General features: G+C 46.3%; 88 protein-coding genes, 1 tRNA gene and 1 riboswitch (1 of these 90 only partly in view). Of the genes, 38 read left to right on the top strand and 51 right to left on the bottom strand.

The genetic code is table 11. The annotated features are described in order from the left end of the window. Together JT26_RS07340 and JT26_RS07335 are read left to right on the top strand one after the other, a co-directional pair. Positions 1 to 390 (top strand): hypothetical protein, encoded by a 390-nt coding sequence (locus JT26_RS07340; protein ID WP_036848278.1) that lies wholly within the window; start codon positions 1 to 3, stop codon positions 388 to 390. Between the two features lie 26 nt (positions 391 to 416). Next, a complete protein-coding gene (locus JT26_RS07335; protein ID WP_036791056.1) occupies positions 417 to 827 on the top strand; it encodes an HIT family protein in 411 nt (136 codons plus the stop codon). A 126-nt stretch (positions 828 to 953) separates the two neighbouring features. Here the strand turns inward: JT26_RS07335 and JT26_RS07330 are convergent, their stop codons facing one another. Continuing rightward, positions 954 to 1,613 (bottom strand): viroplasmin family protein, encoded by a 660-nt coding sequence (locus tag JT26_RS07330; RefSeq protein WP_036848275.1) that lies wholly within the window; start codon positions 1,611 to 1,613, stop codon positions 954 to 956. A gap of 6 nt (positions 1,614 to 1,619) precedes the next feature. Next, positions 1,620 to 2,279 carry a thiamine diphosphokinase gene (locus JT26_RS07325; RefSeq protein WP_052110424.1) on the bottom strand — a complete coding sequence of 220 codons (660 nt, stop codon included), beginning with the start codon at positions 2,277 to 2,279 and terminating at the stop codon, positions 1,620 to 1,622. Between the two features lie 157 nt (positions 2,280 to 2,436). On the opposite strand from JT26_RS07325, the gene JT26_RS07320 reads away from it, so the two are divergent. The 15 genes from JT26_RS07320 (at position 2,437) to JT26_RS10455 (ending at position 20,165) form a co-directional block, all read left to right on the top strand. Next, positions 2,437 to 3,891 carry an aminoacyl-histidine dipeptidase gene (locus tag JT26_RS07320; RefSeq protein WP_036791063.1) on the top strand — a complete coding sequence of 485 codons (1,455 nt, stop codon included), beginning with the start codon at positions 2,437 to 2,439 and terminating at the stop codon, positions 3,889 to 3,891. A gap of 112 nt (positions 3,892 to 4,003) precedes the next feature. After that, positions 4,004 to 4,726, top strand: a complete 723-nt coding sequence (locus JT26_RS07315) for a DNA repair protein RecO (RefSeq protein ID WP_036848271.1) — start codon at positions 4,004 to 4,006, stop codon at positions 4,724 to 4,726. A gap of 138 nt (positions 4,727 to 4,864) precedes the next feature. After that, on the top strand, positions 4,865 to 5,845 hold the full coding sequence (gene thiL / locus JT26_RS07310; RefSeq protein WP_036848268.1) for a thiamine-phosphate kinase: 981 nt from the start codon (positions 4,865 to 4,867) through the stop codon (positions 5,843 to 5,845). 20 nt (positions 5,846 to 5,865) lie between these two features. Then, positions 5,866 to 6,300, top strand: a complete 435-nt coding sequence (gene dut, locus JT26_RS07305) for a dUTP diphosphatase (RefSeq protein ID WP_036848509.1) — start codon at positions 5,866 to 5,868, stop codon at positions 6,298 to 6,300. Positions 6,301 to 6,317: 17 nt separating this feature from the next. Continuing rightward, on the top strand, positions 6,318 to 7,988 hold the full coding sequence (locus JT26_RS07300; protein WP_036848265.1) for a SulP family inorganic anion transporter: 1,671 nt from the start codon (positions 6,318 to 6,320) through the stop codon (positions 7,986 to 7,988). A gap of 19 nt (positions 7,989 to 8,007) precedes the next feature. After that, a complete protein-coding gene (gene dusB, locus JT26_RS07295; RefSeq protein ID WP_036848262.1) occupies positions 8,008 to 9,018 on the top strand; it encodes a tRNA dihydrouridine synthase DusB in 1,011 nt (336 codons plus the stop codon). Between the two features lie 457 nt (positions 9,019 to 9,475). Then, positions 9,476 to 11,917, top strand: coding sequence for an FAD-dependent oxidoreductase (locus JT26_RS07290; protein WP_036848258.1), 2,442 nt, complete (start codon positions 9,476 to 9,478; stop codon positions 11,915 to 11,917). Between the two features lie 43 nt (positions 11,918 to 11,960). Then, a complete protein-coding gene (locus JT26_RS07285) occupies positions 11,961 to 12,329 on the top strand; it encodes a MarR family winged helix-turn-helix transcriptional regulator (protein ID WP_036848255.1) in 369 nt (122 codons plus the stop codon). A 744-nt stretch (positions 12,330 to 13,073) separates the two neighbouring features. Continuing rightward, on the top strand, positions 13,074 to 14,420 hold the full coding sequence (locus JT26_RS07280) for a Na(+)-translocating NADH-quinone reductase subunit A (RefSeq protein WP_036848252.1): 1,347 nt from the start codon (positions 13,074 to 13,076) through the stop codon (positions 14,418 to 14,420). A gap of 27 nt (positions 14,421 to 14,447) precedes the next feature. Then, positions 14,448 to 15,668: an NADH:ubiquinone reductase (Na(+)-transporting) subunit B gene (locus tag JT26_RS07275; protein ID WP_036791084.1), complete on the top strand. Its 1,221-nt coding sequence runs from the start codon at positions 14,448 to 14,450 to the stop codon at positions 15,666 to 15,668. A 30-nt stretch (positions 15,669 to 15,698) separates the two neighbouring features. Then, the gene (gene nqrC, locus JT26_RS07270) at positions 15,699 to 16,406 is read left to right on the top strand and encodes an NADH:ubiquinone reductase (Na(+)-transporting) subunit C (RefSeq protein WP_036848248.1); all 708 of its coding nucleotides are present in this window, start codon (positions 15,699 to 15,701) and stop codon (positions 16,404 to 16,406) included. A 9-nt stretch (positions 16,407 to 16,415) separates the two neighbouring features. Further along, positions 16,416 to 17,045, top strand: a complete 630-nt coding sequence (locus tag JT26_RS07265) for an NADH:ubiquinone reductase (Na(+)-transporting) subunit D (RefSeq protein ID WP_036791087.1) — start codon at positions 16,416 to 16,418, stop codon at positions 17,043 to 17,045. Positions 17,046 to 17,088: 43 nt separating this feature from the next. Then, the gene (gene nqrE, locus JT26_RS07260) at positions 17,089 to 17,706 is read left to right on the top strand and encodes an NADH:ubiquinone reductase (Na(+)-transporting) subunit E (protein WP_036791089.1); all 618 of its coding nucleotides are present in this window, start codon (positions 17,089 to 17,091) and stop codon (positions 17,704 to 17,706) included. 46 nt (positions 17,707 to 17,752) lie between these two features. Next, complete coding sequence (gene nqrF, locus JT26_RS07255; protein ID WP_036791091.1) at positions 17,753 to 19,009, top strand: NADH:ubiquinone reductase (Na(+)-transporting) subunit F; 1,257 nt, start codon at positions 17,753 to 17,755, stop codon at positions 19,007 to 19,009. A gap of 295 nt (positions 19,010 to 19,304) precedes the next feature. Further along, complete coding sequence (locus tag JT26_RS10455) at positions 19,305 to 20,165, top strand: outer membrane beta-barrel protein (RefSeq protein ID WP_081966408.1); 861 nt, start codon at positions 19,305 to 19,307, stop codon at positions 20,163 to 20,165. Between the two features lie 85 nt (positions 20,166 to 20,250). On the opposite strand, the gene hcp is transcribed toward JT26_RS10455, so the two are convergent. Further along, positions 20,251 to 21,891, bottom strand: a complete 1,641-nt coding sequence (gene hcp / locus JT26_RS07240; protein WP_200879746.1) for a hydroxylamine reductase — start codon at positions 21,889 to 21,891, stop codon at positions 20,251 to 20,253. Between the two features lie 136 nt (positions 21,892 to 22,027). Here hcp and JT26_RS07235 point away from each other — a divergent pair, with 136 nt between their 5' ends. Beyond that, positions 22,028 to 22,690, top strand: coding sequence for a Crp/Fnr family transcriptional regulator (locus JT26_RS07235; protein WP_036791100.1), 663 nt, complete (start codon positions 22,028 to 22,030; stop codon positions 22,688 to 22,690). 105 nt (positions 22,691 to 22,795) lie between these two features. Beyond that, positions 22,796 to 23,329: a hypothetical protein gene (locus tag JT26_RS07230; RefSeq protein WP_036848220.1), complete on the top strand. Its 534-nt coding sequence runs from the start codon at positions 22,796 to 22,798 to the stop codon at positions 23,327 to 23,329. A 373-nt stretch (positions 23,330 to 23,702) separates the two neighbouring features. On the opposite strand, the gene JT26_RS07225 is transcribed toward JT26_RS07230, so the two are convergent. Genes JT26_RS07225 through era form a run of 4 tightly spaced genes read right to left on the bottom strand, consistent with a single transcriptional unit; the run spans position 23,703 to position 28,975 of the window. Then, the gene (locus JT26_RS07225; RefSeq protein ID WP_081966407.1) at positions 23,703 to 26,174 is read right to left on the bottom strand and encodes an outer membrane beta-barrel family protein; all 2,472 of its coding nucleotides are present in this window, start codon (positions 26,172 to 26,174) and stop codon (positions 23,703 to 23,705) included. A 51-nt stretch (positions 26,175 to 26,225) separates the two neighbouring features. Then, a complete protein-coding gene (locus JT26_RS07220; RefSeq protein WP_036848216.1) occupies positions 26,226 to 26,681 on the bottom strand; it encodes a hypothetical protein in 456 nt (151 codons plus the stop codon). A gap of 25 nt (positions 26,682 to 26,706) precedes the next feature. Next, complete coding sequence (gene der, locus JT26_RS07215) at positions 26,707 to 28,023, bottom strand: ribosome biogenesis GTPase Der (RefSeq protein WP_036848213.1); 1,317 nt, start codon at positions 28,021 to 28,023, stop codon at positions 26,707 to 26,709. A gap of 31 nt (positions 28,024 to 28,054) precedes the next feature. Next, entirely contained in the window at positions 28,055 to 28,975 is a 921-nt protein-coding gene (gene era / locus JT26_RS07210) for a GTPase Era (protein ID WP_235300043.1), read from the bottom strand. A 314-nt stretch (positions 28,976 to 29,289) separates the two neighbouring features. Here era and proS point away from each other — a divergent pair, with 314 nt between their 5' ends. Further along, on the top strand, positions 29,290 to 30,771 hold the full coding sequence (gene proS, locus JT26_RS07200; protein WP_036791114.1) for a proline--tRNA ligase: 1,482 nt from the start codon (positions 29,290 to 29,292) through the stop codon (positions 30,769 to 30,771). Positions 30,772 to 31,491: 720 nt separating this feature from the next. Here proS and JT26_RS07190 read toward each other — a convergent pair. The 14 genes from JT26_RS07190 to JT26_RS07125 all read right to left on the bottom strand — a co-directional run bounded on the left by JT26_RS07190 (position 31,492) and on the right by JT26_RS07125 (position 47,307). Continuing rightward, the gene (locus JT26_RS07190) at positions 31,492 to 34,284 is read right to left on the bottom strand and encodes a M60 family metallopeptidase (RefSeq protein ID WP_036848205.1); all 2,793 of its coding nucleotides are present in this window, start codon (positions 34,282 to 34,284) and stop codon (positions 31,492 to 31,494) included. A 263-nt stretch (positions 34,285 to 34,547) separates the two neighbouring features. Further along, positions 34,548 to 35,390 (bottom strand): 3-hydroxybutyryl-CoA dehydrogenase, encoded by an 843-nt coding sequence (locus JT26_RS07185; RefSeq protein ID WP_036848203.1) that lies wholly within the window; start codon positions 35,388 to 35,390, stop codon positions 34,548 to 34,550. Positions 35,391 to 35,417: 27 nt separating this feature from the next. After that, positions 35,418 to 36,191 (bottom strand): enoyl-CoA hydratase-related protein, encoded by a 774-nt coding sequence (locus tag JT26_RS07180; RefSeq protein ID WP_036848201.1) that lies wholly within the window; start codon positions 36,189 to 36,191, stop codon positions 35,418 to 35,420. A gap of 7 nt (positions 36,192 to 36,198) precedes the next feature. Continuing rightward, positions 36,199 to 37,407, bottom strand: coding sequence for an acetyl-CoA C-acetyltransferase (locus JT26_RS07175; RefSeq protein ID WP_036848198.1), 1,209 nt, complete (start codon positions 37,405 to 37,407; stop codon positions 36,199 to 36,201). A 43-nt stretch (positions 37,408 to 37,450) separates the two neighbouring features. Next, complete coding sequence (locus tag JT26_RS07170) at positions 37,451 to 38,110, bottom strand: 3-oxoacid CoA-transferase subunit B (protein ID WP_036848184.1); 660 nt, start codon at positions 38,108 to 38,110, stop codon at positions 37,451 to 37,453. A 12-nt stretch (positions 38,111 to 38,122) separates the two neighbouring features. Next, complete coding sequence (locus JT26_RS07165) at positions 38,123 to 38,914, bottom strand: OAM dimerization domain-containing protein (RefSeq protein WP_036791130.1); 792 nt, start codon at positions 38,912 to 38,914, stop codon at positions 38,123 to 38,125. A gap of 25 nt (positions 38,915 to 38,939) precedes the next feature. Continuing rightward, complete coding sequence (locus tag JT26_RS07160) at positions 38,940 to 40,496, bottom strand: lysine 5,6-aminomutase subunit alpha (protein WP_036848507.1); 1,557 nt, start codon at positions 40,494 to 40,496, stop codon at positions 38,940 to 38,942. Positions 40,497 to 40,521: 25 nt separating this feature from the next. Then, entirely contained in the window at positions 40,522 to 41,922 is a 1,401-nt protein-coding gene (locus JT26_RS07155; RefSeq protein WP_036848181.1) for a hypothetical protein, read from the bottom strand. Further along, entirely contained in the window at positions 41,919 to 42,920 is a 1,002-nt protein-coding gene (locus tag JT26_RS07150) for a hypothetical protein (RefSeq protein WP_200879745.1), read from the bottom strand. Before JT26_RS07150 ends, JT26_RS07155 begins: the two co-directional genes overlap by 4 nt. A 27-nt stretch (positions 42,921 to 42,947) precedes the next feature. Beyond that, positions 42,948 to 44,192, bottom strand: a complete 1,245-nt coding sequence (ablA, locus tag JT26_RS07145) for a lysine 2,3-aminomutase (RefSeq protein ID WP_036848178.1) — start codon at positions 44,190 to 44,192, stop codon at positions 42,948 to 42,950. 5 nt (positions 44,193 to 44,197) lie between these two features. Then, positions 44,198 to 45,238 carry an L-erythro-3,5-diaminohexanoate dehydrogenase gene (locus tag JT26_RS07140; RefSeq protein WP_036791139.1) on the bottom strand — a complete coding sequence of 347 codons (1,041 nt, stop codon included), beginning with the start codon at positions 45,236 to 45,238 and terminating at the stop codon, positions 44,198 to 44,200. 46 nt (positions 45,239 to 45,284) lie between these two features. Further along, a complete protein-coding gene (locus JT26_RS07135) occupies positions 45,285 to 46,103 on the bottom strand; it encodes a 3-keto-5-aminohexanoate cleavage protein (protein ID WP_036848177.1) in 819 nt (272 codons plus the stop codon). 148 nt (positions 46,104 to 46,251) lie between these two features. Then, positions 46,252 to 46,635, bottom strand: coding sequence for a hotdog domain-containing protein (locus JT26_RS07130; protein WP_036791144.1), 384 nt, complete (start codon positions 46,633 to 46,635; stop codon positions 46,252 to 46,254). Positions 46,636 to 46,656: 21 nt separating this feature from the next. Beyond that, positions 46,657 to 47,307 carry a CoA transferase subunit A gene (locus JT26_RS07125; RefSeq protein WP_036848175.1) on the bottom strand — a complete coding sequence of 217 codons (651 nt, stop codon included), beginning with the start codon at positions 47,305 to 47,307 and terminating at the stop codon, positions 46,657 to 46,659. Positions 47,308 to 47,761: 454 nt separating this feature from the next. Between JT26_RS07125 and JT26_RS07120 the strand changes: the two genes are divergently transcribed. The 7 genes from JT26_RS07120 to JT26_RS07090 all read left to right on the top strand — a co-directional run bounded on the left by JT26_RS07120 (position 47,762) and on the right by JT26_RS07090 (position 58,084). Further along, the gene (locus JT26_RS07120) at positions 47,762 to 50,605 is read left to right on the top strand and encodes a pitrilysin family protein (protein WP_036848172.1); all 2,844 of its coding nucleotides are present in this window, start codon (positions 47,762 to 47,764) and stop codon (positions 50,603 to 50,605) included. 512 nt (positions 50,606 to 51,117) lie between these two features. Further along, positions 51,118 to 51,239, top strand: a riboswitch (TPP riboswitch). A 138-nt stretch (positions 51,240 to 51,377) separates the two neighbouring features. Then, positions 51,378 to 51,578: a sulfur carrier protein ThiS gene (gene thiS / locus JT26_RS07115; protein ID WP_036848169.1), complete on the top strand. Its 201-nt coding sequence runs from the start codon at positions 51,378 to 51,380 to the stop codon at positions 51,576 to 51,578. Positions 51,579 to 51,634: 56 nt separating this feature from the next. After that, a complete protein-coding gene (thiC, locus tag JT26_RS07110) occupies positions 51,635 to 53,407 on the top strand; it encodes a phosphomethylpyrimidine synthase ThiC (RefSeq protein WP_036848166.1) in 1,773 nt (590 codons plus the stop codon). Positions 53,408 to 53,449: 42 nt separating this feature from the next. Next, a complete protein-coding gene (gene thiE / locus JT26_RS07105) occupies positions 53,450 to 55,447 on the top strand; it encodes a thiamine phosphate synthase (protein ID WP_052110422.1) in 1,998 nt (665 codons plus the stop codon). 12 nt (positions 55,448 to 55,459) lie between these two features. Then, positions 55,460 to 56,230 carry a thiazole synthase gene (locus JT26_RS07100; protein WP_036848163.1) on the top strand — a complete coding sequence of 257 codons (771 nt, stop codon included), beginning with the start codon at positions 55,460 to 55,462 and terminating at the stop codon, positions 56,228 to 56,230. Positions 56,231 to 56,258: 28 nt separating this feature from the next. Then, positions 56,259 to 57,368 carry a 2-iminoacetate synthase ThiH gene (gene thiH, locus JT26_RS07095; RefSeq protein WP_036848160.1) on the top strand — a complete coding sequence of 370 codons (1,110 nt, stop codon included), beginning with the start codon at positions 56,259 to 56,261 and terminating at the stop codon, positions 57,366 to 57,368. Further along, positions 57,341 to 58,084, top strand: coding sequence for a HesA/MoeB/ThiF family protein (locus JT26_RS07090; protein ID WP_152567007.1), 744 nt, complete (start codon positions 57,341 to 57,343; stop codon positions 58,082 to 58,084). The genes thiH and JT26_RS07090 overlap by 28 nt, the downstream gene beginning before the upstream one ends. Before the next feature lie 287 nt (positions 58,085 to 58,371). Here JT26_RS07090 and JT26_RS07085 read toward each other — a convergent pair whose 3' ends face one another. From JT26_RS07085 to miaA, 4 genes are read right to left on the bottom strand one after another with little or no spacing between them, the layout of a single operon-like run. Continuing rightward, positions 58,372 to 59,277: a nucleotidyltransferase gene (locus JT26_RS07085; protein WP_036848154.1), complete on the bottom strand. Its 906-nt coding sequence runs from the start codon at positions 59,275 to 59,277 to the stop codon at positions 58,372 to 58,374. 16 nt (positions 59,278 to 59,293) lie between these two features. Further along, positions 59,294 to 60,775, bottom strand: coding sequence for an arylsulfatase (locus JT26_RS07080; RefSeq protein ID WP_052110421.1), 1,482 nt, complete (start codon positions 60,773 to 60,775; stop codon positions 59,294 to 59,296). Between the two features lie 36 nt (positions 60,776 to 60,811). Continuing rightward, positions 60,812 to 61,621, bottom strand: a complete 810-nt coding sequence (gene kdsA, locus JT26_RS07075) for a 3-deoxy-8-phosphooctulonate synthase (protein WP_036848151.1) — start codon at positions 61,619 to 61,621, stop codon at positions 60,812 to 60,814. After that, entirely contained in the window at positions 61,618 to 62,550 is a 933-nt protein-coding gene (gene miaA, locus JT26_RS07070) for a tRNA (adenosine(37)-N6)-dimethylallyltransferase MiaA (protein WP_036848148.1), read from the bottom strand. The genes kdsA and miaA overlap by 4 nt, the downstream gene beginning before the upstream one ends. Positions 62,551 to 63,277: 727 nt before the next feature. Here miaA and JT26_RS07065 point away from each other — a divergent pair. Genes JT26_RS07065 through galK form a run of 3 tightly spaced genes read left to right on the top strand, consistent with a single transcriptional unit; the run spans position 63,278 to position 66,871 of the window. After that, on the top strand, positions 63,278 to 64,345 hold the full coding sequence (locus tag JT26_RS07065; RefSeq protein ID WP_036848145.1) for an aldose epimerase family protein: 1,068 nt from the start codon (positions 63,278 to 63,280) through the stop codon (positions 64,343 to 64,345). Between the two features lie 27 nt (positions 64,346 to 64,372). Continuing rightward, positions 64,373 to 65,683, top strand: coding sequence for an MFS transporter (locus tag JT26_RS07060; protein WP_036848142.1), 1,311 nt, complete (start codon positions 64,373 to 64,375; stop codon positions 65,681 to 65,683). 33 nt (positions 65,684 to 65,716) lie between these two features. After that, positions 65,717 to 66,871 (top strand): galactokinase, encoded by a 1,155-nt coding sequence (galK, locus tag JT26_RS07055; protein WP_036848139.1) that lies wholly within the window; start codon positions 65,717 to 65,719, stop codon positions 66,869 to 66,871. 93 nt (positions 66,872 to 66,964) lie between these two features. Here the strand turns inward: galK and JT26_RS07050 are convergent, their stop codons facing one another. The 3 genes from JT26_RS07050 to JT26_RS07035 all read right to left on the bottom strand — a co-directional run bounded on the left by JT26_RS07050 (position 66,965) and on the right by JT26_RS07035 (position 70,494). Further along, positions 66,965 to 68,281, bottom strand: a complete 1,317-nt coding sequence (locus JT26_RS07050) for a mechanosensitive ion channel family protein (protein WP_052110420.1) — start codon at positions 68,279 to 68,281, stop codon at positions 66,965 to 66,967. 830 nt (positions 68,282 to 69,111) lie between these two features. Then, on the bottom strand, positions 69,112 to 69,627 hold the full coding sequence (locus tag JT26_RS07040; RefSeq protein ID WP_036848134.1) for an isoprenylcysteine carboxyl methyltransferase family protein: 516 nt from the start codon (positions 69,625 to 69,627) through the stop codon (positions 69,112 to 69,114). Between the two features lie 54 nt (positions 69,628 to 69,681). Beyond that, positions 69,682 to 70,494 carry a class I SAM-dependent methyltransferase gene (locus JT26_RS07035; RefSeq protein ID WP_036848131.1) on the bottom strand — a complete coding sequence of 271 codons (813 nt, stop codon included), beginning with the start codon at positions 70,492 to 70,494 and terminating at the stop codon, positions 69,682 to 69,684. Between the two features lie 196 nt (positions 70,495 to 70,690). On the opposite strand from JT26_RS07035, the gene JT26_RS11000 reads away from it, so the two are divergent. Further along, on the top strand, positions 70,691 to 70,975 hold the full coding sequence (locus JT26_RS11000) for a hypothetical protein (protein ID WP_036848128.1): 285 nt from the start codon (positions 70,691 to 70,693) through the stop codon (positions 70,973 to 70,975). A gap of 7 nt (positions 70,976 to 70,982) precedes the next feature. Here the strand turns inward: JT26_RS11000 and murF are convergent, their stop codons facing one another. After that, a complete protein-coding gene (murF, locus tag JT26_RS07025; protein ID WP_052110419.1) occupies positions 70,983 to 72,317 on the bottom strand; it encodes a UDP-N-acetylmuramoyl-tripeptide--D-alanyl-D-alanine ligase in 1,335 nt (444 codons plus the stop codon). A gap of 108 nt (positions 72,318 to 72,425) precedes the next feature. Here murF and JT26_RS07020 point away from each other — a divergent pair, with 108 nt between their 5' ends. Further along, positions 72,426 to 75,359: a hypothetical protein gene (locus tag JT26_RS07020; protein WP_081966406.1), complete on the top strand. Its 2,934-nt coding sequence runs from the start codon at positions 72,426 to 72,428 to the stop codon at positions 75,357 to 75,359. Positions 75,360 to 75,368: 9 nt separating this feature from the next. Here the strand turns inward: JT26_RS07020 and JT26_RS07015 are convergent, their stop codons facing one another. From JT26_RS07015 to JT26_RS06995, 5 genes are all read right to left on the bottom strand, one after another. After that, complete coding sequence (locus JT26_RS07015) at positions 75,369 to 76,445, bottom strand: mannose-1-phosphate guanylyltransferase (protein ID WP_036792654.1); 1,077 nt, start codon at positions 76,443 to 76,445, stop codon at positions 75,369 to 75,371. After that, positions 76,435 to 77,547 carry a tetraacyldisaccharide 4'-kinase gene (gene lpxK, locus JT26_RS07010; RefSeq protein WP_036848125.1) on the bottom strand — a complete coding sequence of 371 codons (1,113 nt, stop codon included), beginning with the start codon at positions 77,545 to 77,547 and terminating at the stop codon, positions 76,435 to 76,437. The genes JT26_RS07015 and lpxK overlap by 11 nt, the downstream gene beginning before the upstream one ends. A gap of 90 nt (positions 77,548 to 77,637) precedes the next feature. Beyond that, positions 77,638 to 79,440, bottom strand: a complete 1,803-nt coding sequence (sppA, locus tag JT26_RS07005; RefSeq protein ID WP_036848122.1) for a signal peptide peptidase SppA — start codon at positions 79,438 to 79,440, stop codon at positions 77,638 to 77,640. Between the two features lie 195 nt (positions 79,441 to 79,635). Next, entirely contained in the window at positions 79,636 to 80,817 is a 1,182-nt protein-coding gene (locus JT26_RS07000) for a DUF4369 domain-containing protein (protein WP_036848119.1), read from the bottom strand. Between the two features lie 41 nt (positions 80,818 to 80,858). After that, positions 80,859 to 83,147 (bottom strand): T9SS type A sorting domain-containing protein, encoded by a 2,289-nt coding sequence (locus JT26_RS06995; protein WP_081966405.1) that lies wholly within the window; start codon positions 83,145 to 83,147, stop codon positions 80,859 to 80,861. 245 nt (positions 83,148 to 83,392) lie between these two features. Here JT26_RS06995 and JT26_RS06990 point away from each other — a divergent pair, with 245 nt between their 5' ends. From JT26_RS06990 to JT26_RS06975, 4 genes are all read left to right on the top strand, one after another. Beyond that, positions 83,393 to 84,988 (top strand): hypothetical protein, encoded by a 1,596-nt coding sequence (locus tag JT26_RS06990; RefSeq protein WP_152567006.1) that lies wholly within the window; start codon positions 83,393 to 83,395, stop codon positions 84,986 to 84,988. Between the two features lie 18 nt (positions 84,989 to 85,006). Next, entirely contained in the window at positions 85,007 to 86,380 is a 1,374-nt protein-coding gene (locus JT26_RS06985) for a DUF5723 family protein (protein WP_036848110.1), read from the top strand. Positions 86,381 to 86,772: 392 nt separating this feature from the next. Further along, positions 86,773 to 89,565, top strand: a complete 2,793-nt coding sequence (locus JT26_RS06980) for an outer membrane beta-barrel protein (protein WP_036848107.1) — start codon at positions 86,773 to 86,775, stop codon at positions 89,563 to 89,565. A 219-nt stretch (positions 89,566 to 89,784) separates the two neighbouring features. Further along, on the top strand, positions 89,785 to 91,905 hold the full coding sequence (locus JT26_RS06975; RefSeq protein ID WP_036848104.1) for a M3 family metallopeptidase: 2,121 nt from the start codon (positions 89,785 to 89,787) through the stop codon (positions 91,903 to 91,905). 1,019 nt (positions 91,906 to 92,924) lie between these two features. Here the strand turns inward: JT26_RS06975 and JT26_RS06965 are convergent. The 7 genes from JT26_RS06965 to JT26_RS06935 all read right to left on the bottom strand — a co-directional run bounded on the left by JT26_RS06965 (position 92,925) and on the right by JT26_RS06935 (position 103,442). Next, positions 92,925 to 93,347 (bottom strand): hypothetical protein, encoded by a 423-nt coding sequence (locus tag JT26_RS06965; protein WP_036791224.1) that lies wholly within the window; start codon positions 93,345 to 93,347, stop codon positions 92,925 to 92,927. A 1-nt stretch (position 93,348) separates the two neighbouring features. Continuing rightward, the gene (locus JT26_RS10230) at positions 93,349 to 96,849 is read right to left on the bottom strand and encodes a leucine-rich repeat domain-containing protein (RefSeq protein ID WP_052110416.1); all 3,501 of its coding nucleotides are present in this window, start codon (positions 96,847 to 96,849) and stop codon (positions 93,349 to 93,351) included. A gap of 186 nt (positions 96,850 to 97,035) precedes the next feature. Beyond that, positions 97,036 to 98,535 (bottom strand): histidine ammonia-lyase, encoded by a 1,500-nt coding sequence (hutH, locus tag JT26_RS06955; protein WP_036848099.1) that lies wholly within the window; start codon positions 98,533 to 98,535, stop codon positions 97,036 to 97,038. A 26-nt stretch (positions 98,536 to 98,561) separates the two neighbouring features. After that, positions 98,562 to 99,188, bottom strand: coding sequence for a cyclodeaminase/cyclohydrolase family protein (locus JT26_RS06950; RefSeq protein WP_036848096.1), 627 nt, complete (start codon positions 99,186 to 99,188; stop codon positions 98,562 to 98,564). A gap of 40 nt (positions 99,189 to 99,228) precedes the next feature. Beyond that, positions 99,229 to 100,488: an imidazolonepropionase gene (gene hutI / locus JT26_RS06945; RefSeq protein WP_036848093.1), complete on the bottom strand. Its 1,260-nt coding sequence runs from the start codon at positions 100,486 to 100,488 to the stop codon at positions 99,229 to 99,231. A gap of 3 nt (positions 100,489 to 100,491) precedes the next feature. Further along, positions 100,492 to 101,397 carry a glutamate formimidoyltransferase gene (gene ftcD / locus JT26_RS06940; RefSeq protein ID WP_036848090.1) on the bottom strand — a complete coding sequence of 302 codons (906 nt, stop codon included), beginning with the start codon at positions 101,395 to 101,397 and terminating at the stop codon, positions 100,492 to 100,494. A gap of 50 nt (positions 101,398 to 101,447) precedes the next feature. Then, positions 101,448 to 103,442 carry a urocanate hydratase gene (locus JT26_RS06935; RefSeq protein ID WP_036848087.1) on the bottom strand — a complete coding sequence of 665 codons (1,995 nt, stop codon included), beginning with the start codon at positions 103,440 to 103,442 and terminating at the stop codon, positions 101,448 to 101,450. 312 nt (positions 103,443 to 103,754) lie between these two features. Here JT26_RS06935 and JT26_RS06925 point away from each other — a divergent pair, with 312 nt between their 5' ends. Further along, the gene (locus JT26_RS06925; RefSeq protein WP_036848082.1) at positions 103,755 to 104,486 is read left to right on the top strand and encodes a hypothetical protein; all 732 of its coding nucleotides are present in this window, start codon (positions 103,755 to 103,757) and stop codon (positions 104,484 to 104,486) included. A gap of 110 nt (positions 104,487 to 104,596) precedes the next feature. Here JT26_RS06925 and JT26_RS06920 read toward each other — a convergent pair whose 3' ends face one another. The 10 genes from JT26_RS06920 to JT26_RS06875 all read right to left on the bottom strand — a co-directional run bounded on the left by JT26_RS06920 (position 104,597) and on the right by JT26_RS06875 (position 114,441). Further along, positions 104,597 to 105,559, bottom strand: a complete 963-nt coding sequence (locus JT26_RS06920) for an alpha/beta hydrolase (RefSeq protein WP_036848079.1) — start codon at positions 105,557 to 105,559, stop codon at positions 104,597 to 104,599. After that, positions 105,556 to 106,692 carry a hypothetical protein gene (locus JT26_RS06915; protein ID WP_036848077.1) on the bottom strand — a complete coding sequence of 379 codons (1,137 nt, stop codon included), beginning with the start codon at positions 106,690 to 106,692 and terminating at the stop codon, positions 105,556 to 105,558. The genes JT26_RS06920 and JT26_RS06915 overlap by 4 nt, the downstream gene beginning before the upstream one ends. A gap of 27 nt (positions 106,693 to 106,719) precedes the next feature. Then, positions 106,720 to 107,703 carry a dihydroorotate dehydrogenase-like protein gene (locus JT26_RS06910; protein WP_036848075.1) on the bottom strand — a complete coding sequence of 328 codons (984 nt, stop codon included), beginning with the start codon at positions 107,701 to 107,703 and terminating at the stop codon, positions 106,720 to 106,722. 209 nt (positions 107,704 to 107,912) lie between these two features. After that, positions 107,913 to 107,994: transfer RNA gene (locus JT26_RS06905), tRNA-Leu, on the bottom strand. A 105-nt stretch (positions 107,995 to 108,099) separates the two neighbouring features. Then, complete coding sequence (lpxB, locus tag JT26_RS06900; RefSeq protein ID WP_036848072.1) at positions 108,100 to 109,251, bottom strand: lipid-A-disaccharide synthase; 1,152 nt, start codon at positions 109,249 to 109,251, stop codon at positions 108,100 to 108,102. Positions 109,252 to 109,271: 20 nt separating this feature from the next. Next, the gene (surE, locus tag JT26_RS06895; protein ID WP_036791257.1) at positions 109,272 to 110,036 is read right to left on the bottom strand and encodes a 5'/3'-nucleotidase SurE; all 765 of its coding nucleotides are present in this window, start codon (positions 110,034 to 110,036) and stop codon (positions 109,272 to 109,274) included. A 6-nt stretch (positions 110,037 to 110,042) separates the two neighbouring features. Beyond that, positions 110,043 to 110,615, bottom strand: coding sequence for an FKBP-type peptidyl-prolyl cis-trans isomerase (locus JT26_RS10225; protein WP_052110415.1), 573 nt, complete (start codon positions 110,613 to 110,615; stop codon positions 110,043 to 110,045). Positions 110,616 to 110,629: 14 nt separating this feature from the next. Then, the gene (locus JT26_RS06885) at positions 110,630 to 112,174 is read right to left on the bottom strand and encodes a glycine--tRNA ligase (RefSeq protein ID WP_036848069.1); all 1,545 of its coding nucleotides are present in this window, start codon (positions 112,172 to 112,174) and stop codon (positions 110,630 to 110,632) included. Positions 112,175 to 113,029: 855 nt separating this feature from the next. After that, positions 113,030 to 113,881, bottom strand: coding sequence for a bifunctional methionine sulfoxide reductase B/A protein (locus JT26_RS06880; protein WP_036848066.1), 852 nt, complete (start codon positions 113,879 to 113,881; stop codon positions 113,030 to 113,032). A gap of 269 nt (positions 113,882 to 114,150) precedes the next feature. Beyond that, entirely contained in the window at positions 114,151 to 114,441 is a 291-nt protein-coding gene (locus JT26_RS06875; protein WP_052079486.1) for a hypothetical protein, read from the bottom strand. A gap of 175 nt (positions 114,442 to 114,616) precedes the next feature. Between JT26_RS06875 and JT26_RS06870 the strand changes: the two genes are divergently transcribed. Then, positions 114,617 to 115,343, top strand: the 5' portion of a protein-coding gene (locus tag JT26_RS06870) for a hypothetical protein (protein WP_036848063.1). 260 nt of this gene lie beyond the right edge of the window; 727 of the gene's 987 nt are visible here — the first part of the coding sequence; it begins with the start codon at positions 114,617 to 114,619; its stop codon lies beyond the right edge, outside the window.

Genomic DNA, 115,343 nt, shown 5'->3' with positions numbered 1-115,343 from the left:
ATGAAAAAGATATTTTCCATTATCGCAACTTTTGTTGCCATTGTTGCTTTTACAACCGGTTGTGCCAACTTTGGAAATACTCAAGATCCTCCTCTCACACCCGGAGAACTTATCGCAGATCAAATCTTTGAAATTTCCAGAAGACATCAGATAGACTTCTTTCACTTCTCGGACAAAGGACCTATGGGAATGGAAGCAAGGCGATTCGGACTCAGAGGCAACATGATCTCTTACAAACCCGATATAGAATCCGATGTTATCGAATACAGAAGCCTTGAAGATGTTATTCAGATTCGGATAGAAAGAGCTCGCTCTCCTTATGTGGATACTCCAAAAAGTGTCAAAAGTATAGGGCTTGTGTTTCGAGACAGAGTAAAATCACAAGAATAAATTCAGTTAAACATGTACATATATATATGTCATCTATTTTTACCAAAATAATCAACGGAGAAATTCCTTGCCACAAAGTAGCCGAGACAGAGCATTATTTTGCATTCTTGGACATAGCTCCTTTTGTAGAAGCCCATACGTTGGTGATTCCAAAAAGAGAAGTGGATTATATTTTTGACCTGACGGATGAAGAGCTGTCCGGACTTATATGCTTTGCTAAAAGAGTAGCAAAAGCAATAGAAGAAGTAACAGGATGTCCTCGGATGGCATTGGCTGTTATGGGACTCGAAGTGCCACATGCGCATATTCATCTTGGTCCTATACGTTCAGAAGGAGATTTTCGCCCTGAGAATAGGGCTAAGACTCCTCCAACATCGGACGAATTAGCTGAGACAGCTCGAAAGATTCGATCCGTGTACGAGCGAGACAATAGATGATGTATTGTTCTACTTTTTACGAAGAAGGCCTTCATTATTGAAGATCCGCAAAGGATTATAAAAGGCATTGGGATTAGGGGATAATCTCAATGCCTTCTTTTTTCTCTGAAAGGGATAGTTGCAGCACTATTTCCTGCCATAATCTGCCGGGATCTCACCCCAGCGATCCGTCTCCCATTTCAATATTTTATACTTGGACAGGTCGTGGATTCGTAACCACTCTTCGGCTCTTCGGATATGGCTCCAGAGTAGCTCTGTTTTACTGTTTTTTGCAAGCTTGGACCCGCACTCTTTTTTGCGAATCCACACCATTGCAGTTCTGCTGTCAGAGTATATTGTGAAGTTATGTCCCTGCTGCTCCATCCATGCCAAAGCATGCACAATGGCAAGAAACTCTCCTATATTGTTTGTCCCACAAGGATAGATTTTACTTGAAAAAAGAGCTTTTCCGGAAGATGTCCACACTCCTCTGTACTCCATTTTTCCGGGACTTCCGGAGCATGCGGCATCTACGGCAATACTCTGCCAGTCCACCTCTTTCTCTTTTACTCCTTCCTGTAAGATATTGCTTGTTTTTCTTTCTGTTGAGGATCGTTTCGTAGAAAGGTATGCACTCGCCCCTGCTTCCAATATAGCCTCTGCTTCCTGCTCGCTTATATCCTCAAAAGATTTATACTTCGCACCATCTACCCCGATTACCTCTTTTTTGCAGTCGTTCCACGAAAGATAAATCCCCGGAGTCCTTCCACTCCAGACTATGTAAGTCTTCTTGCTTTTTTGTTTCATCCCGAATCAATCTTTTACCTCATTGGCAACATAGACTATGACAGGATGAGAAGAGCGGATAACAAACTCTTCACCAACGGATTCATTGAGAGATGCTTGCCAGAGAGCAGAAAATCCTTGTTCTTCTATCTCATATAGAAGACCTTTTGTTGAGAAAGGTTCCTCGGTGATGGGAAATAGTGAAATCTGCTGCTTAGGTCTTACTCTGAAAGTGATATTTCCTACAATGGGAAAGAAAGAGCCATAATCACTTACCATACAGATAGTCATTCCCATACGTCTGTACTCCTCTAAAAGAAAGATATTGGCGATAGTGTGATCCTCTCTCAATCCGGTCGCTCCAACTATCATCACCTCACTCCATCCTCTTTCTTTACAGCAGATTACTGCTTTGGTAAGGTCATTGGTCTCTTGATCGGCTATTTGGACAAATAGTTCTCCATACTTCCTCATTATTTCGGTAGGAATCGAGTCTCCATCCCCAACGATGAGTTTAGGATCAAGAGCCGTGTCTGTAAGTAGGTGTTTTGAAGCTCCATCGCAGATGATCAGGTTGGGAGAGTCATAGAGAAACTGTCTCACTGCCGGAGATTCAGGATACTCTCCTTGTGCCAGAATTATTGCAGAAGGAGATAAAGCAGATAAAGAGGTATCTATAAGGGTCATGCTTCAAAATATTAGGTCTCAAAGGTAGCCATTTCCTATAAAAATTTAGGAATGTCAAAATATATTTTCTATCTTTGAAACGTTCGGATAACAGGGTTTTTACACTCTTTTTTATCCACAATTAACGCTCATACTTAAAACCATTAACCTCATATTTATGGCACAAGAGATTAAAAATCTGAAACCACAGTCTGTTTGGTCTTATTTCTACGACCTTACACAAATTCCTCGTCCTACCGGTCAGGTAAAGGAAGTCTGCGACTATCTTCTTCGGATAGGTAAGGAGATTGGGGTGGAAGTACAACAAGATGCAGTAGGCAATGTCATCATGCGTAAGCCGGCATCTCCCGGATATGAATCGAGAAAAGTGGTAACGCTGCAATCTCACGTAGATATGGTTCCACAGAAAAATAGTGGTACTCCTCACGATTTCAGCAAAGATCCTATTGATGCTTATGTCGATGGCGAATGGGTAAAGGCAAAAGGAACTACTCTTGGTGCGGATAACGGTATCGGGGTCGCTTATGCTTTAGCCGTTATGGCAGATAAGAGTCTCGTGCATGGCCCGTTGGAAGCTCTCTTTACAATTGATGAAGAGGTCGGAATGGTTGGTGCTTTCGGGCTACAACCCGGATTCAGCAAAGGAGATATTCTTTTGAATCTCGACTCTGAGGAAGAAGGCAATCTTTACATTGGATGTGCCGGAGGCATAGATGTCGGAGCTACTCTCAGCTACGAAGACAATCAGCCTGTTCCGGAAGGCGATATTGCTGTGGAGATTATTCTGAATGGTCTTAAAGGCGGACACTCCGGAGTAGATATCCATTTGGGTAGAGCAAACGCCAACAAGCTGATGTTCCGCTTCCTCAAGAAGATAGTGGAAGATCTTGGTGTATGTGTCTCTTTTGTAGAAGGAGGCTCCCTCAGAAATGCCATTCCTCGTGAGTGTCGTGCTATCGTAACTCTTCCGGAGGAAGATGCAGATATGCTATGGGAAGCTGTGTCGGACTATCGAGACCTTTATAATAGGGAGTATCACGGAATAGAGAACGAAGTAAGGTTGGAAGCACACAAGTGCGAACTTCCCAAACAGATAGTACCAAGAGAGATACAGGACAATGTTATCCATGCCGTAGAGGCAGTGCAGAATGGAGTTGTAACCATGTTACACGACTTCCCCGATACAGTGGAAAGTTCATCCAATCTTGCCTATCTCAGACTTGGTAATGGAGAGTTGGATGTGAAGTTTCTTACCAGAAGCTCTTCGGATAGCCGCAAGATGATGGTGGCATCCTCTATCGAAAGTGCTTTCGCTCTTATCGGGGCAAAAGTGGAGATGAGCGCAAGCTATTCCGGATGGCAGCCCAATGCGGAGTCTTACGTGATGGATGTCATGAGAGATACCTATACCAAGATGTTTGGAGAAGCTCCGGGAGTAAAGGTGATGCACGCAGGTTTGGAATGCGGTATCCTTCAGGGAGTCATGCCGGATATGGACATGATCTCTTTCGGTCCAGAAATCCGCCATCCTCACTCACCGGATGAGAAAGTAAATATCCCAAGTGTGGAAAGAGTCTATAACTATCTTGTAGAAGCTCTCAAAGCACTTTGACTCTGAACAGGTCAGACCAAAAATAGATAGAGGCGAACCGAAAAAGACATTCTCATTTCGGTTCGCCTCCATTGTTCGGACTCCCTTTTCAGACTCTCTTCTCGGAATCAACATGAAGATACACACTCGTGCCATATCGCTTACCACGGTAAGGTACTCGGATACAAAGTCCATTGCACACCTCTTCACGGAAAATCTCGGATCGGTATCATTTCAGATTCCTCGTGTGGCAGGCAAGAAAGGCAGTGCTTTTCGTTCGCTGTATGTCCCGCTTTCAGTGGTAGAGTTGGTATATGACCACAAACCATTAAGACAGATTCACCTTGTGGGAGAGTTGCAACCCCTTCTCATTCCTTCGGCACCATCACGCTCGTTGGTGGCTAACGGAGTTGCTATTTTTCTGACAGAGTTTCTTCACCGTCTTTTAGCACCCATGCAGGGAGAAGAGCAGGGAGCACTATTCCGTACAATACTGTCTGCGATAGACGCACTGGATAAAGAACCCGATGTCGTACTTGCTTCGCTTCATCTTCATCTTATGGTCCGGCTGTTGGATGATTTCGGTATCGCTCCCGACCATACAGGCTACCGCCCCGGTTATCTCCTGCACAGAGAAGAGGGCTGCTATGTGTCATCTTTCTCTGCATCCGAACCGGAACGCAACACTTCTCGGTTACTGCATGAGCTACAACAGCATCCTCTCCCTTCTGTTTTTGCGATGAATCGGGAAGATAGAGGCAGACTGCTCGATCTTTTACTCTCTTACTACGATTTTCATCTCCATGGCATAGGAGATCTCAAATCCCTGCCTGTCCTCAAAGAGACCTTCTCTTAATCTTTTCTCAAGCAACTTCTCTCCTAATCTCTTCCGACAAGAAAATTGCTCAATACTATCTAATTGGCTAATTTTGCAGAGAAAAGTCGGAGCTTTCTTTCGGCTTCCGCCAAAGAATAAAAATTCAATCTCTACACCATGCAAATATCAGAAATAGGAGCTAATGCTCTTATAGACAGACTTACAGCATCATTTGAAGGCTTTGACAACCGGGACGATGCTGCACTCTTCGACCTTAAAGGTATGGGCGTTACCGCCACGCATCTTATGTTGGAGGGGGTTCATTTCGATCTTCGCTATATGCCCGTCCATCACTTGGGCTATAAAGCGGTGGCGACCACCCTTTCCAATCTTGCTGCGATGAATGCCACTCCGGCTTATATATCCGTTGCCATCGGTGTTACGGCACAGTGGGAGGTGGAAGATTTGGAGACACTCTATAAAGGTATCCGGATTGCAACAGAGCGTTTTGGTGTAAAGCTCCTCGGTGGAGACACTGCGCCATCCGTGGCAGGCTTTACCATTGCCGTTACAGCCATTGGAAGTGCAGACCCCGACACTGTTGTTTGCAGAAAAGGAGCAGCCCCCAACGATCTCATTTGCGTATCCGGCAATCTCGGTGCAGCCTATATGGGGCTCAAAGCATTGGAACGAGAGCAGGAGGCTTACGATGGCAGTAGCGACTACAAACACGATCTTGGAGATCGCACCTACCTGTTGGAGCGTCAGCTTACACCTCAACCTCGCTTCGATATTATGGATATGCTCTCTCTTGCGGGCGTGAAAACCACCTCCATGATAGATGTTACAAAGGGCATCGCAAGAGATCTGCTCGCTCTTTCCCAAGCGTCCGGCGTGGGAATGAAGCTCTACGAGGAGCGTCTCCCGATAGATTATGAGACTGCTTCCATGGCGGAAGAGATCGGCATCAATGTCTTTTCTGCTGCTCTTTATGGCGGTGAAGATTATGAGCTGCTCTTTACTGTTCCGTTGGGTTTTAAGGATGTGATAGAGCAGATGGAAGGCATTGCCATTGTAGGTTACGTTACGGAGCCGGGCACTCCGGCACTTCTGATAACTCAGGATGGAAGGGAAGTGGAGCTGAAAGAACAGGAATAACAGACAACAACATGGATAAAGTGCGTGTGCGCATTGTGCGCAAGACCTTGAACGAACTCCCCGAATATGGGACATTGGACTCGGCAGGGATGGACGTGAGAGCAAACATAGAAGAGCCTCTTACGCTTCAACCTTTGGAAAGAAGGCTTATCCCCACCGGGCTGTTTATAGAACTTCCGCGCGGATACGAGGCTCAGATGAGACCCCGAAGCGGTTTGGCTCTCAAGCATGGCATTTCACTTGTCAATACACCGGGCACGATAGATGCGGATTATCGTGGAGAGATCGGCATCATTCTCATCAACCTCTCTCAAGGAGCATACACGCTTCAACCGGGAGAGCGGATTTGCCAGATGGTTGTAGCCCCTTACACGAGAGTGGAGTGGGACGAAGTGGAAAGCCTGACCGACTCGGAGAGAGGAGCAGGAGGGTTCGGACACACAGGTAAAGTATAACGAATAAAAGGAGAATCATGTCTAAAGAGAAGATTGCACGGATAGGACTTCCGGAACTTTACTACTCTCTTCAAGGATACACGAAAGAGAAATTTTTCAAAGACCTTATAGCAGGTATCATTGTTGCCATCGTGGCTCTGCCGTTGGCCATTGCTTTCGGGATAGCAAGCGGTGTAAGTCCGACCGAAGGTATTATCACAGCCATTCTCGGAGGTTTTATCGTTTCCGCTCTTGGCGGTTCCACCGTACAGATAGGCGGTCCTACGGGAGCTTTTATCGTCATTGTGTTTGGCATCATTCAGGAGTTTGGTATTGCCGGACTTGCTGTGGCTACGGTGATGGCGGGGGCAATGCTGATGTTGCTGGGCTTTCTGCGTTTGGGGACGGTGATCCGCTTCATCCCCTATCCCATTATTCTCGGCTTTACGGCAGGTATTGCGGTAACCATCTTCACCACTCAGGTGAAAGATATACTGGGATTGCAGATAGAGAGTGTACCGGGAGATTTTATCGGGAAGTGGCAGACCTACTTCGCTCATCTTGATAGCTGGAATCCGTGGTCGCTTCTGTTCACTGTCTTAGCGGTGCTGACCATTGTCTATGCTCCCAAGATACACAGACAGATACCGGGATCGCTTTTGGCTCTCATCGTGCTTACTCTCGGAGGATATGCACTTACCTCTTTCGGAGTGCCCAATGCCCCGGCTACCATAGGCGATCACTTTACATTCACATCGGGTCTTCCGGAGTTTCAGACTCTGGATCTCAGTGTGGCTACACTGAAAAAACTTCTCCCTTCAGCCTTTACCATCGCCATGCTCGGTGCCATCGAGAGTCTGCTCTCAGCCTCTGTGGCGGATGGGGTTACCGGTGCTCGGCACAACTCCAATGTAGAGTTGATAGCGCAAGGAGCCGCTAATGTCGTGGTGCCTTTCTTCGGTGGCATCCCCGTAACAGGCGCAATAGCACGCACGATGACCAATATCAACAACGGCGGACGAACACCTGTTGCCGGCATTGTACACGCTGTCATGCTGCTTGCCATCCTCCTTTTTCTCGGACCTCTTACTGCCTATATCCCATTGGCTGCTCTTGCCGGAGTGCTCGTGATAGTATCGTATAACATGAGCGGATGGCGTTCATGTCTGGCTATTTTTAAGGGCCCGAAGAGTGATATAGTCGTTCTTCTCGTAACCTTTTTCCTCACAGTTCTGATAGACTTGACGGTAGCCATCGAGATAGGGATGCTGCTTGCCGTGCTTCTTTTCATGCGAAGACTGCAGAAAGCAACCGGTATCATTCGCCACGACAAGCAGTTCGATGCCCTTTCCCATTCCGATACAGACCACAAAGAGGTATTGGATATTCCGGACGGGGTGGATGTTTACGAGATAGCAGGACCATTCTTCTTTGGGATGGCAAACAGTTTCGACGAAACCATGCGTCAGGTGCATCACAAACCTACGGCTCGTATTGTGCGGATGCGGAGAGTGCCTTTTGTGGATAGTACAGCGCTTCACAACCTTAGCATGATGGCGGACTTTCATAAGAAACAGGGCATTCATCTTGTCCTCTCCGGCGTACAGCCCGAAGTGTACAAGGAGTTGGAGCAGTCCGGACTGCTGGACGAGCTGGGACGTGAGAACGTCTGCGACAATATACACAAAGCATTAGAGAGAGTGCGATAGGCTCTCCTCAAGAAAACGAATGAAGATAGGAAATATAGATTTAGGGGCATATCCTCTGCTTTTGGCACCGATGGAAGATGTTACGGACTCTTCTTTCCGTCACATGTGCAAGGCTTTCGGTGCGGCTATAGTCTATACCGAGTTTGTCTCGGCAGATGCACTGATACGGGACATCAAGAGTACCGTGAACAAGATGCAGGTACAGGATAGCGAACGCCCCGTGGCAATACAGATTTACGGACGAGATACGGAGACCATGGTGGAGGCTGCCAAGATATGCGAAGAAGCAAGACCGGATATTATAGATATCAATTTCGGCTGTCCCGTGAAAAAGATTGCCGGAAAAGGTTGTGGCTCCGGAATGCTCAAGAATCCGCCTCTCCTGCTGGAGATTACCGCGGCTGTCGTCAAGGCTGTATCCCTTCCGGTTACCGTGAAGACAAGGCTCGGCTGGGATATGGAAAATATCATCATAGAGGATTTGGCAGAACAAATTCAGGATGCCGGTGCCGCTGCCCTTACCATACACGGGCGTACAAGGAGTCAGATGTACACCGGTGAGGCGGACTGGGAACCCATTGTGCGAGTGAAGTCAAACCCTCGTATCTCTATCCCGATCATCGGTAATGGAGATGTTGTCTCCGGTAAAGATGCTCTCAGACGCTTTCGGGAGACCGGAGTAGATGCTGTGATGGTGGGCAGAGCGAGTATAGGCAGACCGTGGTGCTTTGAAGAGATGCGTGCTTTGCTCGATGGCAAAGAAGCTCCGGCGCACCACTTCTCATGGTATATAGACATCCTCAAGCGCCAGATAGAGGAGAGCATCCTGAAGACAGACGAACGCAGAGGCATTCTGCACGTTCGGAGGCATCTTGCAGCCACACCTCTTTTTAAGGGAATACCGGATTTTAAGCAGACCCGTATAGATATGTTGAGAGCCGCGACCAAGGATGAGCTGTTCGAGATACTGGATAATATTCCGCTAAGATTCGATCTCTCCACTGTTGTAGTAAATCCGGACTTGAAGTAAAAACTCGATAGTTTTTCCAAAAGAAGCTCCCATCGGTGCATTTGCCAGTGGGAGCTTTTGTTTTGAAGGGGATAAAAACTCTCTTTGTCCACGTTCATAAAATCCGTTTAACCTGTTCCGACACCGAAATCGTGGCTTGACTTCTGCAAATCAAGATCTGACCTCTACAAGTCAAGGCTTGTTTGCCACAAACCAAATCTTGAAGTTTACCACTCACGCTTCTACTTCTAAAACTATAAAGCATCAGAGAAAGTATTGATAATATTCAACCGGTTTTATGGACGGGTTAAACATTTTATCCAAAGCCGAACATTGCAAAGGAAGATGCCTATAATTCTATTTTTAAGTCTTTTACGCTTTGGGATAAATATTATTCATGCGAAATATATTTCCTGTGGAAATATTTCTATCTTTGCAAAAAAATAATACGTAAAAGGAATACAATACCATATAAATCATGAAATACGTAATAGTAGGCGGGGTTGCAGGAGGCGCTACTGCTGCTGCCCGACTTAGAAGATTGGATGAACACGCCGAGATCGTGCTCTTTGAGAAAGGGAAGTATATCTCTTATGCCAACTGTGGTTTGCCTTATCACATCGGCGGAGTAATAGAAGAGAGAGATATGTTGTTCCTGCAAACACCGCAGTCTTTCTCCGATATGTTCCACATGGATATCCGTGTAGAGAGTGAGGTGCTCCGTATAGATCGTGCCGGAAAGCAGGTAGAAGTGCGCCGTGCAGACGGTACTACCTACATGGAGAGCTACGATAAACTTTTGCTTTCACCCGGTGCCGTTCCGGTGGTTCCACCGCTTCCCGGCATAGATAGTCCGGGTGTGTTCACGCTTCGTAACGTGGAAGATATGGACGCCATAAAGCACTACTTGGACAGCCATAAGGTGAAGAAAGCCGTGGTTGTAGGCGGTGGGTTTATCGGATTGGAGATGGCAGAAAATCTTCATGCCCGTCATATCGAAGTGAGTGTCGTAGAAATGGCACCGCAAGTAATGGCTCCGATAGACTTCTCTTTGGCTTCTGTCGTTCATGCTCACATGCATCAGAAAGGTGTGGGACTCTATCTCGGAAAAGCGGTTACAGCCATTCGCCAAGCAGCCGAGGGCAGTGCACTGAGCCTTTCTCTCGACTCGGGAGAGACACTCGATGCCGATCTTATCCTTCTTTCAATAGGGGTACGCCCAAACAGTAAACTTGCTGAGGATGCCGGCTTAGAGATAGGCGAAGCGAGAGGTATAAAGGTAGATGACTATCTCCAAACCTCAGATCCCGATATTTTTGCCGTGGGAGACGCCATAGAGTTCAGGCATCCGATCACCGGAAAGAGCTGGACCAACTATCTTGCCGGACCAGCCAACAGACAGGCGCGTATAGTGGCAGGCAACATGAGCGGACTGCAAAAGCAGACTTATGAAGGAGCTATCGGCACGGCAATAGCCAAGGTCTTCGACCTCACCGTGGCTTCTACCGGGCTTGCCGCAAAGGCTGCAAAGAGAGAGGGATTGCCTTATCTTACAGCCACTGTTCAGCCCAACAGCCATGCGGGCTACTATCCGAACGCTTTTCCATTGACGTTGAAGATCGTATTTCATCCCGAAACCGGCCGTCTCTACGGCGCTCAGTGCGTAGGTGTTTCGGGGGTGGATAAGCGGATAGACTCCATTGCGCAGATCATCAAGCACGAAGGCACCATCTACGATCTGATGAAGACCGAGCAGGCATACGCTCCTCCTTTCTCTTCAGCAAAGGATCCCGTGGCTCTCGCAGGCTATGTGGCGGAGAATATCATTTCGGGTAAGATGAAGCCGCTATACTGGAGAGAGATGCAGGCAGCAGATCCGAAGAAGGTAACCATAGTGGATGTGCGTCCGAGAGAAGCATACGATGTGGAGCACATATCCGGTTCGATGCATATCCCATTGGAAGAAATGCGCTTCCGACACAGAGAGATCCCGAAAGATAAACCGGTATATATTTACTGTACGGTAGGTTTCAGAGGCTACCTCAGCTCCAATATTCTGTTGCAGAACGGCTTTACCGATGTGTACAATCTGATTGGCGGATACAGACTGTACTCTGCAATAGTGGCAGACTACAGCTCCAAGCCGGAGAATACTTTCTCCCAACCGAAAGCCTCTGCGGATACATCTGCCACGGTGATGCAGGTGAATGCGTGCGGACTTGCCTGTCCGGGTCCGATACTGAAGTTGAAGCAGTCGATAGACAAGATAAATGTCGGGGAACGTTTGGCGATAGAGTCCACCGATCCGGGCTTTTCGAGAGATGCCCAAGCATGGTGCGACACCACGGGACACACCCTCATCGCAAAAGAGACAAAGGGAGGTAAGTTTGTGGTAACGGTAGAAAAGACCGCTTGCAAGGCGGAGGGGACATGCGTGAGTACCTCTCCGGCAAAGGGCAAGACCTTTATCCTGTTCAGCGACAGCCTGGATAAAGCTCTGGCGACATTCGTTCTTGCCAACGGAGCAGCAGCCACAGGGCAGAAGGTTACAATCTTCTTTACGTTCTGGGGACTCAATGCCATAAAGCGCCGTTCACGCTCTAAGGTTACGAAAGACTTTTGGGGACGAATGTTCGGATACATGATGCCCAAAGACAGTAAAGGGCTTGGTCTTTCCAAGATGAATATGGGAGGATTGGGAGCAAAGATGATGCGCTTTGTGATGAAAAAGAGACACGTGGACTCTTTAGAGAGTATGCGCGCTCAGGCTCTTGAGAACGGCGTGGAGTTTATAGCTTGTCAGATGTCCATGGATGTAATGGGAGTGGATCGCAAAGAGCTTATCGAAGAGGTTTCGATAGGCGGTGTAGCCACTTACATGAACCGTGCGGACGATGCCAATATCAATCTTTTCATCTAACTTTGGGGCTTCCGAATCTTTTCTTCTACAAGAATAAAGCGTTATGGAGAATGTAAGATGTATATGCCTGATGAGGGAACTGATGATCTCTATTCGGAATTTGGAGCAGCAGCTTATGGAGTCTGCCCAATGCGATCTGAACCAAGCGATGGCACTCTGTGTCATATCGGGGGAGCCGGTTTCCGCTTCCGAAGTCTCGGCTCGCATAGGTCTCCTGCCGGCTCATACGTCCAAACTCCTCTCGGCAGTAGAAGACAGAGGGTGGATCGGACGGCGATTGGGACGAGAAGATAAGCGGAAAGTCTTCTTTTCTCTCACTCGTAAAGGCGAGCAGAAGCTGGCAGAAATCAGAAGTTTGAACCTTTCCGTTCCGGAGCTGTTGCAGCCTCTGTTTGAGGGAGCTGAGGTATAAACTTCTACAATAATCATACAGACAGCGTACCATTCGGGTGCAGAGATACAAAAACATCTCTCTTGACACCGGGTGGTACGCTGTCGCTTTTATATAAAAACGGCGTCCGGAAGATGCGCTGAAAACTTCCCGGTTTTTGTCTCTCTCTTGAAACCGGAAAGAGGAGATCTTTTCAATGGATTGATTTTGAGAGGGATATGAAAAATCTCGAATTCGAAAAAATTTTTTCTTCAGTCCGTTTGATGGGCTGTTTTTGCGTTAATCGGTGTAACGTGTTTAATGAAATCGGTAAACGTGTTCATTGAAAAATTAAACACGTTAAGCCGAAAGAATATGCTCGTTTAGCGTTTTGAGTGAACCTGTATCGAAAATGGTGTTAATAAAACGGGGCGGATTTAACAGTTCGGTCGTGTTCTGAAAACGCCCCCTCCGATCAAAATAGAGAGCAGAAACAAGAGGGGATTTTACCGGTATGGAATATATAAAAACCGAGGAGAGAAGAGGCGCTTTTCGGCATCGTTTTGGGGTGCATTCACTTTGGGTCGGAAGAGGATGTCGTTTTGTGTGTAAATATATGAGAACAAAGGGAACAGCTCATTTGGTCATAACTAATTTTTTTCTTTATTTTGCAAGTCTATTGAGTTGGGTCGTACATTTTTGTATATCGGGGGCAAAAGAGCCTCTTAACCCACTGTGTATATAGCGACTTGCGGAAATAGTTTTCAAATATAGTATACTTATTTAATGGCTAAAGTGATTAAAATTAAAAAGGGCTTGGACATCAACATTGTTGGCAAGCCTCAAGAGGTTGAGGTGCACGCGCAGCCCTCTACCACCTACGGCGTTGTGCCGGACCATTATCCCGGTCTGCTGCCCAAGCTGGAGGTGAAAGTAGGAGACAGTGTCCTCGCCGGAACACCCGTTCTATTCCACAAAAGTTTTCCGGAGATAAAGATCGTATCGCCTGTTAGTGGTAAAGTGATAGCCATCAACAGAGGAGATAAACGTAAGATCTTGAGCGTTGAGATCGCTCCGGAAGCCTCTATCGAGTACGCTCCGTTCTCTGTGGAGACAAAGGGTAAGAGCAGAGAAGAGCTACTTGGACTGCTCCTTTCGAGCGGTATGTTTGCTCTTTTGCGTCAACGCCCATACGACTACCTCCCAAATCCTACTATTATCCCTCGTGATATTTTTGTTACTGCCAATGTAACCGCTCCCCTTACTCCCAAGGCACAAGCTCTTTTCGGGGACAGAGTGGAGGATATGCAGGCAGCGATAGACCTGCTGGCAAAGCTGACAACCGGGAAGGTTTATGTCGGTATTCCCACCGGATCGGGCTTTAAGCTCTCCAACTGTGAAGTGGTAGAAGTAGCAGGTCCACACCCTGCCGGCAATGTGGGAGTGCTTATCAACCATACGGCTCCGGTGAATAAGGGAGACACGGTATGGACTGTATCTGCTTCCGAACTGGTTATTATCGGAAAGTTCTTACGCACAGGGAAGACAGACTTCTCCAAGAAGGTGGGTATCGCCGGAGAGTGCGTGGCAACGAGAGGCATCGCAAACGTTGTATGCGGTGCAAACGTGGCAGAACTGGTGAAAGATAAACTGGTGAACGACTCTGCCAAGAAGCGTATCATAGATGGAGATGTGCTTACGGGTACTATGCTGACGGACGAATATACCTTTATGAGTCCGTTCTCTAAGGTGATCTCCGTGATCCCCGAAGGTGATGACACTCATGAAATGTTCGGCTGGGCTGCTCCCGGATTCAACAAATACAGCGTGTCGAGATCCTATCCGGCATTCCTTATGGGTAAGAAAGAGTTCAGCTTCGACACACGCATACGCGGAGGCAGAAGAGCCCTTATCGTGTCGGGCGAGTATGACAAAGTGTTCCCGATGGATATATATCCGGAGTACCTTGTGCGTGCAATAGTCTCTTTCGATATAGATAAGATGGAAGAGAGAGGTATCTATGAAGTGGCTCCGGAAGACTTTGCTTTGTGTGAGTTTGTAGATACATCGAAGCTGGAGTTGCAGTATCTGGTGCGCCGTGCATTGGATATGCTCTATAAAGAAATGAATTGATAACACTTCCCTAATACAGACAATACATTGAACGCGTTAAGAAAATATATCGACAAGATAAAGCCAAACTTTGAGAAGGGTGGCAAATTATCTATGTTTCATTCCGTCTTCGATGGTTTAGAAACGTTCTTCTTCGTGCCTTCTACTACGTCCAGAAGAGGAGTACATATCCATGACGCCATGGACTCGAAGCGTACCATGACGGTGGTACTTGTGGCTCTGATGCCGGCTCTTTTCTTCGGGATGTACAATCTGGGCTATCAGCACTACATGGCTATCGGGCAACAGGCAGGCTTTTGGGCTATGTTCCTGTATGGTCTTCTGGCTATCCTGCCCAAGATCATCGTAGCCTACGTTGCCGGACTTGGTACCGAGTTTATTTTTGCACAGATACGTGGACACGAAGTAGCAGAAGGATTTTTGGTAACAGGCTTCCTTATTCCTCTTATCGTACCGGTAGAGACTCCGCTTTGGATGATTGCCGTTGCCACTATCATTGCGGTAGTGTTTGCCAAAGAGGCTTTCGGAGGTACTGGTTATAATATCTTCAACATCGCTCTTGTAACTCGTGCGATCCTCTTCTTCGCTTATCCGGCGGCAATGTCCGGTAATGAAGTGTTCGTCAGAACCGGTTCTACTTTCGGTCTTGGCGGTGGAACTCCCGTGGATACATTCTCCGGAGCGACTCCTTTAGGACAGATCGCCGGTATGACAAAAGAGCAAGGACTGCAACCCGTAACCGATGTGGTGGGCAATGCTCTCTCTTCTTGGGACTACTTCCTGGGGCTCATTCCGGGTTCTATCGGTGAAACATCCGTTCTGGCTATCCTTATCGGTGCAGTGATACTCATTGCCACAGGTATTGCAAGCTGGAAGATCATCTGCTCTATTTTCTTGGGCGGATTTGCAACGGCTCTTCTCTTCAACCTTAGCGGTGCCACTGCCGGAATGCAGGTGTCTGCTTTGGATCATATGTTGCTTGGTGGCTTTGCCTTTGGCGCTGTGTTTATGGCAACAGACCCGGTAACTGCAACAAGAACAGAGCTGGGTAAGTGGATCTATGGCTTCCTTATCGGATTCTTTGCCATCGTGATCCGTCTTCTTCAACCCGGTTATCCGGAGGGTATGATGATGGCAATCTTGCTGATGAACGCCTTTGCTCCGCTGATAGACTACTATGTGGTGGATGCAAACGTGAAGAAGAGAATGCGCAGAGCCACGGTTGCCAACTCTAAGAAAGTAGCATAAGTAATCACCTCACTTAACAGATAAAAGGTTATGAATAGAAATAGCAATTCTTATACTATTATATATGCAGCCGTGATGGTGATTTTGGTCGCTGTGGGACTCGCGTTTACATCGCAAAGTCTCAAGGGACGCCAAACAGCCAATGCCAATATAGACAAGATGCAACAGATATTGAAGTCTATAAAGGTCTCTGCTACGGCTCAGAATGCACAAGCAGAGTACGGCAAATATATCAAGGAGGCTTTCCTTGTGAGAACAAACGGTGAAAGAGTGGAAGGCTCTGAGGGTACAGACGTGAAAGATCCGGCATTTGCCGCAGACTTTGCCAAGGTTGTTCGTGAAGGAGACAAGGGCGAGTATCCTGTCTTTATAGCAGAAGTGGATGGCGTGAAGAAATATATCTTGGCCATGAGCGGTGCCGGTCTTTGGGGACCTGTCTGGGGCTTTATCTCTATTAACGATGATACTGCAACGATATACGGCGTGGACTTCAGCCACCAAGGGGAGACTCCCGGACTTGGTGCTCAGATCGTGGAACCGTTCTTTACCTCTGCATTTGAAGGCAAAACGATATTTACGGATGGTGCTTTTGCTCCCGTTCAGGTCGTTAAAGGCGGAAGCAAGCTGGCAAACGGCGTGGATGCGATAAGCGGTAGTACGCTTACCTCTAACGGTGTCAACGACATGATTCGCGACAGTATCAAAATGTACCAAGAGTTTCTTAAAAGCAATAAATAAACCAGTGTCATGGCATTACTAAGTAAAAAGAATAAAGAAATCCTGATAGGTCCGCTCAGCAAGAACAATCCGGTTGTTGTTCAGATGCTGGGTATCTGCTCCGCTTTGGCAGTAACGTCGAAGCTTGAGCCATCTCTTGTTATGGCAATCTCGGTAACCGTGGTTATTGCTTTTGCCAATGTGATTATTTCGTTGCTTCGTAATACGATACCCAATCGTATCCGTATTATCGTGCAGCTTGTTGTCGTGGCTGCTCTTGTAACTATCGTAAGTGAAGTGTTGAAGGCTTTTGCTTATGATGTAAACAAGCAGCTCTCTGTCTTTGTGGGTCTGATCATTACGAACTGTATCTTGATGGGACGTCTTGAGGCGTTTGCTTTGGGCAATAAGCCGGGCGCATCTTTCCTTGACGGTATCGGAAATGGTTTAGGATATGGTATTATTCTTGTGATCGTAGGATTTTTCCGCGAGTTGTTCGGCTCCGGAACGCTGCTTGGCTACCAAGTGGTACCGGATTCGTTCTATGAAATGGGATATGTAAACAATGGTTTGATGATCTTGCCGCCTATGGCTCTTATCATCGTTGCTCTTGTGATATGGGTACACAGATCCTACACTCCGGAGCTGCAAGAAAAATAACCCGACGTAATAGTGTAATAATTAAGACATAAACAGAGACACAATGGAATATATCAGTTTATTTGTACAGTCCATCTTTGTTGACAACATGGTGTTTGCATACTTTCTTGGTATGTGTTCGTATCTTGCTGTCTCCAAGAATGTAAAGACCTCTTTGGGGTTAGGGTTAGCTGTTACGTTTATCCTCACCTGTACGCTTCCTCTCAACTATCTGTTGGAAAACTATGTGTTGAAAGAAGGAGCATTGGCATGGTTGGGGCCTGAATTTGCAGACGTCAATCTCAGCTTCCTGAGCCTTATCCTCTTCATTGCGATCATCGCATCTTTCACACAGCTTGTGGAGATGATCGTGGAGCGATTCAGCCCATCTTTGTACGCGTCATTGGGTATCTTCTTGCCTCTTATCGCTGTAAACTGCGCCATCCTCGGCGGATCGCTCTTCATGCAGCAGAGAGAGTTTGCCAATATCGGGCTTGCCACCACTTACGGTTTCGGTTCCGGTATAGGCTGGTTGCTGGCTATCATCGGTATGGCTGCCATTCGTGAGAAGATTGCGTACTCGGACATTCCGAAGCCTTTGCGCGGATTGGGTATCACGTTCATCATCACGGCTCTCATGGGTATCGCTTTCATGAGTTTTTCCGGTATCAAGCTATCATAAGAGGTCATTACAGAAAGTCTAACAACAATAAAAGCAAAACATCATAATGTTATTATTAGCAATAAACGGAGCTGCAATAGGAGCCAGCGTAGTGGTCTTTCTTGTAGTTACCCTTCTGCTTGTAGCACTTCTTTTGGTAGCCAAAGCAAAGCTTCTGCCATCCGGAGACGTCAAGCTCACGGTGAATGAAGAAAAAGAGTTTGACGTTCCCATCGGCGGAACGCTTCTCAACACGCTTCAAGGCGAAGGCATCTATCTCTCATCTGCCTGCGGGGGCGGTGGTTCTTGCGGACAGTGCCGTTGTCGCGTGGTCGAGGGTGGCGGAGAGATCCTGCCCACGGAAGTAGGATTCTTTTCTCGCAAGGAGATCAAAGACCATTGGAGACTCTCCTGCCAGACTAAGGTAAAAGAGAACATGCAGGTCGTGGTTCCGGAAGAAGTCTTCGGTGTAAAAGAGTGGGAGTGCACGGTAGTCTCCAACAACAACGTAGCATCTTTCATCAAAGAGTTTGTCGTGAAGCTGCCGGAGGGCGAGGTGCTCAACTTCAAGAGCGGATCGTATGCTCAGATCAAGATACCGAAGTACAACGTGAAGTTTTCCGACATGATCATCGGAGACCGTTTCAAGGGGGAGTGGGACAAGTTCAAGCTCTGGCCTCTTGAAGCATCTAATGATGAAGAGACCATCCGTGCGTATTCTATGGCGAACTACCCGGCGGAGGGCAACATCATCACACTCAACGTTCGTATCGCGACACCTCCGTTCGACCGCAATACCGGAACGTGGGCGGCAGGCATCAAGCCGGGTATAGCATCGTCCTATATTTTCAGCCTCAAGCCGGGAGACAAGGTGATGATGTCGGGTCCTTATGGAGATTTCCACATCCAGGACACCGACGCCGAGATGCTTTACATCGGAGGTGGAGCCGGTATGGCACCGCTCAGGGCACAGGTATTGGATCTGTTCAAGACGCTCAAGACCGGCAGAAAAGTCTCCTACTGGTATGGTGCGCGCTCCAAGAACGAGATTTTTTATGAGGAAGACTTCCGCGAAATAGAGCGAGAGTTTCCGAACTTCTCTTTCCACATCGCCCTTTCCGATCCGCTTCCGGAGGACAACTGGACGGGATACACCGGATTTATCCACCAGGTGATCCTCGACAACTACCTCATCAACCACGAAGCGCCGGAGGACATCGAGTACTATATGTGCGGTCCCGGACCGATGGCAAATGCCGTCAAGGGCATGCTCGACAGCCTGGGCGTTCCTCGCGAACAGCTTTACTTCGACGACTTTGGTTGATCCCCCGCGGGAAAGAATCGAAACATACCGAGTGCGGTCTTCGGAAGATACAATTCCGGAGACCGCACTTGGTTTTTTTCGTGCCCGTTTCGGGGCAAAATTCCGAAGCTCCGAAACGCACTTTTTCTCCCTTTTCCGCCTTATCCGGGAGCAACCCGGAGAGAGGGCTGTTACTGCTTGAAAATGAGCACATAAGCACACATTTTTCGCTCCTCTCGCAAAGAGCCGAAATTTTGTACGTACAAAAATTTTTTTTCGTACGTACAAAAAAATATTTTCGTACGTACAAAAATAAATTTTCTTAGGTACGAAAATAAAGTCGCGTACGAACGAAAGATTTTTTTCATACCTGCGAAAGAAAATTTGCGTACGAACGAAAGAAATTTTTCGTACCTGCGAAAAAAAATTTCTGCATATACGAAAAAATATTTCTGCATATACGAAAAAATATTTTTGCATATACAGAAATTTATTTCCTTGCGGACGGAAATTTCACCCCCTGCGGAAGGAGGTAAAAAGATGGGGGAGATTTTCGGCTTTTTGCCCCGTCTCAGGCGGCATCCGGAGCCTTCTTTGGATTTCTCCCTCAGCCTTCACAGACCACTCAAGTAAGTGCCTCTTACAATTCTATACGAACGGAAACAGATTCCGAAACCTCTCTTCCTCCATAATGCTCAACTACAGACCGACCGAAAAACTATCCGCAAATATCTTTCTCAACGGAGGGTATCTTGCTTTTTACGGAGATAAAGGAGCGCTCTTGCAGAAAGATCTTGTGTACAATATCTCTTTGAATGCAGACCGGAACCCTCGCAAAAATGTCTCATTGGGAGGAAACTATACGTACACGCAGGCTCCGCCGCAGCTCGGAGTGCGGACGAAACACAACTACTCCTGCTCCTTTTACGTTACGACAAAGCTGCTGAAAGATAAGCTCTCCGTAACGTTGGATGTCCGAAATCCTTTCAAGAAATACAGCCGACTGCAGACGTCCGAATGGGGGGACGGATTTTATCAAGAGCGTTTCAATGACATTACCGCGCGCTCTTTGGGCTTGAAGGTTGCGTACAGCTTTGGTTCGGGTAAGAAGTCTACCGTTCAGCGAAACAAGAGTTTGGAGAGTACGGACTTGGATCGCAGCACCGGAGTGAAATAATACCATTATATAAACAGAAGCAGGGTTGAAATTTTTTTCAACCCTGCTTGCTTAAAAGGAGAGTGTAGAACCTGAAACTCTCTTCTTACTCGCCAAGAAACATCTTCATGTCTTCGTCCGGAGTGGTGATGCTGCCTATTCCGAAAGTCTGCACCAGCACGTTTGCCACGTTGGGAGACAGGAATGCAGGGAGAGTCGGTCCCAGATGAATGTTTTTCACCCCAAGTGAAAGAAGAGCCAGCAGTACTATGACGGCTTTCTGCTCGTACCATGCGATGTTGTAGGCAATGGGGAGATCGTTCACGTCATTCAGCTCAAATACCTCTTTCAGCTTCAAAGCAATCAGAGCCAGAGAGTAGCTGTCGTTGCACTGTCCGGCATCCAATACTCTCGGAATGCCGTTGATGTCTCCGAGCGGAAGCTTGTTGTATCTGTACTTGGCGCATCCGGCTGTGAGGATGACCGTGTCTTTAGGAAGTTTTTCTGCAAACTCCGTGTAGTAGCTTCTGCCTTTCATGCGTCCGTCGCATCCTGCCATGACGAAGAACTTACGTATAGCTCCGCTCTTTACCGCCTCTACCACCTTGTCTGCCAAAGCGAATACCTGTGCGTGGGCAAAGCCTCCGATGATCTCTCCCTGCTCTATCTCCACCGGAGGAGCGCAGCGTTTGGCGTGTTCGATAAGGGCGGAGAAGTCTTTTGCTTTACCCTCCTGTCTGTCTGCGATGTGCTTGAAGCCGGCAAATCCGGAAGCTCCGGTGGTGTAAACCCTGTCCGCATAAGTGGAAGTGCTGCGGGGCGGCACTATACAGTTGGTCGTGAACAGAATCACTCCGTTGAACGTTTCAAAATCTTCGTTCTGCTTCCACCACGCGCTGCCATAGTTACCGGCAAAGTGTTCGTACTTCTTAAAGGCAGGGTAATAGTGCGCCGGAAGCATTTCGCTATGGGTATAGACATCCACTCCCGTACCTTGAGTCTGCTCCAGCAGATCCTGCATATCTCTGAGGTCGTGCCCGGAGATGAGGATGCCCGGATTCTTTCTCACGCCGATATTAACCTTGGTTATCTCCGGGCTTCCGTAGGTTGTCGTGTTGGCTTTATCCAGTAGAGCCATCGTCTTTACGCCGTACTCACCACAGCGCAATACCCATCCCGTCAGCTCTTCCACCGATAGATCCTGTGTGGTGGCAACCAGAGCATCCTGCATGAAGATAAAGATCTCTTCCTGTTCAAAACCGAGATTGAAAGCGTGCTCGGCATAGGCAGCCATCCCTTTGAGTCCGTATATCAGAAGCTCTCTTAGCGATCTGACATCTACGTCTTCCGTTTGCAAAATGCCCACTGTTGCTGCTTTGGCTTCCATCTCTTCCACGCTTTCTGCTCGCCATGAAAGGCTGTCCGATCCTCTCTCTTCCGGGACAGAGCCCAATGCTTCAAGCAGCTCGTCCCGTAGAGAAAGGGCTTCGTGAACACGTTTGACAAATCTCTCTTTGTCAAAGTTGGCATTCGTGATGGTCATGAATAGCGACTCCATCACAAACCGATTTGCTTTTGCCGGAACCTTTTCCCCCTTCTCACGAAGAGCAGATGCAAGGACGGATATTCCTTTCAGTAAGAAGACCAAAAGGTCTTGAAGGTTGGCAACATCGGGAGTCTTACCGCATACTCCACGCACTGTACAGCCTCTGTTTTGGGCTGTTTCCTGACACTGAAAACAAAACATACTCATTTCTTTCTGACTGTTTAGGTTGTAATTCTAACTATGTATGGCAAAAGTATAGTGTCGGCATGAGTCTTCTCGTGATAATTATCACACAGAAGAGTAGAATATTATGTACCTTCGCAAAAAGGGATAAGTTATGGAAACACCGGATATACGTTTTTTCTGCACGCAATGCAGTAGTGGCGCAGAGGGAGAAACCTATGAGCTGAGCTGTGAGATACCGCATGTGGTAAAGCACTACAAGAAAGGAGAGTACATTGCATATCAGGGAGACAGAGTGGATCATCTCTATATGCTTACGAAAGGAAGGGTCAAGACCGAGCTTGTTTCCGATCCGGGTCTTACTCTGCATATCGACGAGATCAAAGCTCCCTACCCTTTGGCGGCAGTCTTTCTCTTTGCCAGAGAAAACTACTTCCCCGTGGATGTGATCGCCTTGGAGGAGTCGGAGATTGTGCTTTACTCGAAAGAGACCATAGAGAAACAGATGGCGAAGTGTCCCTATTTCTTTCGAGGCTTTATGGCATTCACCGCCGACCGGATGCAGTTTCTATCCGAAAGACTGAAGATATTCTCCATCAAAAGCATCAAGGCCAAGTTTGCCTTTTATATCTCCAAGCGGTCGAAAAATGGCGTCTTCGAGCTTGGGCGGAGCGTTACATCCCTTGCGGAATATTTTGGTGTGGAGCGTCCCTCTCTTTCCAGGGCTATCTCCGAAATGACGAAAGAGGGTATCATCGAGTTCGACCGGGGAAAAGGGCGCATTTTGAAGTATGATCAGATAAGAATGATGCTTTAATGCGCCAAGAACGCTTGTTTCAGCCGATTTTTACCTACTTTTGTTGGTAGAGCTGCCTCGCAGACGAAGTCATCATTGGATGTTGAAACCAAATAACTATCATCTATGAAAAAAACGTTACTCTTTTTATGTGCATTTCTTTTCCCTACACTGCTATTGGCACAGAGCAGAGAAACAAAAAGTCGATGGGGAATAGAGCTTGGTATGCAGAACAATGTCTACTACGAACATTCTCTTTCGGATGCTTTTGCTATCAAGACCGGAGTGGGATACGATGTTGCTTTTCTCTTTATGAAAGATAAGGTGGGCTTCAACGGTCTTAACCCTGCCATCCGAATCTCACCACGCTGGTACTACGGTGGAGACCGCTCCGGCTATTTTGCTTTGGACCTTTACGGTATCACTCATCTGGGGGGCTTTGCTCTTCCGGAGGTGGATAAGAAGCTTTTCCTACACGCCTATGGCGCAATGCCTGCGTGGGGGTATAATCTCCGCATCACCGATAATTTTTATTTCAAAAGCAAGATCGGAGTGTTTATCGGAGCTGCTCATACGGCATATTCCGAAATGCTCAAGAGAGACTATCTTGAACTTAGCTACGGTGCCATGGTAGACGTAGGTATCGGTTACAGGTTCTGACGGATTTTCATCGCATATAGAGAAAGCCCATCCGGATAAGGAGTTTTTCCTGTCCGGGTGGGCTTTCTGCATGAAGAGGGATAAGATGGTTTCGGGTGTGCGTCGCTCTCTTTCTCTTTCTCCTTTAACCTTCTGTTTTTAACGGCAATAAAAATCTCTTTAATCGGGTTCAAAAAATGGTCTGAACCGCTTTGGGGATTAAGATCAAGGCTCTATCTGTACGCATCAAGCTTTGGTTTCTACACTTCAAGCTTCGATAGCTACAAATAGAGCCTTGATTTGGAATATTTTTAAGCCTCGGACAAACTTTTTAATCTGTTTATCCTTTGTTCCGAACGGGTTCGGAGCAGTTTGTCATCAGCCTTATCGGATATTACATACCTGTATTGGGGAGATCCGTACTGCTGCTTGCCTTAGACAAGTCGTCGTTCACGATGGTCTTCGATGTCTTCTTCACTTGTCCCTTCATGCTTCCGAACTTAAATGTAAGTCCGAGAGAGATACGGCGGATAGGCACTTGGATGTGATTGACATTCTTGAATGCTCCTACTCTTGACTCTATCTTCAAGTCCAAAGTCTCCATAAACGGAGACACGGCAGAGAGTGTAAGGGTGAGTCTGTCCTTCATAAACTGCTTGGTAAGAGACAGCGAGTGGATGAAGTGATCCCCCATGGTGGTCTGCAACATCTTTTGCTTACTCAAATAGAAGAGGTTCACGTTGAAGCCGAAACTCTTCGGAAGCGTAATCATACCATTGATATTACCGGAGAAGCTCACGCTTGAAAACTCCGGCAGATTCAGTTCGCGAGAAATACCATTGACGTCCACGCTCTTGGTTGCTCCGCGTGAGGTGTGCGAGAGATTGGCAAAGCCGGAGAGCCTTAACCAGTTGGTCGGAGTGAGCGTAGAGTAAACGTTGGCACTGACACGATGTGTAGGCGATTTGAGGTTGCCGAACGTGGAGATCAGCACATTGGATCCGTCCTCTTTGTAGATAACGCTCTCGATGTTGTTGTACTGCAAAGAGTAGTCTGCTCCGGCATTGATCATGTATCTCGTACCCATGTGTGTGACGGAGAGATTAAAGTTCCGGATGCGTGACGGATCAAGGTTCGGGTTACCCTTGCTAAGGCTTGTCTCGGAAGAGTTGATCTCGAACGGACTCAACTGTCTCAACGATGGTCTTACCACCATCTCCTTATAACCGAAGCGTGTTTGCAGGGCAGGCGAGGGGACATAGCCGATAGAGAGTTGAGGAATGACGTCCGTGAAGCCGCGATTGATGCGAGACGATTCGAGGTTCTTATACTGCGCCTTGATCCAGTTTCTCTCTGCACGCAGACCGGCATTTATAGAAAGAGGTCCATCCGAATAGCTGTAAGAGGCATATCCTGCCAAGACCACGTTTTTGTGTAGCAAGCCATTGCGAGCATATTCAGTGGCATAGTAGCTTCCCGGAACCCATTTGTTCTGGTTATCCAATATCTCGTAGACAGGAGATGTTTCGTTGTCGCGGTGAATATATTTCGTACCCACTTCTGCTTTGTGCTTGCCTATCGGGAGCGTGTAGTCCAATTGCCCGGTATGCTCTTTCATGGCATCATTGCTCTTCATACGCTCCGAACGTTTCAGAGAAGGAAGTTCGATCAAGTTGTAGAAATAGTTCGGAGTGATGGTGTACCTGTATGAGAAGGTGAAGAGCTCGCCCTGTCTCGAAGTGGAGCGCTGATAGTCCAACGATGTGTTCAGCTCATCGAAGCGAACTTTGTCTTGGCTGTTTTTTTTGCTTCTCTGCTCTACCGGAAGAGGTCTGAATATATCTGTTTGAGAGTCTGCACCGGTATGGATATTGGAGATGGCTGTTGTCCATGTGAGCAGATTCTTGTCGTCTATCTCGTAAGAGAGCAGGATATTTCCTCTCAGACCATTCATGCTACGTTTTTGGCGTGCATCTTCCGCGAGCAGAAGAGTGTTGCCTTGCATCTGCTCCATAAGTATGCTCATATCCGTCTCATTATTAAACGATGAGAGATTTGCCGTTGCTCCAAACTTCTTAATCTTGGAAGAGAGATAGAGCGAACCGCCATAAGTGGTCGGATAACCGCCGTTGAGACTGATGGTTGCCATGGTTCCGTCCGCAGACATCTGCGCTGTAATGATGTTCAGTACCGCACCAACGCCTTCGGCGTCATACTTTACGCCCGGATCGGTAATGAGTTCTATCTTCTGAATGCTCGATGCCGGCATGGACTTCAGAACCTCTTTCGGGTTGGAGTCTATAAGCGGATTGGGCTTGCCGTTAATAAGGATCTTGAAGTTGGAAGAGCCTTTTACCTGAATATTTTCCTGTCCATCCACCGTAACAAGGGGCACTTTGCGCAACATGCTTAGAAGGTCTTGCGCAGAGGCTTCAGGGTCTTTGTCTACGGAATAGTCTATTTTATCCCCTTTTACAGAGATAAGCTGGCGGATGTGAACAACCTTTACCTCCTCTAATTCGATAGGAGTCTCTTCCAATGCCAATCTGCCAAGAGCAATCAGCTTCTGCCCGTTGGAGACTTTTGGCAGTTCATTCAGAAGAGACTTGAAGCCCGAAGATTGGATGAAGACATAGTTCTCTTTCTTTGGGACGAAAGCTATTCGGAACTCTCCCTTGCCGTCTGTAACCTGTCTGTATAGCAGGGTGTCCTTATCCTCTATACATCTTATTGTTACTTTTGCAAAAGGCACAGGCTGCCCTTTTGCGGCTTCGGTTACTTGCCCTGATGCGATGACCTGTTGGGCAAAAAGAGCGTTGCTGCCGATAAAAAATACCAGCAACGCTAACATGGTTAAGCGTTTCATACGGTTATAAAAGTGATAAATACAAAAAATCAAAGTGAGTAACCAACAGTGTCAAAAGACATCGTTGATCACTATCGGCTTTTTGCCGGAACGGCGTATTATAAGCAGATTACCCGTTCTATATGTTATGTAGAGGCGAAAGTGCCCCAGAGCTTTGGAGTAGAAGTAGCCCCAGTAACCAAAGATACCGCCTGAGGCACATGTGCGAATGGCTCCCTCAAGAATATCCATCGGTACCTGATCTATGGTTGCACTGCTCAGGTCTATCACCTTCTTGTGCAAAAGTTTTCCGATGACTATGCTGTTGGGAGTCCGCTGAATATAGATGGGAGCCAAAAAGATAAGTACTCCGAAAAATAGAAGTATGGCTACAAGCGATGCTTTTGCTATAAATGTCCCGGAAGGGAAAAGAAAAACGAACAGCAGGATGATAAATACATACGTCAGCATGGTTATTATCCGAGCAAGCTTGTCCATCTTCAGATAGTGTTTTTGGTAAGTTCCCATCTTGGCCTGTTTATTATGGGTTAGACTACTTTTCTCGCATAAAGATATTTATTGGCGTGCCGGAAAACTCCCAGTTTTCCCTTATCTTATTTTCCAAAAAGCGTTTGTACGGCTCTTTTACCCACTGCGGAAGGTTGCAGAAAAACACAAAAGAAGGCACAGAGACCTGTGGGAGCATCGTGATGTACTTGATCTTTATGTACTTTCCTTTGGTTGCGGGAGGTGGTGTTTTCTCTATAATCGGAAGGAGGATCTCGTTGAGCTTGGCTGTTGAGATACGTTTCTTCCGTCTGTTAAAGACCTCTTGCACTGTGTCCAATACCTTCATGATGCGCTGCTTATTGGTAGCGGAGATGAAGAGAATGGGAAAATCGGTAAACGGAGCCATCCTTTCACGGATCACTCTTTGGTAATAGTCTATCGCCTTCTGGCTTTTGTCCTCCACGAGATCCCATTTGTTCACGCAGACTACAAGCCCTTTCTTGTTTTTCTGCACCACCGAGAAGATGTTCATATCCTGACTCTCTATCCCTTTCGAGCCGTCTATCATCAGCACACACACGTCGCTGTTCTCTATGGCTCGTATGGAGCGGATCACGGAGTAGTACTCCAAGTCTTCGTTCACCTTACCTTTCTTGCGCATTCCTGCGGTATCTACCAGATAGAAGTTGTGCCCGAACTTGTTGTAGTGCGTGTATATCGAATCTCTTGTCGTACCTGCGACATCTGTAACGATATGTCTGTCTTCATTGAGAAACGCATTGATGAGAGAGGACTTCCCTGCATTGGGACGTCCGACGATAGCTATTCGAGGGATGTTCTCTTCGACTTCTTCGTCCGGTTTGGATTCGGGTAGCAGCTTCACCATAGCATCCAGGAGGTCTCCCGTTCCGGATCCGTTGATTGCGGAGATGCAGTATGGATCTCCCAGACCAAAGCGATAAAACTCCGCGGCATACACCTGCATCGAAAAGTTGTCTGCCTTATTGGCTACCAGCATTACCGGCTTCTTTGTTCGTCTCAGTATGTTTGCCACCGCATCATCCATATCCGTAATGCCCTCATTGACATCAAGAACGAAAAGGATAAGGTCGGCTTCGTCTATCGCTACCTGTACTTGTTTGTTGATCTCATCCTCGAAAATATCTTCGCTATGCACTACCCATCCGCCGGTATCCACTACCGAGAAAGAGGTGCCACACCATTCTGCCTTTCCATACTGGCGGTCTCGTGTTGTGCCGGCAACGTCTGTCACTATTGCGTCTCTTGTTTTGGTCAGTCTGTTGAACAGTGTGCTCTTGCCTACATTCGGGCGTCCTACTATTGCTATAAGGTTACTCATATCTTTCTTCTTATGTTTATCGTTTGGTATGTCAGTCTATCTTGTATCCGTAGGCACGCAGGAAGTTGTCTCTGTTGCGCCAATCTTTCTCCACTTTGACATACGTTTCCAGGAAGATCTTCTTCTCGAAGAACTTCTCCAAATCTTTTCTTGCCATTGCTCCTACCTTTTTCAGGGCTTGTCCTCCATGCCCTATCACGATTCCTTTTTGGCTGTCGCGTTCTACAACGATTACGGCTCGTATGCGGATCAGAGCATCTTCCTCTTTGAACTCTTCTACAACCACTTCTGTAGAATAAGGTATCTCCTTCTGATAGTAGAGCAGTATCTTTTCTCGAATGATCTCCGTTACAAAAAACCTTGCAGGCTTATCGGTTAAAGCATCTTTATCAAAATATGGAGGGGATAATGGTATCAAATCCTCTATCCTTTTCTTAAGCTGCTCCATGTTGAACTTGTGCAGAGCGGAAGCCGGGAATATTTCGGCTTTGGGCAAAAGCTCTTTCCACTCCGATATGAGAGCTTCCAAGCCCTCTTGTGTAGTGAGATCTATCTTGTTGATGACCAATAAGACGGGACACTCCAACGATGCAACTCTTCGCAGGAATGTGTCGTGCTTGGTGGGTTTCTCCACTGTGTCTGTAACGTAAACTAACACATCGGCATCACCCAAAGCACTTTCCGAAAACTCCAACATGCTCTCCTGCATCTTGTAGTTGGGCTTCAGCACACCCGGCGTATCGGAGTAGACGATCTGCAAAAGGGGAGTATTGACAATCCCCATAATGCGGTGGCGAGTGGTTTGAGCCTTGGACGTGATGATCGAAATCTTTTCTCCGACAAGGATATTCATCAGCGTGGATTTCCCCACATTCGGATTTCCCACAATGTTTACGAAGCCGGAGCGATGTTCGCTGCTTACTCCCCCAAGCATTTCTGTTATTTTATCCATCTTATAAAGCCTGTATTTCTTTTCAAAAGTACAAAAATAGTCTGAGACTGAGAGGCTATCTCGGTGTTGTTCCAAAGAATAACGCATTTATCGAACTTCTTTCCCGGGAAATTTCTATCCCTTTTCGCCAAGCAGTTTTTATCTTCTCTTCGGAGCGGGAAAGTGTAAATCCGTTTCACTGCATCCCATTCAAAAAGAGACATTTCAGCGGTCTGCTATTGCGTAAATATTTGTAACTTTGGAACCTGTTCGGAGAGAGGTCATTGCCTCTCCGCTCTCAAGAATAAGAATATAAGAGAAAGGTAAAGATAATTATGGCAAAAGAACTAAAAGAACTCACTTCACGTGCCACAAACTATTCGCAGTGGTATCAGGATCTTGTGATTAAAGCAGACTTGGCAGAAAGCTCTGCCGTGCGCGGCTGTATGGTGATAAAGCCCTACGGATACGCCATTTGGGAGAAGATGCAACGCGTTTTGGACGATATGTTCAAGGCTGAAGGTGTACAGAATGCTTACTTCCCGCTCTTTATCCCGAAGTCTTTCCTCTCCAAAGAGGCGGATCACGTAGAGGGTTTTGCCAAGGAGTGTGCCGTAGTTACTCACTATCGTCTGAAAAATAATCCCGACGGCACCGGTGTGATAGTGGATCCGGAGGCTCGTCTGGAAGAGGAGCTTATCGTCCGTCCGACGTCTGAGACCATCATCTGGAGCACTTATAAAAACTGGATTCAGAGCTATCGCGACCTTCCTTTGCTCTGTAACCAGTGGGCAAATGTGGTGCGTTGGGAGATGCGTACACGCTTGTTCTTGCGTACCGCAGAGTTTTTGTGGCAAGAAGGACACACGGCACACGCCACCGAAGAAGAGGCTCTGAAGATGACCCGAACTATGATAGATGTTTACGGAACATTTGCGGAGAAATACATGGCAATGCCCGTGATAAAGGGATGCAAGAGTGCCAACGAACGTTTTGCCGGAGCACTCGACACTTATACCATAGAAGCGTTGATGCAGGATGGTAAAGCCCTTCAGAGCGGGACTTCTCACTTCCTCGGACAAAACTTTGCCAAGGCTTTCGATGTTCAGTTTACGAGCAAAGAGGGTAAGGCGGAGTATGTTTGGGCAACCTCTTGGGGCGTTTCGACACGCCTTATGGGTGCTCTCATCATGACCCACTCCGATGACAACGGGCTGGTATTGCCTCCGCGATTGGCTCCGATCCAGGTGGTGATAGTGCCTATCTACAAGAACATGGAGATGCTTCAAGCCATAGACGAAAAAGTGGCTCCGGTGGTGGAAGAACTCAAAAAGCGCGGAATATCGGTAAGATACGACAACTCGGACAACAAGAAGCCGGGCTGGAAGTTTGCTGAATATGAGCTGAAAGGAATACCCGTGCGCCTTGCCTTGGGCGGAAGAGATCTCGAAAACGGCACCGTGGAGGTGATGCGCAGAGACACGTTGGAGAAAGAGACAAGATCTTTCGACGGTATTGCAGACTATGTGGAGACTCTGCTCGGAGACATACAGCAAAACATTTTCCAAAAGGCTCTCGACTATCGTGCCACACACACCATAACGGTGGACAGCTACGAGGAGTTCAAGGAGAAGATAGAAGATGGCGGATTCATCCTTGCTCACTGGGACGGAACACCCGAAACGGAAGAGCTCATCAAGCAGGAAACCAAAGCCACCATCAGATGTATTCCTTTTGAAGGAGACACCACTCCGGGGCAGTGTATGGTTACGGGCAAACCATCCGCAAGGAGAGTGCTGTTTGCAAGATCTTACTAATAGCCGGAAGGCAGAGGTTAGCCGACACAACCTCAGAAATAGAAATGGGAGCCGACAGATCTGTCCGGCTCCCATTTTTTTGGATTACAAATAAAACTTTTGTGGAAGTTCTTTTTTTGAACAATAAGAGAACGTAGTTTTTTGCCTCTTTTCTGTCTACAAAGTTCGGGTATTTCCGCAAGTCTGCCAATACCCCGAAAGAGTGATTTTCCTCTTTATAAACAGCCCGAAAGGGCAATCCTCTAACAGATATTTCCTTTTTTGCCCGATTTCGAGGACGCCCTCGGACGTTCCACTCCATACACTCTTCCGCCGCCGAGAACAGATTTACCTCCTTCTCCCGAAGCCTTTGGGAGGGGAAAAATTTCCATGCGCACAGAAAAAAAATTACGTGCGCACGAAAAAAAATTTACGTGCGCACAAAAAAATATTTACGTGCGCACGAAAAAAAATTTACGTGCGCACGAAAAAAAATTTACGTGCGCACAGAAAAAAATTTACGTGCGCACAAAAAAATATTTACGTGCGCACAAAAAAATATTTACGTGCGCACGAAAATTTTGCTGCTTGCGGAAGGAGATTTTCAGATACAGCTTTTGCCTGAAATCTTTGGGGCTTTGACTGCGGATATAGAAAGAGAATCCCTCAGAAGTGGTTGGACAAAAAAACTTCTGAGGGATTCGTAAAGGAGCAGAAACTCCTTAATCACAAAGTATGTTGTTATTCGTATGGGATCTCTTCCTTCTTGCCGTCAAAAGAGATGGCGTAAGCCTTGCAGCTCTTGTCGAATGAGCCGGGAAGTACGAACTTAGGGCTGTTTGCCACACAGATGAGTCTGCCCGAAGCATTGTAGATCTCCACCGCGACATAGTCGCGCCAGCCGGAGTTTACTTCGAACATCGTGTGTCTGCCTTCCGTTACGACCCTGCTCTTTCCGCCCTTGGTGATACTCTTGCGGTCTCTGTAAATCTGCCAGTTGGAGTCCGAAATGTACTCTATGCGGTCTGTGATCTTCTTGAGACCGAGCTTGCTTATCTTCTGTTTGATTTCGGAAACAAGGGCTTCGGTTACCGTAACCATCTCCTTGCCATAGTCGTTCACTTCCCATGAACCGACGCGATAGAATCCCCAGCGTTCGCAGAACTCTGTCAGATCGTAACCCGCGGCACGAGAGGCACGAAGAGAATACTCGACCTGCGCCCGTCCGTTGTCTTCCGGATTGGGATCCGTGCGAGTATATTCGTAGAACTCTTTGTAGAAGTCTTTGTTTCCCAACACATTTGAGAAGTAGAGCTGAACCTGCCAGAATGGAACCAACTGACAGAAAACATCCGGGATGATGATATACGGACGCTGCTCCACGAAAGCGTAAGAGAATGCTTTGTCGTATCTGTTCACAAAACCATCGCCTTTGAGAAGATTTTCGTACTGGATGCGAGAGGGCTGCCCCCAAGATGTTTGAATGAACAGAGAGTGTACATTGGTCGTAACTTCGGTAGTACCTCTCCATTTGAAGCCTCTGGATGTCTGATGGATATGCCCCAGCTCGTGAGCAGGTCCCCAGATACTTTCCACAAGTTTATTGGGATCAAGGATGGTCGGAAGCGTACCAACACTATATGCTGTGCGGTACCCCGTTGCATACATATAAGAGTGGTACATGACGTGAAAGTAGGCGCGGTTACCATAAACACGATCGTACTTCTGAAGCCCCATGAAAACCTGTTCGTCCAAAACCAGTTTATCGTAAAGATCTATGAGTTTTTTACCATCTGCTCCGGTGAAAGAGCGATAGCTCTCAACGGGGAACGTCAGGTGAGCCTTTGTACCCACAATGTCAAAAAACTTGTTATGGTTTGCCTTCGCAAGCAGCTCGTTGTATCTTGAAGGTGCATGCTTCTGAACATCGTAGTAGCCTTGAACATTTCCGGTAGCAAAGTGAATCTTCACTTTAGGAGCATTGGCATACTCTTCCGTGTGGTATAATACATAGAGAAGTCCATCTGCATCCGCTTTGATTTTGTTGGCTCCCTCTTGTAGAGAGTAGACATAATTGTCGTTGTAGCCATCTCCATTCGGTTTGTCCAAATTAAGCAGACGCAGACTCAAAGTCTGTCCACCAGTCTTTCCGACAAATACGATAATGTTTTCGCCTCTGTTTACAGCAATTCCGGTAGGGTTATCCAAAAGACTGTAAGTACCGGTTCTGTTTATTTTTGCCTGAGTAGAGGGGTGAGGCCATGCACGGAAAGAGTCGATACGAAACTCTTTCGGATAAGTGCCCTTGTACAGATAGTAGGCGATCTGGCGGTAGAGATCATTCTCTATATTCATGATCTGAGACTCGGTTATACCTTGTTTAAGCTCCGAACACGTAATATCCGTAAAGATCGTTGTGGGATCAAACTTATCGGGATTGATACGGTAGAACTCCATTTCGGAGCATGCTGCAAAACCGTTTCCATCTCCATGTCCGGAGAGCACAACGAATCTTATCGCTGAAGGTTGTATCAAGGGCTTATCAAATATAATCTTTGCAGGATTGGAAGAGCCCTTAAAATCGTGTGTGATGAGCTTCTTGAACTCGTTGCTTCCATCCGATTTTGCCCAGATTTCCACAAGCTTAAAGTGCCCGTTTTGAGCATCTTTTCTTGGATGATAGATGAGGTAATCTACCCGTGGTTGGTCCTTGAAATTGTACTCCAAAGTGATAGGAAAATAGTTAGGTGCGGTATTCGACCACGATGAATGGTAGATTGTTGTATAGTTATTGTCAAAAGAGTTTTCTATCGGAGTGCCATTCTGTACGGATGAAGCGTAACCCGAAAATACCGGGACTTTGATGTCTTCATCTATGGTGCCGGAAGTCTTGCCATCGTAGCCGTTATCTCCTTTCTGGGTAATGGTAATCTTTGTCTGGGCAATAGGAGTAGTCCCGACCGTTTGAAGCACTAGCTCTGCTTTTCGTTCTGCTCCTTTATTCCAATCCGCCTCGATATAAAGCTCTTTCGGCTCTACAGTGGCTATGCTCTTGTATGCTTTTATCCAAGAGATGTCCGAAGGTATTACCACCTCATACTCTGCATTGGTGTAGATGCCGACAGTGCTCTTGCCTCCTCCTTTCTCGATAAGAAGCGTGGTGGTAGAGGCTTCCACAAAAGGTCCTTGCGCAGCCTGCTTTACATTGATCGTTGCAGAGACTCCCATTCCACTCAATGTGAGCTGAGCGGAACGCTCTTCTCCGGTGTTCTTTGTTACTGTAATGGAGAGACGGTTACGCAATCCTCTTGCGGATAGCCATGATGAGGCAGAAGAGGGAACAGATACTTTCCACTCCGGGATATTGGTTGCGATGGGAATTTCTTTGGTCTGCTCCTCCGAAGATAAGGCTACTTGCGTATTTTCTTTCAGGTCAAAAGCATAGACTTCGTTCTTGTTTTTGTCTTTGCATGAGGATGCCGAGAAAGACACGAACAGGAACGAAAACAGCAGGAGAAATAGTGTTTTCTTCATGAAAAATGGTTGCGAATTCTTTTGTGAAACTAAATAATGTGCTAAAAATGCTTCCGCAAAAGTATATATAAATAATGAGATGTCAAAGGGATAAGATGCTTGTTTGCAAACTTATAGAGTTAAAGAGGAAATTGTTTTTGTTAAATATATAGAGGAGGGATATTCTATTTCTGCTTTTTCTTGACAGAGAAGCAGTATAATAAAATAAAGGCTGAACTCCCAATAGGAAGTTCAGCCCTCGTTATCTTGTTGATTCTACTTCTTTATTTGTATGAGAAGAAACCCTCTCCGGTCTTACGTCCAAGGAGATTGGCCCGTACCATCTTGCGAAGAAGCGGATGTGGACGATACTTGCTATCTCCGAACTCATGATAAAGCACTTCCATGATGGCAAGACAAACATCCAATCCGATAAGATCTGCCAGCGCCAACGGACCAATAGGATGCCCGGCGCCAAGCTTCATCGCTTCGTCTATCTCTTCTTTGGAGGCTACTCCTTCTGCCAATGCTCCGATTCCTTCGTTGATCATAGGAATGAGCAGACGATTTACAAGAAATCCCGGTGCTTCGTTTACTTCAACGGGAACTTTTCCGATCTTTTCTGCCACTCCCTTTACACAGGCAAAGACATCATCGGAAGTGAGTTGACCTCGAATCACTTCGACGAGTTTGAGCACAGGAACAGGATTGAAGAAGTGCATACCGATAACTTTCTCCGGTCTCTTTGTGCAAGCAGCAATCTCTGTGATAGAGAGTGAAGAGGAGTTTGTGGCAAGAATAGTCTCCGGCTTGCAAGCCTTATCAAGTTCCTTAAAAACACGCTTCTTGAGTTCTATATTCTCTGCTATGGCTTCCACCACAAGAGATGCATCTGCTATATCTTCGTAGATGAGTGTAGTGGAGATGCGAGAAAGGATACTGCTTTTCTCCTCTTCCGTGATGGTCTTCTTGGATACGAGTTTGGCAAGAGAAATGCCTATATTGGTTATCGCACGATCCAATACCTCTTGGGAAAGGTCTTTCATGACCACCTGATAACCACCTTGAGCAAAGGCTTGTGCTATGCCATTGCCCATGGTTCCGGTTCCTATTACTGCTATCTTCATATCTTATGAATGTTGATGGTTATTGTTTTATCTGCCTTTAAATACGACCTTCTCTTTTTTTAGGAATGCTTCCATTCCGCGTTTCTGATCTTCTGTCTCAAAACATCGGGCAAAAAGATCAACTTCAAGCTCTATTCCTTCTTCTATACTCAAGTCCCAGCCTTCATTGATAGCTCTCTTGGAGAGATGTACAGCGATAGGGGCTTTCTTTGCAATGAGTCTTGCCAGAAGGATAGCTTCCTGCATGAGTGTCTCATGAGGCACAACGGTGTTGATGAGACCGATACGTTCTGCTTCTTCAGCACCGATGATTTTTCCGGTAAAGATAAGCTCTTTAGCCTTACAAAAACCGATGGCTCTGGCCAAGCGTTGAGTGCCCGAAAAACCGGGAGTTATACCGAGCCCCACTTCTGGTTGCCCAAACTTGGCTTTATCGGATGCAAGACGAATATCACAAGCCAAAACGAGTTCGCAACCACCACCCAAAGCAAAGCCGTTTACTGCAGCAATAACAGGTTTAGGAGAAGTCTCTATACGACGAAAGACAGCTGCACCAAGCGTACCAAACTCTTTAGCTTCCACATGATTCATCTTACTCATAGCCTGTATATCCGCTCCGGCAACAAAGGCTCGGTCCGTACCGGTGAGAATGATCACCCGAACCTCTTCATTCTGCTCTACCTCCTCAAAGCAAAGAATGAGCTCTTTTATCAGAACAGTATGAAGAGCATTAAGTGTTTTGACATCCTCTATGCGAAGAATTGCTACATGTCCATCTATTTCTGTATGTACGTGGCTCATGCAGAATTTATTTTATCGACTTAATGATAACGGCTGTCCCCATACCTCCTCCGATGCAGAGAGAGGCGAGACCATACTCTTTGCCATATCTCTTAAGTTCGTGTACGAGGGATACAAGGATTCTGTTTCCGCTTGCACCGATGGGATGACCTAAAGCGATCGCCCCACCATGAATATTGGTGCGTTCGTCAATCCATTCACGAGAAACTCCATGTTCTTCCATCAATCCTTTTATTACTCCAAGAGATTGTGCTGCAAATGCTTCGTTAAGCTCTATGATCTCCATATCGGATAATTTCATGCCTGCACGTTGCAAAGCACAACGGATAGCGGGAACAGGACCAAGCCCCATCACTTGAGGATCTACTCCACCTTCTCCAAACGCTACAATCTCAGCAAGGGGGGTAAGATTGTACCTCTTTACCGCTTCTTCATCTGCCAACATCACAAAAGAAGCTCCATCATTCAAGCCGGAAGCATTACCGGCAGTTACAGTCCCCTCTTTCTTGAATGCAGGACGCAACTTGCCTAACTTCTCCAAAGAAGAACCTCTATTGGGAAATTCATCTTTTTCAAACAAGATGGTCTCTTTCTTGGTTACGATTTCAATCGGTACGATTTCTTCTTTGAACTTGTCTTCATCGACCGCTGCAATAGCCTTTTCTTGGGAAAGTATTGCAAAACGATCTTGATCTTCTCTTGAGATGCCGCACTGTTCTGCTATGTTTTCTGCAGTAATCCCCATATGATAGTTGTGATAAGCATCTGTAAGACCATCATTTACCATGTGATCTATAGCTTGAAGATTGCCCATCTTAAAGCCGGAACGTACATCTCCAGAAAGAATAAAACCTGCATTTGTCATGGATTCAGTTCCACCTGCAATCACCACGGAAGCAAACCCTGCCATGATGTCTGTAACACCATTCATCACAGCTTTCATACCGCTCCCACACACCATATTTATAGAGTAGGCGGTCTTTTCTTGTGGGATACCTCCCAAAATGGCACACTGACGAGCTACGCCCTGTTTCTGTCCGGCAGAAAGAACATTTCCTGCAATGAGAGTATCTACAACGGAAGGATCAATCTTAGTCTCTTCCAAGATATTGCTAACAACCATTGCTCCAAGTTGAGCAGGGCTGAATGGGGATAGGCTACCCATGAATTTGCCTATAGGTGTGCGCTTTGCAGCAACAATAAATACTTTTTTCATCTGTATAATGTTATAATATCTTTTTCTAAGACTCTTCTTAGCATTAAACTGCGATAGTTTTAATATTCTCTCTGAAGATGAGCGGAGCTGCTGTGGCTGCTTCTACATCTTCTTTGGTAAACTCAGGATGTATTTCTGCTACTTCCAGACCTCTTTCAGTAACAAAAATAACACACATTTCTGTAATAATCATGTCGACCGCTTCTTTTGCCGTAAGAGGAAGAGTACACTCCGTCATAATCTTAGGAGCACCTTTAGCTGTGTGTTCCATGGCAAGAATCACTTTACGTGTTCCTGTAAGAAGGTCCATTGCCCCTCCCATTCCCGGAACCATCTTTCCCGGGATATTCCAGTTGGCAAGATTTCCTTTTACATCGACTTGAAGTGCTCCCAAAATGCTAATATCTACGTGCCCTCCGCGAATTATGGCAAAAGATGTTGCACTATCAAAGGAGGCAGCTCCCACATCAGGAAGAATGGCACCACCTCCTGCATTGATGTAGTGAGGGTCTTCACTTCCCTCTTCCGGTGTGCGTCCCATACCTATAAGTCCATTTTCCGATTGCAAGTGTACCTTGATATCGGGACTGAGATAGTTTGGAACAAGAGTTGGAAGACCTATTCCTAAGTTTACCACATCACCGTCCTTTAATTCTTGAGCCACCCGGCGAGCAATGACTTCTCGTATCTGATTTTTATCCATAAGGTATAGGTTTTATTGTTTATTAAGTCTTCGGTCTAATTCTTGTGCAACAAAAGAAGCAACATCATCGGCATAAGTATTCATACCAAATCCGGCATCGTATCCTAACTCTTTTGCAAGCTCATGGGAGATACGAGGGCCTCCTGCACACAATATAACTTTATCTCTGAGACCTTCTGCCTCCAACATTTCCACTAACTCTATCATGTTTTTTATATGTACATCCTTTTGGGTAACGGTCTGTGAAACAAGAAGAGCATCCGCTCCTATCTCTATCGCTTTGGCTATAAAATCTTCATTTAATACCTGACTTCCCATATTGAGTGCTTCAAACATTTCGTAGCGTTCCAAACCATAGTGTCCTGCAAATCCTTTCATGTTCATGATTGCGTCAATACCCACTGTATGAGCATCCGTCCCCGTACTCGCACCTACCACAACAATTTTACGACCAATATGCTCTTTGATAAAGTCATCAGTCATTTGCATGTCCCACTTTTCAGAGTCAACCTTAGGAACATGAATCTGAGTGTAGTCAATTGTCACGGTAGAGCTGCCGTAGCAGTTGAAGAATGTAAATCCTTCCGTCAGTTCTTTGTGATACACTATTTGGGGATTGTCAAATCCCATTTTTCGTAAAAGTTGTTTTGCTGCTTCAATGGCTTCATCTCCGGCAGGTACCGGAAGAGTAAAACTGATTTGAGTTTTACCATCATTCATGGTATCTCCGTATGGCTTTATTTTAGTCAGATCCAGCGTTTGGTCGAAATCGTTGGCTTCTGTAGAATATAATCCTCCGCTCATGTAAATATACGATTGTTAGATGTTACTATTTTACCGGGTTCATAATCTCTATGAAAGGATTATAATAGTGTTCTCCCTTCATTACAACTCCTGCAAGACCTTTACCTCCATTCATAGGACGCTTTACATCTGCAAAGATTCCTTTCTCAATAGCAGTAAAAAGTCCTACTTTTTCGAGTTCATCCAGTAGTTTGATAGTCTTAGCCAAGACTTCTTTTGCTCTTGTTTGAATAATGCCTCCCTCCTTGTATTCCATCTCTTCTCCTATGGAACGCATGTTGTTGAAGATATATTTTGCATTTTCGATGGAAAGATATCTATCGCTCATAAATGGAGTATGGATAGCTTCGGTAGGCATTCCCAAGAGCTGAATACCTTGATGTGTCCAAATTCCAATCATATTAAACAGGGCATCTTGGAGGTGTCCTCTAAAGATATTTCCTGTCATAAACTTTGTCGGAGGCATATATTTTAGAGGAGCTTTTGGGAAGATCTCTCTTGTCATCTGTGCTTGAGCCAACTCATATAAGAAACCATTTTCAAGTTCTGGATCCATTTCAAAGGCATGACCGAGTCCCATTTGCTCTTCCGGAAGACCGGCAAGAAGTGCAAGCTGTTCATTGATGATATCAGAAGCCAATACCGTATGAGCTTCTTCTACTGCATCTGCAGTTGTGAGATAGTTGTCCTCTCCTGTATTTATAATAACTCCTGCAAAACCATTGATGACACGAGACATGAATTGGTCAACAAGAGTTCGTTGCATATTGATGTCGCGGAAGAGAATACCATAAAGCGCATCATTCAACATGACATCCAAGCCTTCCAATGCTCCCATTGCTGCAATCTCCGGCATACATAGTCCGGAACAATAGTTACAGAGACGAATGTATCGCCCGACTTCTTCTCCGACTTTGTCCAATGCTTGACGCATAATTCGGAAGTTTTCCTGAGTCGCAAATGTTCCTCCAAAACCTTCTGTCGTGGCACCATAAGGGACATAGTCGAGAAGACTCTGCCCAGTGGTACGAATTACGGCAATAATATCTGCTCCCTGCCTTGCAGCAGCTTCTGCTTGTACAACATCTTCGTATATATTACCGGTAGCAACAATCACATAGAGATAAGGCTTAGGACCTTCACCGATAGTAGCCAGATAGTGTTCTCTTTTCTTGCGTCTATCTGAAATCTTAGTGATACTTTCATCTACAGAAGGCTTCAGTGTCTTTGCTACTTCTTCTTTGGAAATGTAAGGGAAAGAAGTAATATCCATTTCTCCGGCTCCTACTTTTTCAGCGATCTGTTGGGCTGAAAGCTTGGTTGCAGCCATTGCATTCGCCAAAAAGAAGAGAACACCATGTTCTAATACCCCTTTGCTTTTAAGATCATCGACAAGAACATTGGGTAGAGGTACTCCATTAGCATCTACATTGTCCACACCTATGAGGCGGCAAAGTGTGCGTTCCACCGCCACAGTAGAGTAATCTTTTACGAAATCTTGCACTCCATCTGCAATCTTTCGAGCAACGCTTCTTGCGTACTCTACATCCTTAAAGTCTATTCCTAATTTACTTTTCTGCATCATTGCTACTGCTGATACTTTTATTTTATATGTTATTCTTCAAATGTCTTTTGACGTGTAGAAGCAATTCATCGTTTACTCCTACTATCTCAGCTATACGGATAGCCTCATGAGGCACATCTCGTGCTGTGGTCTCTTCTAATGAATAGTCTATATAATCATTTATATGCTCTACGCTTACTTTGCCGGAAGTACACCTTTCTTCTCTGAAACCTTTTACTCTAAGTTTTCTTACAGGCATATCTATGCCGTAGTGAGTGGTAATAACGGCACGTACATTCTCTTTTACCAAAAACTCCAACATTCCACATACAATGGCTTGTCCTTCTACCGGATTCGTTGTTCTTGCCAATTCGTCTATGAGGGCCAGCATAGACGTTCCCTTTTGTGCTTCTAAAACAATGTCGTTGACTTTTAGCATTTCAGAAGCATAAGAAGATAAGCCTCTGCTTTCATCTTCTCCGTCTCCGGATATTATGGCAATCCTTTTTACCGGAGCAACTGTTGCAGAGGTTGCCGGAATAAAAAATCCAAACTGTGTCAAGGTTTGTGCAAGAGCAATACTTTTCAGGAGAACACTCTTCCCGGCCATATTTGCTCCGGTAACCACGGTTGGACTTTGGGGTAAAACTACATCAACGGGCTGAAACCTTTTTCCTTTTTCCTCTAAGTAAGTACTGACTTCCGGATGGAATAGTCCCTCAAAATATGTCTTCTCCTCGACTATTGAAGGCTTGCAGAGGGTCATTTTGATCGCTTGCTTAGCTTTAGCCAATAAGAGATCCAAATGTCCCATTTCATTCAGAGCTACAACAAGGCTTGATGCATATTCTTGCAGTTTGGCTGTCAAGGTTGTACGAATGTCATCTTCAAGACGAACAGACTGAATACGTACACTCTCTATTTCCTCTTCCGGATAGCCCTTTTCTGCCATGTGTCGTATTTGAGCCCTTAGTGAAGCCAGAGTCGGAGAGTAAGAATCATAGATATAAAAATGAGGGATGCGTTTGCCTTCCGGGTCCAGCAAGTCAACAACAGGTTCCAAGTCAGGAACGAATAGGAAAGAAAGATTTAGCTGCTCTCCCAATTCCCGGCAGTGTACCGCTAATAGAGCCAAATTTTTTATCTCAAAGAGCTCTATATCGGTCAGTTGAACCTTTGCTGACAGGCTTGAAAGAGTTCCTTTGATATCTCTTAACTGCATCAACTTTACTTCCATGACAGTAACAGGTTCTTTGAATTCCGGAGAGAGTAATCTTTCTTTTAGCAACTCTACTTCAGAAAGAGCTTGTTCTATTTCTGTCTTATCGGTCAGGAACGGAGACTCTGAAAGGCATCTGCGCCCAACAGGAGAGAGAATGCTCAAATCCTCAAGCATAAAGCGAAATCCGCTTATCTCTTCTATCGCTTGCTTAATCGACATCATATTCTTTTAATATCATATACCGGGATTTGCAGAGCCTCTTGCATCTCTTCTTTCAGTAGATCCGAATTGAGGCAGATCCCATTTGGAGCCAGAGGATTTATGGTAACGGCTATGAGATTGGTTTGTTGAAGAGTTCTTACAATATTTCCTTCCCTTTCGTAGGCATCAAGGACATTGGGAGAGAGAAATAGCTTTGTAAAGTCTTGAACAATCAGCTCTACATTTCTTTTTTGTAATCTGAGAGTCTCCAAGAACTTATCACTTACCAACCCCGATACGTATATCCTATTCCCAAAACCAAATAGCTCTTTGGTGCTTTTCTCTGCCAAGAAAATCGACGGTATTCCCAAATCATGAATCGCATCATTTTCATCAACAGCCCAAATCCCTCCCGTTATGTTTGATAGGGATGAGGCTAAGGCAGATTCAATAGCCGAGATACCTATAAGCCGTTTTACAAACTGTGTTTGACGCACGAGTTGAGAAATGTTGGCAGAAAGAGCGGCTCCTGTTGCAAGTACCATGGCATCCGTTACAGCCGGAGAAGCCAAGCTCATACGGGAGAGAGCTCCATCTACCAATGTTGTCTCTATATTTAGTCCCTTTAGTCGCTTTATCAGTCTTTTTGTACCCGTCGTATTGGATGGACCTGAGATCAAACACTTCCCCGATAGTACGGAACGTGCTGTTATGAGTCTTCCCAAAGCCGTTTGTTCACTACTGACATCCAATATTTCGGAGATGAGCCTGCGCCTTTGATAGTGATTTTCAGAAGTAACAAAGGTCATCCCTTCATATATGGTTATTTCCGGCTTCGGTGTCCTGGTTACACGATCGGTATCTTCGCCATCCACCCCAATAGAAGTTAAAGCAATAGAGGTATCCATCGTGCTTATTCTACGAAGAATATAATTAAGACACTCTGTCTTTCCGGTATTCTTCTCCAAGCCAACGATGGATACACTCTCGTGCTCTAATATGTCTTTTATAAAAGGCATACTTTTAAGGGGGCATGGTCTTTTGCCTTAGTGTTCGTTCCGTTTGTGTCTTGCAAGTTCTTTAGGTTCTATGGAAAGTTGTTGACCTCCCAATAGTGCAGCAACGCCTTCTTTGGCTTTCTGCTTCTTGCACCCCTCGCAGTGACACTCTTCTACATAATCTTCCGGTTCGGTATAAGTGCTTATAACACCTTCGTAGTTGCGCACTACCACACGATTAGGACTTTGAGAGATCATGTACGATGGCATAACCGGTATTTTACCGCCACCACCGGGAGCATCTATAACGAAAGTCGGTACTGCATAGCCGGAAGTATGTCCGCGAAGATTCTCAATGATTTCTATACCCTTAGATACAGGAGTACGGAAGTGTCCGATACCCATACTTTGGTCACATATATAGATATAGTAAGGACGAACACGGATTTTTACCAACTCATGTACCAGCTTCTTCATAATATGAGTACAATCATTGATTCCACGCAGGAGTACGCTTTGATTTCCCAAAGGGACACCGGCATTTGCCAAACGTGCACAAGCTTCTGACGACTCCTTTGTTATCTCGTTCGGGTGATTAAAGTGCGTATTCAGCCATATCGGATGATACTTCTTTATCATTTCACAAAACTCAGGAGTAATACGCTGAGGCATTACAACCGGAGTTCTTGATCCGAAGCGGATAATTTCCACATGAGGAATTTCTCTAAGACGTTGCAGTATGTACTCAATCTTGGAGTCGCTCATAAGAAGAGCATCTCCTCCGGAAAGTAGAACGTCTCTTACCTGAGGAGTACGTGCTATGTAGTCTATGCACGCATCTATACGCTTTTGAGGAGAAGCAGCGTCTCTTTGTCCGGCAAAGCGACGTCTTGTACAGTGTCTGCAATACATTGCACACATATCCGTGATGAGGAATAAAACTCTGTCCGGATAGCGGTGTGTAAGTCCCGGAACAGGAGAGTCGCTATCTTCATGAAGAGGGTCCTGTAAATCCGAAGGACTTACATGAAGCTCATTTTCTGTCGGAATAGACTGCTTTCTTACCGGGTCATGAGGATCGTTGGGATCTATCAAACTTAAATAGTAAGGTGTGATAGACATTCTTATAGTCTTGAGGCTTTCTCGAATCCCTTGCTCCTCTTCCGGTGTGAGAGAAATATACTTTTTAAGGTCTTCGACAGTCTCTATTCTGTTTTTTACCTGCCATTTCCAATCGTTCCATTCTTCATCTGAAACATTCGGAAAGAACAGTTTCCTATTACTTTCTCTCATAAGGCTTATGCGTAGAGTTCTGTGAAAATCTTTCTTAGAGCTTCAGACTCTCTGAGTTCTTGAAGAGTGATTTCAGCGTGTCCTTTGGTATAACCGTTACCGATCAACATAGTCACGTCGCTACCTACACCTTCTGCTCCAAGAGCCGCTTTCGTAAAGCTTGTAGCCATAGAGAAGAAGTAAACTATACCTGTATCCTTAGTGATAAGGATGCTTGTCATTTCTGTATCAGGTATGTTAACATTGTTGATTGTTACATCAGCAAGTTCTCCATTGGTAAGAGCCTCTATCTTTTCCAATACGGGAACAGGTTGAGTTGCATCTGCCGAGAATACATGATCACAAAAACCTAAAGAGATAAGACGATCCGTACTCTTTTGAGAATGAGTAATGCCAATAACCTTACCGGTTACACCCGCACGTTTTTTTGCCTCATAGCAGCAAAGCATACCGGACTTACCACCCGCTCCAATAATTACCACTGTATCACCCGGACGAACAAGTTTTGCTGTTTGAGCCGGAGCTCCTGCTACGTCAAGAGCAGAAAGAGCCAATTTTTCGGGGAGATCTGCCGGAATTTTAGCATAGATACCACTCTCGAACAAGATAGCTTTTCCGTCTATGTCTACTTGATCCACATCTTTACGAATCTCTTTGATCTTGTCTATTCGTAGTGGGGTTAGTGAAAGAGAAACAAGAGTAGCTATTTTGTCACCGACCTTAAGGTCTGTCTTACCTACAAGAGCATCTCCGATTTTTTCCACAGTTCCGAGAAGCATACCACCCGAACCTGTCCAAGGATTGCGGTGCTTGCCTTGTTTCTCTACTATTTCCATCATGATCTCAGCAATTCTCTTTTCATCGCCATTTGCACGAGCAGAAATATCTGTGAAAGAAGCCGAGTCTATATTTAGAGTTTGTACATCGATGAGTATCTCATTGTCATAGATCTCATCCATATTGTTGTCGATCTTATTTGCCGGTTGTGGAAGAACGCCTACCGGTTCTATCACGCGGTGTGTTCCGTACTTATTGCCTTTTTTCATAACGGTTGTTTCAATTATTTTTTTGTTAGAATACTTTGTTTAGTCCTTATTTGATACTTAAAATTTGTCTTGCTTCATCAGGAGTGGCAATCTCTCTGCCGAACATTTTTGCCATTGCAACAACTTTCTCCACAAGCTCTCCATTAGATTTAGCCAATACGCCCTTAGAGATAAATACATTGTCTTCAAATCCGACACGCACATGACCTCCATCTATAATGGCAAGCATGGCTAACGGAAATTCGTATCGACCTACTCCTGCTACGGTATAAGTAGCATCGCTTGGAATACTGCCACGAAGAAAAACAAAGTCTCTCATCTCTCCGGCAATACCTCCATTTACCCCCATTACAAAGTCAAAGTGCATCGGAGATTGGATATATCCTTTTTTTGCCAGGCGGAGCGCCATGTCGATCATACTCTTGTCAAACACCTCAAGTTCGGGCTTAATGCCCAATTCTATCATGCGTTGCCCGAAATACTTGATTGTATTTTCTGTGTTTGTGAATACTTCATCTCCGCCGAAGTTGAGTGTTCCGCAGTCTAAAGTTGCCATTTCGGGTTTGAGTTCGGTAGGTTGAAGACGTTCATCATTTGTCATACCCACAGCTCCTCCCGTAGAAGGTTGAATGATAACGCCCGGACAAGCTGCGTAGATGGCATCCATTACCTCTTTGAATCTTTGCTTATCCTGGGTCGGAGTACCATCATCCCGGCGGACATGCAGATGGATGATACTTGCTCCTGCATCAAATGCAGACTTTGCTTCTCTTACGCACTCTTCCACAGTGTAAGGTACTGCGGGATTGTGTTCTTTAGTTACCTCCGCTCCGGAGATAGCTGCTGTGATAATAAGTTTTTCCATTGTGTCTATTTCTGATAAGGAGCAAAAGAACGAGAGAGACGAGACACGCTTCACCCGATACTTGCTCGGTGTTAGTAATTTCTTGTTAAAGAACTTATTCGCATTTCTATCCCCCGATCTTGTTAAAGGACCAAAGGATCAAGAAGATTTATTTTCTTTGACACTCTTTAGGCACCACGCATGTTCCGCTGGCACGACACACCACGATAGGTTCTTCCAAGACATCAGCTGCAGAAGCAGAAATATCTGTTCTTGGGCGGATTACCTTTCTCGCCTCGAATACCATTTTACGAGAAGTGTTGCCCAATTTTGTGATTTCTCCTGTCGCTTCGATATAGTCTCCGGCAAATACAGGATTAAGGAACTCCACGTTATCATACGCGACAAAGAGACCTTCGTCTCCATCTTGAGCGATAAGAAGTTCGGTTGCAACATCTCCAAAAAGTTGGAGCATCTTTGCTCCATCTACAAGATTTCCACCATAGTGAGCGTCATGAGAACTCATGCGCACGCGAATCAACGATTTTTTCATACTATTAAAAGTTCTATTTCATTAGTGTTGTACGATATGATCAACAAAGATATGAGGCGTGTGTATGCTCTCCGGAGCCAAAGAGCCTGCCGGGACTATCTCTTCAATCTCTGCAATGACAAGATCGGCAGCCATAGCCATAAGTGGATTGAAGTTTTGGGTTGTACCTTTATATATAAGGTTACCCATTTCGTCTCCTGTGGAAGCACCTATCAAAGCAATATCCGCACGCAGAGGTTTCTCCAACAGAAAGATCTTTCCATCCACTTCCACTTGGGGCTTCCCTTCTTCTATGATGGTACCTAAGCCGACCGGAGTAAGTACACCTCCAAGTCCGGAGCCACCACAACGGATGCGTTCTGCCAATGTCCCTTGAGGAGAAAACTCTATCTCCATCTCGCCATTACGCATCTTTTCTCCTGAGTGAGGATTAGTGCCGATGTGAGAAACAATCAGTTTTTTTACTTGATTATTTGCAACAAGCTTCCCACATCCTTTGTCCGGAAATCCGGAGTCATTCACGATGAGAGTCAAGTCTTTCACGCCTTTCTCTACAAGAAGGTCTATGATATTTTCAGGGGATCCGTTTCCAAGAAAGCCGCCAATCATGAGAGTCATGCCGTCTTTTACTTTCGCGGCTGCTTCAGCCGCAGAGATCAACTTCTTAGCCATGTGGTGTAATAGTTTTTACGTTGTAAAGCCTGCCTTTATTTGCAGAGCATCTACTTCTTATATTATTGTATTCTATATTCTTCAGTGTCGTTTTTTCATCTTCCAGGGAACACCTTTTTACCCATACTCATCTGTCTTTTTCAAAAAGGTTTTCTTCTGGCAATGCGAATGTAAGGAAAAAAAATTGTGTCTGCAAAAAACCACACTTCTTGGGGCTATTCTTTTTCCGGTATTTCAAGAATAAGACCTTTTCAGGAACAGGCATAGGGATGTTTTTGTCAAAAAAGATCCCTTCATAAGGATCTTTAGATTTTTCCCCTGTACGTTTTCCAAATAAAACGGAGCTATATAAAAAAAGAATATCTAATTCTCTTTCTTATAGTGCTTTTTGACTATCTTTGCCCTGCTCATATATCAGGACACAAAATTCATCACTAATACGTACAAAACCAAAATGAATCTAAAAAAACTAATCTCAAGAGGAGTGGCTCTTGTGGCGCTACTCTGTAGTTTCGGAACAGTGGCTTATGCTCAAGAGATTCCGACAGACCAAGAGGTTCGTGTAGGTAAGTTGGACAATGGTCTCACTTACATCATTCGTCGCAACACCGAACCCAAAGAACGTGCCCACTTCTACATCGCTCAGAAAGTAGGTTCCATTCTTGAAGAAGACTCTCAAAGCGGTTTGGCTCACTTCCTCGAGCACATGGCTTTTAACGGAACAAAGAATTTTCCGGGCAAGAACCTTATAAATTATCTCGAAAAAGTAGGTGTGCGTTTCGGTTACAATCTCAACGCATATACCGGTTTTGACGAAACCGTTTACACCATCATGGACGCTCCTACTACCCGTCAAGGCATTGTGGACTCCTGCCTGCTCATCTTGCACGACTGGTCCGGATGTATCTCTTTGGAAGAAAAAGAGATCGACGCAGAGCGCGGTGTGATTACCGAAGAATGGAGAGGCGGTCGTAACGCATTCTCTCGAATGCTTGAGAAAGTTCTACCTAACATCTTCCCTGAAGGCAACCTTTATGGCAAGCGTATGCCTATAGGTAGCATGGAGGTAGTAAATGGTTTCAAGTATCAAGAGCTTAGAGACTACTACAAGAAGTGGTATCGCCCGGATCTTCAAGGTCTCATCATCGTGGGAGATGTTGATGTGAATTATGTCGAAAACAAGATCAAAGAGATTTTCAAAGACATTCCTGCTCCCGGTCCGGATGCTGCCGAGCGTGTATATACTAAGGTTGAAGATCACCAAGAACCCCTTATAGGTATTGCCACAGACAAGGAATCTCCAATGACTTTACTCATGCTCAACTACAAGAGAGACGCTCTTTCAAGAGAAGATCGTGCTTCTATCAAGGGCATTCTTTTGGAATACTTTTCCTATGTGGTTACTTATGCCATGAACGAACGCTTGGAAGAGATCGCACATAAACCTAATGCACCATTCCTCGGAGCCGGTGTCGAAGATGGCAGTTTGCTTGGTTTTGCAGTAACCAAAGATGCTTTTGGCTTTACGGCACAAGTAAAAGAGGGTGGACTTAAAGAGGCTATGAACGCACTGGTGGCAGAGAAGAACAGACTTATAAAATACGGTATCACTCAAGGTGAATACGATCGTGCCAAAACAGAGTTCCTTAAAAACCTCGACAATGCGGTAAAAGGCAAGGCAAACCGTAAGAATGCTTCTTATGCCGAAGAGTATAAAGAGTACTTCCTTAAGGGTGGTATGCTCCTCACTCCGGAGACTAAGAAGATGATGTTTGACCAGCTTGCTCCAAACATTCCTCTTGCAGGACTCAATCAGTATGTACAGCAAAGCCTCATCGCTCCATACGACAACCTTTCCATCATGGTACTCGGACCGGAGAAAGAAGGTGTGGAAATGCCTACAAAGGAAGCCACTTTGGCGATGTACAAAGAGGCAAACGCGATAGCGGTAGAGCCTATCAAGGAGACTGTTTCAAACGTTAAGTTGATGGAGACACTGCCTAAACCGGGCAAGGTAACCAAAGTAGAGAAAAACATATCCTTTGGTGCAGACAAGTGGACACTCAGCAACGGTGCCGTGGTTTACGTCAAGCCTACAACATTGAAAGAGAACCAGATCCTTTTGAGCGGTCGCAGCAAGGGAGGTCTCCTGCCTTATTACGAAAAAGAGTTGGATAACGCCAAAGTATTCGGTTCTGCCATTGAAGTGGGTGGATTGGCACAGTTCTCTGCAACAGACCTTCCAAAGGTTCTTGCAGGTCGTTCTGCTTCCGTGTCTACATCGGTAGACTATGTTGGCGAAAACGTATCAGGATCATCCACAAAGGACGATTTGGAAACCATGTTCCAGCTTCTTTACCTCAACTTCACAGCCAAGCGCACAGACAAAGAAGCTTATCAAGCATTCAAAGAACGCACCATCAGCAACCTCAACAGCCAAAAGGCCAACCCTATGTCCGTATTGCCGGACAGCATCTCGGCGACAATCTTCAACAACGATAAGCGAGTGGCAGCCCTTTCTGTAGAGAACCTTGAAAAGGCCAACTACGACCGCATCATGGCAATCTACAAAGAACGTTTCTCCAATGCAGGCGACTTCACTTTCGCTCTTGTGGGTAGCTTTACAGAAGAAGAGATTAAGCCCTTCGTAGAGCAGTATATCGCCTCTCTTCCTGCCACTAAGGTCAGAGAAAAAGCAATGAGTGATAAAGTTCCCGGAACTGCTGCAAAAGGTCGAATAAACCACTTCTCCAAGACAGTGGATACACCTCTGGCTGTGGTTGTGGATCTTTATGCCGCAGATGGCAAAATCTCTCTTGAAAACGAACTCAAGATGGATCTTCTTACAGCTGTCCTCAGCCAACAGTACACCAAATCCATTCGAGAAGAAGAGGGAGGTACTTATGGCGTATCCGTAAACGGCTCTTACAGCAGATACCCTGTGGCTACAAAGAGACTCAACATCGTCTTCAACACAGCTCCTGAAAAGGCAGAAGCTCTCAACAACAAAGTGAAGAGCGAGCTTAAGGAAATGGCTGAAAAAGGCATAGACAGCTCTTACCTTGAAAAAAGTATCCTTAACATGGAGAAGAACTACCACGAACGTCTCAACGAAAACTCATATTGGTTGGGGCTTATTTGGAGGGAAATCGAGTATGGTGAAGACTTTCACACAGACTACTTGAAGACATTGAAGTCCATCACTCCTCAAGGCATACAAGCCTACCTCAAGGAAATCCTTGCAAACGGCAGATACTTTGAAGTGGTATTCAAGGGCGTAAAAGAAGAAGGCAAATAAGCAGATCCCTCACGGATCAATACCCTATATCCAAAAAGGAGAGAAGAGGCACAGTACCTCTTCTCTCCTTTTCTCATTTGGTCTGCTCTGCTTCCACTCTTGCTCTGTTCCGCACATCTTTTTCTCCCGAACCTGTTTACAAAAGAGATTTAATACGAACAGATCTTCCCTTGAACCTTTCTACATTTTTCATTCAAGCCCCGACTTTTGGAAGTCAAACTTTGAGCGTTGGAAGTCGAGCTTTGAATGTAGGGTATCATGGCTTGATTTCCGGTATTCAAACCTTGATTTTCACTTTTTAATCTGTTAAAAAGCGGAAGTGTACACGTTTAGAAAGACTTTTAGACACGTTTGGAGAAAAATGGGTGGGGGTAAAAGGGGGGCAGGAGAAGGAATAAAGAGTGGGAATGTCTATCTTCTTGCCCTCTGTCGGCTACTTTTTTATAAAAAACATTTGATCTTTCGGGAAATAGTGTACCTTTGTGCTCGGTTAGGCAAAAAGACTAACCCATCAACATTCTTGGGGGTGCCATATATATGGATCTGTGTAAGCAGAATATCGTGTATAGGCTGAGATGATACCCGTAACCTGATCCGGATAATGCTGGCGTAGGGAAAAGAAGTCTTCATCATACGGTGGCGCGTTTGCGCCATGGTTGCAGCTTTATATTTTGTCCATTTTCCCCTTTGATATTCATGGTGGTTAAGTCTTCGGCTTAGCTGCCTTTTTTTATTTGTATGCTTGTTTAACGTATTAAATCTACGGGGAAATATGGAGATTACACTCAACAGAGAACGGATAGAGATACCGGAAAACAGTTCGCTGGAAACCATCCTGAAAGAGCATGGATGGGAGAATGGGCATGTCGCCGTCGCTATCAATAAAACCATCATCAAGCGTACGGCATGGGCAGAGACCATAATCCGACCGGGAGATGATATACTCATCATCGGAGCAGTACGGGGCGGATGAACCACACAACGCAGAAAACATATCACACAATAACATCAAAAAGAAAAAGCTATAAGATGAGAGCAAAAGACCAAACAGAAAATCTGACTATTTCGACAGGGCCTCTGCCCGGCAGCGTAAAGATCTACGTTCCCGGCAAGATGCACAATATTAGAGTGGCGATGCGCCGTATAGATCTCTCTCCTACTATTGACGACAAGGGTGTACGGACAGAAAACGAATCGGTAGTGGTGTACGACACTTCCGGTCCTTATACAGATCCGGACTATCATGCGGATCCACGCAAGGGACTGCCCAAGCTCCGCCAAGAGTGGATAGCCGCTCGCGGAGATACGGAGAGGTTGGAGAACCTCACTTCCGAATATGGTCGAGAGCGTCGTGCAGACAGTCGTCTCGATTATCTTCGCTTTGAACACCTGGAAGATCATCCGCTTGTGGCGCAGGAGGGCAAGTGCGTTACACAGCTGGCTTATGCCAGAGCGGGTATCATCACTCCCGAAATGGAGTATGCGGCTATCCGTGAAAATCAGCTCTGCGATCAGATCAAAGAGCAGTACAAGAAGGAGAAAGGGGAGTCGTTCGGCGCACATCTTCCGGAGCTTATCACGCCGGAGTTCGTCCGTGAAGAGATAGCAGCCGGTCGTGCCATCCTGCCTGCCAATATCAACCACCCCGAAAGCGAACCGATGGTTATAGGTCGGAACTTCCTGGTAAAGGTGAATGCCAATATCGGGAACTCGCCTCTGACCAGCTCCATTCAGGAAGAGGTGGAGAAGGCAGTGTGGGCTATTCGCTGGGGAGCGGATACAATAATGGATCTCTCCACCGGTCGCAACATCCACGAAACACGTGAATGGATTGTGAGAAACTCGCCCGTACCGGTGGGTACAGTGCCTCTCTATCAGGCTTTAGAGAAGGTAAAAGGAGATGTTTCCAAGCTCAACTGGGAGATCTACAAGGATACCCTCATAGAGCAGGCGGAGCAAGGGGTGGACTACTTCACTATCCATGCCGGTCTTCGTTGGCAACACATTCCGCTCACAATGAACAGGCTTACCGGCATAGTCTCTCGTGGAGGAGCCATTATGGCGAATTGGTGTACGATGCACAAGCAGGAGAGCTTCCTTTACGAACACTTCGAAGAGATTTGCGAGATCCTTGCACGCTACGATGTGGCGGTATCCATCGGTGACGGTCTTCGCCCCGGAAGCATTGCGGATGCCAATGATGAGGCGCAGTTTGCCGAGCTTCGCACACTGGGAGAACTGGCTCGCATTGCAGACCGACACAATGTGCAGGTTATAATCGAAGGACCCGGACACGTTCCCATGCAGAAGATAAAGGAAAATATGGAGCTGCAAATCGAACTCTGTAATGAGGCTCCATTCTACACGCTCGGCCCGTTGGTTACAGACATTGCACCGGGATACGACCATATAACATCCGCTATCGGAGCAACCATGATAGGGTGGTACGGCACATCCATGCTCTGCTATGTTACACGGAAAGAACACCTTGGTCTTCCGAACAGAGACGATGTAAAGGAGGGTGTGATTACCTACAAGCTGGCAGCTCATGCGGCAGACCTTGCCAAGGGACACCCTTCGGCTTACTTCAGAGACTATGCCATGAGCAAGGCTCGATACGAATTCCGCTGGAGAGATCAGTTTCACCTCGCTTTGGATAGCGAGACCGCACTGAAGTTTCATGACGAAACACTCCCGGCAGAGGGGCATAAGACGGCTCACTTCTGCTCGATGTGCGGAGAACATTTCTGCTCTATGCGTGCGTCCAAAAACCTGCACAACAGAATAAAAGAGGAAGCATAAACAGGAGAAGAACACATCTATTCCCTAACGAGATAAGGAACAATGCTTATAGTAATAACACCTCCCGATGCTTCCCCTAAGGTTATAGGCAGATACAACAGCCTGTTTGCCTTGGGATTGGAAGCTCTTCATCTGCGACTTCCGAACGCTTCCCATGAGGCTTACAAAGCGGCAATATGTGCCATCGAGCCGGAGTATCGGCACAGAGTGGTGCTTTGCGACCATTTCGATTTGGTGGAGACCGCCGGAGTTGGAGGAGTTCATCTCCGCTCCGATCGCCTCTCCGAGTATGCGGAATGGCAGGAGAGAGTGGGGCGGATATCCGTTTCTGCTCACAGCATAGAGGAGTTGGGCGCATTGCCGTTCGTGCCTTCGTATGCCCTTTTGAGCCCTCTGTTCGACAGCATATCCAAGCCCGGTTATCAGGGAAGCCTGGATAGAGAGCGGTGCAGAGCCGAACTCTCCTCGCTTCCATTCTCGGTCATCGCTTTGGGTGGTATCACTCCGGAGAGAGCTGTCAGGGTTTCGGATTGGGGCTTTTCGGGTTGTGCCGTTTTGGGATACCTTGCAGAGGCAGGGGAAAATCTTGAAGAGGCTTTTCTCCGACTTCCTCGTCCCGAAGTGCTTACCATCGCCGGGCATGACCCTTGTTCGGGTGCAGGCGTGGCGGCAGATATAAGAGCCATAGAGGCTTTGGGCGGTTATCCCCTTTCCGTTATCACGGCTCTTACGATACAGCATGAGCTTCATTTTGAGAAGTGTATGCCCATACCCGCCGAGCAGATAAAGGCTCCTCTGAGATGTCTTTTGGAAAAACATCGTCCGTTGGCTGCCAAGATCGGACTTGTGAGTTCTCTTGAAGATGCTCTTCGCATCGCTTCGGTGTTGAAGAAGAACGGAGTAAGGCATATTGTTTGGGACCCTGTATTGAAAGCGTCAGCCTCGGATAATGCGCTCCATGAACGTTGGGAGGAAGATGTCTTGGAGCAGCTGTTGGAGAGCATCACTCTTATAACTCCCAATCTTCCCGAGTGTCAGCGGTTGTTTGGTACCGTTCAGCCGGAGAAGTTGATGGTTTTGGCTCAAAAATATCGTGTGAATATCCTGCTGAAAGGAGGGCATGGAGATTTTTCCGAATCATCTTGCGTGAAAGATATTCTCCTGTTGTCGGATGGTACGAGCCGCGTCTTCACCGTTCCGAAGACCCCTTGGGATAAGCATGGGACAGGATGTGTCCTCTCCGCAGGTATAGCCACACGACTGGCGCAAGGGTACGATCTTCCGACGGCATGTCGTTTATCCCAGCTTTTGGTGGATGCTCTTCGTCGCTCCAATACCACTCTCCTTGGCACTCATGACCATTCGGGCTTGCTCTCTAAAAAGGCGAGACTCTCGGCGTGCCGTTTGCAGTATATCACCGACAGTTACGACAAAGAAGAGGTATTGAGCCGGGCGAAAGCTGCTCTTGATGCCGGAGTGAGATGGATTCAGCTTCGGATGAAAGAGGCAACCTCATCGGAGAGGCTCTCTTTGGCTCTTCCGCTGAAAAAGTTGGTGGACAGCTACGGCGGTACTCTCATTATCAATGATGATGTCGAAGTGGCTCTTGCCTGCGATGCACATGGCGTGCATTTGGGTTTGAAAGATATTGCGCCATCGGAAGCTCGCAAAAGATTGGGACCTGATAAGATTGTGGGAGGAACATGCAACCGACCGGAAGATATTGCAATGAGGGCTCTTCAAGGCGTGGACTACGTGGGAGTGGGACCTTACAGACATACGGAGACAAAGAGACTCTTGAGTCCGATACTGGGGAAAGAGGGTATGCAGAGATTGGTTGCCTATAACCGGCAGCTCCCCCTGCCTCTTCCTCTCTTTGCAATAGGAGGTATCGTGAAAGAAGATTTGGGAGAACTTGCGGGGATGGGAGTACAAGGCGTTGCGCTTTCGGGGCTTATCAACCGTGCCAAGTCTCCCTACGAAGAGAGTGTTGCCCTTGTCGAGGCAGTGAATAGAGAATTTAATAAACCAAAGAGATAGAGATAAAAAAGTATGGAAAAGCTTATCATAGCAGATCAGAGCTTCTCGTCCCGTCTGTTTTTGGGCACCGGGAAGTTTGCTTCCAACGAACAGATGTATCGGGTAATAGATGCATCCGGCTCGGAGCTGGTAACTGTGGCTTTGAAGAGAGTGGAAACGGACAATGAGCATGACCGTCTCGTGGAAGCGATAAGACGCCCCGGAGTGCAGCTGATGCCCAATACATCCGGAACGCGGAACGCCGAAGAGGCAATCTTTGCAGCACGTTTGGCATACGAGGCATTCGGCTCTCGTATAATAAAGGTGGAGATTCATCCCGACCCCAAGTACCTTTTGCCCGATCCGTTCGAGACGCTTAAAGCCACGGAAGTATTGGCTAAAGAGGGGTTTATAGTAATGCCTTACATTCAGGCTGATCCTATCTTGTGTAAATATTTGGAGGAAGCAGGAGCGGCGGCGGTAATGCCTCTCGGTGCTCCGATAGGCACCAACAAAGGACTTTCTACTCGCGATCTGCTTAGGATCATTATCGAACAGAGCCGCGTCCCGGTAGTGATAGATGCCGGTCTTGGTGCTCCCTCTCATGCGTCGGAAGCGATGGAAATGGGAGCCGATGCAGTGCTTGTCAATACCGCTATTGCCAGTGCGGGCGATCCCGTGGCTATGGCAAGAGCGTTCAAACTTGCCGTAGAGGCAGGGCGCATAGCCTATGAAGCAGGATTGCCGGCGGTGATGAACTGCGCGTCTGCAACTTCTCCGATAGACGGATTTTTCAACGATTAAGATGTGCCAACCTGAAACAAGAGAGACAATGACCTTTTATGACGAACTGATCAAACACGACTGGGATACCGAAGAGAACTCCATCTTCAACAAGACAGACCGGGATGTGCGGATAGCTTTATCCAAGGAGCGTTGCACTCCGGAAGATTTCAAAGCCCTTATCTCTCCCGCCGCAGAACCGTTTCTAAGAGAGATGGCGAAGAAGGCGGAAGAGCTTACACTGAGACGTTATGGTCGTACCATCCAGATGTACATTCCGCTTTATGTATCGAACCACTGCTCCAACTCTTGTGTCTATTGCGGTTTCAACTGTCATAACAAGATTCACAGAGTAAAGCTGGAAGTGGATCAGGTGATGGAAGAGATAGAGGTACTGAAAAGGTGGGGCTTCCGACATCTTCTTCTTGTATCGGGAGAGGCTCCTCGTCTGACGGATGCGGACTACTACGAGAAGATCGTAAAAGCCGTGCGTCCTCACTTTGCGCAGATCTCTTTGGAGGTTCAGCCTCTTCTGACGGAAGAGTATGCCCGCTTGGTCGATGCCGGTATCAGCTATGTCTGTGTCTATCAGGAGACCTATAACGAACGCACCTATCCGGACTTTCATCCCCGCGGACAGAAAGCAAACTTCCGCTTCAGGCTGGAGACTCCCGACCGTTGCGGTACTGCGGGAGTGAATAAAATAGGTATAGGTGCTCTGCTCGGACTTCAAAACTGGCGTACCGACTCTTTCTTCACTGCCCTTCATCTGCGTTATCTGGAGCGCTCTCACTGGAGGACCAAATACTCCATCTCTCTGCCTCGATTGCGTCCTCATGTCGGATCTTTCATGCCGAAAGATCCTATCAGCGACAGACAGATGGCACAGCTGATATGCGCTTACCGTATCTTCGACCCGGAAGTTGATATATCTCTTTCCACCAGAGAGAGTGCGGAGTTCCGGGACATGGCAATGCGCATAGGCGTTACGACGATGAGTGCAGCCTCGAGCACAGAGCCGGGCGGATACGCTTCCGCTCCTCACAAAGAGCTGGAACAGTTTGTCATAAACGATGGAAGAAGCGTGGAAGAGATGGCTGTGGCAATCAGAGCAAAAGGGTACGAACCTGTGTGGAAAGACTGGGACGAATGGATGTGAACACTTCTCTTCAAGCCTCTTTCTCGGAGAGATACCGGAGGCAGACCATGCTCCCTGAGATCGGAGAGGCGGGACAACGCCGGCTCTCCTCCAAGAAAGTATTGGTTGTGGGTGCGGGCGGACTCGCTTCTCCCATCCTTTACTATCTCGTTGCATGCGGAGTGAGGCAGATCGGGATTGTCGACTTCGATACCGTGAGCCTCTCCAACCTCCAGCGTCAGATCCTTTATCGGGAGGAAGATCTGGGCAGGCCGAAAGCCATTGTGGCGGCGGAGCGTCTGCGCAAGCTCGATTTTGCTTGCTCGCCGGTCGCTTACAACGAACCTTTCTCTGCGGAGAATGCAATGCGCATAGCTGCCGGATATGACCTTTTGATTGATGGTTGCGACAATCTTGCCACTCGCTACCTGATGGATGAGACGGCTGCGGCGCTCTCCATTCCGTATCTGTATGGAGCCGTGTCGGAGTTCACCGGTCAGACCTCGCTGTTTCACCACAACGGCAGTGGCGGGTATCGCGATCTTTTTGCCGACTACGACCCTGCCTCCGACCGTTCTGTCGTGGGAGTGCTTGGGGCTACTGCCGGCGTGATCGGCTCATTCATGGCTGCCGAGGCGGTCAAAGTTCTGCTCGGACTCCCCTCCACTCTATCGGGGAAAATACTCAGGGTCAATACTTTGACGCTCGACATCGATCTCTTTGACATCGCGCCATAACAGGAAACAGAGAAAACCGCAAAAACAATTCCAAGAAAACACCACAGGAATCTGAGGAAAGCTATACAGCTTTTTTGCTCAGGCTTTATCCCGTTGGTTTCAGAAGTTTTTTCTTTCCGTTTCGGAGAGGTGTATTTTCTTCTTTCAAAGCCGTTTCGGAGAAGAGCAAAAGGGAGGTCGGATGGCGATTCCGGATATAAAAACATCAGCCGGGAGAGGATCTCTTCCGGCTGATGCTGCTATGTTTTTGGGATTGACGGTTGGAGTCTGCGCTCCTTGCAGGGAGTTTAAGAGAACAACTTCTTAGGGTATTCGCCCTCATCCACAAGCTTTTGGAGCTTTGCCACCACTTCGGGACGGTCTTGCGCATAGGTTACACCGAACCACTTGGAGGTCGTATCGAGTACTTTACAGGTGGCTTTTCCGTCTCGGATCAGATTGTTTACCACCAAGGGGATATAAAATTCGCCCTTCGGCTTGTTGATGTTTTCACGCAAAAAGTCTACAAAAGCCGTGGTCGAGTGAGCAAAATAGTCCGGAGTGAACCCCCACATATTCATGGAAACGGGAGTGAGTTCGTCCGTCTCGACCTTCTCGCCATTGTCTCCGGTGAAGCAGATCTTGCCGTCCACTCTGGCAACATCGGTACGCTCCACAACGGTCGTAAGGTAGCCGTCGGCATCCTTTTCGCACACACCGCGAGCCACCGTACCGCTCTCGGAAAGCGTGTTGCCGACCCGATAACCCACCATGCAGTATTTTCCTGTGGTACCTGCCATGCTGCGAAGCTCTTCGGCAAGGACTTCAAAGCTGTTCCTGCCGTAGAAATCGTCTGCATTGATCACGGCAAACGGCTCGTCGATCACGCTCTCGCCCATCATCACGGCATGGTTCGTTCCCCATGGTTTCTCTCTTCCTTCCGGTGCTTTGAAGCCTTCGGGTAGAGCGTCTATCGCCTGGAAAACCACTTCAACCGGGATGTGCTTCTCATATTTTGAGACAATGATCTTGCGGAAATCTTCTTCAAAATCTTTTCGGATCACGAAGACAAGCTTTCCGAAACCGGCACGGAGAGCATCGTAGATAGAGTAGTCCATGATGGTTTCTCCGCTTGGACCCACGCCATCGAGCTGTTTGAGTCCGCCGTATCTGCTACCCATTCCGGCAGCGAGAACAAATAGTGTTGGCTTCATATCTTATATCTTATGTTTAGTTTGTGGTACTCTTTTGTGTCTGCGTGCGCTTAAGAAAAGAGACTCGACCAAAATCGAACAGCTTCGACTCCGTACGCTCCCTCTCCATGATAGCTTCAAGGCTTTTCGCCACCTTCGGATAGCGGTCGATGAGGTTCTGTTCCTCCCTGATGTCTTTGGCGATGTTGAACAGCTCCAGCTTGGGTGCTCCGGTTGCTATCTTAGTTCGGATCAGCTTCCAATCGCCAAGACGTACCGCCTGTTTGCCTCCATCTTCATGAAACTCCCAGTAGAGTGTGCGCTTCGATAGCTTCGGCTGCTTTTTCCCCATAAGCAGAGGCAGGATGTTGTGCCCGTCCGTTTTGGCAGGCAGCGTGCGCCCCACCATGGCGGCATAGGTCGGCATCAAATCCCAAAAGGCTATCGGGGTCTCTTCCTGCCTTGATGCCGGGATGAGTCCGGGGCAATAGACCACGAACGGAACGCGTATGCCTCCTTCGTAAAGGTCTCTCTTCACACCGCGCAATGGACCATAGCTTTTGAAGTAATCCGGATCCGCTCCGCCTTCTCTGTGCGGACCATTATCGCTGGTTACTATAATGATGGTTCTTTCTGCCATTCCAAGCTCCTCCACTTTCCGCACCACTTCTCCGACGTACGCGTCCAGCTGCGCAACCATTGCGGCAAAAGAGGTGTACGGACGCTCCGACGCGGGATAACCGCCCCTGTAAACGAACGGCTTCTCCTCCGGAAACTTCCCGACGTATGAGTGGTAGATAGAGTCGTGAGGCAGATTAAGCTCTGCATGCGGAAGCGTATAGGTCAGCATCGCATAGAACGGTTCATCTTGATGATGCTCTATGAACTTTAATGCCCGGCGGTGAATCTCATGACCCGAAAAGGTCTTCCTGCCGTCGTTTTCATTCTCCGGGTAGAACACTTTCTTGTCATTATCCCAAAGGTAAACGGGGAAATAACGGTGAGACATCCGCTGACAGTTGTAACCGAAAAACTCATCGAAGCCCATCTTGTCGGGTGTCGCTTCCGAGCCGGGATAGCCTAATCCCCACTTCCCGAATATTCCGGTTGCATAGCCTGCACTCTTGAAGAGCTTGCCGAGGGTGTAAGTGGTGCTGTCTCCTACCGGTTCCTGTCCTTCGGGGGCTATCTCTCTGTTGCCTCTCACATGGGTATGTCCGGTATGCAAGCCGGTGAGCAGACTTGCTCGCGAGGGTGCGCTGACCGATGTTCCGGCATAAGCCTGCATGAAAGCCGTTCCTCTCTCTGCGAGCCGATCTATTTCGGGTGTCCGAAATTTCTGTTGCCCGTAGAAGCTGAGATCGCCATAGCCCAAGTCATCGGCCATGATATAGATCACATTGAACAGCTTCCCATCTTTTGTTCTTAGAGGATGTTGCCCTTTCTGCATAGCGACAGCCGGAGCCACCAGACCTGTAAGCAGAGCGCTTGCAGTAAGGATAGAGGCTTTCTGTTTCATATCTCTTTCGGGGTCTAAATCTTTTGTTCTAATCTTTTACTGTCGAGCCACTGCTTCACGTATGCGAACACACAAGCCGAGCAGCTCTTCTATCTTGGACAAAGGTAGCATATTAGCCCCATCCGACAAAGCCTTTGAGGGGTCGGGATGAGTCTCTATAAAGAGTCCGTCCGCACCCACTGCGATGGCGGCGCGAGCGATGGTCCCGATAAGATGCGGTAAGCCTCCCGTCACGCCCGAAGAGGAGTTGGGCTGTTGCAGAGAGTGGGTTACATCCATCACCACAGGGTGTCCCGTCTCCTGCATTATGGGGATGCTTCGGAAGTCCACCACCAAGTCTCCATATCCGTGCGTTGTTCCTCTGTCCGTCAGAATCACGTTAGGGTTTCCGCTTTCGGTGATCTTATCTGCGGAGAAGCGCATGCCGGAGGGAGACATGAACTGTCCTTTCTTCACGTTCACCACCTTTCCGGTCTTGGCGGCAGCCACCAAAAGGTCTGTCTGTCTGCACAGAAACGCCGGGATCTGAAGCACATCCACATATGCCGCAGCCATTTCCGCCTCGAAAGTCTCGTGAATATCCGTTACGGTAGGCAGGTCGAATGTCTTGCCTGCTTCGTGCAGAATCTTCAACGCTTTCTCGTCTCCTATTCCGGTAAAAGAGTCCAACCGAGAGCGGTTTGCTTTTCTGTAAGAGCCTTTGAGTACGAGCGGAATCTGTAGTCTTTCTGTTATCTCCTTCAGCTTTTCTGCCGTGTGCATCACCGTATCCCTGTCTTCTATGGCGCAAGGACCGGCAAGCAGGAAGAAGTTTTTGCTTGAAGTGAGTCTTTCCAATAGGGTCATATCTCGTTTTGTTTTTGTTTTATTCTGTCCAATATCTTCTGTGCCGTCTCTGCCGGAGTGGCTTCGGGCGTTACCCATTCCACGTTAAGCCCTCGCTTCGGCATGCCTCTAAGCCATGTCATCTGCCTTTTGGCAAACTGATGTATGGCTATTCCCAGCTGAGAAACAGCCTCTTCACGGCTTAGCTTGCCCCTTAGATAGAGAGTGATGTATCTGTATTCGAGTCCGTACTGCAACAGCATCTCTTCCGGTACGCCGGCACGCAAAAGCGCTTCGATCTCTTCTATCATCCCCTCTTGCAGACGGGCATGAAGCCGTTCGGTGATCCTCTTCCGTCTCAGCTCTCTGCTGATCTCTATTGCAAAAAGGTCGTAGCTGAGCGGCTCTCCTTTGTGCGGAAGTGTGCCGGAGTGAGAGTGTTTGGCTATCTCCAGTGCCCGGATCACACGCTTTCGTGAAGAGGTATCCGTGCTGTTGTGAAGAGTGGTGTGTGCTTTCAGCTGCTCTATCAGCTCTTCGAGGCTAAAGGCTTCGAGACTTTTTCTAAACAGCGGATCTTCCGGCACATCTGCCATCTCGTAGGCGTTCAGAACAGATTCGATGTAAAGACCGCTCCCGCCGCAAAGAATCTTCGGAGTCTCTTTCGGTAGTGCATTCATCACTTCGGCAAAGTCCTTTTTATACCTGAAGATGTTGTACTCTTCGCCCGGCTCGCAGATGTCGATGAGATAATAAGGGATGTTTACTCCGGAGACGGTGTAGTCTGCCAGGTCTTTCCCTGTTCCTATATCCATTCCTCTGTAAACCTGTCGGGAGTCTCCGCTCAAGATAACGCCTCCCATAAGAAGAGCAAGATGGGCTGCCACGGCTGTCTTTCCGCTTGCTGTGGGTCCCATGATCACCACCAAATCTTTCTGCGCCTTGTTCATAGAACAAAGATAGCGTTAATGATAGATATTAAGAACTGCTTCAGAAAAACTCCCCAACAGCATAAAAAGTTCCTTTGAAGCGATTAACTTTTTCAAATCAAGCTCCGATTTGCAGGCAACAAGGCTTGAAACCTGCCGGTCAAGGCGTGATTTCTGCCGGTCGAGCCTTGAAATGGGGAAGCGAAGCGGTTTAGAGAAAGATTTGATAAGGGATAAAAGTTTTTACAAACGGGTTTGAAAAAGATTCTCCAAAGGTTTGGGCGAAAAGCACTAAAGGTTTCGGGAAAAAGCACTAAAGGTTTTGGAGAAAAGCACTAAAGGTTTTGGAGAAAAGCACTAAAGGTTTCGGAGAAAAGCACTAAAGGTTTTGGAGAAAAGCACTAAAGGTTTTGGAGAAAAGCACTAAAGGTTTTGGAGAAAAGCACTAAAGGTTTCGGGGAAAAGCACTAAAGGTTTTAGAGAAAAGCACTAAAGGTTTCGGGGAAAAGCACTAAAGGATAAGCCCCGGCAGATAAACATCGCTGTTACGTGGGATGTTCTTATCGAAGAGATGCTCTCTTCAATGAGTAATATTTCAGTCCGAATACAGGCAAAAACAGAAATTCTTTGAATAATATTCGGGAGTAAGTGGAAATAAATTATTCCCGTCTCTCTGTTTAGAACTTTTACAGCAAGAATATCAACAAAAAATAGTACTTTTGAATGAGTATAAATATTACATACAGATATGAGCAATATTCATATTCCACAAAGGAACTTATTTAAGACCTCTCATGAGGGGAAAGAGGTGGATCTTTATCACCTATCCAACGGAAAAGGCGTAGAGGCCTACATTACCAATTTTGGCGCAAAAGTAGTTTCACTGATCGTTCCGGACAAGGACGGCAACCGTGTGGATGTCGTTTTGGGACACGACTCTCTACAAGAGTTCATAGACTCCGAAGAGCAGTATTTCGGTGGTATCTGCGGCAGATATGCCAATCGTATCAACAACGGATCGTTCACCATAGACGGCAAGACCTTTTCGCTACCGCTCAACCAGACTTCCAGCTCGCTTCATGGCGGTATTCAGGGGTTCAACGCCAAGGTTTGGAGCGTGAAGAATGCCACACCGGACACTCTTGTACTTGAGTATGTCTCTGCCGATGGAGAGGAAGGCTATCCGGGCGAACTCACTACAACGCTCACCTATAAGATGACCGGCGAAGGAGCTTTGCACATGACTTATGAGGCAACAACCACGGCACCTACTGTACTGAACCTCACAAACCACTCTTACTTCAACCTTTCCGGTGCGGGCGATGCTTCCATCCATGATCACGTTCTTACCATTCAGGGCAAACACTACCTGCCTACGGATCAGACGGCAATCCCCTACGGCAAGCCGGAATCGGTGATCGGTACTCCGTTCGACTTTACTACACCGCACACCATAGGCGAGAGAATAGATACGCCGATAGACCAGCTCATCTGGGCGAGAGGCTATGACCACAGCTACATAATAGATAAACCGGAAGGAGAGTACGGGCTCTGCTGCCGCTGTGTATCGCCAAAGACCGGCATCGTATTGGAGGTATTCTCTTCCGAACCGGCTATGCAGGTGTACACCGGAAACTGGATGACCGGAAATATCAGAGGGAAGTTCGATCAGCGTTATCCTGCTCGTTCGGCGGTCTGTTTCGAGACACAGCACTATCCGGACTCTCCAAACCGTCCGGAGTATCCTTCTACTCTTCTTCGTCCGGGCGAGATGTTCCACTCGGAGAGCGAGTTCCGTTTTTCTGTCGAGAGATAATAACTAAAAACAATAATAGAAATCAGTATGACTACAAATCAAAAGCAAAGCTACACCGTACCATTTATAATAATGGTGGTGCTTATGTCGCTTGTCGGACTTATCACGAGTCTTAACCAGCAACTTCAGAAACCAATGGAAGCGGCGTTCCTGATCAAAGGGGGCGAGTACACCAATACTTTTACCACTCTGTTGGTTTTCTCTTTCTTCCTTGCCTATCTTGTGATGGGTACTGTGAGTGGCAGATTCATCGAGAAGAACGGCTACAAGAAGACGCTTATACTGGGTCTCTCCATCCTTGTGGCGGCTTTCGGTCTTTATGAGATCTCTGCTTATGTGTTCGATAAATTCGACATCGTTAACTTCCAAGCCACTCTGGACGAAGCAAGAAGTACGGAAAACTTCAAGTACACAGGGCCTATCGAACTGCCGATGGCTTATTACATCTTCTTGCTTGCAGCGTTCGTGGCAGGTACTGCACTTACTTTCCTTCAAGCCGTAATCAATCCGTACATTGTGGCGTGCGACGTTAAGGGAACATCCGGAGTACAACGCCAGACCATCGCCGGCGTGGGTAACTCCACAATGACCACCATCGGTCCTCTTTTTGTTACCGCTGTGATCTTTGCCAATCAGGATGTCCTCAACATCAACATCACTTCTCTCTACATCCCCATCCTTGTTCTGATGCTTATGGTAGTGGTTATCATCGCTGTGTTGCCACGCCTTAACCTCCCTACTATTGCAAGTACGGAGAAGAAAGCAGGCGAGGTTCTTACAGAGAGTGTATGGAGTTTCCGCCACTTGACATTGGGTGTTATCGCCATCTTTGCATACGTAGGTGTGGAAGTGGCAGCAGGTTCAAATATCAATCTCTACGCTACCGACCTCGGCTTTGACCTTAAAACCGCAGGCAAGATGGCTTCTCTCTACTGGTTCGGTATGCTTGTGGGTCGTCTGCTTGGCAGCTTCCTCAGCAAGGTGAAAGCCAATACTCAGCTCATGGTAACCTCCATAGGTGCCACGCTGTTCATCGTCGCTACGATGATGACCAAGAACCCTTGGTTGCTTGTAGGTGCCGGTCTTTTCCACTCAATCATGTGGCCCGCCATCTTCTCCTTGGCTGTCGAAGGTCTCGGACGCTATACCTCTAAAGGTTCGGGTGCTCTCATGATGGGGGTAGTAGGTGGAGCGGTATTGCCGTTCGTACAAGGTGTGTTGGCAGATAAGATTGGCGGCTGGGACTGGACATGGCTCCTCGTGATAGCCGGTGAGATCTATCTTCTCTACTATGCACTTGTAGGCTATAAGGTACTTAAACGCGACAAGGGTGCGTAACCCTTTTACAATATAAATAAACAATATGAAGCTATGGAATTAGATTTCGTAAGAAGTAGATTCATCAAGCACTTCGATGGATCTACAGGGGAAGTGTTCGCTTCTCCGGGACGTATAAATTTGATAGGAGAACATACAGACTATAACGGGGGCTTTGTATTCCCCGGTGCGATAGATAAAGGCATGATGGCTGAAATAAAGCCAAACGGTACAGATAAAGTGCGCGCCTACTCGATAGACCTTAAAGACTATATCGAGTTCGGGCTCGGACCGGATGATGCTCCACGTACATCATGGGCGAAATATATCTATGGTGTCTGCCGTGAACTCATCGAACGCGGTGTGGAAGTAAAGGGATTCAATACCGCTTTTGCGGGTGATGTTCCTCTCGGAGCAGGTATGTCTTCTTCCGCTGCCCTTGAAAGCACTTACGCTTATGCGCTCAACGAAATGTTCGGAGGCGGTAAGATAGATAAGTTTGAGCTTGCAAAGATCGGACAAGCTACTGAACACAAGTATGTGGGAGTAAAGTGCGGCATCATGGATCAGTTTGCCAGCGTATTCGGTAAGAAGGATCACTTGATTCGTTTGGACTGCAAGACGCTTGAACATAAATATTTCCCATTCCATCCGCAAGGTTATAAATTGGTGCTTTTAGACTCTGTCGTGAAGCACGAACTCGCTTCTTCTGCCTACAACAAGCGCAGAGAGTCTTGCGAAAACGTGGTGAAAGCGATACAGAAACGCCATCCGGAGGTAGAGTTTCTACGTGATGCCTCCATGGCGATGCTCGAAGAGGTGAAGAGCGAAGTATCTTCAGAAGATTACATGCGTGCGGAATACGTCATCGAAGAAGTACAACGAGTACTTGATGTCTGCGATGCTCTCGAACGCAACGACTATGAAACCGTAGGACAAAAGATGTACGAAACACACGAGGGAATGAGCAAACTCTACGAGGTGAGCTGCGAAGAGCTGGACTACTTGAACGATATAGCAAAAGAGTGTGGCGTTACCGGCTCTCGTGTTATGGGCGGTGGCTTCGGCGGCTGTACCATCAACCTTGTGAAGGAAGAGCTTTACGAACTCTTTATCGAAAACGCCAAGAAGATGTTCAAAGAGAGATTCGGCTACGAACCTAAGGTGTACAACGTTGTCATCAGCGACGGTTCTCGCAAGATAGACTAAGAGCAACTTACTTCATTTATAAAGAAAGAATCATCTTGGAAAAGCAGTAGCTTACCAAGATGATTCCTTTTTTATGCCCTTTTACAAGAGTTCTTACTTCCCCTTCTTACTGATATTCTCAACGTAGGTACGCAGTTCCGCAGGGTCGGGGATCTGTACACCGTCGAGGCTGTTGATGTTTTGGAAGAGATCCAGATCGAAATACTTCACCACGGCAAAGACATGATCGAAGACATCGCTCACGATCGCCTCATACTCTACCCACACCACCGTGTTTGTAAAGAAGTAGAGCTGCAACGGCAGACCACGATCTTCCGGATCTCTCTGGCGCACCATCAGCGTGTGATTTTGGTTTATCTTATCATTGTGTTTGAGATACTCCACAATATATCTTCTGAACAGACCAACGTTTGTCAGGCGACGCATACTTAGCGGATCGTTCTCGCTTACTTGTGCATTCTGCTCACGAATTTCATCCGTAACCTTAGAGATATACTCTCCAAGCGCAGCAGTGTTTTGAAGACGGGAGATCAGTTCGTCATCCGCATACCTTATCGTCTTCATATCCACATATACACTTCTCATACATCTACGTGCTCCGGTGTCTTGCATAGCACGCCAATTGATCACCGGATCCGCTACCAACGCATAAGGCGGAATGGTGTACATCGTATTGTCGAAGCCTTTGATCTTCACCGTTGCCAACGAGATCTCCACCACGTCTCCATCTACATTGTGTTTGGGGGATGTGATCCAGTCGCCCACGCGAATCATATCATTGCTCGATAGCTGTATGCTTGCCACAAAGCCCATAAGCGTATCTTTGAAGACCAGAAGCAGTACGGCAGAGAGGGCAGCCAAGCTTCCGAAGACCGTCTTCATGTCTATGTTGAAGATGAGAGAGACGATGTAGAGGACACCGATACAGTACACGATGATCTTAAAAACCTGGAACAGGTTCACGAACGGCGTATTGCGGTACTTCTCCGAAGAGAGCATTCCGCTCCTTATAGCATCGAGAGCGATGTGGAAGATCTGGATGATGAGTATCGCTATGTATATGCTACAAACTATTTCGAGCAGATTTCTGAACATATTGTCCTCCATCGGAAAGGGGAGCGACAGCAGATTGGAGAAGATCGAAACCGAGCAGATGCGTGTGATCTTCGAGAGAAGTTTACGGCTTTCTACCCTCAGGTCTTCCAAAGCAGAGAGTCTGTCCAGTATTTTTGGAAGGAGTCGGACAAAGACTATACGCAGAAGCAGCTCCACCAAAACGGTAAAGAGGAGGATGACACCGATGATCAGCAGAGGACGCAGAATGCTTCCCGTCCCTCCATCTGCCGTATCTGTGGGGATGATATTGAGCTTGGAGATAATCTCGTTCAGGAACAAACGTATTTCATTCATGGATGTTTGGATTTAGTTTCAGTGAAGCAAAGATAACACCCCTACCTCTATTGAGCAAACGGAAAGAGTATCGTTTTTACTCCGGACTATTCGCTTTTCCCGGCGTGCACTTTTATATAAAAATGGAGTGCGGAGAAGCTCTCCAAAAATCGAATCTCGTGCTCCTACTTTTAGGGAATAAAATAGAGAAATAAACTTAACTATCTAATATCTAATTGGATATAGGAAATCTCAAATTCGGAAAAATTTTTTTCTCAGTCCGTTTTATGGGGCTTTTTCGCGTTAATTGGTGTGAATTTTAACACCCATGCCTGTAAATGTTTCCTAATAAAGAAATTTGCCTTGTCAGGTGCTTTTTAGGAGAAAAATACATAGATGATTGATTGTTAGTATTTTAGTTGTGTTTGGCTAAACACTTTAATCGAATCCGGTAAACGTATTAAATGAAATCGGTAAACGTGTTTACTGAAAAATTAAACACGTTAAGCCGAAACAATATGCTCGTTTACTGTTTTTGCTTAACAGGTATCGGAATTTGTGTTAATAAAACAGCCCAAATTTAACAACTTGGTCGTGCTCTGAAAACGACCCCTCCGATCAAAATAGAGAGCCGAAAAAAAGTGAGCATTTTTCGGGATGGAATATATAAAAATGAGGTGCCCGGAAACCTCTTAAAAGAGGATTTCAGGACACCTTCAAGAGTCAAGAAAAATCTCTGATTTCGGCGGAAAGAAACTTTCAAAACTTCCGACCGACAAGACGACTTACAAAAAAAACGAACCGAGAACAGCTCCGGCGGTTCGGTTTTTCGCTCCGGATCCATCTGCAAGCTATGCACACCATAGCTCTTTCATGGCTCTCTCCTCTTGTCTGATGCGGACAACAAGGAGACAGAAGTAGAGTGGAAAGCCTATCGCAAGCGTCATCCAGGCGTTGCAGAGGAGTGCCACCCCGACCAGTTCGGGCATGATGTTCAGGAAATAGTTGGGATGGCGCACCGTTCTGAAGAGGAAACTCTTTTCGATACGCTGATTGGGAACGATATAGAGCTTTACCGTCCAAATATCTTTGAGCTTGTAGATGACATAGAAGAGCATGCCGTAAGCAAATGCCATAACGGCTACACCGGCTATCGAAATGGTGTTGAACACCACGCCGGTAGTGTACGCCTCATATAGTGCAGAGAAATAGTAGGCAATGTGAGCCAGTGTGAGCAGAAGGGAGTTGAACTTCCCGTGCTGCACTCCTCCTTTTTTCAGCAGGAGTTTTTCGTTACGGATGGAGAAAGATAGAGAGACAAGTCGTAGTCCAAAAAAGATGATAAATGTAATGATGATGTACTGCATCTGTTCTGTTTTTATGTTGTGTTATAAGATTGTTACCGGATAGGATATTGTTTATCAGCCGATCCGGAGCTTGACAATGCGCTGATTGAAACGGCGGAAAAAGTATGGGATCTTGTAGAGCATTCGGAAGATGAACGGAATCCTGCCGTTGTCATGTTGGCTCATGTAGTACTCTTTTTCGAGCTTAATCTTGGGATGCCATGTTTCCATCTCTTTTGTTGCGAGCAGAGACCAGTTGAACTCCACATTTTTTCCGAAGTTGCGAAGCGTATCGTGCCGTTTGGAGTTGCCGACCAATGAGAATGCAAGCATATCGAACAGGACGGTCGCATTGCTGAAACGTTTGCAGATCTCATCGAAAAAGCCTCGAACCTCTTCGGGAGTAAAGTACATCAGAACGCCTTCCAGGATGATAAGAACCGGTTTGCCGTGAGAGTTCACCTTGTCTGCCCAGTCGTAGTGAAACATGGAAGAGGCGATGTAGGTGTTTCTCTCGCTTTCGGATAGCAGCTGACGTCTCAGATTGATGGCTTCTTCCAGATCCAGATCGTACCAGTGTGTTATCGCCGGACAGCCCAACCGTTCATATCTGGCATCTATGCCGGCTCCCAGCTGTACCACAACGGCATCGGGATGTTTGGCAAAGAACTCCTTCGCTTCTCTGTCTATGAGGCTTGCTCTGATGCAACAGCCTGCTTGGGAAAACTTCCCTTTGCTGAACTTCGAGAAGTCGTACTCTATTTTCTGAATGATCTCCACTGCCTTTTCGTCATAGAGCAGTGCATCCACCCGTTTTGCCTCTTCCGCCTTAGCCCACAGCGTTATCAGCATGGTTTCGGGAACATCTGTAAGTCTGTTTTGTATCATATTATTTTGTCATTAAAGTTATTCTAATCCTCTCGGAAACAGGAGATAAAAGGAGGCGTTTTCTTCACAAAAACACTCAACGTGCATACATAAATGACAAGAAAACGGCTTGTAATAAGTGTGGATAAGCCACAATACATCTCCATTTTAACAGCGCAAAGGTATTTACTTTCCGAAATGCCTGCAATCACTAAAAATGGCTATTTTTCATCCGGATGCGCATGAAATCAAGGAGAATCGAGGCGACATTAGGGATGAAAGGGATGTAGCAAGGAGCGGCAAAAAGAAAAGAGAAAGAGTGAAAATGCACAAACTGCCATGCTACTTGCGATATTCGGCTTTAGTTGCGATTGGGGAGTACGTTTCTTCCGGCTTCACTCTTTGCTCCTCGTATTTTATGCGTTCTGATGCAACCCAAAAGGGCTGTGCAAAAATGAATTTTGACACAGCCCCAAAAGAGTATTTCTTAAAACGGAAATAGGATAATCTTACCGTATTTCTGCTTCAAAAACAGGTAAAACCTGTTCTAATGCCATGCCGCGAGACCCTTTGATGAGGATGGTAGAGCCTGCAGGCGGAAGAGGTGTCTCCCCCGAACGGAGGGAGGAGAGGAGGTCGGCACTTGTCCGGAAGAGATAGACGGAAGAGTCCGTATGGCTGCAAGCCAACCGGTGCCATACCTCGGCAAAAGCCTCTCCTACGAGATAGAGAGGAGACAAGCGTGGTATGGATAGAGACGTTTCGAGTACTTCTGTGTGGACGTGGGCAGTCTCTTCTCCCATTTCGAGCATATCGCCAAGTATGGCAGACACGTTCTTCTCCGCACGAGAGAGTAGCTCCAGATTGGAGAGAGCCGCTTTCATGCTGGAGAGATTGGCGTTGTAAGCGTCCAATATGAGTGTATGGTGCGGCAGAGAGAGGAGTTGAGACCGCTTGTTGGTGGGAGTATAGGCTTCGATAGCCTTGATCCCCTCTTCAAGAGAGACACCGAGAAGATGCCCCAAAGAGAGTGCCGCCAGTGCGTTGGGCAGATTGTAGCCTCCGACAAGCGAGCTTTTCAGGTGGTATGTTTCCGCATCAAGGGAGATTTTAGCCGAGAGGTAAGGATCATCGGATGGGAGAAGCTCTCCAAAAAGTCTTGCCTGATCCGAGCCTTGAGTGGTATAGGAGAATGTCTCCTGTCCTTTCCACTTTCCGGAGAGAAGCGCATCGTCCAGATTGAGGATGTAGCTCCCCTTCTTCTCCGAACGAGAGAGAAGAAAGTGAGGAAGCTCGCTCTTGGTCTCCAATACACCTTGTAGAGAGCCGAAGCCTTCGAGATGAGCCGCTCCGATATTGGTTACCAGCCCGATGGTCGGCTCGGCTATATTCACCAGCTCTTCGATGTCGCCCTTTTTGCTTGCTCCCATTTCGATGATTGCGACTTCGTGCCGAGGGTTGAGCCTGAGAAGTGTCAGAGGGACACCGATATGGTTGTTGAGGTTGCCTTCCGTAGCAAGAACATTGTACTTTGAACGGAGTACGGCAAGGGTCAGTTCCTTAGTGGTGGTTTTGCCATTAGTACCCGTGATGCCCACCACAGGTATATCGAACAACCTGCGATGATAGTGCGCAAGCTCCTGTAACGCACGCAGCGTATCGGGCACACAGATACATCGGGGATTGTGTTGCAGAGCCTCATCGCTCACGAGAGCGTATGCGGCTCCGGATGCCAAGGCTTGGAGGGCAAAGGTGTTGCCGTCGAAGTGTTCGCCTTTGAGTGCTACGAAGAGCGAACCGGGCGCAATATGCCGGCTATCCGTAGAGATACCAGAGCATTCCATAAAGCGACTGTGCAGGAGTCTGACCATGGGGAAATAAAAATCTATAAACTTTTTTACCTAAGCACAAATGTAGGGATAACCTCTGATATTTCTCTTATATTTGCTTTCATGATAGGTACAAAAAGATTTTGGTTTATTCTCCTTATCTGTCTTGTCTGTACAGGGTCTGTACGGGGACAGAGAGGCATCAGAAAAGAACAGTGGTACACCCCTCTGGGACAATATATAGAGCTACATCCATCCTTTAGCAATGTTTCTACCGGACGGGTAGAGGTGAAGTCGGCTTCCGTAGGAGGAGCCATGGTTATCTTGAATCTCAATACGAACGGTCTCAATGTCCCTTATCGGGAAGAGATGGTAAAAGATATATATGCCTACGCTTCGTCTCTTCTTCCCGAAGGGATGCAGGACTATAAGATAGCCATCAGGGTAGACGGACAGAATATAGAGGATCTTATCCCGGAAGCGTATAAAGGAAAGCACTACCGCTCATCCCGACAGAAGTGGGGCGAAAAGGCGGTAAGAAAGACGGAGTATCCGTTGGTCCGAAAAACAGGTACGCCATACGCCATAACAGCCGGTCTGCAAGGCAGACATATTGCGGTGTGGCAGAGTCACGGTAGATACTTCGATACACAAAAGAACGAATGGAAGTGGCAACGCCCTTTGGTCTTCGGCACAACGGAAGATCTGTTCACACAAAGCTATATCGTTCCTTATGTGGTACCCATGCTGGAGAAAGCCGGAGCAGTGGTACTCCTGCCACGAGAAAGGGATCTGAACAGGGAGGAGTATATCATAGATAACGATGCTTCGGTACTGACGAAAGGTGTCTATGCCGAACGAAATGCTCGTGTAAAGTGGGAAGAGGGTAAGGAGAGCGGTTTTGCTTATACCTCTGCCAGATTGAGAGATAACGAGAACCCTTTTTCTCAAGGCAGTTACAGACAGATAGAGAGTAGAACAAAAGGAGAACTGAGCCGTGCCACATGGATACCGGAGATCACAAAAGAGGCAGAATATGCTGTTTATGTCAGCTATAAGTCGCTCCCCAACAGTGTAGAAGATGCTCACTATTCCGTATATCATGCCGGAGGGGTATCTACTTTTGTGGTGAACCAAACAATGGGAGGAGGAACATGGATCTATCTCGGAACATTTCTTTTTAAGCCTGAAAAAGAGGGCGTAGACCAAAACTTTATAACCCTTACCAACGAAAGCGCAACGGCAGGAAAGATAGTAACGGCAGATGCGGTAAAGATAGGTGGGGGCATGGGACACGTAGAGCGTGGATACCCACAGGTGGTAGGACGTGGAAGAAGAAAGCGTACAATTCCCGCTACCTACTCTGTAAGCGGAATGCCGAGGTATGCGGAGAGTGCGAGATACTGGATGCAGTGGGCAGGTGTTCCCGATAGTATATACAATGGAAGCAAGAGCTCCAATGATTATGTGGATGACTATCGTTCTCGCGGACAGTGGGTAAACTATCTGATGGGTGGGCTTCCCACCACTTCTTATTCGGGTGGATTGAACATCCCTATCGACCTATCTTTTGCGCTACACTCGGATGCCGGCGTGAGGGATGGGGAAGAGACTTTCGGAGTGCTTGGGATATACAACAGCCAGCACGAGGAGGGGCGTTATCCTAATGGTATATCTCGCAGTGCCGCAAGAGATCTTACCGATATTGTGCAGACAACCATCATGGAGGATTTGAGGCGTACGTATCGGAAAGATTGGGTACGGAGAGGAATGTGGGATAAAAACTACTCGGAAGCAACATGGCAACACGCTCCTTCGTTGCTCCTTGAAATGATTTCTCATCAAAATCGTGCAGATATGCAGTACGGTCTTGATCCCGATTTTCGCTTTACCTATTCGAGAGCTATATATAAAGGTATTCTGAAGTTTTTGTCTTACGAGTTTGGTCAGAAGTATGTGGTGCAACCTCTTCCGCCTACCGGTGTCGCAGTAGAGCCTTGGGGGCAAGATTCGGTAGTGCTGATATGGTCGCCTCGACACGATCCATTGGAGCCCTCTGCCTCTCCTCACCATTATATGGTCTATACGAGGAAGAATAATGGCGGGTTTGATAACGGATTGATTGTTGCCGACTCTATTCTGTTTCTCCCTGTGGAGAAGAACAGCATATATTCATTCAAGATTACAGGAGTGAATGACGGAGGAGAGAGCTTCCCTTCCGAGATAGTGTCTGCCGGGATAAGTATTCAGACACATGGCGATGTGCTTGTGGTAAACGGCTTTGACAGAGTGAGTGCGCCCTCTCTCTTCGGAGAGTATGACTCAGGAGTGCCTTATCTGAAAGATATATCTGCCGTAGATCATGTTGCCGGAAATAGCTTCGACTACCCCAACACTCACGGTAAGGCTTTGATGGCTTCGGGTTGTTCGTTCTTCTCTTCATCGGTCAGTCGTGTAGAGAAAGAGCCGGAAATGCTCAAGAGATATACGGTGGTGGATCTTGTTTTGGGTAAACAACGCAGTACGGTGATAGGTACTCCCTCTTATGGAAAGATGAAGTATAAAAGCATGAGTCCGGATTTGCAGTTTGCCGTAGAGTCTTATCTGATGGGAGGCGGACGATTGATACTGACAGCCGCTCACCTTGTATCGGATCTCTCCACGCCTGTTCACTCTCTACCTGACAGCTACGATAGGAATTTCCTTAACACGGTTCTTAATCTTGCGTCTCCCGATTCAGTGCAGACTGTTCCCGTAAACGGACAGATGATGATCCGAGACTTGACCAATCCGAAAGAAGCAGGAAACTATTATAGTGTACAGGTGCACTCGTTCCCAAATCCGAACCATTACCATATAGACAAGGTAGATGCGCTTTGGCCCTATAACCAAAAAGATGTGAGGATGTTTATTGCCACCCATGATGGGACACCCTTGGGGATAACCACGAAGTCTCCTTATCACATCGTGCTATCGTCCATCCCATTCGAGACAATAAGCTCGGAAGAGGATAGAGCGTGGATTATGAATATCTTTTTGAGGGTGTTGAGGGAGTAGATTATCGGACTACTTCTCCTGCTTTTCTTTTATAATCTCGTGCATCGCAGCCTCGTCTCCACGACGAGAAATGAAGAGAGTTTCAGGGGTATCGACAACCAGCATATCTTCTATGCCATATAATACAAGGCGTTTGTTGGGAGAAGAGGACTTGACGAGCAAATTTCGGCACTCCCGCAGATCTACCTCCTTGGCTTTCGGTGCGGAGACAGCATTCTCTGCATCATCTTTATCCAACTGATGATAAAGGCTTTCCCATGTTCCAAGATCGCTCCATCCAAAATCGGAAGGTGCAACTTTTACATTATGAGCCTTTTCTATAAGCCCATAATCAATAGAGACCGAAGGCGAACGGAGAAAAGCAAGGCGCACATCTGCACTCTCCTGAGGAGTATTATAGGAAGAGATAGGGGCAAACAGAGATGATACTTCAGGCAAGTGAGCCTCTAAAGCAGAGGTAAAAACCGAGGCTTTCCATATAAACATACCGGAATTCCAAAGATAATTGCCCTTAGCCAACATATCCACGGCAACAGGAAGGGACGGCTTTTCTTTGAATTGAAGTACCGGCTGAGAGCGATTCAGTCTCATGATGCTTTGTTCCACTTCTATATAACCGTAGCCTATGGCTGGATAAGTAGGACGAATGCCGATAGTAAACAGAGCATCCTCTTTTTCAGCATCTTCGAGTTGTTTTGCAATGCAATCACGGAAGCGACCTTCATCTGCAATATAATGATCAGAAGGTGTAACCAATAACAGAGCATTCGGATCCTTTTGCTTCAGCTTATATGCCGCATAGGCTATACATGGAGCGGTGTTGCGTCTTTCCGGTTCCGTGAGGACTTGATGAGCTTTTAGCATGGGCAGTTCTGCCAAAACATCTTCTCGGTAGGCTTCACCGGTCATAACATAAAAGTTCTCTGTCGGGAAGAGAGGAGAGAGTCTGTCGAATGTCATACGTATGAAACTTTTACCAGTTCCCAACACATCTATGAACTGTTTCGGTTGAGACGCTTTGCTCAGTGGCCAGAATCTACTTCCTACTCCACCGGCAAGAATAATGCAGTAGTGGTTACTTCTCATGCTTTTTTTCTCTTTTATTTTCCAGTGCCAAAACATTGCGGATCTCAGTCAGCAATTTAGCTTGAGCATCTGAAGCCATCGCAATCTCCATAGGAACGCAATAACATCGGGCTTGTATTTCCGAAGCTACTGATAGCAGGTGCGGATAGAGTCTTACCGAATCTTTTTCCGTTGTAAGCAGATAGGCATTCGAATGTTTTCTTAGCTGTTCGATGATAGATTCGACCTCTTTCTTCTGAAAGTTATGATGATCCGGGAATGCAAATCTCATCTTTTCTACATAACCTTCTCCCTTTTGGCGAAGAAAGAAAATGTTCGGATTGGCAATACCTGCCACGAGAATTATCTCCGACCCTCTATTGGGAGGAGGAATGGTATGAGAAGAAGAACCTATCTGTTCATCAGTAAGTATCCTCCTTGGAGGCATCATACGCATGGAACTAAAGTATAGAGATTGATGTGCTTGTAGCTCCATCTCTCCTTCCAGCAGTTTCATCTGTATCGGCTTTATACTGTTCGGCGTCCGAGTGATAATCACAGAGTCTGCCCTATACTTGGCTTCCTGAGGCTCTCTCAGATTGCCATAGGGAAGAAGATCATCCTGCGTAAATGGTCTCTGGAATGAGGTAAGAAGAATAGTATATGTAGGCTTGACGTATCTGTGTTGAAAGCCATCGTCCATTAAAATCAATGTCGGACGCTGCTCCTTGGGCATGGCTTCAACGTGAGCCATAGCCCTGAGTCTGCTGCCATCTACATAGACATAGACATTGGGGAACTTTTGTTTGATCTGCAAAGGTTCATCTCCGGCTAAATCCACCGTATGCTCCGGAAGAACTTCCATAGGAGTGCTGCTCTTTCTGCCATAACCTCTGGAGAGAACGGCTATGCGATAGAGAGGAGAAAGCTGGCGGATCAAAAACTCTATGTGAGGCGTTTTTCCCGTACCTCCCACTGCAATGTTTCCTACGCAGATAGTGGGAACAGGTGGCTTTTCGGAAAGTAACCAACCATTGTCAAACGCAAAATTGCGCAAAGCGACGCCTACTCCGTACAATACGGAGGGGATTTTTAGCAATATATTACGTTTAGGTATGGTCATCTTCCCTGCCCTAAATAGCCCTATCCAAGGGCTTATTAAATATACAACCCCGAAAGCACCTGTAAAAGTCCTTTCGGGGTTCTGATTATTTTACTGTTCTGTAATGTCTATTTCCGGCATTGCCAGGATTCCTGTCGTACGCTGAGCCTTACGGATAGCGTTCAGGAACTTTTGCTCTTCCGGAGAGAGAAGAGAGTCGAATAGATTGGCTTTCACATCTGAATAGCCACCGACAAGCTTCATCCACCACTCTTTCTTATCGCTTTTCGGATAGTAGAGGTAGTACTTGTCCACTTCAGCCAGACGAGCAGCCTCTTCCACGGCATCTTCAAAAGTACCCAGCTTATCTACAAGTCCCAGCTCAATGGCTTTTTGTCCCAGCCATACGCGACCTTGACCCACACTATCAACTTGGGCAACAGTCATGCCTCTTCCGTCTGCAACACGCTTCTTGAACAGTTCGTAGCCACGTTCTACCATATTTTGGATTACCGCTTTCTCCTTATCTGTCATAGGACGAAGTGTATTTCCAAGATCTGATAGCTCGTGTGTCTTTACCACATCCATTGTCAGATCAATCTTATTGGCTGCCCCTGTGAAGTTCGGGAACTGTCCGAAGATACCAATACTTCCGGTAAGGGTCGTCGGATCTGCGAATATCTTGTTGGCAGCACAAGAGATGTAATATCCACCCGAAGCAGCGTAGTCTCCCATGGAAACAACAATCGGCTTCTTGGCTTGAAGATCATTGACCTCTTTCCAAATCTGTTCGGAAAGGAATGCAGATCCTCCCGGAGAGTTTACTCTCATGACTACTGCTTTGATGTCGTCATCCTCTGCTAATTCTCGCAGTTTCTTTGCAACATCCATATCAATGATAGTGGCATTTTCAAACTCTCCTGTAGATTCGCGAATCTCTCCTTCGGCAATAACTACACCAATAGCGTCCCCTTTAGATACATGGCGAGCACTTTTGGAACGGAGATATTGTGAAACCGTTACACCATTATAGAGTTCTTTGTCTCTTTCACCCGTATAACGCTCCGCCAACATAGGTTCCACGTCAAGGCTGTACATCAGAGAGTCCACCAAACCATATTCTACAGCCTTTCGGATAGATCCCATGCCGTATCCTCTGTTCACGAATACTTCAAGGCTATCGCGATTGATACCACGAGAGGCAACTATGGCATCAGCTACATTGTCCCAAAGTCCGTTTATATATTCTTGTAGTTGCAATCTGTTTGGCTCACTTAGCTTTTTCAGTACAAAAGGCTCTACGGCACCCTTAAAAGTCCCTACCTTAAAGATTTGCATTTCAACACCAAGCTTTTGAAGAGGTCCTGTGTAGAACATTACTTGTCGACTCAACCCCATCATAGGCAGCATACCTTCAGGATTCATATAGATCTTGTCCGCGACGCTGGCAAGGTAGTAGCTCTTGTCCGATAGTACATCTGCGTACGTAAAGATCATCTTACCGCTTTTCTTGAAGGACTCCAACTCTTGACGGATCTCTTGTGCGGTGGCATAACCCATGCCAACACCTGAGAAGTCGATATAAATTGCTTCGATATTTTGGTCTTCTGCAGCAGTGCGGATTGCCTTCTTTATCTCAGAAAGAGTAAGCATCCCCTCGCTGTCTCGTTTGCCCGGCAAGAATGCTGCAAAAGGATTATCTGCTTTGCTTTCGGAGATAACTCCTCCCGGAACTATCTCTAATATGCTTCCTCTCTCAACTTGAAATACAGAAGTGTCCTCTCTACTTGTGAAAGCTGATATGCTGGCTGTTATAGCCGAAACTACCACAAAGAAAAACAGGATCATTGCCACTACGCTTGCTAAGATCACTCCCAAGCAAGAAGCAAAGACCATTTTGATAAATTGTTTCATTTGTTTTGTCTGCCTATTTTTATAAATACTATTATAGTTGCAAATATAAACATATTATTCAAACCGCGCTCGCTCATAGCAAGATAGATTCATCCCATCAGTGAATCGGTCAGGTGCGGATTTTAGAAAGCTATGTGATTGTTCTTTCTGTCTCTAAGACACTATACGGCAGAAAGATTTCTTTTGGTTTTTATGTTAGAGCCACTTGTTGAGCGTAGCGAGTACCTCGTTAAAGTCCGTGAATCTTGCCTTGAGTTCTCCGTCTTTGATTAAGAACATTGTCGGCAACGTGTTCAGATTGTAGAGACCGATATATTTGGAGAAGACACCATCCGTATCTTGTACATTTACCCAAGGATAGTTCTGAATGGTGCTGTACCAAATGTGTCCATCTCTTTCAAGACCGACTTGGTAAATGCGAAGCCCTTTGTTATGATAGTTTTGGTATAAAAGATCAATACTCTCACAGTATGCCGCAGACCATTCTGCGCCCATGGCAGTAAAAGAAAGAAGAGTGATCTCCCCTGTTCCTACAACAGAAGAAAGAGAGATGGTGTCTCCCTTGGCATTCGGAAGACTTACTTCCAGATAGCCTACAACTGCGGCACTGTTCTCAAAGCTTTTTTGTAATTGTTGCTGGTTCTTTTGACTGCGAACTGCAGCAATAGATTGCAGAGCCAGTTTGTGCAGATGCTTAGAGCGTTCAGCGTCCGGATATTCGGCATCGAAAGCCGTAGCGACAATGGCAAACAGCTTTGAGTCTGCCTCTTCATAGATGTTGAAGATGAGGTAACCACCCAACTCTTGGAACAGCGCATAGTACGCTGCCAAAGATGCAGGGTCTTCATAGATATATTTGATAGCTACCTCTTTGTACTGCTCTATGTGTTGCTTCTGTTTGGATTGGAATACAGAGTCCGGCATGTGTCCGTCCACATATTCTGCCAAGTCCTTTGATATACCTACATTGGCATCCAGTTGAGCAAGGAATATCTCTTTTACTTTTTCCGATGTGGCAGATCCCTCCACAGTGTATCCGGTGGCAAAGCTGGAGTAATCCGTTTCTACTCTGATGTGTGATATCGTATCTATTGCCAGAGTAATGACTTGATTTTCTACACGCAATCTGTAAAACTCCGGAAGTTCTCCGAGCTCTTCTGTAAATTTGAAGGATCCGTTGGCGTGGAGTTTGACTGAATCCAAGACCTCTACACCGGATAGCTTTCTCCGCTCCAAGTAGATGGTTTTACCTTCAGCCCCTCTAACATGACCATCGATAATGCTCTTTTTGTTGGAAGTACAAGAGGTAATAAACAAGGCAAGCAGTGAGAGAAAAAGTAGCTTGCTACTAAGTGCGGTGTATGGAGAATGTTTCATCTTGGAGTGTGTTTGATGTAGGAATATTGGGATGTCTTATTCTACTTCGGATCTAAAAGGATCTTTTTCGAGTGTTTGTTGCCTTTTTCATCCGTTATGTGAATGATATAAATGCCGGGAGGAAATGATCCGACATTCAGCGTAACGCTTTGAGATTGAGATTCGCTCTGTATCATTCTCTGCCCCAAAAGGGTATAAAGAGTTATGGTGTGTTTGCTAAACATCTCTCCGGATGGATTCTCTTTGAATTGTACAAGGAGATCTCCTCCCGTATAGCGCAATCTAAAGTAGTCTTTTGCATCGAGAGGTAGATCCTCATAGTCCAGTTTGTCTCCGGTATAGGAGAGTCTAGTGCAGAGAGTTATGCCTCTAAATGCTTCCGGCCACTCTATCCATGAGGTCGCATCGGAGGAAGTCCAGAGATAATTCTCTCTGCCACGGATCGGAGCTGTAAGCAGAGTGATGCCCGACTGTATAGCATCCACCTGGTAAGCCACAAGTATTTCATCCCCGGAAGACAAAACGATAGACTCTGTAAAGCTACTGAATACCTCAACGCTTCCACGTGCCGCTACGTCTTCAGTCGTATGGATCGCTTGTTTATTACTGCTTATCACATCATCCAAGCGAACGTCTCCGGATAAAATCTTTTCGACATCTCCCGAAGGCATGCGGCGATAAATCGTGTACGGGACAGCTACCGGAGGAACCTTATTTAAGGATATAGGAATGTGAAGCGTTGTAGTCATCCCATGTAGTGTGATGGAAGAAGCTGAAGTAGGAACGCGAAAACGTTCTGCCACTATCTTGGGACGAGGATTTATTTTATTGGTGTACAGGGAGAGCGATTTGAGAATATCTGCCTTGTAGTTATCTATCACGTTAGACCATGTGTTTACCTCTTTTGCTTCTTTGTGCAGTGGTCTTCCTGCTATCTTTCCCACGCCGGAGCCTGTCGGGTCAAGTATTTGTCCCATTGTCGGCATGGATGGCTTCTTTCTGCTATCCCAGTTGAATCCGATACCTGTGTATACATCGTTGAAAGGAGAGTCGCATTCGGATGCTCCGGCTGTAAGGAATCCGATCATATAACCTTCCGCATCGTAGAGAGGCGAACCTGAAGACCCCGGCATTGTTACTCCAAGATCCCATTTTTTTACCCACCAATAATAGAGATTTGGCTCTATGGGATAAGGATAGCTCAAGCTCGGAGGCCAACCTTTCAGAACCTGCTTTGAGGTCATGCACAAACGTTTGGGCATCCCGTTGGGGTGATGTACACAGACAAAAGGACCATCCGGATTGGAGACAGTCCTATTCCACCCTCCGAGATAGGCGTTATATTCTATTGGGGGCTTTTGGTTTAACTCCAGCAGACACATGTCTCCCGGTTCATAAATCGTGAGGAGCTTTGCCCCTGCAATGGATTGTTGTACGGGAGGAGCTATAAGACCCTCACAGTCGGTAGTTTGATGAGAGAAGTATGCCACGACTGTTTTGGCAAGATGATCATAATCCTTGTCTATGTCGAAGAACGATCTCAGCAAAACGTGAGAGGCTGTGGCTAAAATGGGACGCCCATCTTCTGCCGTGTTGTTGATCATGGCTCCGGATCCTCTTACCGTTCCATTGACGATAAGACTGACTACCGCTTTGCTCTCTCTGCTATACTGAGGCAGGCAGACAACGTTCGGGGTACATGGCAATGTTTTGGGATTGGATTCGCGAGGTTGAGCGCGAAACTCGGCATTCACCTCTCCAAGATGCAGTTCTGCTTTCTCTTCTAAAGAAAAGGGGAGATCCAATTCGATGAGGACAGTACTTCCTTCGATCGACATGGTGGGAAGAGCCTTGCTTTCCGAGTTGTTTTCATTTCCGAAAGGTCCTATGAATGTTTCCGGATTGTCCAGCGAATAGATGGTGATGTAGCTGTCTTCCGGAAGAAAAAATCTGTCAAAGAAAAAGTTGAGTCCCTTGGCATTGGGAACCTTTACGGCATATCTTATCAATGTTCGTCCATCGGAGGCTTTTTGTCTATGTCCGTCTTGGAGAAGATTTACGCTTACCGGTCTTTTATGAGCAAACAGCTCTGCTCCTCTAAGGTCTTTTGCTCTCTTTTGCGAGACGATAAGCATGGAATCTACATTCAGAGGAGCAAGTTCAAGAGTCGGGATCTGCCCTTGTTGCAGTATGCTCACACCCATCTGTTGCATACTTATGCGAGGGCGTTTGGAGACGATCTGAGCCCCCGCTTGCAAGCATAGTCCGCAACAGAACAGGGCTAAAAAGCCCCAAAGTATTCTACCCCGATACCTGCCTCTATTGCTCATAAGGCGTTGTAGCTTCTTTTATGATTTATTCTGTTTCTTCCACAAAGATAAAACATTGAGTTAAAATAACAGCATAAAACAGCATCCAATAATGCCGTCCGAATTGGTATCTATTCTTTTTCTTCTTCTATTAAAACTCCGAATATTGATTTTACCTCAAGTCAAAGGCACAAATGAGATGTGAAGTTTATAAAATAACTACCTTTGTGTACATAGAATGAGGAATATACAATAAAGTAACAGATATGATAAGAAAAGATTTAGTAGCCTTTTTCTGTGGCTTATTGATGTCAATCTCTTTCCAGTCTTGCGGAGATGCAGATCTTCTTTCTCAGAAGCCGGAAATTCGGGTGGAAGAGAAGGGAAGCTGGGTTCTTCCTTTAGGGTATGCCGATGTTGGTATAGGTGAAGTGCTTTTAGGGCATAAGTTGGGAAACGGAGCCTTGAAGATAGACCGAGAGAAGGACAGGTTATTGATCAAGTTGGAAGATCCGAACGCTTTCCGGTGGGATCTCGGCTCTTTTACCGCCCAACAGGTAGAGGATGCTGAATTTACGTTTGTAGCGCCTTCTGCCGGGTACTCTGAAGATATGGTGATACCCGGAAATGATCTGAATAAAATCGGTGAAATCTTTCCTCTGGAGCTTGGTCGATTTACATTCTCACTATCGGACAAGATAAAATCTTCCGAGAGGATCGTTTTGGAAGGAGATATTCGTGTGAAGCTCTCGAACGTTCCCATGAAAGCAACGTTCATCCTTGGACTGGTCAATGCAACCGATGAACAGGGAGAGCCCATCCGTTTGTATTTGAGCTCCAACGGGAAAGATAAAGAGTTGGAAGCCACGTTCCGTTTGCCGGGAGTGAATCTTTTGCCGGGCAACGGTAGTACCATCAACATGGGTTACGAGTTTTCCATCATCCCCGAAAACAGTCCTGGAGATGTTGTTTTGAAGAAAGGAGAAGCGATAGAGATAAAGATCGAGATATTGAAAGCAAAGATAAAAGAGTTCAAAGGCGTTGTAGATCCTACGGAAATAATTTTTCGGACGAATACCACCAAGTGGAATTTCGATGAGTGGAGTCGTGCTCAAGCTCTGTGGTTAAAGGGCACGAAGTTTGATCTTACGCTGAAAACCAAAGGCGTGGATATGGGTATGTCTGTTGGTGCCAAGCTGAAATCTCTCAAGAAATCAAGCTCTATACCTCTTTATATTCCTCCGATAAAAGTTTTTGACATAAAGAGTCTGAAGCAGGAGGACATTCACACCATAAGATATGACGGAGATGCTTTGGAAGCATTCCTTTCGGCTTTGGATAAGTCCGGCATGGAGATAGACTGCAAGGTGATTGTCCCGACGAGAGGAAAGATTGCTTTCAACTCGCAGCTAAGCCTTGCCGGAGGATACCGCCTCGAACAGCCTCTCGATCTTCGCGTAGAGAAATTTCCGGTGAAGGTAACGCTTCCTCTCTCTTCTTTGGAAGAACTCAAACGTTTCGACGGGTTGTATGAGACCATCAGTCTGTGCGTTGTGGGGAGGAGCAACATTCCTTTCGAGATTGTCTGCGAAAAGTTCATTTTTTTGGATGCCAAAGGAAAAGAGATACCGGGCGCAATGGTTACAGTTTCCGGAGGTATAACCGGAAGCACGGATGGAAAGAGTTTTGCCGACAGCCGTATAGTTGCGGAGCTGACCGCAGAGCAGAGCCGTCTTATCCGGAATGCGACAAAAGTAAAGGTGCAAGGCTATATCCGCACACTGTCTGAGGAGACTGTTCAGCTGCGTCCTTCTCAAAGCATGGCTCTGCATATTTCTGCCGGAATTAACCACAAGTTTTAACCTCACAGCCATTCACTCATGAATACATATATATATAGGACACTTTCTCTCGTTGCTCTTCTTTTCATCTGTGCCGTTTCGGCAAAGGCGCAACAGCCGGATCACACACTGCTGACCACCGATGCGGACTTTGCGCGGATTTCTCAAAATCCTTCTTATATCCCTGATCACGACAGAGTGATTGTGGGGTTGCCTTTCATTTCTCAGGTCAGCTTAGACCTTCGTCTGCCGGTGGTTCCGAGCAGTGTTCTGCATAAAGATGAGAAGGGGACTTATCTGATATTGGATCGGGCACTCAGGAGTGCAGCCGGTCAGCCTTTTCTGGCGATGGCGAATACCGATCTCTTCACCTATGGAGAGAAGTTCGGCAGCGGATTCTACTCCATTCAGCTCGGCATTCGTGCGGATGTGGCGATGGCTCTTCCTGCTTCGTTGGCGGACTTTGTCGCCAATGGCAATGCTCACTACATGGGTCGGGATCATTCCCTTGGGCATATCCCCATGGCACACAGACGCTATGTGCAGTTGGCGATCGGGTATGCCAACGACAGGATATTGAAGCAGCGCAATCTCCGCATCGGGGGGCGGCTCAAGCTGCTCACGATGGCATCGGGAGCTTTTTCGGACGGCGGAGATTTTGTTTTTCGCACAGACGAGCAGGGGCGTACTTTGGCGTTGAGCGGCACACAGCATTATGTGGTAAACAGCCCCAGGAAACTTCGGGTAAATTCGGAAGGGGACGTGGACCTGGGTGCGCTCGGCAGAGATATGCTGCACGATAAATCTTTCTCCAACTATGGTCTGGGGATGGATCTGGGTGCGGAGTATCGTCTCGACGGACACTGGTCTTTCGGTTTTTCGATAACCGATCTCGGCTTCATCCGCTGGAATGGCAAGAATCTGAAATCGGTAGAGCTGGATCTCTCCGGGGATAAAGCTCTTGAGTTCAAGGGCGTTGATTTTTCCAACGCTCTCATCAATAAAAATCAGGGCAAAGATCCTTCGTTGGATGCTCTCATCCGACAGCTGGAGTCTGCCGTCACGGCTCGTGATGCAGAACGTTCCTACTTTTCTTCTCTATACACCCGTCTCGGTGCCACGGCAGAATACACTCCGACAGATCCTGTCAAGATAAAGGCTCTTGTCGGTGGGGCATGGGTGAGCGGACTTTTCCACTACGAGGCGGCACTCAGCTCCTCTTACCGTCCGGTACGATTCTTTACGATGGCGGCAAGTGTCAGCTCCATGAAAAGCACCCCTTTCAGTCTCGGTGGAGCCGTTATTTTGGGAGACGGATTTCAGACCATTTTTGCCGTGGATAATCTTTTGGTTTTGGACTATACGGGGGTTCGTCGGGCGGCAGTTCGTCTGGGTATTAGTTTGAGGTTTTAATCTGCTGGTTTTCAATCCGTAAAGCGTGATTGAAAACTTCCTCTCGAAAGCAGCCGAATTTTCGTACGTACGAAAATATTTTTTCGTACGTACAAAAATTTTTTTTTGTACGTACACAATTTTTTTTCTGTACGTGCGCAATTTTTTTTCTGTACGTGTGTAAATATTTTTTCGTCCGCATGGAAATATTTTTTTGTGCGCACGAAAATTTTCTTCCATGCGCACGAAAGTTTAGGAGGGTTGCTTGAGGAGTGATTTTTATGAGGTTCTCCCCGGTATTTCCGAGCGACCTTTTTTGGGGATGTTTGGAGAGAAAAATCGTTACCGCCGTTAAACCTGCATCGGGGAATAGGCATCCAATAGAGGAAAAACAGTAAAAAACATACACGATTATGTCTTCAAAACAGGAAAGCAAGGGTCGACGGATCTGTCTCCTTGCTCTATTTATCACTTTATTTTCAGGTTGGGCGGCTGTGCCCGGCACGCTTCATGCCCAGGGCAAGAAGCAGTACACCATTCAGGCAACCATCGTAGAGAAGGAGAGCGGACGCTTGGCTTCGGGAGCTTCGGCGCGTCTGCTGCATGCCAAAGACAGCTCTTTCTATAAGGGCAATGCCGCAAACACGCAAGGGAACATAACGATAGGCGATGTCTCGGAAGGGAAGTATGTCTTCCGGGTTACCTATATGGGTTTTCAGACGAAAGACAGCATCATCACGGTTGCGGGGGACAGGTACAAGCTGGACTTCGGGAAGATATTCATCGTGGAAGAGACGCAGAACCTCACCGATGTGGTGGTAACGAAGTATCTCGCACCGGTTACGGTGAAGAAAGATACGACCGAGTTCAACGCTTCTTCCTTTAAGGTGCGCGACGGAGCCAGCGTCGAGGAGCTGATCAAGAAGCTTCCGGGCATGGAGGTCTCGGACGATGGAGCCATCAAGTACAACGGCGAGAGCATCGAGGGTCTCCAGCTGGACGGCAGGGATTTCTTTACCGACAACATCACGATGGGAACCAAAAATCTGCTTTCGGACATGATAGACAAGCTCCAAGTGGTGGATAAAAAGAGCGACGAGAGCCGTCTGACCGGAATGAGCGACGGGGAGAACAAGAAGATCATCAACCTTGTCGTCAAAAAAGACAGAAAGAAAGGATTGATGGGAAATCTCTCCGGCGGATACGGCACGGAGAACAGATATGAGGCAAATGCGATGATCAATGCCTTTATGGATAAGACAAGGTTAACATTTCTCGGTAACTCCAACAATCTGCCCAAGGGCGGCAACATGAACGGAATGCCTACGGAACACTCTTTCGGGCTTAATCTGGATCAGAACATCAGCAAAAAGCTGAGCTTTGTTACCGACATCTCTTACGATGATCACCGAAATCGCAGAACCGGCTACAACCTCAACACAGAGCTTTTGGGCGGAAACAATAAATCCCAGCAGAACAATCAGCACTTCGACAACCTCTCCGGCGATCGCACTTTCCGTGCCAACACTCGCATGGAATGGCATCCGGATACTCTCACGACCATTTATGTGCGTCCGGCTGTGAGGTACTCCTCCAACATGCGCGACTTCTCGCAGAAGCACAATACCTTCCTCCCGGATGGAACAAAGATCAACGACGGAGAGCGGACGGAGGTATCGGAGTCGGACAACCTGCGTGCGAATATAGGCTTCCATGCGGCAAGAAGACTCAACAACAACGGACGGAATATTCTCGTGGGAGGTATGCTGAACTACAGCAACGGTACCGAGAACAGCAATGTCATATCAAAGACCCTCTTTTATAACCAGGCTGGAAACGAGATCAATCTCGATCAGAACATCATCCAAGCCAATAGCGGTGTCAGTGCGCGCTTTCGTACATCTTGGGTCGAACCTCTTGCGAAAAGATTTTATCTCCAGCTGGAATACAACCCCTCGCTATCCTTTTCCGGCAGCGACAGACAGGCGTACAACAAAGATGCGCAGGGAGGATACACGGTACAAGACCCTCTTTACTCGAAGAATACCGAGTACAGCATGATCTCTAATAACTTCGGCTTTAATCTTCGGTACAATACCGGAAAAGGGCTCAATACACAGCTCGGCTTCTCTTGGATGCCGACAAGCACGGAGAGCAGATACGGTATCGGAAACGGGACATCGGATTCTCGAACACGATTTGTCTGGGACTACTCTCCGACGCTAAGAGTGGAGTACAGCAAGGAACGCAGCAACCGTCTCTTCTTCGAGTATCGGGGAAACACCTATCAGCCCTCCATGAACCAGCTGATGCCTATTGCCGACCTTCGCGATCCTCTCAACAAAGTGATCGGTAATCCGGATCTTCTGCCGAGCTTTTCGCATGACCTGTATGGCGGATTCTCTTTCAGTAACAACAAAACGAGGTCGTTTGTCAACTTTCATACTTTCGGAAATTATAACCAACGCAGCATCGTGAGCAAGAGCACCATTGATCCTGCGACGGGAGCGCGGGAGTCCACTTACGTCAATGCGGATGGAGACTACGGTCTCAATGCCAACCTCAGATATTCTCAAGGGATAGGGAAGATGCCTCTTACATTGGATTTGGGTGCCGGGTATGGTGCTTCTTCCAATCAGGGCTATATCAACGGAGTGCTCGGCGAGACCACCTCGCAGCGTCCAAGCGCATCGCTCTCTTTCCGATGGAATAAAGAGCCTCTATCCATATCGCTCGGCAGCCGTGCCAACTGGAATACCGCCCGAAACAATATCTCTTCGCAGCTTGATAGAGACACAAGAATCGTGCAGCTTCATGGCGATGTGAGCCTCTCTCTGCCATGGGACATGATGCTGACTGCCGACTATAACTTTACCAACCGGACAGGGTTCAACGAAGCTCTCAACGGCAACTACCATCTTCTCAATGCGAGACTTTCAAAAAGTTTCTTGAAGAACAATGCCGCAACGGTCGAGTTGTCTTGGTTCGATATACTCGGACAGCGCACCGCATATTCGTTCACCCAGACTGCGAGGAATATCACAGACAGCTATGTGGCAACGGTAACCACCTATGCGATGGTTACATTCAAGTATAACTTCAATTTCTTTGGCGGAGGCAGCTCTTCCAATGCCGATGCTCAGAGAACAGGCAGACGATACGGTGGCTATGGTGGCTACGGCTACGGCGGAGGTCGTCCGAGATAACAGCCCGACGGCTCTTTCTGACAATCGCATAGAAAATCTTTCTCATGGCAATGATGTAAACCCTAAAGCGTTAGAATAGAGCATTCGTAGGTTGATGGGAAGAGCCGGAGCATTTTGCTTCGGCTCTTTTGTTTTTCATCTTCTTTCCGTAAAGTTATATTTCTTTACACCCGAAAAAATAGCTATCTTCGGACGGATAATACAAACTCAACTTTCAGTATGAAAAAATTATTACTCAGCCTTGCAGCACTGGTGGTTCTTGCCACTGCCTGCGAAAAGAAACAATCGGAATCCGTGAAAGATAATCCTCTTGTAGCCGGAAGCACATTGGAACAGGGTGCTCCGGAGTTTGACAAAATCTACAACCGCCACTATATGCCTGCATTCAAGGCAGGTATGGAACAGCAGAGAGAGGAGATCGAAAGCATCGTCAACAGCAGCGAAGCTCCCTCTTTCGAGAACACCATCCTTGCATACGAGCGTTCCGGAGCGGTGCTGCGCCGCACATCCAACGTCTTCTTCGCTCTTGCCAACGCCAACAGCTCGGACAGCATTTTGGCAATAGAGCAGGAGGTAACTCCTCTTCTTGCAGAGCATCAAAACTTTATCAGCCTCAACGACAAGCTTTTCGAGCGCATCCGTGTCGTGTATGAAAACTCTTACGAAACTTTGGAGGGAGAAGACAAGAAGCTCCTGAAAGAGATCTACGACGGCTTCGTGCGCGAAGGTGCAGCCCTTGAAGCAGACAAGAAGGCAGAGTTGGAAAAGATTAACACCCGCCTTGCATCGCTCCAACAAGAGTTCGAGTCGAAAGTAACGAAAGGTACCAACGCCGCAGGTGTATGGGTTGCCACAGCAGAAGAGCTGTCGGGTCTTTCCGATGCCCAACTCAAACAAGCCGAAGCGGATGCACAAGCAGCAGGAGGGAAAGAGAAATATTTCCTCGTGGTTTCCAATACTACACAACAACCTCTTCTCGCTTCGTTGGACAACAGAGAGGTGCGCAGAAAACTGTTTGAAGCCTCTGTCTCCAGAACATCTCCCGATAGCGGCTTCAACACAGAGCCTATCGCCCTTGAGATCATCCGTCTTCGTGCCAAGAAAGCAGAGCTTTTAGGCTTCAGAACATTTGCAGACTGGAGATTGCAGGACGCTATGGCAAAAGAGCCTCAAAACGTCTACACATTCTTCCAAGACCTTATCATTCCTTACATCCCTAAGATCAACGCAGAGACTGCCGAGATCGAAGCCTACGCTCGTAAGACCGAAGGGGCCGACTTCTCTCTTGAACCATACGACAGATTCTACTTCTCTGCCAAGATGAAGAGAGAAAAGTTTGCCTTCGATGAGGCTGAAGTGATGCAGTATTTCGAGCTTAACAACGTATTGAACAATGGTGTTTTCTACGCTGCAAACGCAATCTTCGGCATTACATTTGAGGAGCGCAACGACCTTCCGGTTTATCATCCCGATGTAAAGGTGTACAACGTGAAGGATGCAGACGGTACTCTCCTTGCGATATTCTATACAGACTTCTTCCGCAGAGACTCTAAGAGAGGCGGTGCATGGATGGACGCTTTCGCAAAACAGAGTTCATACTTCGGTCAGCTGCCTATCATCTACAATGTTTGCAACTATGCAAAACCTGCCGAAGGACAGCCGGCTCTTCTCTCCATAGACGATGTAGAAACCATGTTCCACGAGTTCGGACACGCCATACACGGTATGCTCTCCAACTGTAAATACAATACACTTTCTGGAACAGCCGTGAGCAGAGACTTCGTGGAATACCCTTCTCAGTTCAACGAATACTTCATCACCGTGGATGCTGTCTTCGACAACTTTGCGAAACACTACGCTACCGGTGAGCCGATGCCTGCCGAACTTAAGAAGAAAGTAAGAGAATCCGAAAACTTCCACTCCGCATACTCTCTCGGAGAGAACATGAGTGCCGTGTTGGTAGACATGGGATGGCATATCCTTTCATCGGAAAGTGCCGAAAAGATAACCTCTATCAAGGAGAAAGAAGATGAGATCTTGTCAAATCTTAAACTCTACAACAAGCAAGTGCCTCCACGCTATCACTCACTCTACTTCCGTCATGTCTTTGGCGGCGGATATGCAGCAGGATACTACTCTTACCTCTGGTCGGAAGTGTTGGCGGTGAATACCGGAGACCTCTTCTCGGCAAACGGTGGTCTTAGCAGAGAATTGGGACAAAAGTACAGAGACTTGATCGTCTCTATTGGCAATACCAAAGATTTGGAAAAGCAGTTCACAGAGCTTACCGGACTCGAAGCTCCGGACTCTAAAGCTCTTCTAAGAGCCAAAGGTCTCTAATCTCACAGAGCCTTACATACAGACGGCAGAGGCGGCATCCTATCTTCGGGTGTCGCCTCTGCTGTTTATGGCTTCCGTCATCCGGTGTCCGAAATCTTCTCAAGACCTTTGGAAAAGGGATCGTTGTGGCAAAACTACTTTGCTTAAAGAGATTTTGCAGAGAGTTTCAGAGGCAAAGTGCAGGGAGTGCGGACGAGAAAAGCGTCTCAGGTACGGGGGCAAGTCCGAAGCTCAAAAGCAGCGCAGTGGATGAGAAGCTATGCAAAAATCTCTTCTTGAAATTCTGCTTCGGAAGAGCAACAATAAACCCTGAAATTTTACACCCCAAACAGCCCTCTCCGGAGGGCTGTTTTTATATATTCCATACCGAAAAATGCTCACTTTTTTCGGTCTCTCTATTTTGATCGGAGGGGTCATTTTCAGAGCACGACCGAACTGTTAAATTCGGGCGGTTTTATTAACACGATTTTTGATACAGGTTCACCCAAAATGGTAAACGAGCATATTCTTTCGGCTTAACGTGTTTAATTTTTCAATGAACACGTTTACCGATTTCATTTAATACGTTTACCGGATTCGATTAACGTGTTTAGAAATTCTGCTTATGGTGTTGATAGATAGCGTTTTAGGCTTTTTGACCCTTTTTTGCCGTTTTGAGGCACAAAATTGCATTAAGATTTGTTTGCATGTGCGGGTGTTAAAATTCACACCAATTAATGCGAAAAAGCCCCATGAAACGGACTGAGAAAAAATTTTTCCCAAATTCGCGTTCTTTTGTATCTCTCTTATTATAAATCTCTTACCGGCTTTCCTCCAAACTCTCTTCCCAATTTCGCTTCAAATCCGACCTCATTTCTACCGATTTTTGGGCTTCCATTTTTATATAAAAGTTCACGGCAAAAGAGGCTTATCTTACCCCTCTGTTTCGGCAAGATAAACCCCTCTATTTTGCGCTATCCGCTCTCCTCTTTTTCACCAAAGAGAGCGGCAAAAAGCGGATGGCTGTTTGTGCTCTCTCCTTACAGACAATGACAGCTTGCCAAGCAACCTATGAGAATAAGGAGCAATATCGGAAGATAAGGCACGCAAAGGCTTCTGGAAAACAGAGCTTTGCAGTAAGACTTTTTTATTTCGCTTACATCCATGTTGTAGATCTCCTTTAAGGAGAGGGAGTCGTTATCCATCATCTCTACGCTTTCATCGTATAGTTGTCTGTATTTTCTCTCCAATTGTAGATAATAGGCATCTATCAGGGCAAACAATATGGTGGCAAGCAAGGCAGAAAGGATGCAGAAATACTCCCTGTTGGCTGTATATAAAGATCCTAAGATGGCTACTACCGCAACGGTAAAACCCTTTATCTGAAAAGAGTTGCTTGCCATTCTGTTGATCGCTCCTTGGATAAATTCCAAGTGTTGTCTCTTGTATTCTTCTCGTCCCATTTTAGTTGTATTTGTTGGTGAATATCTTTTCGTTTAGTTCTTCTACCGCTTTTCTCCAATTCTCACTTCTGCAAGCATTGTAGTTGTCGGGATTACTGCCTTTATTCCAATCCGGAAAGCTTATTTCAGCCCCTTTGAGTACAGCATAATGCTTGGATATATCATTCATTGTCCATGTGCAGGGCTTTATGATGATAGGGATAAGAGGCTTATTATGCTCTTTTATAAGAGGAAGTTCTACATCTCTAATATAATCTGTTGAGATATAATTCTGGCTCACAAGGGCTATCACATAGTCTGCTTCTATGATTTTTTCTTTGATCACTTCATGTATAAGATCTCCCGGAGTAGTAGTTTTGTCATAGTACACCTCTATTTTTTCCTCTCTTATCATATCGGTCAAAAACTTATTTAGCTCATTTAGGTCATCAATATCACTTTTAGAGTAAGATATAAATATCCGTTTAACGCTCCTAAGATCCGGGTTTATAGAGAAGTGTTTATACCTTTTAGTAGATACTCTTAGCTCCTTTTCCCGATTTATTTCTCCTTCTTGTGTAAGAGGATATGCAGTTATCGTACTCTTGGTTTGTTCCGGATCATCCAACTTTTGAAACTTAACATAAAGTTGTCCTTCCGGCTTGAGTTTGGGATCATAACAAGAGATATAAAGATCGGGGATAGGATTTTTCTGGCGCTCTAATTTCAATTCCTGCTTTATTCTATTTCTAATTTTTAAATCTCTTTGTTCCTTGTTTTCAGGCTCTCGTTCTCTTTGAGGAAATATGAGAGTCTCGAACTCTATGCCTTTTTGTAAAGGTCTTTTATCCCAATAGAAGCAGAAGAGATCCAAGAAAATCTCCTCTTCTATTTCTGCAACTCTTGTCTGTTCTCCTTTAGGAAGAGGATTGATGTAAACCTCTATCTTAAGTTTTTCAAAGTCTAAAGCAATCCAAACCATATACTCTCCCCTTAGAGTAAAGATGAGTTGATCTCTCCAGTATCTTTTTAGCTCATTTTCTCCACTTCCATAGTAGCAGATCAGTTGATTGATAAGCCCAAACGGAATAAAGTTTTCAAACTTAAGTGTAAAGTTCGGAGCAAGGAACCCAATAGTAAGCCAGCTGTATGCTTTGTCCTCTTCAGCAAGAGGAAGATAACCGGGGATAATATATACTCCTTTCTTTCGGTCGAAAAAAATCACTTTTTCAATCTCAAGCAGGCGAAGCAAAAGAAGATCTTTCCCAAAAGCCTTTTTTATATCAGCTCTAGGCACTATTCCTTTCATCTGCTTCATACTATCCTTACTGAGAACGGAGTGGATATGTTTTACTGTTTTTGTGGGGTTTAGCCACACCACACCTTCAAGTTCTCTATCCCCTCTGTAATAAAGGATTTCTCCTTTTCTATAGAGTTGGTAAAGTTTTGCTTTTAAGAGACTCTCTTTATAATTAGGAAAGAGCTCTCTTATTTCTCTACAATCATATTCAGTTTCTTTTTGAAGATCTTGTATTTTCTTATACAACTTTATTTGACTTTCAGGATGCTGTTTCTGTGTATCTCTTTTCCCTATTTCACTTTTTAGTCTAAACTCCAAGTAGCGAAGAGCATAGTCATATCCTTCTTCCCATTCTCTTATTTCTCTTTTAAGGTCTTTATTCTCCTTAGTATCCGGTAAAGAGACAAAAAACTGTTCTATTACTTGAGACGTTGTTTTTTCTATTGTTCTTTGCTTGGAATTATCTGCATGGGTTTGTATGACAAAAGTATCTTCTTCTACTTTGGACTGATACAGTTCTTTTCTCTGAGAGGCATATCGAATTTGAGAAAGCCAATAGGCTCTGTTAAAGTTCAGAATATTGATACCTTCACTATCTTTTTCTTTTTTGTTTCGATCTGTCTTATCACACCAAAAAAGCATATTTAGAGCATTATTGGAAAAGAAGACTTGATAGATACCATGGTAATAGTCTTGCCCTCCAAAGTCATAAAAATTTATCTTGGGGAACTCCTCCTTCTCGGATTTGAATATCTGTAAAATATGAGTACTGCCATTTGGTGTATATTCCTGATCATAATAGTTCAAAAAAGTGCTCTTCCCCGCTCCATGATTTCCAAGCAACATTACTTTATATGGGTACTTGAATTCCTCTTTTTCTTCTCTTTCTTCTTCAAGCAAATTAAGTATATCATCTCTATGATTACTATGATTACCATATGGATCTAAGATAATATCCCGATCATACAAGAATCTATTCCCATCTATACGAAGATTTGATAACCGGATCAATATTTTTTCTAGAGATTCTGGAATCTCACTTATCTTATTATTTGATATATTGAGCGTATTTAAATTCTGAAGCTTAGCAAGCCCATCAAGATTACTAATCTGATTGTTATCAAGCCGTAGGGTTTCTAAGTTTACAAGCTTAGCAAGCTCATCAAGATTACTAATCTGATTGTTAGAAAGGGATAGGGTTTTTAAGTTCTCAAGGTTAGAAAGGTTAGCAAGCCCTTGAAGAGTACTAATTTGATTGTTAGAAAGGTCTNTAATCTGATTGTTAGAAAGGGATAGGGTTTTTAAGTTCTCAAGGTTAGAAAGGTTAGCAAGCCCTTGAAGAGTACTAATTTGATTGTTAGAAAGGTCTAGGTATTTTAAGCTTACAAGCTTAGCGAGCCCATCAAGATTACTAATCTGATTGTTATCAAGGTCTAGCATTTTTAAGTTTACAAGCTTAGCAAGCCCATCAAGATTACTAATCTGATTGTTATTAAGCCATAGGGTTTCTAAGTTTACAAGCTTAGCGAGCCCATCAAGATTACTAATCTGATTGCTAGAAAGGGATAGAGTTTCTAAGTTTACAAGCTTAGCGAGCCCATCAAGATTACTAATCTGATTGCTAGAAAGGGATAGGTTTTTTAAGTTCACAAGGTTAGAAAGGTTAGCAAGCCCTTCAAGAGTATTAATCTGATTGTTAGAAAGGGATAGGGTTTTTAAGTTCTCAAGGTTAGAAAGGTTAGCAAGCCCTTGAAGAGTACTAATTTGATTGTTAGAAAGGTCTNTAATCTGATTGTTAGAAAGGGATAGGGTTTTTAAGTTCTCAAGGTTAGAAAGGTTAGCAAGCCCTTGAAGAGTACTAATTTGATTGTTAGAAAGGTCTAGGGATTTTAAGCTTACAAGCTTAGAGAGATTTTCAAGAGTGCTAATATGATTGTAAGAAAGATACAAGTATTCTAGGTTCACAAGTTTAGCGAGCCCTTCAAGAGTACCAATCTGATTATAAGAAAGATCTAAAATCATTAAAGACGGAAATAAATCCATCTTTTTAATCTCTTTTGTTTTCTCTCCTCTGACACATAGAGATATAACTTCTTCCTTTTCATTTAGTTGAAAGTATCTGTTCTGTTTTTGATTAACCCTAAGACCGGTCATGTTTTCAAGCGTAATGCCATACTCTTTTTCAAGTTCAAGGATTGAGTCCGGTTTGTATGTTCTATCCATATTGAGATATAAAGGGGAAGATAACGTTGTAATAAAATGTAGAGCTAAAGGTAGTAAATAATAAGAGAAGTTAAGACTGTTTTAATGGATAAGTTTGTGATAGCAAAACGGATAATAAAAACAGCGTCCGCAATCTCGAAAGATGCGGACGCTGAAGTATGAAAGTCGGTATATCTGAATGCGAAATTACATTGCGATGAAGGGATAGGTCTGAACGAAGCGATAAGCATCTTCTATCTGTTGGTACATCACAACGTCATCTTCCACTCTCGGTACTACGGTACGGAACTCTTTGAGAAGAGCTTCGAGAACAGGGGAAGTAGTAGCCGGACGGCGGAACTCAAAGGCTTGTGCCGCATTCATAAGCTCTATACCGAAGATGCGATAGAGGTTGTCTATGAGCGGTAGAAGCTTTGTGGCTGCATTGGCACCCATGGAGACGTGATCTTCTTGATTGTTCGAGCTGACGATGGAGTCGGATGCAGCGTTGAAGCAGTACATCTTGTTCTGACTCACCATAGAGGCTGCGGCGTATTGAGGAATCATGAAACCGGAGTTGAGCCCCGGCTTTGCCACAAGAAATTCGGGCAGATCGCGCAGACCGAAGATGAGTTGAGCCACACGGCGTTCGGAGATATTTCCCAGCTCGGCAAGTGCAAGAGCAAGGAAGTCGTATACGATAGCCAACGGCTGACCATGGAAGTTGCCTCCCGAAAGGATCATATCCTGATCGGGGAATATGGTCGGGTTGTCCGTTACGCCATTGATCTCCTCTTCCACAACACGGCGAACGTGTGCGATGGCATCGTATGATGCTCCGTGTACTTGAGGAATACAGCGGAAAGAGTACGGATCTTGCACGTATGGTTTCGGCTCACGGATGTGAGTGCTGCCTTCGAGAATCTTTCTCATGTGGCGTGCGATCTCCACTTGTCCCTTATGGTTGCGGATGGTGTGCAGCTCTTCCGTGAAAGGAGCATCCAGTCCGTTGAATCCTTCAAGAGATAGAGCCGCTATACCGGTAGCCATGGTGAGAATCTTTTTTGCCTGTATGAGGGCATAGACTCCATGGGAAGACATGAACTGCGTACCATTGAGCAGGGCGAGTCCTTCCTTACTTTTGAGCGTAACAAGGGCGATACCTGCCTCTGCCAGTGCTTCTTTCGCCGGTACTCTTGCGCCTTTGTAGAACACTTCTCCGTATCCGATCATCGGCAAGAAGAGGTTGGCAAGGGGAGCGAGGTCGCCGGATGCGCCGAGAGAACCTCTGTCGAATACGACCGGAGTGATGTCTTTGTTGAGCATCTCCACGATCCACTCTACCGTACAAAGCTGCACGCCACTATGCCCGAAGGATAGTGCGTGTGCTTTAAGAAGCATCATCAGGCGGACGATCTCTTTTTTGACCTCTTTCCCTGTACTGCAGGCGTGGCTCTTGATGAGGTTTTCTTGCAGCGTGGTAAGGTCTTCGGAAGAGATGCTTCTGTTACAAAGAGAGCCAAATCCGGTAGTGATACCATACAACGGACGGTCTGAAGTGGCAACCTTTCGGTCGAGATACTCCCGACAATGCTCTATCTTCTGAATGGCTTCCGGTGCCAACTCCACCACATGAGGGTAGAGGATGAACTCCTCCAACTGCTCGATGGTAAGGTCTGCACCGCCTACAATAATCTTTCTTTCCATAACAAATGGGGTTGTCTGTATCTCTATTATTGTAGAGATACCTTTGTTTTCTCGAAGATGACCTTCTCTCTTGCGATGGCATCGGCTTCCAAGCGATCTGCTTCTTCTGCTAAAGTACGCACAAACTCCTGATCGGTGATAGAGGTGAGGTTGATACGAACATTGAGGAGTGCGCCCAAGACTGCGGTACGAGCACACATCATTGCCACACAACCATCGGTAATCGCATTGTTGTTACCCTTTGCCACGACAGTCTCGGCGAGGGTTAGCAGTTCGTATGCACGTCTTGCCACCGCCATCGGGATATTGGCTGCAAGTTTGGTACGCTCCTGTATCTGTTCGGTACGATAGGCTTTCTCTTCGTCTGTTTCCTTAGGAAGCTTGAATGCTTCAAATACCAAGCGGTAAGCGTCGCTGTCTCTGTCGATGTCTGCAATGAGTTCTTGGCGAAGAGCTTCAGCCTTGACAGCCAACTCTTTCATCTCCTCTTCTACATCCACATAACGCTTCTTGCCAATGGTGAGATTGGCAACCATCTGAGCGAGTGCACCTGCTATGGCACCATTCAGAGCAGAGATACTGCCACCTCCGGGTACAGGTTCCGAACCTGCGGTTTCAAGTATAAATTCTTGTATGTTTAAGTCTTTAAGCATTGTCTTAGGGGAATAAATTAGTTTGAGTTTTGTATAGAAATCAGATTACAGGGTAACGAACACCACTCTTGATGGTGTCTCGTACCAGATTCATACCGAAGTGGTAGGAGAGGAACTTGTATGAGGGGAAGCGGATGATAGCCATGTCGGCTTGCTTGCCTACCTGAATACTGCCCACTTGATCGGCACGACCTATTGCCGCAGCACCATTGATGGTAAGAGCGGTAATGGCTTCCTCTACTGTCATATTCATGTATATGGTGGCAAGAGCGATCATAAGAGGAACGGAAGAGGAGAAACAGCTGCCCGGATTGAGGTCTGAAGCCATTGCCACAGCACAGCCGGCATCTATCATCTTGCGGGCTGGTGCATACTCTGCTTTCAAGGAGAATGCCGTACAAGGCAGTACGGTGGCTACGGTGTTGCTGTCTGCCATTGCGGCAATACCTTTATCCGAGATTTGAAGCAGGTGGTCTGCCGACAAGCATCCCAGCTCTGCAGCAACTTCCGCTCCTCCAAAAGGTACAATCTCATCGGCGTGCATCTTTACCGCAAAGCCCATCTTCTTGGCTCCATTGAGCAGTACACGCGTCTGTTCGTGATCGAATACTCCTTTTTCTGTGAAGATGTCGCAACACTCTGCAAGGTTGCGTTCTTTTACCACAGGCATGACCTTGTCGAGCAGGAAGTGGATAAACTCCATCTCTTTTCCTTTGTATTCAGGGGGAGTATCGTGTGCTCCCATGAATGTGGAGTAGAGAGATATAGGATGTGTACGCTCCAACTCTGCTACGGCTTCAAGCTGACGGATCTCTGTCTCCAGGTCCATACCGTAGCCGCTCTTGGCTTCTACAGTGGTAACACCTTGTCTGAGCATGGCATCGAGATGCGATCTGCCGGAAGCGGTAAGCTCTTCAATGGTCGCATTGCGAGTGGCTCGCATAGTGCTGGCAATACCACCACCGCGCTCCATGATACTCATATAGCTGTCTCCTGCAAGTCTCCACTGAAACTCGTCTTCTCTATACCCACCAAAGACAAGATGGGTATGGCTATCGACAAATCCGGGAAGGATGCAACACCCCGAAGCATCTACTTCATGACAGCCACGGGTCTCCTCTTCGGAGACACCCGCCATGCTGCCAACGTATGTTACGATGCCGTCGCGAGCTATGATGGCAGCAGGACCTTCGATGACACCGATGGCATTCATCTCTTGCGCTCCTCGCTTTGCCTTGTTTCCCTCGCAGGTTACAATCTGAGCAATGTTCTTGATAAAAATATTGCCGATGGGTTTCATCGTTTATTCCATTATTTTGTTTTCCAATATCTGGTCGATAGAGAACTGCTCAAGACCAAGATAGTACTCTGCCACATCTATAAGAGCAGCCATAGGTACAAGACCTACAATCTCAGCACCTACGATCTCCACACCATATCTGCGAGCTTCCATGCGTACCATTTCGTGTGCACGGTAAACGGCAGTCTTTGTGTAGTCGGTGAGGTTCATGGAGACTTGAGTGATGCCTCTTTCTGTGAGCTCTACACCCATTGCCTTACAGAAACGAAGCCCCCCGCCGATGAAGCGAACCTTCTTTGCGATGGCAGATGCAATCTCAAGATCGGAAGTGTTGAGGTTTACATTGTACGCAACAAGAGGCATACGTGCACCTACGGCTACTGTTCCGCTGGTTGGGTGACGTTCTGCCGGACCAAAGTCAGGCTTCCACTCTTCTTGTTTGATCTTTTCTGCCATTCCTTCAAACTCGCCCTTACGGATAGCTGCAAGGTTTTCTCTATGAGGTGCAGAGGCAGACTTTTCATAAAGGAATACAGGGATGTTGTAGCGGCTTGCTATTTCCGCTCCTACCTCTTTGGATAGAGCTATGGCATCGTCCACGGTGACATTTTTGATAGGAATGAACGGCACAACATCCACAGCACCCATACGAGGGTGTTGTCCTTCATGTTTTGTAAGGTCTATATGTTGTTGAGCTATCCCAATTGCTTCCAAAACAGCAGCTTTTAGAGGTTCGGGATCTCCAACAACGGTAACTACCGTGCGATTGTGATCCTCATCGCTGCTATAATCAAGAAGTCTGACACCATCCGTAGCACGGAATGGTTGAACAATCTTTTCTATAATCTCTTTGTTGCGACCTTCACTGAAGTTAGGCACGCACTCCATAAGTCTTTTTACAGTTGCCATCTTAAATTGTGGTTGAATGTGAAAATTGTTTGTATTTAGTTTTATAGGTTTTATTTCAGAAGATTGTCGAGGAGAGTATCATCAACAAGATAAGGAATGGTGATATGGTATCCCTCTCCGGCATGTGTGCGGTTGAACTCTTCGGAGGTATTCATGGCATTCTCGTTTCGAGCCCATGAACGTCTGGCTACACCGCCCATAACGTCCCACAACATTGCTGTGCGGAGAATGGTGTCGACACGTTCGGAACCGTCCAAGACCATACCAAATCCGCCGTTGATACTTTTACCGATACCAACGCCACCACCATTGTGAAGAGCGATAAGGCTCATACCACGAGCTGCATTCCCTGCAAAGCACTGCACTGCCATGTCTGCCATCACGTTTGAACCATCTTTGATGTTCGATGTCTCACGGAAAGGAGAGTCTGTTCCGGCAGTATCGTGGTGATCTCGTCCCAACATGATAGGACCGACTTTGCCTTCACGCACCATCTGATTGAAGCGTAAAGCTATCTGCTGTCTGCCTACCGCATCCTGATAGAGGATACGAGCCTTTGTCCCAACTACAAGAGCATTCTTTTCTGCATCTCGTATCCAAATATAGTTGTCTCGGTCTTGCTCTCTGCGATCCGGATTTATACACTCCATGGCAGCGTGGTCTGTTGCACGAAGATCTTCTTCTTTTCCGGACAGACATACCCAACGGAACGGGCCATAACCATAGTCGAACAGCTCCGGACCCATTATATCTTCAACATAGCTTGGCCATATAAAGCCGTCTTTATCGTCAATGCCGTTTTTGGAGATCTCTTGCACTCCGCTGTCGTAGATTGCTTTCATGAACGCATTACCATAGTCGAAGAAGTATGTGCCCTTTGCCACCAATCCTTTGATCACTTCATAGTGGCGTCTTAGGCTTCTATCCACCGCAGCGGCAAAGGCATCCCGATCTTCTTTTAGAAGTTTTGTGCGCTCTTCAAAAGAGAGTTCCACCGGGCAATATCCTCCTTCATACACGGCATGACAGCTGGTTTGGTCGGAAAGCAGATCTATATGTATGTTCTCTTTAAGAGCATACTCCAACAGATCTACGATATTTCCATGGAACGCAATAGAGGTAGGCTCTTTGCTTTCGATGCCCTTTCGTGCGATCTCAAATGCTTCTTGTATGGAGTGAGCAATATATTTAACCCATCCTTGAGAGTGGCGTGTAATGATACGTGAATAGTCCACTTCTGCCGTGATGGATACTGCTCCTGCAATGTCAGCAGCTTTCGGTTGAGCTCCACTCATGCCTCCCAATCCGGAAGAGATAAAGAGTTTTCCTGCAAGATTGCCTCCTGTCGGGATGTTGAGACGTTGGCGACCTGCATTCAAAAGTGTGTTGAAGGTACCATGTACAATACCTTGAGGACCTATATACATCCATCCTCCGGCTGTCATCTGTCCGTAGTTTGCCACACCCATTTGTGCTGCAATTTCCCAATCTTTGATGTTATCGAACAATCCGATCATCATCGAGTTGGTAATGATTACACGCGGAGCATCCGGCTTGGATGCAAACAATCCAAGAGGATGCCCACTCTCGATGACCAGTGTTTGGTCTTGGGTGAGTTCCTCAAGATATTTCATGATGAGGCGGTACTGCATCCAGTTTTGGCAGACTTGTCCTGTCTCTCCGTAGGTAACAAGTTCGTATGGATACAGCGCAACATCAAAACAGAGATTATTATCTATCATCACTTGGAAAGCCTTCCCTTCCAAGCATTTTCCTTTATACTCATCTACAGATTTTGCTTTCAGATCTCCCTGTGGACGGAAACGATATCCATAAATTTTACCTCTGGTCTTCAACTCTTCCAGAAATTCCGGAGCAAGTTTTTCATGAAGTTCTACGGGAATATATCTTAAAGCATTTTGAAGTGCCACTCTCGTCTGAGCAGGAGTCAGGCGGTAACCACGGTCCGGAGCTCGACGAATGCCTTTTTCAAAAGTCGGATATTGAGGCAGAGAAGCCTCTAACGTAAAAATTTTGGCATCCATATTATGTATTAGGTTATATGTGATTTGTTCCAATTTTACAAGTACAAGATCCGCTCTTTATGGGGTAAATGGGATCTCAAAAATGTCTCGCAAGATACGAAAAATATAGCACCCTTACAAAAGAAAGGGATACCGAAGACCTGCTACTCAAAAGCCTTTTTTCTTCTTTCTTGAAGAATGGTAATGTTTCAGTGGAAACAGCGGAAAAATTACCCATAGATTGGTATTGGGATACTCTTTACTATTGATGATATTTGCACAAATAAAACGGAAATATTACCAAAAACATAAGAACAAACAACAGACAACATTATGAACAAACATTTAAGCAGGATTTTTCTTCCCCTTCTTCTATTTATGATTGCTCCGGTAGCGAGTGCACACACCATGTGGTTGGAGTCCAAAACGACAGGTGTTGTCGGAGAAGCGCACAAGGTGGAGCTTTTCTTCGGAGAGTTTTCCATGAGTGATAAAACCCCGACAAAGGATTGGTTGAAGGGACTGTGGAGCGGAGAGTTTAAAGTTACCACTCCTTCCGGAGCTGTTATAGATCTGAAGGCAGAGGCGGAAGAAATCTGCTATTCCGCATCTTTTACTCCTACTGAAGAGGGTTGGTACAGAGTACACTACGACTGTTTCTCTCCTACAAAGTGGCAAGGATCGGAGCTGCACTACCTCTCTGTTTTCTGGATAAAGGTGGGAAATCCTAAAGCATCCCCTATGGAAAAGAGTCCTTTCGAGAATGGACTTTCTCTTCTTCCTCCTACACGTTCTGAACAGAATGGCTCTCAAGTCTTCAAGTTCCCTGTTTTCAAGAACAATGAAGTACCCAAAAGAATTGCTCTGAATATCTTGGCAGACAATGGTTGGAGGAAAAACTATTATAGACTTAATGAAGGCATGCTTGAGATGTTGCCTTTGTGGAAAGGACGATATCTGCTCAACGAGGTGATACGTAAGACTTATACCCCGGAAGAGTCTGCTGCAAAGGATGGAGCAAAAGGACTTTATTCCAACATTACTTATTTCTTTGAAGTGCAATAACAGGTAGCTGTACTGATTGTTGATATAGAAAAAGGTGTCCCTTAGAACTCGAAAGAGTTTGAAGAGACACCTTTTCTATCTTGTAAAGAGAGTTTGAAGGCTCCAGGTTTTCATATTGGCATTACACGCTCGCACCATTTGAAGAGCTTTTGGTATATCTCCTCTCTGACCTCTTTTGGAGACAATACCAAGTCATGTATGGCATTAGCAATGGGGGAGAAAGTGATGTCTCCGCTTAGTCGCTTGGTATAAGCCCGAATGTGTTCTACGTTCAGGATAATATCGGAGGTCATTATTCGACTATCCCATTGTACCGGAGTGAAAGATTTATCCGAACACATTACCAGCATAGGGACTTTTATCTCCGTATGTTCATCCAGATAGCGATGTGCCTGTTCCACTGCCGATACAAAAGCCAGCTTGGTATCACTCGGAACGTGAGGCTTAAGTCTGAGATCATATTTCCACTCTCCATGCTCCGATATGTGCAGAGCTTTTCCATAAAAGTCGGTAAAAGGAACAACGGGTAATGGTAGCTCCGGATATCGGTTGCCGATTTTACAGACCACCGGTAGTACTTTTTGAGCCAAAGCACTTATCTGAAAGCCATAAAACGGGCTGTTGCAGAATAGAGCATGAAACAGATCGCTATCCGGATAGCGAAGAGCATAATAGGTTACAAGTAGCCCTCCGGTGGAGTGCCCGCACAATAGCACTTTTTTATTGCCCTCGCTTCGGATCTGCTCCAATGCCCACTGTATATCCTCATCATACTCTTTAAGATCGCGGACATTGTTGAATAGCTGGTGAGGCATCCAGGAGCGACCATATTTTCGGAGGTCTATCGCATAAAAGTGGTATCCCTTAGAGCAAAATCGCTCTGCCATCTCGGTTTGGAAGAAATAGTCGTTGAAGCCATGGATGTACAACACAGCTTTTTGAGAGGAGGCGTTTGTCTTTCTTCGGACTAACGTGCAGACGACTTTTCCCTCATAGTCTTCCGGTTGAGTTGTTTGGAGCTGTTCAAACTTTTCTCCCAGAATATCTTTTTGGTAAGAAGCTGTCTGTTTCATGCTCTTGCAGAGAAAGATTTGAACAGTTGTAGCATCAAATCAAAGAAAACCATCTTTGCGCTGACATTCTGCATCAGCTCTTTTCGTGCCGTATCTATGGCATCGGAAATCTGTTCCACATTCCTTTCCGAAATCACGGAGGAGAGCTGGCGTACTATCCTAATATTATCTTTTCTGGAATATAGAAGAGCCTCCTGATCTTGCTCGGCAGAAGTTAAACCGCATATAAATGCCTCTCGCACGGCATCTGCCAACTCTTTGCAGAGAGCCGTGAGATATTCTCTACTTTCCGTATGCAGTTCTTCACTTTCCTGCTTCATCTCTTTGGCATTTCCTCGCATGGATAGGGTAAGTATCTTGTAAGCTCTAAGAGCTTCTTCCGTTGTCTTTTCTCCACTTTCCAAGAGCATTTTAGCCAAGACAATACTGCCGGAAGATAGGTGAGCTATACGCTTTCCGATCTCTTCCGCAATACCATAATTTTTCACAAGCCATTGAGACATTGTTTCGGGCATTATGGGATGCACCGGAATGCGTTGCACTCTGCTGATAATAGTAGGTAAGAGCAGTTCGGGAGCTGTTGCAACAAAAAGAAACTGTACTCCTTTTGGAGGTTCTTCCAGTAATTTTAGGAGTTTGTTGGCGCACGAAATATTCATCTTCTCAGGAAGCCAACAGAGGACTACCCGATAGTCTGCTTCATAAGGACGATAGGATAGTTTCTCTTCGATATACTCCGCCTCTTTAACGGATATGGAGAGTTGGGTATTTTGAAGCGAAAGGGCATCGCCCCACTCTTTATAGGTAAGGCGTGGCTCCTTTGAGAGTTGCTCTCGAAAGAGAGGGAGATAGTCTTCGGACGTTTCAAGTTTATCCTTCTTTACAATAGGATAGAGCGGTAACAGGTCAGGATGAGAAAGAGTATCTACTCTCTTGTATATTGTGCTTTTTTCTTCTTCGCTTCGTCCACGTGCGAGCAAAACCTTTGCGGTGGCAAGAGCGAGGGGAAGTCCTTCTCCTCCATCCCTGTCATAAAAAAGAAGGGCATGAGGAAGAGTGCCGGAAGCAATGTTTTGCTTCAAATAGGCGACACTCTTCTCCTGCCCTATGATATTCTCAAAAGGATCTATCATAAAGATCAATGAGGTGTCCGAACCTGATTAGTTCGGTTTATGGTTGGAGTAGTACTTCATGAACTGTGTACGAAGATACATTGCAGACAACTCATCATCCTTAGCGGAAAGATGTCCCATAAACTCTTTGATGTTATAGTATTTGTGTCTATCCATCCATCGTATCAGTTCACCCAGTACATGAGTGATCAATCCCTCTCCATCTCTGTAGATACTGCTACACATCTGTACCGCAGAAGCTCCTGCAAGAAGACCTTTCAAAACACCTTGAGTATCGTGTGCTCCGGAAGAGAGAGCTACATCCATGTCCGGTATGGCGCCGTGTACCAATGCCGTGTAACGCAGAGGATCTTCTATATCTTCAGGACGAGTGAAGATGTTTCCTGACTTTACTCTCATGCTTTCGACCTCTATATCCATGGCATAGCTGCGATTGAAGAGGACAACGCCGGCGGCTCCAACCTTTTTAAGGTCGTGTACAAGACGAACAATGTTGGAGAAGTACTTCGGCAGTTTCACGATTACAGGGAGCTTGGTCTGCTTGCATAGTGCATCTACCATCTCTATACACTCTGTCTCCATAGCACCGTAAGGAGAAGAGAAAGAGGTATCTATGCTCATGTAGTTTAGCTCTATGGCATCTGCTCCGGCAGCTTCGATCTCTTTGGCAAAAGATATCCATGAGTCTTTTTTGAAGCAGTTGATACTCGCGATGACCGGAATGGAAAGCACCTGCTTGGCTTCTCGAAGTAGAGTCAGATGGTTTTCCAGGGCGTTATCTCTGACATAAGTCATAAGATAATCCATGGCTTCCGGAGAGTCTGCTCCTCCATACAAGTGTTCTATATCGCTATCTATCTGCTCTTCAAAGAGAGACTTTAGTACCAGAGCACCTGCTCCTGCTTGTTCGTAGCGAAGCAGATTATGACTTTTAGAGGTAAGTCCGGAGCTGGAGACTATAATGGGGGAAGATAATTGAAGTCCTGCAAAGGTCGTAGATAACTTATCCATACGCTTTATTAGTGTGATTATTTAGATTTCAAGTTCTATATGTTAGTGCAGTCTTTCCGACTCTTCTGTCCTTTTGGACTACACACAACCTCTCTTTTTACTTTAAGATAGGTCGTTACAGAAAACAAAGATAACGAAGATAGGCGAACTATCAAACAGAAAAGCCTGTAAAAGCATTGCTCTTACAGGCTTTCATTTTTCATCTTTCGTGCGGCTGAAGGGACTCGAACCCCCACGTCTCTCGACACTAGATCCTAAGTCTAGCGTGGCTACCAATTACACCACAGCCGCATTTTAGAATCGCACTTAGATGTTCTTCTTTCGTGAGTGCAAAGATAGAGAGGATATTTTAATCTCGCAAGCGTTTGAGCAATATTTTTTCAATTTATTCTTCACTCAGTCTCTTTTGCAAATCTCTTCTGCAGCTCTTTCGGAGGCATCGCTCTCGCCTAATTTTTCGGACACGTTTTCGTATCCGGTCAGCATGGCGTGCATATAGTTCTTGTTCTTCAATATCTTTTCGATCTCCTCTTTGACCCTTTTTACCGTGAACTTGCCTCCGAAAAGCTCTTGTACTACAGGGCGATCCGCTATAAGATTTACGAGTGAAATAAAAGGAACCGAGAAGAATCTTTTGAATACGAAGTTGGCAAGATAGCCTGCTCCATGCGCATAACAGACCACTTGAGGCGTGCCAAGCAGACAGGTTTCAAGTGTTGCCGTGCCGGAGGTAACCATGGCGACATGAGAGCGGGAGAGAATATCGAAAGTGTGTCCGAACAGAACAGGATACCCTTTTGCTTCGGGAATAGAAGCGTACAGATCCTCTTTTTGTCCGGGTGCTCCGGCTATAATAATATGGCATCCGCCCTCCACCTCTTCTGCCGCACGTATCATTACCGGCAGGTTGGCACGTATCTCTGCTGTCCTGCTACCGCACAAGATTGCGCAGACAGGCTTCCTGTTTATCGTATCACGCTCTTCGGGATGGATGTTTTTCCCGTTAAGGTGCGTTTTCTCTTGCAGAAAACGCTTTACGCCGGCGAGGGTCGGATTTCCCACATATACCACCTGGTGCAGGTCGTGTTTCTTAAAGAAATCTACCTCAAAAGGCAGGATGCAAAGAACCTTATCCGTTTGGATGCGCAGCTTGGCAATACGTTTCTTCTTCCATGCCCACACCTTCGGAGAGATATAATAGTAGAGCCTTGCTGAGGGGAGTTGTTCCTTTACAAATGGGAGGATGTAACGAAAGTTGAATCCCGGATAGTCCACCGGTATCACAACATCAGGCGAAAACTCCAGCAGTGCCTGCTGAACCTTTTTTGCATACTTCCTTATCGTACCCAAGTGTTTCAGCACCTCCCATACACCCATGAATGCCATGCCGGAGTAGTGTACTATTGGGGCTTCTCCCGTAGCTTCCGAGAGAGCTTCTCCGCCCACGAATGCAAAGGAAGCGTTTCCATCTCTCTTTTTTATGGCTCTTACCAGATCTGCCGCATGTGCATCTCCGCTGGCTTCTCCGGCTATTATAAAATACTTCATCCCGGATCTCTGTGCGCTCTTTAGATCTCCCAGTGTTTGAGTTCCCTCATCGCTTCGTAGTCTGTAACGTCTATCTTGCAGGGAACAAGTGTTGCAAAGCCTTTTTCAGCTACGGAAAGATCGCAGCCGAGATTGTGCGGCTCATGACTCATCAACGCTCCTGCCATCCAATAGACCTCTTTGCCCATCGGAGTGGTCTGCTTGACGTACTCGTCATAAAACTTCCCGTCTGCCTGGCTGCACAGCCTCATCCCTCTCACTATGGGTACATTCGGGACATTCAGATTGAGATAAGTCCCTTTTGGTAACCCGTCTTTGAGAAGACGGCGAGCCACTGCACGAGCGTAGCGACAGCTTTGAAGATAGTCGGAGTCCTGCGTTCCCTCTATGAGAGATACGGCAAAAGAGGGGATGTCGAATATCGTTCCCTCTATTGCAGCTCCAAGTGTACCGGAATAGTTTACACATATACTCTGATTGCCCCCATGATTTATACCGGCGACCACCATATTGGGTCTTTCGGGCAGGATGACGTTCAGAGCCAGTTTGACACAGTCTGCAGGAGTTCCGCTACAACTGTATATCGTGATGCCGGGATCTCTTCGGACGCAGGAGTAATGGATAGGAACGGAGGAGGTTATTGCGCTCGAATAACCGCTGCGAGGTCCATCGGGAGCCACAACCACAATGTCTCCAAGATCTTTCAGGGCGATGATCAACTCCATTAACCCCTTGGCGAAGACGCCGTCATCGTTGGAGATAAGAATACAAGGACGCTTTTGCATATCGGTTTACTCTCGAAGAATATCTACCAACTCCAAATCGAAGATAAGGGCAGAGCGGGCAGGAATTTCCGAAACGGCTCTGTCCCCATAAGAGAGCTGCCAAGGGATCACGACCGTACCCTTCTCTCCGATAGACATATACTGTAAAGCCACCTGCATACCCATGATGACGCTACCTTGTACCTGCATATTGGGGCGGACAGCCATGATTTCCATTGCTATCGGTTTTTGCTTCGGTACGTAGTTCGGATCCGTATTCATCACATCCTCGACGTAGCTGGCATTGTCGAATATGGTACCATCCACCAGCTTGCCCACGTATCGGATGCTCACTTTGCTGTTTTGTTTCGGCTTCTTATCCTTTATCTTCGGCGCCATGCGCTGCTTGTAGTAAACGGGATACACTGCAAACGGGAAAGGGATGGCATGATAAGAAGGATCTTTAGAGATCTTCTCCACATACGCTTCGCTCTTCTTTTGGTTCTCTGTCTGTATCTCTTGAGTGGTGGAAGTCTCACAACCCACGGAGAGGAAAGAGATCAGAGCAACCAGCAACAGGCTGTATATCTTCTTTGTCATAAGCGTTAGGTTTATTATTTAAGTTTTTTGAGCAGGCTCTTCATGCTTACTTTTTCCGCGATGATGCCGTGAAGTCGGTCTATTGCAACACGTTCCTGCGTCATATCGTCTCTGTAACGAATGGTTACGGTATTGTCTTCCAGGCTCTGATGATCGAGTGTGATGCAGAACGGAGTACCTATTGCATCCTGACGACGGTAGCGTTTGCCGATGGAGTCTTTCTCATCGTATCGGCAGGCAAAGTCGTACTTGAGCATCTCCATCACCTCTTGCGCCTTTTCGGGCAAGCCGTCCTTGCGTACCAAAGGAAGCACTGCGAGCTTCACCGGAGCCAGTGCAGCCGGCAGGCGAAGCACCACTCTTGTGTCTCCCTCTCCGCACTCCTCTTCCGCATAAGAGGCTGCAAGGATGCTCAAAAACATTCTATCCACACCGATGGAGGTCTCAACGACGTAGGGGATATAGCTGTCGTTCAGCTCCGGATCGAAGTAGCGCAACTTCTTCTTGCTGAACTCCTCGTGGCGAGAGAGGTCGAAGTCGGTACGGGAATGGATACCCTCCACTTCCTTGAACCCGAACGGCATCTTAAACTCGATGTCCGAAGCGGCGTTGGCATAGTGTGCCAGCTTTTCGTGATCGTGGAAGCGATAATTTTCCGCACCGAATCCTAAAGCCTGATGCCACTTCATTCGGATATCTTTCCACTTTTCGTACCACTCCAATTCCGTGCCGGGACGAACGAAGAACTGCATTTCCATCTGCTCGAATTCCCTCATGCGGAAGATGAACTGACGTGCCACGATCTCGTTGCGGAACGCCTTACCGATCTGTGCTATCCCGAAAGGAATCTTCATCCGTCCGGTCTTTTGCACGCTCAGATAGTTCACGAAGATACCCTGAGCCGTTTCCGGGCGCAGATAAACCTTGAATGAGCTGTCTGCCGTAGAGCCCATTTCGGTGGCAAACATGAGGTTGAACTGGCGTATTTCCGTCCAGTTTTTGGTCCCGGATATCGGACAGACGATGTCCAGCTCCAGTATAAGGTTACGAAGAGCCTCGTAGTCGGAGTCGTTCAGATAGGTAGAGAAGCGTTCGTGTATCGCATTGCGCTGCTCTATGTATCCCATCACACGAGGATTGGTCTGCTTGTACATCTCCTCGTCAAAGCTGTCGCCGAAGCGTTTTGCCGCTTTTTCGACCTCTTTTGCAATCTTATCGTCTATCTTGGCAAGGTGATCTTCGATAAGCACATCCGCTCTGTATCTCTTCTTCGAGTCTTTATTGTCTATGAGAGGATCGTTGAACGCATCCACGTGACCGGAGGCTTTCCAGATCTCCGGGTGCATAAAGATGGCAGAGTCTATCCCTACGACGTTGTCGTGAAGCAGGGTCATGCTTTCCCACCAATATCTCTTGATGTTGTTCTTTAGCTCGACCCCGTTTTGAGCGTAGTCGTACACCGCGCCCAGTCCGTCATATATCTCGGACGAGGGGAAGACGAATGCGTACTCTTTGCAGTGCGATATGAGTTTCTTGAATACCTCTTCTTGTTTTGCCATGGCTACTGTTTATCTTGTTTTTAGTTGTTCTCGAAATCTTTGTGAGATCGCATACGAATCTCAACCTACAAAGATAACCATTTCTTGTAACAAGGGGATACATTTTCTTTTTCAATCTCCTCTGTTTCATTTTAAGGTGTAATTCCTTGCTAAAATATCTTATCGAACGCAATTTTCAGCCCTTCGTTTTTATATATTCCATACCGAAAAATGCTCGCTTTTTTCGGCTCTCTATTTTGATCGGAGGGGTCGTTTTCAGAGCACGATCGAACTGTTAAATTCGGGCTGTTTTATTAACACAAATTCCGATACCTGTTAAGCCAAAATGCTAAACCAGCATATTCTTTCGGCTTAACGTGTTTAATTTTTCAGTAAACACGTTTACCGATTTCATTAAACACGTTTACCGGATTCGATTAACGTGTTTAGCCAAAATCATTAAAATGTTAATAATCAGCAGACTACGCGTTTTTGCCCTAAAATACCCCTGAAAAGGCAGATTTCTTTATTAGGAAATGTTTACAGGCGAGGGTGTTAAAATTTACACCTATTAACGCGAAAATGAGCCCTGAAAGCGATCGAGAGGAGTGCTGAGTGCAAATTCGCGATTTCTTGTATCTTGTTGTTTGTGAGATTGTTATTGTTGGTTGGTGCCTTTCGGCTACTCAACCTTATCTTCCGGACGAGGTTCTGCCCGACCCTCATCGGGGCTCTGTTTTTATATAAAAGCTCCCACCGAAATGCCTTATATATTTCCCTGCGGATTGTATGGGGAAGAGCGAAGGATAAAATAAAAGAGAGACAGAACCATGTGGCGGTTCTGCCTCTCTTTTCGTTATTTTTCTTCGTAGCGGACTAAAAGATCTTCTTATAGCCGTGACAGTATGGAGTGGTGCCTTTTCTATCGTAATAGCCTTGGTGATACTCCTCTGCTTTCCAGAATTTGCTTGCTTTCCGGAGCGTTGTAGCCGGTTTGTACCCTTTCTCTTTCAGGATCTCCAGATACTTCTTGCCTGTCTCCTCTTCTGCTTTGTCCGAACAGAATATGGCGGAAAGGTATTGAGAACCTATATCGGGACCTTGTCCGTCGGGCTGCGTAAAGTCGTGCGTCTCGAAAAACAGCCGTACAAGCTCCTCGTAAGACACTTTTGTAGGATCGTACTCTACCTCTACGCACTCCAAGTGTCCGGTAGTGCCGGTGCAGACATCCTCGTATGAGGGATGCTCCAAAGTGCCTCCCATAAATCCGACAGCCGTCCGCTTCACACCCTCCTTCTTGCTGAAAAAGTATTCTGTTCCCCAAAAACATCCGGAGGCAAAGTAGGCACGGCGAAGCTCTTTAGCCGAATCGGGGATGAACTCCATGGATATAGAGTTGACGCAATGGCGGGTATCTTTCGACGTGAAGCCCTCTCCCTCGAATACATGACCTAAATGGGCATGGCAGTTGGCACAGATGATCTCCACTCTGTATCCGTCGGCATCGGGCACTCTTCGTACTGCCCCTTCGATCTCATCATCGAACGACGGCCAACCGCAACCGCTATCAAACTTGTCTTCCGAGCGGTACAGCGCAGCACCGCATCGCTTGCAGACATACGTTCCGGAGCGTTTCTCATCCAGCAGTTTGCCGGTGAAAGGAGCCTCCGTTCCCTTTCCCACGATCACCGCCTCCTCTTCCGGAGTCAGCTTCTTATACTTGTTCATTTTGTCTGTATTGGTGTTAGGTTTTACGGCAGACGGGCTCTTACAGCCGGACAAGCCGATAAAGATTAGTAGCAAAAAGCCCCAAAACAGAGGCACGACATTTAATTTCTGACAATAGTAATTTGTTCTCATGGTAATAAAATGGTTAGCAGGATTGATTCTAATCCGGATTGTTCAAAAAAGACCCTACGCTCACGATCTTTCTCATACAAACATATATGAACCTTGACCGTGAGACAAGGGTCTTATCTATCGCTATAAAAACAGATTTATTCCTCTACGCCACGGGGAAAGAAGTCGAAGTTGTCTCCTCTCTCTTCTCTCATTATTTTGAGCGCATAGTCCAAGATAGTGGTGTCATCCAGTTTAACGATTCCTCCATCAGGACCCGGCTCGATGTGTATACCGGTGCTTCTTCCTTCTCTGAAGTTAGCTCCTCCAAAATAGTTGCGGACTGTTTCAGGTTTTAATCCCAACTCATCCGCTATACGTTGAATAGTGCCGTCAGGCAACATATCTTTTAGTCTTCTCAGTTCGTTGAATGTAAAAGTTCTCGACATAATTAAGAGTGGTTCTTTATAGAGTTTATGACTAAAGACGATTATGTACTCATAATTGTCTCTGTTGACTTGTTGCCAAATTAGTGATAATTTTCCCAACGTGCAAGTTTTCTTCTGCTTTTCTGCTTCTACAAAAAACGTATCTTTGTGTGTATAAGAAAAGACAAAAGAGTAAATGAACAGATTCCTTACCTCTGCCCCTTTCCTAATCATCGGAGCTACCGGACACATCGGAAGTGCACTGGCTTTTATGTCGGTGGCAATGCGTTTTTCTTCTCACCTGATTCTCTTCGGACGGGATGAGAAAAAGCTGTTGGGAATGCGGGAAGAGCTTTACGAATGTGGCGTCTATCCCATTCAGGTCGATATCATAACAGAACCGGAACAGCTGACAACTCTGCCTCCGGTTGCATTTGTGGCATATACGGTGAGTGTTCCTTTTCGGAAAGAGACAACACGTGAAGAGCTTCTTCTCTACAATGGAGAGCTTACAGCCCGGCTTGCCACTGCTTTTGCTCCGTATATCCAAAGCGCAAAGCTGTTGGTCTGTGTCTCCAATCCGGCAGATGCCATGGGTTTGGTTCTGCAACAGCAGACCGGTCTTGCTCCCGAAAAAGTGTGTTCGCTCTCGGCATTGGATACCACTCGCTATCGGAAACATCTGAGCAGAGCGTTGCATATTCCGCTTGAAGAGACCGGAGAAGTCTATACACTGGGAAGCCATGACGATAAAATGGTGGTGGCTTTCGAGGGTAGCCGTGTGCACGGTATACCTTTGTCTCAGCTTGTCGGAGAGGGTAAGGGTTTTTCGTATGAAGACTTTGAGAGTGTGGAAGATATTGTTGTTCGAGGAGGACGATTCATTATCCGTCATCGGGGATATATGGCTTTTGAAAGTCCTG

The organism is Porphyromonas sp. COT-108 OH1349, assembly GCF_000768755.1.
Taxonomy (GTDB): domain Bacteria; phylum Bacteroidota; class Bacteroidia; order Bacteroidales; family Porphyromonadaceae; genus Porphyromonas_A; species Porphyromonas_A canoris.
The sequence above is the reverse complement of the archived record's forward strand: the minus strand, read 5'-3'. Positions and strand labels throughout refer to the sequence as shown.

Coding starts and splice junctions, on each gene's coding strand:
- JT26_RS07340 (WP_036848278.1), top strand. CDS start 1: ATGAAAAAGATATTTTCCATTATCGCAACTTTTGTTGCCATTGTTGCT.
- JT26_RS07335 (WP_036791056.1), top strand. CDS start 417: ATGTCATCTATTTTTACCAAAATAATCAACGGAGAAATTCCTTGCCAC.
- JT26_RS07330 (WP_036848275.1), bottom strand. CDS start 1,613: ATGAAACAAAAAAGCAAGAAGACTTACATAGTCTGGAGTGGAAGGACT.
- JT26_RS07325 (WP_052110424.1), bottom strand. CDS start 2,279: ATGACCCTTATAGATACCTCTTTATCTGCTTTATCTCCTTCTGCAATA.
- JT26_RS07320 (WP_036791063.1), top strand. CDS start 2,437: ATGGCACAAGAGATTAAAAATCTGAAACCACAGTCTGTTTGGTCTTAT.
- JT26_RS07315 (WP_036848271.1), top strand. CDS start 4,004: ATGAAGATACACACTCGTGCCATATCGCTTACCACGGTAAGGTACTCG.
- thiL (WP_036848268.1), top strand. CDS start 4,865: ATGCAAATATCAGAAATAGGAGCTAATGCTCTTATAGACAGACTTACA.
- JT26_RS07300 (WP_036848265.1), top strand. CDS start 6,318: ATGTCTAAAGAGAAGATTGCACGGATAGGACTTCCGGAACTTTACTAC.
- dusB (WP_036848262.1), top strand. CDS start 8,008: ATGAAGATAGGAAATATAGATTTAGGGGCATATCCTCTGCTTTTGGCA.
- JT26_RS07290 (WP_036848258.1), top strand. CDS start 9,476: ATGAAATACGTAATAGTAGGCGGGGTTGCAGGAGGCGCTACTGCTGCT.
- JT26_RS07285 (WP_036848255.1), top strand. CDS start 11,961: ATGGAGAATGTAAGATGTATATGCCTGATGAGGGAACTGATGATCTCT.
- JT26_RS07280 (WP_036848252.1), top strand. CDS start 13,074: ATGGCTAAAGTGATTAAAATTAAAAAGGGCTTGGACATCAACATTGTT.
- nqrC (WP_036848248.1), top strand. CDS start 15,699: ATGAATAGAAATAGCAATTCTTATACTATTATATATGCAGCCGTGATG.
- JT26_RS07265 (WP_036791087.1), top strand. CDS start 16,416: ATGGCATTACTAAGTAAAAAGAATAAAGAAATCCTGATAGGTCCGCTC.
- nqrE (WP_036791089.1), top strand. CDS start 17,089: ATGGAATATATCAGTTTATTTGTACAGTCCATCTTTGTTGACAACATG.
- nqrF (WP_036791091.1), top strand. CDS start 17,753: ATGTTATTATTAGCAATAAACGGAGCTGCAATAGGAGCCAGCGTAGTG.
- hcp (WP_200879746.1), bottom strand. CDS start 21,891: ATGTTTTGTTTTCAGTGTCAGGAAACAGCCCAAAACAGAGGCTGTACA.
- JT26_RS07235 (WP_036791100.1), top strand. CDS start 22,028: ATGGAAACACCGGATATACGTTTTTTCTGCACGCAATGCAGTAGTGGC.
- JT26_RS07230 (WP_036848220.1), top strand. CDS start 22,796: ATGAAAAAAACGTTACTCTTTTTATGTGCATTTCTTTTCCCTACACTG.
- JT26_RS07225 (WP_081966407.1), bottom strand. CDS start 26,174: ATGAAACGCTTAACCATGTTAGCGTTGCTGGTATTTTTTATCGGCAGC.
- JT26_RS07220 (WP_036848216.1), bottom strand. CDS start 26,681: ATGGGAACTTACCAAAAACACTATCTGAAGATGGACAAGCTTGCTCGG.
- der (WP_036848213.1), bottom strand. CDS start 28,023: ATGAGTAACCTTATAGCAATAGTAGGACGCCCGAATGTAGGCAAGAGC.
- era (WP_235300043.1), bottom strand. CDS start 28,975: ATGGATAAAATAACAGAAATGCTTGGGGGAGTAAGCAGCGAACATCGC.
- proS (WP_036791114.1), top strand. CDS start 29,290: ATGGCAAAAGAACTAAAAGAACTCACTTCACGTGCCACAAACTATTCG.
- JT26_RS07190 (WP_036848205.1), bottom strand. CDS start 34,284: ATGAAGAAAACACTATTTCTCCTGCTGTTTTCGTTCCTGTTCGTGTCT.
- JT26_RS07185 (WP_036848203.1), bottom strand. CDS start 35,390: ATGAAGATAGCAGTAATAGGAACCGGAACCATGGGCAATGGCATAGCA.
- JT26_RS07180 (WP_036848201.1), bottom strand. CDS start 36,191: ATGAGCCACGTACATACAGAAATAGATGGACATGTAGCAATTCTTCGC.
- JT26_RS07175 (WP_036848198.1), bottom strand. CDS start 37,407: ATGAAAAAAGTATTTATTGTTGCTGCAAAGCGCACACCTATAGGCAAA.
- JT26_RS07170 (WP_036848184.1), bottom strand. CDS start 38,110: ATGGATAAAAATCAGATACGAGAAGTCATTGCTCGCCGGGTGGCTCAA.
- JT26_RS07165 (WP_036791130.1), bottom strand. CDS start 38,914: ATGAGCGGAGGATTATATTCTACAGAAGCCAACGATTTCGACCAAACG.
- JT26_RS07160 (WP_036848507.1), bottom strand. CDS start 40,496: ATGCAGAAAAGTAAATTAGGAATAGACTTTAAGGATGTAGAGTACGCA.
- JT26_RS07155 (WP_036848181.1), bottom strand. CDS start 41,922: ATGATGTCGATTAAGCAAGCGATAGAAGAGATAAGCGGATTTCGCTTT.
- JT26_RS07150 (WP_200879745.1), bottom strand. CDS start 42,920: ATGCCTTTTATAAAAGACATATTAGAGCACGAGAGTGTATCCATCGTT.
- ablA (WP_036848178.1), bottom strand. CDS start 44,192: ATGAGAGAAAGTAATAGGAAACTGTTCTTTCCGAATGTTTCAGATGAA.
- JT26_RS07140 (WP_036791139.1), bottom strand. CDS start 45,238: ATGAAAAAAGGCAATAAGTACGGAACACACCGCGTGATAGAACCGGTA.
- JT26_RS07135 (WP_036848177.1), bottom strand. CDS start 46,103: ATGGAAAAACTTATTATCACAGCAGCTATCTCCGGAGCGGAGGTAACT.
- JT26_RS07130 (WP_036791144.1), bottom strand. CDS start 46,635: ATGAAAAAATCGTTGATTCGCGTGCGCATGAGTTCTCATGACGCTCAC.
- JT26_RS07125 (WP_036848175.1), bottom strand. CDS start 47,307: ATGGCTAAGAAGTTGATCTCTGCGGCTGAAGCAGCCGCGAAAGTAAAA.
- JT26_RS07120 (WP_036848172.1), top strand. CDS start 47,762: ATGAATCTAAAAAAACTAATCTCAAGAGGAGTGGCTCTTGTGGCGCTA.
- thiS (WP_036848169.1), top strand. CDS start 51,378: ATGGAGATTACACTCAACAGAGAACGGATAGAGATACCGGAAAACAGT.
- thiC (WP_036848166.1), top strand. CDS start 51,635: ATGAGAGCAAAAGACCAAACAGAAAATCTGACTATTTCGACAGGGCCT.
- thiE (WP_052110422.1), top strand. CDS start 53,450: ATGCTTATAGTAATAACACCTCCCGATGCTTCCCCTAAGGTTATAGGC.
- JT26_RS07100 (WP_036848163.1), top strand. CDS start 55,460: ATGGAAAAGCTTATCATAGCAGATCAGAGCTTCTCGTCCCGTCTGTTT.
- thiH (WP_036848160.1), top strand. CDS start 56,259: ATGACCTTTTATGACGAACTGATCAAACACGACTGGGATACCGAAGAG.
- JT26_RS07085 (WP_036848154.1), bottom strand. CDS start 59,277: ATGAAGCCAACACTATTTGTTCTCGCTGCCGGAATGGGTAGCAGATAC.
- JT26_RS07080 (WP_052110421.1), bottom strand. CDS start 60,775: ATGAAACAGAAAGCCTCTATCCTTACTGCAAGCGCTCTGCTTACAGGT.
- kdsA (WP_036848151.1), bottom strand. CDS start 61,621: ATGACCCTATTGGAAAGACTCACTTCAAGCAAAAACTTCTTCCTGCTT.
- miaA (WP_036848148.1), bottom strand. CDS start 62,550: ATGAACAAGGCGCAGAAAGATTTGGTGGTGATCATGGGACCCACAGCA.
- JT26_RS07065 (WP_036848145.1), top strand. CDS start 63,278: ATGAGCAATATTCATATTCCACAAAGGAACTTATTTAAGACCTCTCAT.
- JT26_RS07060 (WP_036848142.1), top strand. CDS start 64,373: ATGACTACAAATCAAAAGCAAAGCTACACCGTACCATTTATAATAATG.
- galK (WP_036848139.1), top strand. CDS start 65,717: ATGGAATTAGATTTCGTAAGAAGTAGATTCATCAAGCACTTCGATGGA.
- JT26_RS07050 (WP_052110420.1), bottom strand. CDS start 68,281: ATGAATGAAATACGTTTGTTCCTGAACGAGATTATCTCCAAGCTCAAT.
- JT26_RS07040 (WP_036848134.1), bottom strand. CDS start 69,627: ATGCAGTACATCATCATTACATTTATCATCTTTTTTGGACTACGACTT.
- JT26_RS07035 (WP_036848131.1), bottom strand. CDS start 70,494: ATGATACAAAACAGACTTACAGATGTTCCCGAAACCATGCTGATAACG.
- JT26_RS11000 (WP_036848128.1), top strand. CDS start 70,691: ATGGCTATTTTTCATCCGGATGCGCATGAAATCAAGGAGAATCGAGGC.
- murF (WP_052110419.1), bottom strand. CDS start 72,317: ATGGAATGCTCTGGTATCTCTACGGATAGCCGGCATATTGCGCCCGGT.
- JT26_RS07020 (WP_081966406.1), top strand. CDS start 72,426: ATGATAGGTACAAAAAGATTTTGGTTTATTCTCCTTATCTGTCTTGTC.
- JT26_RS07015 (WP_036792654.1), bottom strand. CDS start 76,445: ATGAGAAGTAACCACTACTGCATTATTCTTGCCGGTGGAGTAGGAAGT.
- lpxK (WP_036848125.1), bottom strand. CDS start 77,547: ATGACCATACCTAAACGTAATATATTGCTAAAAATCCCCTCCGTATTG.
- sppA (WP_036848122.1), bottom strand. CDS start 79,440: ATGAAACAATTTATCAAAATGGTCTTTGCTTCTTGCTTGGGAGTGATC.
- JT26_RS07000 (WP_036848119.1), bottom strand. CDS start 80,817: ATGAAACATTCTCCATACACCGCACTTAGTAGCAAGCTACTTTTTCTC.
- JT26_RS06995 (WP_081966405.1), bottom strand. CDS start 83,147: ATGAGCAATAGAGGCAGGTATCGGGGTAGAATACTTTGGGGCTTTTTA.
- JT26_RS06990 (WP_152567006.1), top strand. CDS start 83,393: ATGATAAGAAAAGATTTAGTAGCCTTTTTCTGTGGCTTATTGATGTCA.
- JT26_RS06985 (WP_036848110.1), top strand. CDS start 85,007: ATGAATACATATATATATAGGACACTTTCTCTCGTTGCTCTTCTTTTC.
- JT26_RS06980 (WP_036848107.1), top strand. CDS start 86,773: ATGTCTTCAAAACAGGAAAGCAAGGGTCGACGGATCTGTCTCCTTGCT.
- JT26_RS06975 (WP_036848104.1), top strand. CDS start 89,785: ATGAAAAAATTATTACTCAGCCTTGCAGCACTGGTGGTTCTTGCCACT.
- JT26_RS06965 (WP_036791224.1), bottom strand. CDS start 93,347: ATGGGACGAGAAGAATACAAGAGACAACACTTGGAATTTATCCAAGGA.
- hutH (WP_036848099.1), bottom strand. CDS start 98,535: ATGGAAAGAAAGATTATTGTAGGCGGTGCAGACCTTACCATCGAGCAG.
- JT26_RS06950 (WP_036848096.1), bottom strand. CDS start 99,188: ATGCTTAAAGACTTAAACATACAAGAATTTATACTTGAAACCGCAGGT.
- hutI (WP_036848093.1), bottom strand. CDS start 100,488: ATGAAACCCATCGGCAATATTTTTATCAAGAACATTGCTCAGATTGTA.
- ftcD (WP_036848090.1), bottom strand. CDS start 101,397: ATGGCAACTGTAAAAAGACTTATGGAGTGCGTGCCTAACTTCAGTGAA.
- JT26_RS06935 (WP_036848087.1), bottom strand. CDS start 103,442: ATGGATGCCAAAATTTTTACGTTAGAGGCTTCTCTGCCTCAATATCCG.
- JT26_RS06925 (WP_036848082.1), top strand. CDS start 103,755: ATGAACAAACATTTAAGCAGGATTTTTCTTCCCCTTCTTCTATTTATG.
- JT26_RS06920 (WP_036848079.1), bottom strand. CDS start 105,559: ATGAAACAGACAGCTTCTTACCAAAAAGATATTCTGGGAGAAAAGTTT.
- JT26_RS06915 (WP_036848077.1), bottom strand. CDS start 106,692: ATGATAGATCCTTTTGAGAATATCATAGGGCAGGAGAAGAGTGTCGCC.
- JT26_RS06910 (WP_036848075.1), bottom strand. CDS start 107,703: ATGGATAAGTTATCTACGACCTTTGCAGGACTTCAATTATCTTCCCCC.
- lpxB (WP_036848072.1), bottom strand. CDS start 109,251: ATGAAGTATTTTATAATAGCCGGAGAAGCCAGCGGAGATGCACATGCG.
- surE (WP_036791257.1), bottom strand. CDS start 110,036: ATGCAAAAGCGTCCTTGTATTCTTATCTCCAACGATGACGGCGTCTTC.
- JT26_RS10225 (WP_052110415.1), bottom strand. CDS start 110,615: ATGACAAAGAAGATATACAGCCTGTTGCTGGTTGCTCTGATCTCTTTC.
- JT26_RS06885 (WP_036848069.1), bottom strand. CDS start 112,174: ATGGCAAAACAAGAAGAGGTATTCAAGAAACTCATATCGCACTGCAAA.
- JT26_RS06880 (WP_036848066.1), bottom strand. CDS start 113,881: ATGAACAAGTATAAGAAGCTGACTCCGGAAGAGGAGGCGGTGATCGTG.
- JT26_RS06875 (WP_052079486.1), bottom strand. CDS start 114,441: ATGTCGAGAACTTTTACATTCAACGAACTGAGAAGACTAAAAGATATG.